Genomic DNA, 84841 nt, shown 5'->3' on the forward strand with positions numbered 1-84841 from the left:
CTGTCGTTGAAGTCGCCCATCACGACGAGATCGCCCTCGACGCCCGCGAACGCCTCGGCGATCCGGGCGAGCTGGAACTCCCTCAGCGCCGGGCCGTCGTCGCAGTGATCGCTCGTCAGATGGGTCGTCGCGACCGTGACGGGCCCGCCGCCGCTCTCCACGACCATCGCCGTCACGGCCTTGTGCGGCCCGAGGACATGGTGTCCGGCCTCCCGTACGGGCAGCCTGCTCAGCAGCAGCAGCCCGTAGTCGTCGACCTCCCGGGTCCCGGGGACGGACGCGTACCCGTCCCGCACCCAGTCGGCCGCCCGCAGCATGCGCAGCAGCTCCGGCTCGACCTCCTGGAGGGCGATGACATCGGCGTCGGCCGCCCGCAGTGCCTCCAGCAGGAGCGGGCGGCGCCGGGCGGTCTCGATGCGGTCGCCGTCGTACCGGTCCCAGAGCGTGTTCCACGTCAGCACCCGCAGTCCGCCGCTCCCGGTGCCCACACCGGGCCCCGCGCCCCCCGCGGCAGCCGACGGACCGCCACCGGCCGTCCCGTACGCCGTCCTCGCCTCGAAGAACGGCGCCCGCAGCCGCCGGGGCACCCGTACCCTTCCCGCGTCCGTGACACCGAGACGGTCGGCGCCCGAGGACCGGTCCCACACCACCTCGCCGTCCGCCTCGAAGAAGAGCACCCGGTGCCAGGGGATCTCCCCGCCCGGTACGAACGACGTCAGCGGCATCCGCCCGGGCCCGTCTCCGCGCAGCGCGATCCCGATGACGAACCGCGCCGGGTCGAAGCGGGCGTCCCAGCGCACCCGGTGGTAGATCTCCTCACTCGTCCGCATAGGTCCCGTCCGTGTCCTCGACGGCCCCGCCGGGACCGATGTACCAGGTGCGGTGCGCCTCGCCGGGGTACGGCGGGGAGAACCGGCGCAGCTGGGACTCCAGCACCCCGGGCGGCACCGGATGCTCCCGGGTCCCGTTGCGCCGGGCCAGCTCGTCCGGGGTGACGAGGACGACCGCATGGGTGATCAGCGCGTTCCGGCGGCGCGCGACCGCGTGCACCAGGGAACGCTGCTGCCGGTTGAGCGAGGTGGCGTCCCATACGGTGGTGCCCCCGGCCGCCAGCGCGGTGTCGAGGCGCTTCAGCGCGGCCCGCAGGACATCGCGGTTGGCGCTCTGGTCGGAGCGCGATCCGGCCTCCTCGCGCAGATCGTCCAGCGAGATCCGCCGGTCGGCCGGGACCGTGCGCGCGAAGGTGCTCTTGCCGCTGCCGGAGGGCGCGGTCAGCTGGACGAGCCGGGGAAAGTCCGCCGCCCGCCACCGCCAGGTCGCGGGGACGGCCTCGTCCGGGCCGCCGATCCGGCCCTCGGCGTACGCCTCCCGCGCCTCGGCCCGGCACCGGTCGGCCGTGTCGTCGTCCAGCCCGCCGAACGTCCCGCGCGGCAGTTCGAGGGGCCGGATCTCCTCGGCGTGCAGCCGCGACCAGGCGGTCTCGTCCCTGGCGGCGCCGGACCGCGCGGACGCCAGGGCCACGGTGTGCAGCAGCTCCAGGTCCGCCGCGTACGACATCCGGATCAGCCCGGACCGGCGGCTGTCGTCGGGATACGGCCGCCACAGGTTCGGTGCCAGTCCCACCAGGTCCGCCACCCGCCGGGCGAGCGGCATCCCGAGGGGGTCCCGCAGCCGTGCGGCCAGGGAGCCCCGCGGTTCCCCGGAGAGCAACTGGGCCAGGGCTCCCGCGAGCCGCGCGTCCCCGAGCGGGGGCAGCGCTCCGTAGTCCGGCCGCCGGGGACCGGACGCCCCCGCATCCGCCGGAAGCTCCGCCGAGGGCTCCACGGCTGCCGGGGGCGCCGAAAGCCCCACCGCCGCCGACAGCTCCGCCGCGCCCGCCTCGCCGCCCGACCGCACATCCCACAACGCCGCCGCCGGACCCAGCCCGTTCGGTACGACGGCGCTGTGCATCCAGTGCTTGTCGGTCCCTACGTGCCCGGCCCGCACCCACTTCGCCACCCGCGCCCCGAACTCCCCGGCCGCGAAGCCGTCGGCGGTCCGTACGACGTAACCCTCCTGGCGCGCGGTGTCGAGCCTCAGCGCCCGCAGAGCCCGTTCGGCCCGTTTGTCGAGGGTTCCGCGCCACAGCACCCGCGGCACCGGGATCCCGAGCCCGCGCAGAAACCGGACGGTCCCGTCCCAGTCCAGGCACCGCCCCCGTCCGTCCCAGACCGAGAAACCGTAGAAGAAGCCGTCGAGCCCGTCGTACGCGAGCGAGTGCCGCGCGTACATGTTCTCCCCGCACACCCGCCACCCCTCGGGTATCGCGTGCGCGATCCGCCCCTGGAGCGCCTTGACCCACGCGCGGGAGGGATGGTGCGCCGAGTCCGGTGACCGCGCGTGCATCCCGTCCCCGTACAGCGTGGTGTTCTCGCCGTCCAGCTTCTCGGTGACGACGACCTCGCGCCCCAGCAGCCCGCCGAGCGCGTCGCCGATCCGCACATCGTCCGGCGAGACCCCCGGCGACCAGGGCAGATGCGGTGTACGTGGATAGTGCGTCCGCACCCTGACCGACCTCCCCCGTCCGGCGAACTTCGCCCACTGTAGGAGCGGGGCCGCGCGGTGATCGACCGAATATGCCCGTCGGCCGGGCGCGGCCGGCACCCCGCTCATATCCCCATGATCACGTTGCTTGTATCATCATCCGCTTATCCGTGGGATGTCCATGGCAGTGGTACGAGTGCGCGGGGTGGGGACAGTGGGGACGGGAACACCGGAGGGGCGACCCGGCGAGCGGCGGATCTCGGACGAGGAACTGGCCGAGTTCGTCCGGCGCGTGGAGGAGGAGGGGACGGCCGGGGCGCCCGAGGAACCGTCCGCGAGGGCGCGGATGGTGACCCGGCGGCTCCGTGACCAGCCGGAGCCCGAGGGATGGCGGACCGGTCCCGCGTGGCAGGACGTCAACGGGCGGACGCGCAGGCGGCGGCGCCGGATCCTTGGCGCGGCAGGAATCCTCGTCGCTGTCGGGCTCGCCGTGGTCTCCATCCGGCCCGAACTGCTCACCGGCCGTCCGGTGGGCGGCAGCGGGAGCGACCAGGCGAAGAACCCGGCCCCGCTCGCCCCCGAGACCGCGCGGCCCACCGGCGCGCCCGCCGCGGAGGCGTTCCCCGACCGGCCGACCCTGGACGAACCGTTCCGGGGCTCGCCCGCCGCCGCCTGGGCGGACGGTGCGGCCGGGATCCAACTGCCCGCGGCAGCGGCCACCGGCGGGATGAGCAAGGCCCAGGTCGCCCACGCGCTGCGCAGCACCAGGGAACTGTTGATCGAGGCCAACCTCGACCCGGGCACCCTGCGGGGGGAGCGGCCCACCGCCGCGCTGAAGCTGCTCGACCCGCTCCAGAAGGACACCCACGGCATGCTGGAGCGGGCGCTGCGCGCGCCCAGCGAGAAGGAGGACCCGCTCTGGATGTTCAGCCGCTTCGACCCGGAGCAGGTACGCCTCGCCGGTGACGTGGTCAAGACGCGGGGCCGGATGACCTACGGCAAGGCCGACCGCCCGGGCGGGGTGTTCGTGCACATCGACTTCACCTTCGTCTACCCGGTGGTGAAGGCGGAGCCGGGCGCGGACGACGTCGCGCGGACCATCGTCCGCCGCCAGCAGACGTTCGCGCTGTACGACGCGGCCAGGACGATCACCACTCCCGGCCGGCTGGTCCTGTTCAAGCACTTCATGAACATCGGCAACACGGACTGCGCCAAGGACGGCGACGGCTATCTGCGCCCGGTGTTCGCCGAGGACCCGGCCGGCTCGGCCTCCGCACCCTCCGGCCCCGCCATGGACCCGTACGACCGCAGCAAGGACCTCGGAACCCTCCCGGAGGACTGCGGCACGGTCACCCGGACCTGACCCCGGGAACCTGCTGATCTCACCTGCCCGGCGGGGCCTCGCCCGTAACCTCCGCGCCGCTCACCGTGAAGATGCCGTCCGCGGGGTCGGCGAGGGCGGCTCGGGCGAGCCATTGGCGGAGGAGTTCAGGGTCGGTGCATTCCGTAATACGGGAGCGGACTTCGTCGGTGATGTCGATCCGGCGCGCCTTCAGAGCGAGCAGGATGTATTCGGCTCGGCCTTGGTTCCGGATCTCTTCGGAGAGCGGCGACTTGTAGAAGGAAAGGTCCATGGCCACCGGGTTCTTCTTGTGTTGTGCGGTGGGGCGTTTGCTTGGTCGTGGGGCCGGCCGGGTGTCGGCCGGCCCCACGGGTTGCTATGGGGTGGTGAAGATGTCGTCTGCGGAGTCGGCCAGGATGGCTCGGGTGAACCACTGGTCCAGGAGTTCGAGGTCGGTGCATTCCGTGATGCGGGCGCGGGTCTCGTCGGTGATGTCGATCCGGCGCACCTTCAGCACGGTCAGGATGCTTTCCGCCCGGCCTTGCGCCCGGCCTTGGTTCCGGATCTCCTCGGAGAGCGGCGATGTGTAGAAAGAGAGGTCCATGGCCACCGGGTTCTTCTTGTGCTGTGCGGTGGGGCGTTTGCTTGGTCGTGGGGCCGGCCGGGTGTCGGCCGGCCCCACGGGTTGCTATGGGGTGGTGAAGACGTCGTCCGCCGAGTCGGCCAGGGCGGCTCGGGCGAGCCACTGGTCCAGGAGTTCGGGGTCGGTGGATTCCGCGATGCGAGTGCGGGTCTCGTCGGTGATGTCGATCCCGCGCGCCTTCAGCACGGTCAGGATGCTCTGCGCCCGGCCTTCGTTCCGGATCTCCTCGGAGAGCGGCGACTTGTAGAAAGAAAGGTCCACGGCCACCAGGTTCCTCCACTCTTGTGCGGCCGGGCGCTTGCCCAGGCCCTGTGCGGTGAGTTCGACGATGGGGTCTGCGACGGTTTCCGGTGTGTCCCGCAGCGCGGTGGACAGCGCCCTCAGTATGGCACCGACGTCCGGATCGGCGGCGTGCGTGATCGCCGACAGAGTGGCCAGCGCCAGGTCCTTGCCTGCCTCCGCCGCGTCGGTGATCACCGGCATGTTGTGGGGTCCTGCCACGAGTGGCCGCAGCACGACCGAGTCCCACTGGGGCAGCCCGATCCTCACCGGGCGCGATGCCCATTCGGCGGTGGTCCGGTCCTGGCAGACCACCAGCAGCATCGGTGGGACCCGGTACTTCTCGTAGAGGTACGTGAGGTAGTAGGCCCAGCTTCCGGGCTTGGACGGGTCCTTCTTGCCCTGGGCCTCAACGGCCAGGAGGAAAGCCCCTTCGTTCTCCGTGCCGAAGCGCAGGAGCGTGTCGACACGGCGTTCCACGGGTTTGGCCTCCGTGAGGTCGGTCGGCAGGACCGTGGCCGTGGTCGGCGCGGGCAGGGTGAGGCCGAGTAACCGGGAGACCCCGGTGAACAGTTCCGGGTACTCCTGGAAGATGCGGTGCATCGCCTCGTGGGGTGAGCTGACCAGGTGCTTCCTATGGTTGTGGGTCGGTTGTGCGGGTGGTCGTACGGCAGCCGGTGCAGAGACCCGGGTCCGGTGCGCGGAAGGCCCGGTCGCAGTGGTCGCAGTTCTGCAGCGGATGTCTCTCGCGCGGGCCCTCGGCGGGCGCGCGGAACGGCGGTGCCGGTGGGAGCCCCGCGTGAGCCGGTGGGCCAGCAGCCCGGCCGCGCGGCGGAGGCCCTCGGCGGGCAGGCCCGTGGTCAGCGCGTGTCGTACGGCGTCGGGGCTCGCCTCGCGTTCCAGCCAGGCCGCGACCCCCGGTGCCAGTTGCTCCGTGTCGCGTGCGGAGAGCAGCAGGCGCGGATCGGTGTGGTGGAGTCCGGCGAGGAGATCCCTCGCCGCTGTCACAAGCGCCTCGGTGGGAAACCCGGGCTGCGGTACGGAGAGCGGCGCGGCGGGCGGGCCGCAGGTGAGTGCCCTCTGGGTGCCCGGTCGGCAGCCGGTCGGGCGGCGGGCGCGGGGTGCGGATCGCGGGTACGTGCCGGAGCCGGGCGGGTGCGGTCCGGAGCGGCCCGCCGGGCTGCGGGCCCGGTGCGCCGGGAGGAGGCGGGCTGGTTGCAGGACACCGTGCGGGTGATGATCCGGCCGCCCGGTATTCGCTCCTTCACCCGGCGCAGATAGCCGACCGCCTCCAGTTCGCGCAGCGCTCCGGAGATCCGGGCCGCTCCCTCCGGGAAACGCGCGGCGAGCGATTTGATGTCCACCGGCGCCCCGGCAGGCAGGGACTGGATGTGCACAGCCAGCCCGATCGCCAGCAGGGATAACTCGCCGTGCTGGGCGAGGTGATTGCCGATGACCGTGAAGCGGCTGGTGTGGCGGGTGTTGTCGTGGGTCACGCCGTACGGCTCGTACGCACGGCGGTCGTCGCGGGCGGGTCCGTGAACCCTGCCGGGCCGCCTCGCGGCAACGGCGGACGGGGCGTGCTCGGGCACGCTAAGGTGCTGTGTATCCATCAGGAAGACCTGTTTTCTTCCTCGGTGGTCAGGCCCTCGCATGGGAGGTCAGTCCCGGCGGGGGCCGTCGCATGTCTGCGGTGGTCGCCGCGAGCGTAGATCACCGAACCCCTGCCATTACCAGCCCTGTTGGCGAGGTTCACCCGTGTGGGTGAGGCTCCCCGGGCGGTGAGAAAAGAGCGGTGGGGTCGGGTGGTGTTCCTTCTTCTCCTCTGTTTCTTGGAAGAGGGCGCCCGCGTCACCGGGACCCTGGGGCCCGTGCTCCGGTGAGAGGCGTAGATCCGGTGCCCCTGAGAGGTCCGGGGCGCCTCGCCGGGCAGCGGCCCGCGCCCCGGCTCGCTCCCGGGCGTCGGGGCCTGCGGTCCGGTGCCGGCCCGTGCGGGCGTCGGTCGCCTCGATACGGAGGGTGGGCCCGCTGCCACCCGTGGTGTGCGGGCCGAGCCGGCAGTCGCACCCCGCCACCCGGCGGTGGCTGACGGCGTTCGCGGGAGCCCGGACTCGGCGGGGCCGCCCCTACCCGCGCCGAGAAGTGACCATGCGACTGCGTACGGTCACTGGTCGAATCTTGTCGGGCGCCTGGCTCGGGCAGCGCGGGACGGACGGTTCAGGTCGCTGCGAGGCGGAGGGAACGGCGGGCGCGGGCAGGGGGTGCCGGGCATGGGAAGCCGGGGGTCTCATGGGGCCCGGGACAAGGGCGACCGGAGCCGGGCTCAGGGCGGGTATGGGGAGAGCGCTGCACCTTCGCGAGACCTTCGCGAGGGCGATCGAACCGCCCTCCCGTGAGCCTCCTCCGCAGCCCCGTGCGCCCTGGGGTACCCTTCCTGGCCGCGATTGGCCAGGCCCCGACCCCGTGTGGCAGACTGTCCGGGTTGCTCGGTTGAGTGCCGATGCTGCGCGCCTCCCGCCGGGAGGACCGGAAGCGAGTCCCACAGTACTCGTCGTCCCAACTGCCATTCCGGCGGCTCTGGGGCGGACGTACGGGAATCTTCCGGGAAGCGTCAGCGGGGTACCGGCCAGGCATTCGGTGGGTGTCTTCTCCCCGACACGCGGCCTCGGCCCGCACCCCCTCGGTTGGGAAATCCTTCGGGATATCTGCGGAGAGGGGTTGCGACACGCCCGACCGCGTGGGTCGGAGAAGGCGACCAGAGCCCACCGGATTCCAGAGCGTACGAAGAGACAGGACTACGAAGTAGCCATGGCGGGACAGAAGATCCGCATCCGGCTCAAGGCCTACGACCACGAGGTCATCGATTCGTCGGCGAAGAAGATCGTCGAGACGGTGACGCGTACTGGTGCGTCGGTCGCGGGCCCGGTGCCGCTGCCCACAGAGAAGAACGTGTACTGCGTCATCAAGTCGCCGCACAAGTACAAGGACTCGCGCGAGCACTTCGAGATGCGCACGCACAAGCGCCTGATCGACATCCTCGACCCGACGCCCAAGACCGTTGACTCGTTGATGCGCCTGGACCTTCCGGCCGGCGTCGACATCGAGATCAAGCTCTGAGAGGCGCGGAAGAGATGGCTAAGCAGATCAAGGGCGTCCTGGGCGAGAAGCTCGGCATGACCCAGGTCTGGGACGAGAACAACCGTGTCGTCCCGGTGACCGTCGTCAAGGCCGGGCCCTGCGTCGTCACCCAGGTCCGTACGAATGACTCCGACGGCTACGAGTCGGTCCAGATCGCCTTCGGCGAGATCGACCCTCGCAAGGTGAACAAGCCCCTCAAGGGCCACTTCGCCAAGGCCGACGTGACCCCCCGCCGCCACCTGGTGGAGCTCCGTACCTCCGACGCCGCCGAGTACACGCTCGGCCAGGAGATCACGGCCGAGGTGTTCGAGTCCGGCGTCAAGGTCGACGTCACGGGCAAGAGCAAGGGCAAGGGCTTCGCCGGTGTCATGAAGCGTCACAACTTCAAGGGCCTCGGCGCCGGTCACGGCACCCAGCGCAAGCACCGCTCTCCCGGTTCCATCGGTGGCTGCGCCACCCCGGGCCGTGTGTTCAAGGGCCTCCGCATGGCGGGCCGTATGGGCAACGAGCGGGTCACCACCCAGAACCTGACCGTTCACGCCGTTGACGCGGAGAAGGGCCTGCTGCTCATCAAGGGCGCGGTTCCCGGTCCCAACGGCGGCCTGGTCCTGGTCCGCACTGCGGCCAAGGGGGCCTGAGGACTATGAGCACCATTGACATTCTGTCGCCCGCGGGCGACAAGTCCGGGACCGTCGAGCTCCCGGCCGAGATCTTCGACGCCAAGGTCAGCATCCCGCTGATCCACCAGGTCGTCGTCGCGCAGCTGGCCGCCGCCCGTCAGGGCACGCACAAGACCAAGACGCGTGGCGAGGTCCGCGGTGGCGGCAGGAAGCCGTACCGCCAGAAGGGCACCGGCCGCGCCCGCCAGGGTTCGACGCGCGCCCCGCAGTTCGCCGGCGGTGGCGTCGTGCACGGCCCCGTGCCGCGCGACTACTCGCAGCGGACCCCGAAGAAGATGAAGGCCGCCGCCCTGCGCGGTGCCCTCACCGACCGGGCCCGCAACTCCCGTATCCACGTCGTCACCGGCGTGGTCGAGGGTGGCATCTCCACCAAGGCCGCCAAGACGCTGCTCGGCAAGATCTCGGAGCGCAAGAACCTGCTCCTGGTCGCCGAGCGCTCCGACGAGGCCGCGTGGCTGTCCGCCCGCAACCTGCCCCAGGTGCACATCCTGGAGCCGGGCCAGCTGAACACGTACGACGTGATCCGCTCCGAGGACGTGGTCTTCACCCAGGCCGCCTTCGAGTCCTTCGTGTCTGGCCCCAAGGCCGCCGAGACCGAAGGGAGCGACGCCTGATGACTGAGTCCGTCACGGCCACCGTTACCAGCAAGACGTACTCGGACCCGCGTGACATCCTCGTCAAGCCGGTCGTTTCCGAGAAGAGCTACGCGCTGCTGGACGAGAACAAGTACACGTTCATCGTCGACCCGCGTGCCAACAAGACCCAGATCAAGCAGGCCGTCGAGGCGGTCTTCTCGGTCAAGGTCACCGGGGTCAACACGATCAACCGCCAGGGCAAGCGCAAGCGCACCCGCACCGGTTTCGGCAAGCGCGCCAACACCAAGCGCGCCATCGTGACCCTTGCCGAGGGCGACCGCATCGACATCTTCGGCGGCCCGACCTCCTGACGGGGGTCGAGACGTCCAGATAGTCCGGATTTCCGAGGACTGAGAGACAATGGGTATCCGCAAGTACAAGCCGACGACTCCGGGCCGCCGTGGCTCCAGCGTCGCCGACTTCGTCGAGATCACGCGGTCCACGCCGGAGAAGTCGCTGGTCCGCCCGCTGCACAGCAAGGGCGGCCGTAACAACACCGGTCGTGTGACCGTCCGCCACCAGGGCGGTGGCCACAAGCGCGCCTACCGTGTGATCGACTTCCGTCGTCACGACAAGGACGGCGTGCCGGCGAAGGTCGCGCACATCGAGTACGACCCCAACCGCACCGCGCGCATCGCGCTCCTGCACTACGCGGACGGCGAGAAGCGCTACATCATCGCCCCCCGTGGCCTGAGCCAGGGCGACCGGATCGAGAACGGTCCGGGCGCCGACATCAAGCCGGGCAACAACCTGGCCCTGCGCAACATCCCGGTCGGTACGACCATCCACGCCATCGAGCTGCGGCCCGGCGGCGGCGCGAAGTTCGCCCGCTCCGCGGGTGCCTCCGTGCAGCTGCTGGCGAAGGAGGGCACCATGGCCCACCTGCGCATGCCGTCCGGTGAGATCCGGCTGGTCGACGTCCGCTGCCGCGCCACCATCGGCGAGGTCGGCAACGCCGAGCAGTCGAACATCAACTGGGGCAAGGCCGGCCGGATGCGCTGGAAGGGCGTCCGCCCGACCGTCCGCGGTGTCGCGATGAACCCGGTCGACCACCCGCACGGTGGTGGTGAGGGCAAGACCTCCGGTGGTCGCCACCCGGTCAGCCCGTGGGGTCAGAAGGAGGGTCGTACGCGCTCTCCCAAGAAGGCGAGCAGCAAGTACATCGTCCGCCGCCGCAAGACGAACAAGAAGCGCTAGGAGCGGGTTCAGATGCCGCGCAGTCTCAAGAAGGGGCCCTTCGTCGACGACCACCTGATCAAGAAGGTGGACGTACAGAACGAGGCAGGCACCAAGAACGTCATCAAGACCTGGTCCCGTCGCTCGATGATCGTCCCGGCCATGCTGGGCCACACGATCGCGGTGCACAACGGCAAGACCCACGTCCCGGTGTTCGTCACCGAGTCGATGGTCGGCCACAAGCTCGGTGAATTCGCGCCGACTCGCACCTTCCGCGGCCACGTCAAGGACGACCGGAAGTCGAAGCGCCGCTAATCGCGGGGTGTGATCGATCATGACAGACACTGAAGGGACAACCATGGAAGCCAGGGCCCAGGCGCGGTACATCCGCGTCACGCCCATGAAGGCCCGCCGCGTGGTGGACCTCATCCGTGGCATGGACGCCACGGAGGCTCAGGCGGTCCTGCGTTTCGCCCCGCAGGCCGCGAGCGTGCCCGTCGGCAAGGTGCTGGACAGCGCCATCGCCAACGCCGCGCACAACTACGACCACAGTGACGCCTCTTCGCTGTTCATCAGCGAGGCGTACGTGGACGAGGGCCCGACCCTGAAGCGGTTCCGTCCGCGTGCCCAGGGCCGTGCCTACCGGATCCGTAAGCGGACCAGCCACATCACCGTGGTCGTCAGCAGCAAGGAAGGAACCCGGTAATGGGCCAGAAGGTTAACCCGCACGGGTTCCGGCTCGGTATCACCACGGACTTCAAGTCCCGCTGGTACGCCGACAAGCTGTACAAGGACTACGTCAAGGAAGACGTCGCCATCCGCAGGATGATGACGTCCGGCATGGAGCGCGCCGGCATCTCGAAGGTGGAGATCGAGCGCACCCGTGACCGTGTGCGGGTGGACATCCACACCGCGCGTCCCGGCATCGTCATCGGCCGCCGCGGCGCCGAGGCCGACCGCATCCGCGGCGACCTCGAGAAGCTCACGGGCAAGCAGGTCCAGCTGAACATCCTCGAGGTCAAGAACCCCGAGGTCGACGCTCAGCTCGTGGCCCAGGCCGTTGCCGAGCAGCTGTCCTCCCGCGTCTCCTTCCGCCGTGCCATGCGCAAGAGCATGCAGTCGGCGATGAAGGCGGGTGCCAAGGGCATCAAGATCCAGTGCGGCGGCCGTCTCGGCGGCGCCGAGATGTCCCGCTCGGAGTTCTACCGCGAGGGCCGCGTGCCCCTGCACACGCTCCGCGCGAACGTCGAGTACGGCTTCTTCGAGGCCAAGACCACCTTCGGCCGTATCGGCGTGAAGGTCTGGATCTACAAGGGCGATGTCAAGAACATCGCCGAGGTCCGCGCCGAGAACGCCGCGGCCCGCGCCGGCAACCGCCCGGCCCGTGGCGGTGCCGACCGCCCGGCCGGCCGTGGTGGCCGCGGTGGCGAGCGTGGCGGCCGCGGCCGCAAGCCGCAGCAGAGCGCAGCCGCCGAGGCCCCCAAGGCCGAGGCTCCCGCTGCCGCTGCTCCGGCTGCTGAGAGCACCGGAACGGAGGCCTGACCGCCATGCTGATCCCCCGTAGGGTCAAGCACCGCAAGCAGCACCACCCGAAGCGCAGCGGTATGTCCAAGGGTGGTACGACGGTTGCGTTCGGCGAGTACGGCATCCAGGCCCTCACGCCGGCGTATGTGACCAACCGCCAGATCGAGGCGGCCCGTATCGCGATGACCCGCCACATCAAGCGTGGCGGCAAGGTCTGGATCAACATCTACCCGGACCGTCCGCTGACGAAGAAGCCCGCCGAGACCCGTATGGGTTCCGGTAAGGGTTCCCCGGAGTGGTGGGTCGCGAACGTCAAGCCCGGTCGGGTGATGTTCGAGCTGTCCTACCCGAACGAGAAGATTGCTCGTGAGGCGCTGACCCGCGCTGCTCACAAGCTTCCGATGAAGTGCCGCATCGTTCGGCGCGAGGCAGGTGAGGCGTGATGTCGGCCGGAACCAAGGCGTCCGAGCTGCGCGAGCTGGGCAACGAGGAGCTTGTCGACAAGCTCCGCGAGGCCAAGGAAGAGCTGTTCAACCTCCGCTTCCAGGCGGCGACGGGCCAGCTCGAGAACCACGGCCGGCTGAAGGCCGTCCGGAAGGACATCGCGCGGATCTACACCCTGATGCGCGAGCGCGAGCTGGGCATCGAGACGGTGGAGAGCGCCTCATGAGCGAGAGCAATGTGACCGAGCAGAAGACCGAGCGCAACGCGCGGAAGACCCGTGAGGGCCTGGTCGTCAGCGACAAGATGGACAAGACCGTCGTCGTCGCCGTCGAGGACCGCGTCAAGCACGCGCTGTACGGCAAGGTCATCCGCCGTACGAACAAGCTCAAGGCCCACGACGAGCAGAACGCGGCCGGCATCGGTGACCGGGTCCTCCTGATGGAGACCCGGAAGCTGTCCGCCACCAAGCACTGGCGCGTCGTCGAGATTCTCGAGAAGGCCAAGTAACTCCCCTCAGGGAGTTCCTGAGAAACAGATCGCCTGACGGGGTAACCCGGCAGGTCAGTTCCGCCAGGCTCCGGGGGCCACTGGGTGGCCCCCGGGGAACCGGCAGACAAACAGGAGATAAGACGTGATCCAGCAGGAGTCGCGGCTGCGTGTCGCCGACAACACTGGTGCCAAGGAGATCCTTTGCATCCGTGTTCTCGGTGGTTCCGGCCGCCGCTACGCGGGCATCGGTGACGTCATCGTCGCCACCGTCAAGGACGCGATCCCCGGTGGCAACGTGAAGAAGGGTGACGTCGTCAAGGCGGTCATCGTTCGCACCGTCAAGGAGCGCCGCCGCCAGGACGGCTCGTACATCCGCTTCGACGAGAACGCCGCCGTCATTCTGAAGAACGACGGCGACCCTCGCGGCACCCGTATCTTCGGCCCCGTGGGCCGTGAGCTGCGCGAGAAGAAGTTCATGAAGATCATCTCGCTCGCGCCGGAGGTGCTGTAAGCATGAAGATCAAGAAGGGCGACCTGGTCCAGGTCATCACCGGTAAGGACAAGGGCAAGCAGGGCAAGGTCATCCAGGCCTTCCCCCGCGAGGACCGTGTCCTGGTCGAGGGTGTCAACCGGGTCAAGAAGCACACCAAGGCGGGTCAGACCGCCCGTGGTTCGCAGACCGGCGGGATCGTCATCACCGAGGCCCCCATCCACGTGAGCAATGTTCAGCTCGTCGTGGAGAAGGACGGCAAGAAGGTCGTGACCCGCGTCGGTTACCGCTTCGACGACGAGGGCAACAAGATCCGCGTTGCCAAGCGGACGGGTGAGGACATCTGATGGCTACCACCACCACTCCGCGTCTGAAGACGAAGTACCGCGAGGAGATCAAGGGCAAGCTGCGTGAGGAGTTCTCGTACGAGAACGTCATGCAGGTCCCCGGCCTCGTCAAGATCGTGGTCAACATGGGTGTGGGCGACGCCGCCCGCGACTCCAAGCTGATCGAGGGTGCCATCAAGGACCTCACCACGATCACCGGTCAGAAGCCGGCCGTCACCAAGGCCCGCAAGTCCATCGCGCAGTTCAAGCTGCGTGAGGGCCAGCCGATCGGTGCCCACGTCACCCTCCGCGGCGACCGCATGTGGGAGTTCCTGGACCGCACCCTGTCGCTGGCGCTCCCGCGCATCCGCGACTTCCGCGGTCTGTCCCCCAAGCAGTTCGACGGCCGTGGCAACTACACCTTCGGTCTCACGGAGCAGGTCATGTTCCACGAGATCGACCAGGACAAGATCGACCGCGTCCGGGGTATGGACATCACCGTGGTCACCACGGCGACCAACGACGCTGAGGGCCGCGCGCTCCTTCGTCACCTCGGCTTCCCCTTCAAGGAGGCGTGAGCGAGATGGCGAAGAAGGCTCTCATTGCCAAGGCCGCCCGCAAGCCCAAGTTCGGTGTGCGCGCGTACACCCGCTGCCAGCGCTGCGGCCGTCCGCACTCCGTGTACCGCAAGTTCGGCCTGTGCCGCGTGTGCCTTCGTGAGATGGCTCACCGCGGCGAGCTGCCGGGCGTGACCAAGAGCTCCTGGTAGTTCCCGCTTTTCGGGAACGACCGGAGACTCTCGGTAAGCAGAGGGCAGGCGGGAGCCCGGCACTCCATGGCTTAGGCTTGGAGGGTTGGGCGCCCGTCGCCCGTAACGCTCGCGGGCGAAGCCCGCTGATAATTGCTTACTACGCCGTAGGTCCCCGCGCCGCACCCGTCCCGCCCCTGTGTGGGGAGAGGGATGGCGCATACAGGAAACCCCGGCGAGAGAGGCCGAAGGCCAATTCATGACCATGACTGATCCCATCGCGGACATGCTGACGCGTCTGCGTAACGCGAACTCGGCGTACCACGACTCCGTCGTGATGCCGCACAGCAAGATCAAGTCGCATATCGCGGAGATCCTCCAGCAGGAGGGCTTCATCACGGGCTGGAAGGTCGAGGACGCCGAGGTCGGCAAGAACCTCGTCCTGGAGCTCAAGTTCGGTCCGAACCGCGAGCGCTCCATCGCGGGCATCAAGCGGATCTCGAAGCCGGGTCTGCGTGTGTACGCGAAGTCCACCAACCTGCCCAAGGTGCTCGGCGGCCTCGGCGTGGCGATCATCTCCACGTCCCACGGCCTCCTGACCGGCCAGCAGGCACAGAAGAAGGGCGTGGGTGGGGAAGTCCTCGCCTACGTCTGGTAGTCGGGAACGGAGGAAAAGCAATGTCGCGTATCGGCAAGCTCCCCATCCAGGTTCCCGCCGGCGTGGACGTCACCATCGACGGCCGCACGGTCGCGGTGAAGGGTCCCAAGGGCTCCCTCACCCACACCGTCGCGGCGCCGATCGAGATCGTGAAGGGCGACGACGGCGTTCTCAACGTCACCCGTCCCAACGACGAGCGTCAGAACAAGGCCCTGCACGGCCTGTCCCGCACGCTGGTGGCGAACATGATCACCGGTGTGACCCAGGGATACACCAAGGCGCTCGAGATCAGCGGTGTCGGTTACCGCGTCGCCGCGAAGGGCTCCAACCTGGAGTTCCAGCTCGGCTACAGCCACTCGATCACGGTGGAGGCGCCCGAGGGCATCTCCTTCAAGGTCGAGTCGCCGACCAAGTTCTCGGTCGAGGGCATCGACAAGCAGAAGGTCGGCGAGGTCGCCGCGAACATCCGCAAGCTGCGCAAGCCCGACCCGTACAAGGCCAAGGGCGTCAAGTACGCGGGCGAGGTCATCCGCCGCAAGGTCGGAAAGGCGGGCAAGTAAGCCATGGCATACGGTGTGAAGATCGCCAAGGGCGACGCGTACAAGCGCGCCGCCATCAAGCGCCGCCATATCCGCGTCCGCAAGCGCATCTCCGGGACCCCGGAGCGTCCGCGCCTGGTCGTGACGCGTTCCAACCGCCACATCGTGGCGCAGGTCATCGACGACATCGCGGGCCACACGCTCGCGTCGGCGTCGACCCTGGACACCTCGATCCGCGGTGGCGAGGGCGACAAGAGCGCCCAGGCCAAGCAGGTCGGCGCCCTCGTCGCCGAGCGCGCCAGGGCCGCCGGTGTCGAGGCCGTCGTGTTCGACCGCGGTGGCAACCAGTACGCCGGGCGGATTGCCGCTCTGGCCGACGCCGCCCGCGAAGCCGGGCTGAAGTTCTAAGCCCCGGTTCCGGAGCTAGCGGACGTAACAGAGAGAGGTAAATCCAATGGCTGGACCCCAGCGCCGCGGAGGCGGTGCCGGTGGCGGCGAGCGGCGGGACCGGAAGGGCCGTGACGGTGGCGCAGCCGCCGCCGAGAAGACCGCGTACGTCGAGCGCGTCGTCGCGATCAACCGCGTCGCCAAGGTTGTGAAGGGTGGTCGTCGCTTCAGCTTCACCGCGCTGGTCGTGGTGGGCGACGGTGACGGCACCGTGGGTGTCGGTTACGGCAAGGCCAAGGAGGTGCCGGCCGCCATCGCCAAGGGTGTGGAGGAGGCCAAGAAGCACTTCTTCAAGGTCCCCCGTATCCAGGGCACCATCCCGCACCCCATCCAGGGTGAGAAGGCCGCGGGCGTCGTCCTGCTCAAGCCTGCTTCCCCCGGTACCGGCGTGATCGCCGGTGGCCCGGTGCGCGCCGTCCTGGAGTGCGCCGGCGTTCACGACATCCTGTCGAAGTCGCTCGGCTCCGACAACGCGATCAACATCGTGCACGCGACCGTGGCGGCCCTCAAGGGCCTCCAGCGTCCCGAGGAGATCGCGGCCCGCCGCGGTCTGCCCCTGGAGGACGTGGCCCCCGCGGCTCTGCTCCGTGCGCGTGCGGGAGCGGGTGCGTAATGGCCCGCCTCAAGATCACGCAGACGAAGTCGTACATCGGCAGCAAGCAGAACCACCGCGACACCCTGCGTTCGCTCGGGCTGAAGAAGCTCAACGACGTGGTTGTCAAGGAGGACCGTCCCGAGTTCCGCGGCATGGTGCACACCGTCCGCCACCTCGTGACGGTCGAGGAGGTCGACTGACATGGCGGAGAACAACCCGCTGAGGGTCCACAACCTCCGTCCTGCCCCGGGCGCCAAGACCGCCAAGACCCGTGTGGGTCGTGGTGAGGCGTCCAAGGGTAAGACCGCTGGTCGTGGCACCAAGGGCACCAAGGCCCGCTACCAGGTTCCGGAGCGCTTCGAGGGCGGGCAGATGCCCCTCCACATGCGTCTCCCGAAGCTCAAGGGCTTCAAGAACCCCTTCCGTACCGAGTACCAGGTCGTCAACCTGGACAAGCTGGCCGCGCTCTACCCCGAGGGTGGCGAGGTCACGGTGGCCGATCTGGTCGCCAAGGGCGCGGTGCGCAAGAACCACCTTGTCAAGGTCCTCGGCCAGGGCGAGGTCTCCGTGGCGCTGCAGGTGACGGTCGACGCCGTCTCCGGCTCCGCCAAGGAGAAGATCGCCGCCGCCGGCGGCACCGTCACCGAACTGGTCTGAGACGAGTTCAGTGACTGAAGGCTGAAACAACCGGCCGGGGATGCCTCCCAAAAGGGGCATCCCCGGTTGGTCGTTCCAAGGGTGGCACCGTCGCCGGTAAGGTGGCGTGCACTGCTGTGAACCACTCCGTCCGGTCCGCTACCACCGGGACCGGCGGATTGCTGATTACCTATTCGTCGAACCTCAAGACCGTCACCTCTGACGCTGTAGCGCGGGGGTCGCAGGAGGCACCGTGCTCACCGCGTTCGCCCGAGCGTTCAAGACGCCCGACCTGCGCAAGAAGCTGCTCTTCACACTCGCCATCATCGTGATCTACCGGCTCGGGTCGCACATCCCGGTTCCGGGAATCGACTACGGGAACGTACAGATCTGTGTCGATCAGGCGTCGAAGAGCAACAACAGCCTGTTCGGCCTGGTGAACATGTTCAGCGGCGGCGCGCTGCTGCAGATCACCATCTTCGCGCTCGGCATCATGCCGTACATCACGGCGAGCATCATCCTCCAGCTGCTGACCGTTGTCATCCCCAGGCTGGAGGCCCTCAAGAAGGAGGGTCAGTCCGGCACCGCGAAGATCACCCAGTACACCCGGTATCTGACGGTCGCGCTCGCGGTGCTCCAGGGCACCGGCCTGGTGGCGACGGCCCGCAGCGGCATGCTGTTCCAGGGCTGTTCGGTCGGCAATCAGATCGTGCCCGACCAGTCGATCTTCACGACCGTCGTGATGGTGGTCACGATGACCGCGGGCACCGCAGCGGTCATGTGGCTGGGTGAGCTGATCACCGACCGCGGTATCGGCAACGGAATGTCGATCCTGATGTTCATCTCGATCGCCGCCGGCTTCCCCGGCGCCCTGTGGGCCATCAAGGAGAGCGGCACGCTCGCCAAGGGCTGGATCGAGTTCGGCACCGTCATTCTCATCGGCTTTGTGATGGTGGCCCTCGTCGTCTTCGTCGAGCAGGCCCAGCGCCGTATTCCGGTGCAGTACGCGAAGCGGATGATCGGACGCCGCTCGTACGGCGGCACATCTACATACATCCCGCTGAAGGTCAACCAGGCGGGTGTGATCCCGGTCATCTTCGCGTCGTCACTGCTCTACATCCCGGCCCTGGTGGCCCAGTTCTCCAGCGGCACCTCGTCGTGGAAGACCTGGATCGAAGCGCACCTGGTCAAGGGCGATCATCCCTACTACATCATCACCTACTTCCTTCTCATCGTTTTCTTCGCCTTCTTCTACGTGGCCATCTCGTTCAACCCCGAGGAAGTCGCGGACAACATGAAGAAGTATGGTGGCTTCATCCCGGGTATCCGGGCTGGTCGTCCTACAGCCGAGTATCTGAGCTATGTGCTCAACAGGATCACTTGGCCGGGCTCGCTGTACCTGGGTCTGATTGCTCTTGTTCCGACGATGGCGTTGGCGGGCTTCGGAGGCGCGAACCAGAACTTCCCGTTCGGCGGGACGAGCATCCTCATCATCGTGGGTGTGGGTCTGGAGACCGTGAAGCAGATCGAGAGCCAGCTTCAGCAGCGCAATTACGAAGGGTTCCTCCGCTGATGAGAATCGTCCTCGTCGGTCCACCCGGTGCCGGCAAGGGAACGCAGGCCGCGTACCTTGCCGAGAACCTCTCGATCCCCCACATCTCCACGGGCGACCTGTTCCGCGCCAACATCAGCAAAGGCACCGACCTCGGCCGGAAGGCCAAGTCCTATATGGACGCCGGTGAGCTGGTTCCGGACGAGGTCACGATCGCGATGGCGAAGGACCGGATGGATCGGCCGGACGCCGTGAACGGCTTCCTGCTGGACGGTTTTCCGCGCAATGTCTCGCAGGCCGAGGCACTCGACGCGACGCTCAAGGCCGAGGGAATGACGCTGGACGCGGTGCTCGACCTGGAGGTCCCCGAGGACGAGGTCGTGAAGCGGATCGCGGGCCGCCGCATCTGCCGGAACGACTCCAGTCATGTCTTCCACATGACGTACGCGCCGCCGAGGACGGAGGGTGTCTGCGACACCTGCGGCGGCGATCTGTACCAGCGTGACGACGACTCCGAGGCGACCGTGCGCAAGCGCCTGGAGGTCTACCACACCCAGACCGAGCCGATCATCGACTACTACCGGGGCCAGGGCCTCGTGGTCACGATCTCCGCGCTCGGCAAGGTGGAGGACGTCACCGGGCGCGCGATGGACGCGCTGAAGGTGCAGAAGTAGTACCCCGGACCGAGTACGGCCGCGGTGTCCCCCGGACATCGCGGCCGTCCGCGTGAGACGGGTCCGGTCCCGGCAGCGGATAATCGAGAACGACAGCGGAGGGCGACCTCCCGTGCGAGAGCGGCGGCGGTCGAGCCGCGTAGAGGGGCAGGCAGGGCCATGGTGCAGATCAAGAGCCCGGAGCAGATCGCGAAGATGCGCGAGGCCGGGCTGGTCGTCGCCGCGATCCACGCGGCGACCCGCGCGGCCGCCGTTCCCGGCGCCACCACGAAGGATCTCGACGAGGTCGCCCGCAAGGTGATCGCCGACCACGGCGCCAAGTCGAACTTCCTCGGATACGGCGGGTTCCCCGCCACGATCTGCACCTCCGTGAACGAGGTCGTCGTCCACGGCATCCCGGACGAGGCGACCGTCCTCAAGGACGGCGACATCATCTCCGTCGACGCAGGCGCGATCGTCGACGGCTGGCACGGCGACGCGGCGTACACCGTCTTCGTCGGCGGGGGCCACGCTCCGGAGCTGCTGGAGCTGTCCCGGGTGACCGAGGAGTCCATGTGGGCCGGGATCGCCGCCATGAAGGCGGGCAACCGGCTGGTGGACGTCTCCCGCGCCATCGAGACCTATATCCGCCGCCAGCCGAAGCCCGGCGGCGGACGGTACGGGATCGTCGAGGAGTACGGCGGCCACGGCATCGGCACCGAGATGCACATGGACCCCCATCTGCTGAACTATGTCGCCCGCAAGCGCGGCAAGGGCCCCCGGCTGGTCCCCGGCTTCTGTCTGGCGATCGAGCCGATGGTCTCCCTCGGTACGCCGAAGACCCAGGTGCTGGAGGACGAGTGGACCGTCATCACCACCGACGGCACCTGGTCCTCGCACTGGGAGCACTCGGTCGCCCTCACCGAGGAGGGCCCGCTGGTCCTCACCGCACCCGACTGCGGCCGGGCGAAGCTCGCCGAGCTGGGTGTCACGGCCGCCCCCGATCCCCTCGGATAGACCGGTTCCGGGCCGGGATCGGGCCCGCCGGGCCACCGGTCCCGGGGCCCTCTCCGAGCATCGGGGGCGTAACGATCTTCCCGAGTGGGCAAACTTGCTGGATTCGTCTTTTCGGATGGCCTGACGTAGACTGATGCGTCGGCTCTCGTGTACCCGTGTGTCCGCATTCATGCTGCACACAGTGACGGGCCCAGTGATGTGCCCTGTACCGAGCACAGCAATGTGCTCGGTAACGGGCACAGCAAGGGGCACAGCAACGGGAGCCGATCAAGGTAGCCGATTCGAAGGGCGAAGCGTGGCCAAGAAGCAAGGTGCCATCGAAATCGAGGGCACCGTGATCGAGTCCCTCCCGAACGCCATGTTCAAGGTGGAGCTTCAGAACGGTCACAAGGTCCTCGCGCACATCTCCGGCAAGATGCGGATGCACTACATCCGGATCCTCCCGGACGACCGGGTCGTCGTGGAGCTGTCTCCGTACGACCTGACGCGTGGCCGGATCGTCTACCGATACAAGTAGATCTTGTCCACGCCCCCCGCCATGTGCGGACGGGCGTTGGCACTGACCCGGAGAACCTCACATCCCATGAAGGTCAAGCCGAGCGTCAAGAAGATCTGCGACAAGTGCAAGGTGATCCGCCGCCACGGCCGGGTCATGGTCATCTGCGACAACCTGCGCCACAAGCAGCGCCAGGGCTGACGCACGCCGACCTGCACCTCGCAGTACTTCGCGCGACGCGAGCAACACATACGTACATACGCAGAGCCCGCCCAGCCCGTAAGGGCCGGCGACACCTCCGGCGGGGGCCGGGGACCCGGGCGTACCACCGCTTCCAGAGCGGTCGGCGGCCGGGAGCGGTTCTGCTGAAGACCCCCGAACACACAGGAGCCATTGCATGGCACGCGTTTCCGGTGTCGACATCCCGCGCGAAAAGCGTGTGGAGATCGCACTCACCTACGTCTTCGGTATCGGGCGCACCCGGTCCAAGGAGATCCTCGCCTCGACCGGCGTGAACCCCGACACCCGCGTTCGTGACCTGGCCGAAGAGGACCTGGTCAAGATCCGCGAGTACGTGGACGCCAACCTCCGCACCGAGGGTGACCTCCGCCGCGAGATCCAGGCCGACATCCGCCGCAAGGTCGAGATCGGCTGCTACCAGGGTCTGCGGCACCGTCGCGGTCTGCCCGTCCACGGTCAGCGCACCAGCACGAACGCCCGTACCCGCAAGGGCCCGCGTCGCGCCATCGCCGGTAAGAAGAAGCCGGGCAAGAAGTAGTCCTCAGCGGACGCTGCGGGATGCCCGGGAAGCCCCCGAGCCCCGCACAGCCAGCGGTCTTCGCTGTAGGACCGACCACCTCCCGTAGGAGATAGAGATGCCCCCCAAGGGTCGTCAGGGCGCTGCCAAGAAGGTGCGCCGCAAGGAAAAGAAGAACGTCGCTCACGGCCACGCGCACATCAAGAGCACGTTCAACAACACCATCGTCTCGATCACCGACCCCTCGGGCAACGTGATCTCCTGGGCCTCCGCCGGCCACGTCGGCTTCAAGGGCTCGCGCAAGTCCACCCCCTTCGCCGCGCAGATGGCCGCCGAGTCGGCCGCGCGCCGGGCGCAGGAGCACGGCATGCGCAAGGTGGACGTCTTCGTCAAGGGTCCCGGCTCCGGCCGTGAGACCGCGATCCGCTCGCTCCAGGCCACGGGCCTGGAGGTCGGCTCGATCCAGGATGTCACCCCCACCCCGCACAACGGCTGCCGTCCGCCGAAGCGCCGTCGCGTCTGAGGCGGCACTGGGCCCGGGGCGGTTCTCTGCTGGGGGTGTGGGGGTCGTCCCCCACATATCGCAGCACGGCTGCCGTCCGCCGAAGCGCCGTCGCGTCTGAGGCGGCGCCGGGCCCAGGCGGCTCGGTTTCAGAGTGTTCGGGCGGTACGGCTCCATTCGGGACGTACCGCCCGTACCCTTGTAGGACATGTGTCGGGCGTCAAATAGCGGGCGCCCCCGACTGAAGGATTTTTCGCATGCTGATCGCTCAGCGTCCCTCGCTGACCGAAGAGGTAGTCGACGAGTACCGCTCCCGGTTCGTCATCGAGCCGCTGGAGCCGGGCTTCGGCTACACCCTCGGCAACTCCCTCCGCCGCACCCTCCTGTCCTCGATCCCGGGTGCGGCGGTCACGTCCATCCGTATCGACGGTGTCCTGCACGAGTTCACCACCGTGCCGGGCGTCAAGGAGGACGTCACCGACCTGATCCTCAACATCAAGCAGCTGGTCGTCTCCTCGGAGCACGACGAGCCGGTCGTGATGTACCTGCGCAAGCAGGGCCCGGGTCTGGTCACCGCCGCCGACATCGCGCCCCCGGCCGGTGTCGAGGTCCACAACCCCGACCTCGTCCTCGCCACGCTCAACGGCAAGGGCAAGCTGGAGATGGAGCTGACCGTCGAGCGCGGTCGCGGCTATGTCTCCGCCGTGCAGAACAAGCAGCTGGGCCAGGAGATCGGCCGTATCCCGGTCGACTCCATCTACTCCCCGGTGCTCAAGGTCACGTACAAGGTCGAGGCGACCCGTGTCGAGCAGCGCACCGACTTCGACAAGCTGATCGTCGACGTCGAGACCAAGCAGGCGATGCGTCCCCGTGACGCCATGGCCTCCGCCGGAAAGACCCTGGTCGAGCTGTTCGGTCTCGCGCGCGAGCTGAACATCGACGCCGAGGGCATCGACATGGGCCCGTCCCCGACGGACGCCGCGCTCGCCGCGGATCTGGCGCTGCCGATCGAGGAGCTGGAGCTCACGGTCCGCTCCTACAACTGCCTCAAGCGCGAGGGCATCCACTCGGTGGGCGAGCTGGTGGCCCGCTCCGAGGCGGACCTGCTCGACATCCGCAACTTCGGTGCCAAGTCGATCGACGAGGTCAAGGCGAAGCTGGCCGGGATGGGCCTGGCGCTCAAGGACAGCCCGCCCGGATTCGACCCGACGGCGGCGGCGGACGCGTTCGGCGCGGACGACGACGCGGATGCGGGTTTCGTGGAGACCGAGCAGTACTGAGGCGGCTCCGCCGGGGTTGACGGGTGAGACCGTGGGTCCCGCCGACCGTCTCGGCGTGAGGCTCCGTCCTCAATCGCCGGACGGGCTGGATCTTTGGCCCGGGCCGACCGGAGCAGTTCGGCCGGCCCCCGGTCCAAGGCCGTCCTCAAACGCCGGACGGGCTTGTTTTTGCGGAGCTGGCCGGGTTGCGTCGGGCGGCTTCGGGGGCGGGTTCGTCCTCAAAGCGTTGGACGGGCTTGTTTTTAGTGAATGACTTTCCCGGGGCAGCCGCTCCGGGGGAACTGACACCGGTACCTGGTACGGCCGGTGCAGACACAAGGAGAAACACCATGCCGAAGCCCGCCAAGGGTGCCCGACTGGGCGGCAGCGCCGCGCATGAGCGGCTGCTTCTCGCGAACCTCGCGAAGTCGCTGTTCGAGCACGGCCGCATCACCACGACCGAGGCCAAGGCCCGCCGCCTGCGTCCGGTCGCCGAGCGCCTGATCACCAAGGCGAAGAAGGGCGACATCCACAACCGTCGCCTGGTCCTTCAGACGATCACGGACAAGGGCATCGTGCACACGCTCTTCACCGAGATCGCCCCGCGGTACGCCGAGCGTCCGGGTGGCTACACCCGTATCACCAAGATCGGCAACCGCCGTGGTGACAACGCCCGCATGGCCGTGATCGAGCTGGTCGAGGGCGAGATCGCCAAGAAGGCCACCGTCGCCGAGGCCGAGGCCGCCGCCAAGCGCGCGGTCAAGGAGGACGCCCTCAAGAAGGAGGCCGCGCCCGTCGAGGACGCGGCTCCGGTCGAGGACGCCAAGCCGGCCGCCGAGGCCGCCGAGGAGTCCAAGGACGCCTGATCGCGTTCGCAAGGCTGGTGGACGGGCCCGCTCTCCCCTGGGGAGCGGGCCCGTCCTGGCTGAGAAGGGTCGGTAGATGAGTGAGGACGGGGAGCCGGGCACGGTGCGGCTGCGGCTGGATCTGTCGTACGACGGGCGGGACTTCTCCGGCTGGGCCAAGCAGGCCGGCGGCCGGCGCACCGTCCAGGGGGAGATCGAGGACGCCCTGCGTACGGTGACGAGGTCGTCGCGGACGTATGAGCTGACCGTCGCCGGCCGCACCGACGCGGGGGTGCATGCGCGCGGCCAGGTGGCGCATGTCGATCTTCCGGCCGAGGTCTGGGCCGAGCACCGGGAGAAGCTGCTGAAGCGGCTCGCCGGGCGGTTGGCGCGCGATGTGCGGATCTGGCGGGTGGAACCGGCGCCCGAGGGGTTCGACGCGCGTTTCTCGGCGATCTGGCGGCGTTACGCGTATCGCGTGAGCGACGACCCCGGCGGGGTCGATCCGCTGCTGCGGGGCCATGTCCTGTGGCACGACTGGCCGTTGGACGTGGACGCGATGAACGCGGCGGCCGGGCGCCTGACGGGGGAGCACGACTTCGCCGCGTACTGCAAGAGGCGTGACGGGGCCACGACCATCCGTACGCTCCAGCGGTTCTCGTGGGAGCGGGGCGCGGACGGGATCCTGACCGCGACCGTGCGGGCCGACGCCTTCTGCCACAACATGGTGCGGTCGCTGGTGGGCGCGCTGCTGTTCGTGGGGGACGGGCACCGGCCGGTGGAGTGGCCCGCGCGGGTGCTGGCCGCGGGCGTGCGGGACTCGGCCGTCCATGTCGTACGGCCGCACGGGCTCACGCTGGAGGAGGTCGGTTATCCCGCGGACAGCCTGCTGGCGGCGCGGAACCTCCAGGCCCGTAACAAGCGGTCGCTGCCGGTGGCCGGATCAGCCGGCGGGGGCGGTGGCTGCTGCTGACGCCTGGGCCTCGCCGCGGCGGACGATCTGCCGGAAGGTGAACTCCGCGACATCGTCGCCGAGCTGGAACGCCTGGGCGTCGTTCGTGGTGACGGACTTGCCCGTGGTGTAGCCGGTGGCGGTGAAGTAGGCGTAACGGCCGTAGGAGTTGGCCGTGAAACGGCAGACCGGGCCGCCCTTGCAGAACGAGGTGACGCCCGCGCCGGTGAGCGGGGTGATGTTCCGGGAGGTTCCCGCGGCCTTCTTCGCCTGGGACTCGGTGCCGAAGAGAGCGACGCCGACGGTGACCGCGAGGCCGCCCTTGCGGTAGGTGGCGCGGAAGACCTGGTCGCAGCCGTTGCTCTCCAGGACCGAGGCCAGCCGTCCCTGGGCCGCCGACGAGCAGGTGCCGGTACGGGAGGTCGCGCCCTTGGGATAGCCGCGGTCGCCCAGGGTGAGCGTCTTGCCGGGGAAGAGGGTGTCCACGCTCAGGGGCGCGGTGTCCTTCTTCTCGTCGGATATGAAGTCCTTGGGGTTCGGCGGGGGCAGCGGCGCGACCGAGGAGAACGACGGCTCGGGCTCGCCGGAGCCGCTGGGCAGCGGGCCGGGCAGTTCCTTCGCCGCGTTCCGGGAGCCCTTGGGGTCGTCGCTGTTGGAGTAGACGATGGCCGCCGCCACGATCCCCGCTATCGCGACGGTCGCGAGCGCGCCGCCGCCCAGCATCAGCCAGCGCTTGCGGCGGGCGCGGGCGGCGGAGGCGTCCGCGAGGGCCGCCCAGTCGGGAGTGTCGGCCGACGGATTGCCCCGGGGGCCGAAGGGATCCCGGCCGCTCCCCGCCTGACGGGAGCTGTACGGGTCCTGCCCGTACGGGTCATGGTTCTGCGCACCTCCGGACCCCCACTGAGGTCCCCCCTGCCCAAAGCTCATGCCGCGAATCCTAAACCTGTTGGGCCCGGGCGGCCCCGGCCGTCAGAATCGGAGTATGGGACATCTGGAAGCCGCGCATCTGGAGTACTTCCTGCCGGACGGGAGGCCGCTCCTCGGTGATGTCTCGTTCCGGGTGGGCGACGGCGCCGTGGTCGCCCTGGTGGGGGCCAATGGCGCGGGCAAGACCACGCTGATGCGGCTGATCGCGGGGGAGCTGCGGCCGCACGGCGGATCGGTGTCCTCCAGCGGGGGCCTCGGGGTGATGAGCCAGTTCATCGGCTCGGTGCGGGACGAGCGGACCGTACGGGACCTGCTGGTCTCGCTGGCCCCGGCCCGGGTGAGGGAGGCCGCCCGGGCCGTGGACGAGGCCGAGCATCTGATCATGACGGTGGACGACGAGTCCGCGCAGATGCGGTACGCGCAGGCGCTGAGTGACTGGGCGGAGGCGCGCGGTTACGAGGCGGAGACGCTCTGGGACATGTGCACCACGGCCGCGCTGGGCGTTCCGTACGAGAAGGCGCAGTGGCGTGTGCTGACGACGCTGTCCGGGGGAGAGCAGAAGCGGCTGGCGCTGGAGGCGCTGCTGCGGGGCCCGGACGAGGTCCTGCTGCTGGACGAGCCGGACAACTATCTCGATGTGCCGGGCAAGCGGTGGCTGGAGGAGCGGCTCAAGGAGACCCGTAAGACCGTGCTCTTCGTCTCCCACGACCGGGAGCTGCTGGCGCGGGCCGCCGAGAAGATCGTCAGTGTGGAGCCGGGACCCGCCGGGTCGGACGTCTGGGTGCACGGAGCCGGGTTCGCCACGTACCACGGGGCGCGGAAGGAACGGTTCGCGCGGTTCGAGGAGCTGAAGCGGCGCTGGGACGAGGAGCACGCGCGGCTGAAGGCGCTGGTGCTGCGGCTGCGGCAGCAGGCGGCGAACAGTCCGGACATGGCGTCGCGCTACCGGGCGATGCAGACCCGTCTCAAGAAGTTCGAGGACGCGGGTCCGCCGCCGGAGCCGCCGCGCGAGCAGGAGATCCGGATGCGGCTGCGCGGCGGCCGGACCGGAGTGCGGGCGCTGACCTGCGAGAAGCTTGAGCTGACCGGTCTGATGAAACCGTTCGACCTGGAGGTCTTCTACGGGGAGCGGGTCGCGGTCCTCGGCTCCAACGGCTCCGGGAAGTCGCACTTCCTCCGGCTGCTGGCGGGGGACGGGTCGGTCGCCGCGACGGGGTCCTGGAAGCTCGGCGCGCGGGTCGTCCCCGGGCACTTCGCCCAGACGCACGCCCACCCCGAGCTGCTGGGCCGTACTCTCGTCGACATTCTGTGGACCGAGCACGCGAAGGACCGGGGCGGGGCCATGTCGGTGCTGCGCCGCTACGAGCTGGAGCGCCAGGGCGACCAGCCCTTCGACCGGCTGTCCGGCGGCCAGCAGGCGCGCTTCCAGATCCTGCTGCTGGAGCTCGGGGGTACCACGGCGCTGCTTCTGGACGAGCCCACGGACAATCTCGACCTGGAGTCCGCGGAGGCGCTCCAGGACGGGCTGGAGGCCTATGAGGGCACGGTTCTCGCGGTGACCCACGACCGCTGGTTCGCCCGTTCCTTCGACCGGTATCTCGTCTTCGGCTCGGACGGTGTCGTCCGGGAGAGCGCGGGGCCGGTCTGGGACGAGCGCAGGGTGGACCGGGTCCGCTGAGCGCCGACGCCCGTGGATCCCGCCGCCCCGGCCCGCCGGGGGCGGCGGGACCGGGCCGAGGAGCCGCCCGAGCCCCGAATACAAGAACGCGCCCAGGCCGCTGCCACACCCGCGGGGGCGGGCCACCGGGCTTTCCGCGAGTGGGCTGACGAGGCGCCCGAGCCCCGTGGGCAAGATCGCGTGGGGGTGGGTGCCGCATCCGCGGGGTTGGGTCACCGGGCTTTCCGCGAGTGAGCCGAAGAGGCGCGCGGGTGCCGAAAGGGAGAACGCGCGGAGGCCGCGAGGAACGAGTGGTCGAGCACGATCGACCGTCGGTGCACGCTTGAGCGCCTCGGAGGCGAACCGAGCGCTCAAAAAGGCAGGCACGATCGACCGTCGGTGCACGCTTGAGCGCCTCGGAGGCGAACCGAGCACTCAAAAAAGAAAGAAGCGCCTCGGAGGTGAACCGAGCGCTGGACAGTCCCCACCGCGTTTTGACCCGTCCGGCGCGGCACGGGTAAGCTGTTGCTTCGTTATGCGTATTGGCTTGCTCTATCTCACGTGAGGGGCCCTTACGCCGGTCCACCGGGCCGATGACCAGCGGCAGGTGCACGGGTTGCGTCCCCGATGCACGGCCAGGGCTGTCGTGATCGTCCGGGTGGCCTTGTCAGGACCCGCTTCCCATGTCCGTACGGGCAGGGGGAGTCCCACTCACTGAAGAAGCGAAGGCTACGACCGTGCGTACGTACAGCCCCAAGCCCGGCGATGTGACGCGCCAGTGGCACATCATCGACGCGCAGGACATCGTCCTGGGCCGTCTGGCGACCACCGCCGCCACCCTTCTCCGGGGCAAGCACAAGCCGATCTACGCCCCTCACGTCGACGCTGGTGACTTCGTCATCATCATCAACGCGGAGAAGGTGCACCTTTCCGGCAACAAGCGGACCCAGAAGATGGCGTACCGCCACTCCGGCTACCCGGGTGGTCTGCGTTCCGTCCGCTACGACGAGCTGCTCGCCAAGAGCCCCGAGAAGGCCGTGGAGAAGGCCGTCAAGGGCATGCTCCCCAAGAACAGCCTGGGCCGTCAGATGCTCTCGAAGCTGAAGGTCTACGCGGGCGAGAACCACCCGCACGCTGCCCAGCAGCCGGTTCCGTTCGAGATCACCCAGGTCGCGCAGTAAGTCCGGCCACCCCCTAAGACGAAAAGAATCTGAGGAGCATCGTGGCCGAGACCACCACCGAGATCCCTGTCGAGGGCGAAGAGACCTACGCGGAGGTCACCACCTTCGAGTCGGAGACGCCCGTCGAGGGCGAGTACACCTCCGAGTCCCTCGCGTCCCGCTTCGGCGACCCCCAGCCGGCCGCCGGCCTGGGCCGCCGCAAGAACGCCATCGCCCGTGTCCGGATCGTCCCGGGCTCCGGCAAGTGGAAGATCAACGGTCGCACCCTTGAGGACTACTTCCCCAACAAGGTGCACCAGCAGGAAGTCAACGAGCCCTTCAAGGTGCTGGAGCTCGACAACCGCTACGACGTCATCGCCCGTATCGCGGGTGGCGGCGTCTCCGGCCAGGCCGGCGCCCTGCGCCTCGGCGTGGCCCGCGCCCTGAACGAGGCGGACGTGGACAACAACCGCGGCCCGCTGAAGAAGGCCGGTTTCCTCAGCCGCGACGACCGTGCGGTCGAGCGCAAGAAGGCCGGTCTGAAGAAGGCCCGTAAGGCCCCGCAGTACAGCAAGCGCTGATCGCCTGCGAGGTTCTGCCCTGTACGTACGCCCCGGCGGCACTGTTCCGTGCCGCCGGGGCGTACGTTTTTCCACAACAGGATTCGGTCGTGGACCGGGCACGAGCCACTCACGGGCTTGCATTTTCGGAGCATCACGGAACATTTTCGGAGGACGGTTGTGGGACGACTCTTCGGCACGGACGGCGTGCGCGGTGTCGCCAACGCGGATCTGACGGCGGAGCTGGCGCTCGGGCTCTCGGTCGCCGCGGCACATGTGCTCGCCGAGGCGGGGACCTTTGAGGGGCATCGGCCGACCGCCGTGGTCGGACGAGATCCGCGCGCGTCGGGAGAGTTCCTGGAGGCCGCCGTCGTGGCGGGTCTCGCGAGTGCGGGCGTGGACGTCCTGCGGGTCGGGGTGCTGCCCACCCCGGCGGTCGCGTACCTCACCGCCGAGCTGGGCGCCGACCTCGGAGTGATGCTCTCCGCGAGCCACAACGCCATGCCGGACAACGGCGTCAAGTTCCTGGCGCGCGGTGGGCACAAGCTCGCCGACGAGCTGGAGGAGCGGATCGAGGCGGTGTACGAGCAGCACCGCACCGGTGAGCCGTGGGCGCGGCCCACCGGGGCCGGGGTCGGCCGGGTGAGGGACTACGACGAGGGCTTCGAGAAGTACGTCGCCCATCTCGTCGGGGTGCTGCCCCACCGGCTCGACGGGCTGAAGATCGTCCTCGACGAGGCGCACGGCGCGGCGGCGCGGGTGTCGCCGGAGGCGTTCACGCGGGCCGGGGCCCAGGTCGTCACCATCGGCGCGGACCCGGACGGGCTCAACATCAACGCGGGGTGCGGGTCGACCCATCTGGAGCTGCTGAAGGCCGCGGTCGTCGAGCACGGCGCGGACTTCGGGATCGCCCATGACGGTGACGCGGACCGCTGCCTCGCCGTCGACGCGGCCGGTGAGGAGGTCGACGGGGACCAGATCCTCGCGGTGCTGGCGCTCGCGATGCGGGAGGCGGGCACCCTGCGGGGCAACACCGTCGTCGCCACCGTGATGTCCAACCTCGGCTTCAAGCTCGCGATGGAGCGGGCGGGGGTGGAGCTGGTGCAGACGGCGGTCGGCGACCGCTATGTCCTGGAGTCCATGAAGGAGAACGGGTACGCGCTCGGCGGTGAGCAGTCCGGTCATGTGATCGTCCTCGACCACGCGACCACCGGGGACGGCACCCTGACCGGTCTGCTGCTGGCGTCGCGGGTCGCGGCGACCGGGACGTCGCTGACGGAGCTGGCGGGCGTGATGGAGCGGCTGCCGCAGATCCTGATCAATGTGCCGGACGTCGACAAGTCCCGTGTCCACACCTCGGCGGACCTCGCGGGCGCGGTGGCCGAGGCGGAGCGGGAGCTGGGCGCGACCGGCCGGGTGCTGCTGCGCCCCTCGGGCACGGAGCCGCTGGTACGGGTGATGGTGGAGGCCGCGGACATCGAGCAGGCGCGCGGGGTGGCGGAGCGGCTGGCGGACGCGGTGAAGTCCACGCTGGGCTGAGGTTTCCCCAGGGCTTCGCGGTGGTGTGGTCCCCGCGTCTGCGCCCGGAGCCGGAGCGCCCCGTACGACGAGGTGTCGTACGGGGCGCTCCGGCTCTCTCCGTTCCGGCGCGATGGGTCTCAGGCGGTGTCCGGGTAGGGCGTCACCCGCGGCCGTCCTGTTCCGCCGCGTGCCCTGCGGTCCGGTGACGGGTCGTCGGGGTCATAGCCAGGTGTAGAGCTTGCCCATGTCATAGGCCGACGTTTGGCCGATGGAGCTGTAGTGGCTCCCGTCCCAGGTGCCGGCGAACACACCTCGTGCCACGTTGCCCTTCTTGCTGGTGGCGACGGCGCCGCCGCTGTCACCGGCCTTGGCGCCGGTGATGGAGGCCACCGACTGGCCGTAGACCGTGCACTTGCAGGCGTCGCTGTAGTGGCTCGCGTTGGTGGACTTGATCTTTCCGCAGCGCGGGTTCTCCGAGCTGCGGCCGAACAGACACGAGACGGAGCTGACGGAACCGAGGGACGCCTTGTCGACCGTCCGCGCCTTGAAGTCCTTGTCCTGGTAGAGCCACGGCTTGGCGTTGCCGGGGATCTTGATGTAGCGGATGTCGGCGTGGGTGCCCTTCTTGAGGGCGTTGAGCTTGGTCAGAGAGCCGTAGACGTGCTTGCCCGAGGTGACGTCGGCGTTCTTGGTGGTGTACCAGCAGTGTCCGGCGGTGATCGCCCCGTACTCCTTGCCCTTCTTCACGATCCAGGCGGTGGTGCACGACCCGACCTTGGTGATGGAGACACCACCGCGGCGGGGCGAGTCACACTCCGTACGGGACTTGCACGCCAGCTCACGTCCGTCGGCCACGGCGTAGACGGCGGGGATGCCGAGGCGGTTCAGCAGGCTTCGCACGCTGGTCTGGGAGGCCCCGGGGCGGAAGGTCACATGGAGCCGGTTGGCGGTGACGTCTTCCGTTATCGCGTTGACCGGTATCCTGCCGCCGCGCTTCTCCTCGGATTCCCAGACGGTTTTCATGGCGGTGGTGAGCTCTGCGGTGGAGTGGGTGACAACGCGGAACTCGACATCGGCTGCCGAACTGCCGGACACGACGGCGGTCTTTTTGAAGGCTTCTTGCGTTTTATGGGAAGGGAGGGCATTGGCAAACTGCACAACAAGGCGCCCGCCGCGCTTGGTGTCGAGGAAATGCCCCGCGAAGTTCTTCTGCTTCGCCAGCGCCTTCACCGTCGGTTCGACGGCCATCACGAGTGCGTCCCGGCGCTTCATCTCGGCTGCTTCCGCGGCGGTTCCGATGAAGCCCCACTCGTTGACGCCGGACAGCTCGTCCGCCGAGGCGTTCGAGGCCGCCCGGGCCTTGAGGATGTCGTCGAGCCGGGACTCCGTGGCGGGGAATCCGAGTTCGCCGCGCAGCCGGAGGGATTCCGCGACGACCTCCTGATCAGCCTGCTGGAGGTACGTGCCGGGGGCGGCGGCCGGGGTGGGCACCCGGGACGGAGCCTGGCCGGCCGCTGCGGGTACGGCGGCCGGGAGGAGCAGTCCGGCTGCTGCCAGCAGGGGCAGCAGGGCGGATTTCAGTCTCATGGAATCCCCTGGGTCGAGTAGTCGTCGCCGCGGCGCGAGAAGTCCCTGGAGCGCTGCGGAGTTGTTTTGTGCGTGACATGTTGATTCAGCGTCAGGGGCGGGCGCCAGGAAGCGCCTTTATGTGATTCAGGGGAATGTGAAACCGGATCGCCTTCTTCCGGGGGAGATGGTGGTGCTTTCCCCTGCGAAGTGGCCGTGGCCCTGGATGGATGGCCTCCGGAAATCACCGGGTGATTCCTCGGCGTGGCGGGATTATCACGTACTCCGTGGCCGCCGGGAGGGTGTCGCGTACGGGTTCCCAGGGGTATCCGGCGACTCTCCATCACTGGCCGCGAGCGTCAAAGGATGTGATGGAAGGCGGCTGCGAAAGGGATGATGGGAGGGGAAACGCGATGTTCTCGGCCGGGCGGATTTCCTCGACGGTTCGGCAGGCGGGTGAGCAGCCGCGTACGTGGCACGCCGTAGTGCGCCGGGCCGGTCGTCCGGCGCCGCCGGACCCGTCCTTGCCCGTGGTGCGCAGGGCCGGGAAGCCGCTGTCGGGACCCGCGGGGGCCCGGAAGCCGCCCGGGCCTTGCCGTGCCCGGGGGACCCCCTATCCGGCGGTGCGCCGGGCCCGGTGCCGGTCCCACAGCATCTTCTGCAGCACGAGGGTCAGCGTGCCCGCGAGGACGATGCCCAGCAGGTTGAGCAGCAGCTGCTCGGTGGAGCCCCACGCCTGGCGGTACTCGTCGTACGAGAAGGCGACGGCCGCGTTGGCGGCGGCCGGAACCGTGGTGACGGAGATGGCGACACCGACGAGCGCCCCGGACTTCGCCGACGTCAGCGACAGTGTGCCCGCGACGCCCGCCAGCAGGGCGACGACGAAGGAGAAGGCGTCCGGCTGGTAGATGAAGTTGGTGTTGGGCCGTTCGGCGTCCAGGGCGGCCTCGCTGAAGAGATCCAGCCATGTCATCAGATGGCTGAACCCGACCGTGGCCACCATGGCGAAGGCGAACCCCGCGATCAGCGCCAGGAACGAGCGCCAGGCCAGCCGAGGTGAGCGCCGTACCAATGCCGTGCTGAATCCGGCCAGCGGGCCGAACTCCGGGCCCACCGCCATCGCGCCCACGATCAGGATCGCGTTGTCGAGGACCACACCGCACGCGGCGATCATCGTCGCCACCGTCATGAACGCCATATAGGTGACGGAGAGCTTGGACTCCTCGTGCGTGGCGTCCGTCAGGTGCTCCCACAGGACCGCGTCCGCGCCCTCGCCCGGTGCCTCCTCCTCGGCCTTCTCGGCGCGCCTGGACAGGGACAGGTCGATGTGGTCCACGGCGATGGAGCCGCTCTCGTCGATGCCCAGCTCCTGGAGCGCGCCGATCAGTTCGTCGCCCGCTTCCCTGGCCACATCGCACATCACCAGATCGCCGCGCGGATCGCGGGCGGCCCCCGGTACGACCGCGATATGCGTGGCGCCCACGGTCCGTTCGACGAGATCGACCACCTCGGCGGTCCGGTCGGCCGGTGTGATCAGTCGCAGATGCAGCACGGCCGGGGGACTCCTTGGCGGATCGGGACCGGATTACCCGGGTCAGAGCTTGCGCAGCGACAGCCGCTGGACCTTGTGGTCGGGCCCTTTGCGCACCACCAGCGTCGCACGGCCGCGCGTGGGAGCGACGTTCTCCAGCAGGTTGGGCTTGTTGACGGTGCGCCACATCGTCCGGGCGTACTCCATGGCCTCCTCCTCCGAGACCTGGGTGTACTTGCGGAAGTACGAGGAGGGGTCCAGGAACGCCGTCTCGCGCAGCTTGCGGAAGCGGTTGAGGTACCACTGCTCGATGTCCTCGGGCCGCGCGTCGACGTACACGGAGAAGTCGAAGTAGTCCGCGAGCCCCACGCGTGTCCGCCCGTCCTGGCCCGGCAGCGCGGGCTGGAGCACATTGAGGCCCTCGACGATGAGGATGTCGGGGCGGCTGACGGTGAGGCGCTCGCCGGGGACGATGTCGTAGATCAGATGGGAGTAGACGGGTGCGGTGACCTCGTCCTTGCCCGCCTTGATATCGGCCACGAAACGGGTCAGCGCACGGCGGTCGTAGGACTCGGGGAAACCTTTCCGCGACATCAGCCCGCGCGCCTGGAGCTCCTTCATGGGGAGCAGGAACCCGTCCGTGGTCACCCGCTCCACCCGCGGGTGCTCCGGCCAGCGGGCCAGCAGGGCCTGGAGGAGCCGGGCGACGGTGGACTTGCCGACCGCCACCGAGCCGGCGACCCCTATGACGAAGGGGGTGCCGCGCTGTGCGCCCTGGCCGCCGCCCGCGTCCCCGAGGAAGGTGTTGAGCGCGCCCCGCAGCTCGCCCGTGGCCCGGACGTACAGATTCAGCAGCCGGGAGAGCGGCAGATAGACGTCCCGTACCTCGTCGAGGTCGATGACGTCGCCGAGCCCCCGCAGCCGCTCGACCTCGTCGGCGGTCAGGGGCAGTGGTGTCTTGTCGCGCAGGGCGCTCCACTCCGCGCGGGTGAGGTCGACATACGGCGTCGACGCGTGCTCGGCCCGGCGGTGGGCGCTTCGTGGCGGCGAAGTGATCACAGGGCCATTGTCGGCGTTCCGGGCCGATCGCGAAGGGTGGGCTAGGTCACGCCCCGCCCCCGGAGCCCCGCGCGGGTCATGCGTACCGGCTCCCGGAGCCCGCCGCGGGTCATGCCTGCCGGCCCCGGAGTCCCGCCGCGGGTCATGCCTGCCGGGCCGGACGCGAGCCTCGCCGGTGTGCCGCGGGCTCCGTCGTAGGCTGCCGGGCATGTGCGGAATCGTGGGTTACGTCGGCGGGCAGTCGGCGCTGGATGTGGTCGTCGCGGGCCTGAAGCGCCTGGAGTACCGGGGCTACGACTCGGCCGGGGTCGCCGTTCTCGCCGACGGCGGGCTCGCCGCCGCGAAGAAGGCGGGCAAGCTCGTCAATCTGGACAAGGAGCTGGCGGGCCGGCCGCTGCCGAGCGGCACCACCGGCATCGGGCACACCCGCTGGGCGACCCACGGCGGCCCGACCGACGCCAACGCGCACCCCCATCTGGACAACGCCGGGCGTGTCGCCGTCGTCCACAACGGGATCATCGAGAACTTCGCCGCCCTGCGCGCGGAGCTGAGCGAGCGCGGCCACGACCTGGCCTCCGATACGGACACCGAGGTCGTGGCGCATCTGCTCGCGGAGTCGTTCTCCTCGTGCGGGGACCTCGCCGAGGCGATGCGCCAGGTGTGCCGGCGGCTGGAGGGCGCCTTCACCCTGGTCGCGGTGCACGCGGACGAACCGGACACCGTGGTCGGCGCGCGGCGGAACTCCCCCCTGGTGGTGGGTGTCGGCGAGGGCGAGTCCTTCCTCGCGTCGGACGTGGCCGCGTTCATCGCCCATACGCGGTCCGCGATCGAGCTGGGCCAGGACCAGGTCGTGGAGCTGCGGCGGGACGGGGTGACGGTCACCGGCTTCGACGGGAGCCCGGGGGAGACCCGGTCGTACCACGTGGACTGGGACGCGTCGGCCGCCGAGAAGGGCGGCTACGCCTCCTTCATGCTCAAGGAGATCGCCGAGCAGCCCAAGGCCGTGGCCGACACGCTCCTCGGCCGGATCGACGACGCCGGTTCGCTGATGCTCGACGAGGTCCGTATCCCGGCCTCCGTGCTGAGGGCGGCCGAGAAGGTCGTCATCGTCGCGTGCGGCACCGCGTTCCACGCCGGGCTGATCGCGAAGTACGCCGTCGAGCACTGGACCCGCATCCCGTGCGAGGTGGAGCTGGCCAGCGAGTTCCGCTACCGGGACCCGATCCTCGACCAGCGGTCGCTGGTGATCGCGATCTCCCAGTCCGGCGAGACCATGGACACCCTGATGGCGCTGCGGCACGCGCGTGAGCAGGGCGCCCGGGTGCTGGCCATCTGCAATACGAACGGTTCGACGATCCCGCGCGAGTCCGACGCCGTGCTCTACACCCACGCGGGCCCCGAGGTCGCCGTCGCCTCCACCAAGGCGTTCTCGACCCAGCTGGTCGCCTGCTATCTGGTCGCGCTCTATCTGGGCCAGGTCCGCGGTACCCAGTGGGGCGACGAGGTACGGGCCGTCATCCGGGATCTGGCGAAGATCTCCGGCGAGGTCGACCGGGTGCTGGAGACCATGGAGCCGGTACGGGAGCTGGCGCGCTCGCTCGCGGACAAGGACACGGTGCTGTTCCTCGGGCGGCACGTGGGCTATCCCGTGGCGCTGGAGGGCGCCCTGAAGCTGAAGGAACTGGCGTACATGCACGCCGAGGGCTTCGCGGCGGGCGAGCTGAAGCACGGGCCGATCGCGCTCGTCGAGGAGGATCTGCCGGTGGTCGTCGTGGTGCCGTCGCCGCGCGGGCGCTCGGTGCTCCACGACAAGATCGTCTCCAATATCCAGGAGATCCGGGCACGCGGTGCGCGGACGATCGTGATCGCGGAGGCGGGCGACGAGACGGTCGTACCGTACGCGGACCATCTCATCCGTGTCCCGGTGACACCGACACTGCTCCAGCCGCTGGTGGCGACCGTTCCGCTCCAGGTCTTCGCCTGTGAACTGGCCACGGCCCGGGGCAATGAGGTCGATCAGCCGCGCAATCTCGCCAAGTCGGTGACGGTGGAGTAAACGGTGGAATGATCGGCGGGGCAGGGGCCCCGGGCGGCCGGGGGAAGTGTCCCCGCCCGGGGGCGCCGGATGAGGCGGAGCGGAAGGAGCCGGGCGATGAACGAGGCGGTCACGGTCGGATGATCATCGGGGTGGGGATCGACGTCGCCGAGATCGAACGGTTCGCGGTGTCCATGAGACGGACCCCGAGCATGGCCCGGCGGCTCTTTCTGGACCGTGAGCTGCTGCTCCCCAGCGGCGAGCGCCGGGGTTACGCCTCTCTCGCGGCCCGGTTCGCCGCGAAGGAGGCCGTCGCCAAGGCGCTCGGCGCGCCCGGCGGTCTGCTGTGGACGGACGCCGAGGTGTACGTGGAGGAGAGCGGCCGGCCCCGGCTGCGCGTCCACGGCACCGTCGCGGCACGGGCGGTCGCGCTCGGGGTGCGGTCCTGGCACATCTCGCTGAGCCATGACGCGGGGGTGGCGTCGGCGGTGGTGATCGCGGAGGGATGAGGGGCGCGGGGTTCCCGTGGGGGAGCGGGTCCCGCCGGGCGGTCATGGGGCAGCGGACCGGGAGCCTTGGGCCGGGACGCGTCCGGGTGGCCCTGAACATCCGGAGAACCGGCGCCGGGAATTCCTGACGCCGGCGTCGACCTCAGGGACCTCGGGGACCTCAGGGACCTCGGGAGGCTGCGGCCGTCGCGTCAGGCGTACAAGGGTCGGCCCGGCCCCTGCGAGCAGCACTCGAAGAGGCCGGGCCGTTGCCCCGGAGAAGCCGGTGGCCGGTGACGGACGGCCCCCTCTCCCCGGAGCCCGGACACCGCGCCGGGCGACCTCGGCACGGCCGGGGCCGTACCGGGTGCCACGGCGGGTGTCCGGTGCCTGTTACCGGGCCCCGGCCACCCTCCGGCGCAGGACGAAGGCCGCGGCGCCGAGCGTGCTGAGCGCCGCCGCGGCGATACCCAGCGGGAGCAGCAGACTCGTACCCGTGGAGGCGAGCTTGCCGTCCGACCCGCCCCCGACGCTCCCTCCGCCGGTGGACTGGGGGTCGTGGCCCCCGGCCGAACCGCCCGCGCCGGAGCCGCCCGTATCCGAGCCGCCCCCGGCCGTACCGCCGGAATCGGACCCTCCGGCCGAGGAGCCGCCCGTGCCGGAACCACCCGTGTCGGAACCACCCGCCCCCGAGCCGCCCGTGTCCGAACCGCCCGCGTCGGACCCGCCGTCGGTCGAGCCTCCGTCCGTCGAGCCGCCGGTCTCACCGCCCGGTCCGGGAGCGACCGAGAGCAGCACGGCCGCCGTACGCAGACTGCCGACCGGGTTGGAGAAGACGGCCCGGTACTGGTTGCCGTCCTGCTCCGCCGTCGCCCTGAAGGCGAGCGACTCCGCCGTGGCCCCGGCGACCGGCTGCCAGGACGTGCCGTCGTCGGTGCTCACCTCCCAGCTCGTGGCCGGCCCGGGCGTACCCGAAGCCGTCGCCGTGAACCGCGCCTCCGCGCCCGCCGTGACCGACACCGGCTTCGGCGCCTTGGTCACCTTCGGCGAGACCCGCCGCTGCGTCTCGACGATCCTGCCTTCGGCGAGAACCGTGTAGAGCGTGTGCGTCCGGGTGTCCAGCGCCAGTTCCTCCGGCTGTCTGCCGGTCTCCAGGAGCTGGATGATCTCGTTCTTCGCCGGGTCCACCGCGGCGACCGTGAGATCGGTGGTCTGGGCCGCGTAGAGCGTGCCCGTTCCGGGGTCGTACGCCAGGGACTTCGGTCCCGCGCCCACACTCAGCGTGCCGGTGACCTTGTTCGCCCGCAGGTCCACCACGGAGACTGAGCCCGCCCCGATATTGGCGACATAGCCCGTACGGGTGGTGGGGTCCACGGTCACGCCCATGCTGCCCAGCGGGCCGGTGCCGAGGCTGAGCGTGCTGACCAGCCTGCCTGTCGAGCCGTCGATCCCGTTCAGCATGTTGTAGATGCTGGGCGGGGTGGTGGTCCGGTTGGGGCCGACATAGGTGGCGTACCCGATGTGCGCGGCGGTGTCGACGACGAGCCCGGACGGGTGCACGGGGAAGACGACCGGCTCGCCGACGCGCGCCCACCGCCCGGTGTCGTACACCGATACGGACTTGGTCGCCTGGACGCCCACATAGATCCGGCCGGCGCCTGGATCGGCGGCCAGCAGCGAGATGTTGCCGTCCGCCGTCACCCGGTTGTGGGTGACGGTCCCCTTCTCGGTGTCGTACGTCGCGATCCGGTCGCCCAGCGCGAGGTACAGGGTCTTCGCCGGCGCGTCGAGGGCGAGGGCCGAAGCCTGCTCGGGCAGGTCGACGGGGGCGCCGACGGGCCGTCCCGTCGCGGTGTCGTACACCGTCAGCCGTTCCTTGGCGCCGCTGGTGCTGACATAGAGCCGTCCGGCCGCGGGGTCGACGGCGGCGTCGTTGGCGGCGCCGTCCGCCGGCTCGATGGTACGGACGGTCTGGTGGCGCACGGTCCCGGGCGGGACCTCGGGGTTCGGCCCCTCGCCGGTGCCGAAGGTGAACGGGACGATGACGTCCTGCTCCCGGTCGGCGATATGCGTGTGGTCGGCGCGGGTGACGACGGCGCAGGCGATCTGGGAGCAGTCCGCGCTGCCGTCCTTGACCTTGATGGTCAGCTCCAGCGTGAAGCTGCCCTTGCCGTCGCTCCCGACGGTGAACTTCTTGGCCAGCCCCTCCCCGTAAGGACTGTTGTTGATCCAGTACGAGGTCCCGGAGGCGCCGGACATATCGGCGCCCCCGAGACAGGGGCTCGGCGCCTCGCCCGGCCGGGGGACGGCGCAGACGGCGAGATAGATGCCCTTGGACACGTCATAGCCCGTGCCGGTCACGGTGACCTTCTGCCCGGCCGGGTCGATGTTCTTCGTCTCGGAGACGGTCAGCTTCTGCCCGGTGGGGCCGGTCGCCTCGCCGGGGGTGGCCGCCCGTGCCGTGCCCATGACGGTCAGGCCCGCCACGAGCAGGAGCAGCACGGCGGCCACCAGCCCTCGTCTCTCCGCCGGTCCGACGGTACGTGTGTCCATGGTCAGGAGAACGTCACCGGGACGTAGACGTCGTACTTGCGGTCATTGGTGTCCAGGTGGTCGGCGCGGGTGACGATCGCACAGGTCACGCCCCCCTGGCCGCAGGTGACGGAGGCGGAGAGCCGCGCCTTGACGTGGATCTGCACGGAGAAGGAGCCCCGGCCGCCCGACTCGGTGTACGGGGAGGAGCTGTTCGGGGCCGTCCACCACCAGTCGCTGTTGACCCAGTGGGACGCGCCGGTGGTGCCCGCCTGGTCCTGGCCGCCCAGACAGGGGGTCGGCTTGGCCGTCCAGGTGGTGGGGTCGGTGACGTCGACGCCCGCAGGTATCGCGCACAGGCCGACGTAGACGCCCTGGTCCGGGTTGTAGCCGCTGCCGCTGACGGTGACGTTCTGGCCCGCCGCGGCGGCCATGCTCGGCGCGGTGAGGGAGAGGTTGAACGTCGGCCCGTCGACCACCGTACGGCCGCCGGTGCCCGCGGAGGCGGACGAGGCGAGCCCCACGGTGAGGGCCGTGGCGCCGAGCAGGGCGACACCCGCGCGGACGGCGGTGGCACGGGCGGTGGCGCGTCGTGGGCGCGGGGCGGTGCGGGCGGGGGAGCGCATGGGTGAGGACACCTTTCGCAGAACGGCCCCGGAGCGCGACCGGATTGGGCGGCGCGCGACCGAGTTAGGTAAGGCAAACCTAAGTTTGACTTGAGGTCCCGTCAACCCCGCCCACCACGGAAGGCACCGGACAACTCCCACCTCTTCGGGCGCCTTTGGATCGGATGGGCGAGGGCGCGGCTGCTGGGGCAGACTCGGGACCATGCGTACCGCTCACAGCGTGGACACCGTCAGAAGCGCAGAGACCGAACTGATGGCACGGCTCCCGGAGGGCGCGCTGATGCGGCGGGCCGCCGCCGGACTCGCCGCAGTCTGCGCGGATCTGCTCGGCCGGGTGTACGGATCGAGGGTCGTCCTCCTCGTCGGCAGCGGGGACAACGGGGGCGACACGCTCTACGCCGGAGCACGGCTCGCCCGCCGGGGCGCGGGGGTCGGCGCCGTCCTCCTCGCCCCCGGCCGTACGCACCCCGGCGGGCTCGCGGCCCTGACCGGCGCGGGCGGACGGATCGCCGACGACCCCTTCCGGACGCTGGCCGCCGCCGATCTCGTCCTCGACGGCATCACCGGCATCGGCGGCCGGGGCGGACTGCGGGCGGACGCGGTCCCCCTCGCCCGCGCCGCGCGGGACTCGGGCGCCCTGGTCGTCGCCGTCGATCTGCCGAGCGGAGTCGAGGCGGACAGCGGGGAGGTGCGGGGCGAGGCCCTGCGCGCGGACGCCACGGTCACCTTCGGCACCTACAAGCCGGGGCTGCTCGTCGACCCCGCGCGCGAGTATGCGGGCACGGTCCGGCTGATCCCCATCGGCATCGAGGACCTGCTGCCGTCCGTGCCCGGGGTGGAGGCGCTCCAGCACGCGGACGTGGCCGCTCTGCTGCCTCAGCCGGGGGCGGAGAGCGACAAGTACCGGCGCGGGGTCGTGGGTATCGCCGCCGGGTCCGCCCGCTATCCGGGCGCGGCCGTCCTCGCGGTCGCGGGCGCCCTGCGCGGCGGCGCGGGCGCGGTCCGCTACGTCGGCCACGCGTCGGACGCCGTGATCGCCCGTTTCCCGGAGACCCTGATCCACGCGGGGCCGCCCGGGAAGGCGGGCCGGGTGCAGGCATGGGTCATCGGCCCCGGCCTCGCCGACGACGTCTGGGGCGTACGGGAGGTGCTGGACTCGGACGTCCCGCTGCTGGTCGACGCGGACGGTCTGCGCGGTCTCGACCCGGCGGCCGTCCGCGCCCGGCGGGCCCCCACCCTGCTGACCCCGCACGCCGGTGAGGCCGCCGCCCTGCTCGGGGTCTCCCGCGGCGAGGTCGAGGCGGCCCGCCTCGTCTCGGTGCGCAGGCTGGCCGAGTCCTTCGGTGCGACGGTCCTGCTCAAGGGCTCCACCACGCTGGTTGCGTCCCCCGAACCCGGCTCACCCGTGCGTGTGAACGCCATGGGCAGCTCCTGGCTCGCCACGGCCGGCAGCGGTGATGTCCTCTCCGGTCTGGCGGGCTCCCTGCTCGCCGGGGGTCTCGCTCCCCTCGACGCGGGCTCCGCGGCGGCCTATCTCCACGGGCTCGCGGCCCGCCACGCGGCGGCGAGGGCCGTGCCGATCACGTCGTACGAGGTGGCGGAGGCGCTGGGGACGGCCTGGCGGGATGTCCGCGACACACGGGGGGTACGGGATGCCAGGGGCGCGGGAGCGCGGGGCACGGGCGGGGGCATCGGGGACGCGCCGGGGGTGGGCGACGCACGGGCGCGGGGCTGAGCCGTCCCGCCCGTGTCCCGGGTGAGCGGGAGACGCGGACGCGAGGCCCGGCGGTACGGGAGAAGGACTCGCGGGGGCCCGGGCGGAGGCCCCGGGCGCGGTCCGGGACGCCGTCCGGGGCGGGCGCCGGGCGGGCGGAGCCAGGAGGGCCGGGGCAGATGCCCGGCGGGCCGAGTCAGGGGCCCGGGCACCCGAATGGCCGGATCCCCGCGCTGCCCCGCCGGGGCGGGGCCCGGTCCATACAGGTGAGCCGATTGCGCCGGTACGGCGGCCCCACCGGCCCGGCCGTGAGGAAGCGCACAGAACCGGGCTCGTTGAAAACGGGACCTGTTGGGCGGGCGCCGACGGGGCGCTCTGAGAGACTGGGCGCGATGAATCGGACACCCATCACACCTTTTCGAGCCCGTGCCGAGATCGATCTCGCCGCACTGCGCGCCAATGTGCGGTCGCTGGACGCCCGTACGCCCGGTGCCGCGGTGATGGCCGTGGTGAAGGCGGACGGTTATGGACACGGCGCGGTGCCCTGCGCCCGTGCCGCGCTCCAGGCGGGGGCGACCTGGATCGGGACCGCCACCCCGCACGAGGCGCTCGCGCTGCGCGAGGCCGGGATCGAGGCGCCGCTGCTGTGCTGGCTCTGGACGCCCGGCGGCCCCTGGCGCGAAGGCATCGAGGCGGGGCTCGACATGTCGGTCAGCGGGATGTGGGCGCTCACCGAGGTCATCGCCGCAGCCCGCGAGGCGAATGCCGGACCCGCCCGTATCCAGCTCAAGGCCGACACCGGCCTCGGCCGCAACGGCTGCCAGCCCGCCGACTGGCCGGAACTCGTCGCCGCCGCGCTCGCCGCCGAGGCGGAGGGCACGGTGAAGGTCACCGGAGTGTGGTCGCACTTCGCCTGCGCCGACGAACCGGGGCACCCCTCGATCCCCCTCCAACTCGACGCCTTCCGCGAGATGCTCGGATACGCCGAGAAGGCGGGCCTCGACCCCGAGGTACGCCATATGGCCAACTCCCCGGCGGCGCTCACCCTCCCCGCGACCCACTTCGATCTCGTACGGACCGGGATCGCGGTCTACGGCATCTCACCGGCGCCCGAACTGGGCACCCACACGGAGCTGGGCCTGCGGCCCGTCATGACGCTCACCGCGTCCGTCGCCCTGGTCAAGAACGTGCCCGCGGGGCACGGCGTCAGCTACGGCCACCACTACATCACCCCCGGCGAGACCACTTTGGGCCTGATCCCCATCGGTTACGCGGACGGCGTCCCGCGCCATGCCTCCGGCCGTGGCCCGGTCCTCGTGGGCGGCGAGCGGCGCACGGTCGCCGGGCGGGTCGCGATGGACCAGTTCGTCGTCGATCTCGGGGGGCAGAAAGTCCAGGAGGGCGCCGAGGCGGTGCTGTTCGGACCCGGCGACCGGGGCGAACCGAGCGCCGAGGACTGGGCGGAGGCGGCGGGCACCATCGCGTACGAGATCGTCACCCGGATCGGCAAGCGCGTCCCGCGCGTCTATCTGAACGAGAAGCCCTGAGCGAGAAGCCCTGAGCGGAAGGCCGTGAGCGGGAAGCCCTGACCCGCGAGGCCGTGACCCGGGAGACTCTGATCAGGAGACTCCGGGAAGGCTGAACCGGAAGCCCGGGCCGGGAGCACCCGGCCGCCAGGCCACCCGGCCACCGGCCGGGCGGCGGGAGCCGCAAGGCGGCGAGGACTGCGACGAGCGAGGAGCGGCACGGTGAGCGAGACCAGCACGGGGGACGCCGTGGCGGCGGCGGCGACCGCCGCCTCCGCCGCCACGAACGGCAACTGGCGCCGCGCGGGCCTCGCCGGCGTCGCGATAGGCGTGATCGCCGCGGGCGCGGCGGCGGGCGTCGCGGTCGAGCGCCTCACCGTCGGCCGCGGCATGCGAAAGAAGGCCCGGCTCGCGCTCGATGCCTCGGGACCGTACGGATCGCTGCGCGGCACCCCGGGCAAGGCCCTCGCCGACGACGGCACCCAGCTCCACTACGAGGTCGACGAGGTGGACCCCGGCATCGGCGACCCGCGCCGGCGCAGACTCTTCGGCCGCCGGCCCCCCACGCCCGTCACCGTCGTCTTCAGCCACGGTTACTGCCTCAACCAGGACTCCTGGCACTTCCAGCGCGCCGCCCTGCGCGGACTGGTCCGTACCGTGCACTGGGACCAGCGCAGCCACGGCCGCTCCGACCGGGGCGCCTCCCAGGCCGGGCCCGACCGGGTGCCCGTCTCCATCGACCAGCTGGGCCGCGATCTGATGGCCGTCATCGAGGCGGCTGCCCCCGAGGGCCCGCTGGTGCTGGTGGGCCACTCCATGGGCGGGATGACCGTCATGGCGCTGGCGGACCGGTTCCCCGAGGTCGTACGGGAACGGGTCGTCGGCGTCGCCTTCGCCGGTACGTCGAGCGGCCGGCTCGGCGAGGTGAACTACGGCCTTCCCCTCGCGGGCGTCAATGTGGTGCGCCGGGTGCTCCCCGGTGTGCTGCGCGCCCTCGGTTCCCAGGCCGAGCTGGTCGAGCGGGGCCGCCGCTCCACCGCCGATCTGTTCGCGGGGCTGATCAAGCGGTACTCGTTCTCGTCGCGGGACGTGGACCCCGCCGTCGCCCGGTTCGCCGAGCGGATGATCGAGGCCACCCCGATCGACGTGGTCGCCGAGTTCTATCCGGCCTTCGACGAGCACGACAAGGCGGGCGCGCTGGTCGTCTTCGAAGAGGTCCCGGTGCTCGTCCTGGCCGGTGACAAGGACCTGGTCACCCCCAGCTCGCACAGCGAGACCATCGCCGATCTGCTCCCCGACTCGGAGCTGGTGATCGTGCCGGACGCCGGGCATCTGGTGATGCTGGAGCACCCGGAGGTCGTCACGGACCGGCTGGCCGACCTGCTCGCCCGGGTCGGGGCCGTACCGGCAGCGGCTAACGTTGGCCCGTATGGAAGCACCGCACAGCCCGGCGGCTGAGACCGCCGTCTCCCACCGCTCCGTCGAGTCGGCCGAAGAGATGCGGGAGCTGGGACGCCGGCTCGCGAAGCTGCTGCGCCCCGGCGATCTCGTGATGCTCACCGGCGAACTGGGCGCGGGCAAGACGACCCTGACCCGAGGGCTCGGCGAGGGCCTCGGTGTGCGCGGCGCGGTCACCTCGCCGACCTTCGTCATCGCCCGGGTCCATCCGTCCCTGACCGGCGGGCCCGCCCTGGTGCATGTGGACGCCTACCGGCTCGGCGGGGGGCTCGACGAGATGGAGGACCTCGATCTCGATGTCTCGCTGCCGGACTCGGTCGTGGCCGTGGAGTGGGGCGACGGAAAGGTCGAGGACCTGTCGGATGACCGGCTGCATGTGGTGATCCACCGGATCACCGGCGGCGCCGGTGCGGCCGTGGACGGCCCCGGGAACGGCACGGTCGGCGAGGCCCTGGAAGCGGAAGGTCCGGGTGCCGACCGGCGTGAGGTGACCCTGTCGGGATACGGCAGCCGGTGGGCGGATGTGGATCTCGCGGGGGTGTAGAGCCCGCGCGTGGGGACATCCGGGCCGGGGGAGGCCGGCCGGGCGGCCCGCCGGGGTGGGCTCAGGTGACGGCGTACGGGACTCGGTGGACCGGGACCCGGTGGACGGGAACCCGGTGGACCGGAACCCGCGTACGGTCCCGGCTTGTGGCTCCGCCGGCGGCGTGAGGCCCACGGTCCCGTCCCCGAAGGGCGCCCGCGCCCGTCCGGGACCGGTCGGCCGGATGACCAGGACGCGGACCGGAGACGGACCGGAAGTCCGGTCGGCCGGATGACCTGAGGTGGCGGACGCGGAGGGCGACCGGTCACCGGCCGACTCCGTACCGTGAGCACGTCCCACCGGTGGGTTACCGACAGTCGGACCATGGATTTTCCGACACGACGTCGGGAAAATGTTGCGCAGGCCGTGCCCTGCGTGGTCACATGGGGTACGGAAGCGTGGTTAGGTCTGCCTAACCACTCTGCCCCCGCGACCCAGGAGGCATCCATGCCGGCGTCCGAGCGCGAGTCCGAGCAGCGGCGGCAGCCATGGCGGCAGCCGTGGCGGTCACCGGCGGGAACGGCCGGGGCGAAGACCCCGCCGCCGTCACCGTCGATGGGGGAGCTGCTGGCGTCCTGCGCCGCGGCGAGTGCCGTCTCCACCCCGCCGCCCGACCCTCGTGAGGACACCCTCCCGGCCCTCCCGGAGGACGACACCCGCGACGCCGCGTAGCTCCGGAGGTTCGCCGCGGGGCGTGCCCGCGGTTCATCCGTACGGGTGGGCGCGTACGGATGATCGGTACGGGCGAGCCGGCGTTACGGCGGGGCATCGTACGAGCGGGTCAGCGGCACGGGCGGCTTGTCGTTACGGGTGGATCCCCGGCCGGTTTCCCACGTCCGGTGCCCCATGGGCACCCCACGGGCTCCGCGCGGGAGAGCGCCCGAGCGGTCCGGGGAACGTACCCGCGCCGTACACGGCGCAGGCGCGGCCGTTACGGAATGACGACGACCTTCGAGCCGATCGTCGCGAAGCGCCACATGGCGTTGCCGTCCTCGCGCGTCATCCGCACGCCACCGGTCTTCTTCTCCGGGTCGGGGCTCTTCATCGACCCGTTCACCGCGGCGCTGAAGCCGATCGACACGTCCTTGACGATCGTGAACCGGACCACGTGCTCGATCGTCACCCCGTCCGAGCCGGGGACCTGCCCGGACCGCGAGGTCACCGCGTACGAACCGGGCCGCGGGCTCACCGTCGACGGCATGATCTCGAAGGTCCGCCTGACCTTGTTCTTTCCGCCGACCAGCCAGACGCGGCGGGCGTCCAGCGCGTAGACGACCCGGGTGCCGGTGCCCGAGTTCAGCGGCAGCGCCAGCGGGTTCACGGGCTTCTTGCCAGGGGCCTTGACCGAGGGGGACGCGCTGGGTGTGCCGGGTTTGTTCGCGGCGGCAGGGGCGCTCGCCTGTGCCTGATAGGCGAGGAAACAGACGGCGGCCAGAGCGGCCGCCGTGAGCCCGGCCACCAGTCCCGAGCTGCTCCGTGCCACCGTGCCCCACCTTTCGAAGCCAATCGAACGTCGAGTGTCCGTGGGCGACGGTAGCAGCAGCGGCCCCCTACGACGGCGAGCCGTGCCTCCGGCGCGGGAGCCGTAGGCTGTTTGCGTGCTCTTGCTCGCCGTTGATACCGCCACTCCCGCCGTCACCGCCGCCCTCCACGACGGGACGTCCGTCGTGGCCGAGTCCAGTCGCGTCGACGCGCGCCGCCACGGCGAGCTGCTGCTGCCCGCCGTGGACCGGGTGCTCGCCGAGGCCGGGGTGAAGCTCGACTCCGTCACCGCCGTGGTGGCGGGCGTCGGACCCGGCCCCTACACCGGGCTGCGGGTCGGCCTGGTCACGGCCGCCACCTTCGGCTCCGCGCTCGGCGTACCCGTCTACGGGCTGTGCACGCTGGACGGGCTCGCGTACGCCTCCGGTCTCGACGTGCCCTTCGTGGTGGCGACGGACGCGCGCCGCAAGGAGGTCTACTGGGCGCGGTACGCGTCGGCGCGCGAGCGCGTGGGCGAGCCCGCCGTGGACCGGCCCGCCGATATCGCCGAGCGGGTCGCGGGCCTGCCCGCCGTCGGCGCGGGGGCGGTGCTCTACCCGGAGACCTTTCCGGACGCGCGAGGTCCGGAACATGTCGCCGCCGGGGCGCTGGCGTCGCTCGCCGCCGCGAAGCTGGCGGCGGGGGAGCAGGAGGCGGGCGGCTCCGGGGACGGTCTTCCGGGGCACGGGTTCCTGCCGCCGCTGCCGCTGTATCTGCGCAGGCCGGACGCCCAGGTGCCGAAGAACTACAAGGTGGTCACCCCGAAGTGACCGACGCACAGCACCCCGAACCCGCCGGTTCCGTGCCTGCCGGTTCCGTGCCCGCCGGGTCGGTAGCCGCTGGTTCCGTACGGCCGGGTTCCGAACCGGCCGGCCCCGTGCTGCGGGAGATGCGCTGGTGGGACATCGGGCCCGTGTACGAGCTGGAGCGCGAGCTGTTCCCCGAGGACGCCTGGTCGCTCGGGATGTTCTGGTCCGATCTGGCCCATGCCAGAGGGCCGCGGGCCACCCGCCGCTATGTCGTCGCGGAGACGGTGGAGACAGCGGAGGAGGCGGAGACCTCGGGTCCGGGGGACGAGGCCGGGATCACGGAGGCCGCCGGGACCACCGGGGACGGCGGCACACCCGGCACCCGGCGGACGGACGGCCGGACGATCGTCGGCTACGCGGGCCTGGGGGCGGCCGGCGGACTCGGTGACGTCCTGACCATCGCCGTCGCCCGTCGGCACTGGGGCACGGGCCTCGGCGCCCGGCTCCTCACCGATCTGCTGCGGCACGCCACCGCCTTCGAGTGCGAAGAGGTGCTCCTCGAAGTGCGGGTGGACAACACCAGGGCCCAGAAGCTGTACGAGCGCTTCGGCTTCGAGCCCATCGGATTCCGCCGCGGCTACTACCAGCCGGGCAATGTCGACGCGCTCGTCATGCGGCTCCATGTGCAAGGGAATGTTTACTGATGGCTGACGAACCGCTCGTACTCGGTATCGAGACCTCCTGTGACGAGACCGGCGTCGGCGTCGTCCGCGGTACGACGCTGCTCGCCGACGCCGTCGCCTCCAGCGTGGACGCGCATGCCCGCTTCGGCGGGGTGGTCCCCGAGATCGCCTCGCGCGCGCATCTGGAGGCGATGGTTCCGACAATCGAGCGCGCGCTGAGCGAGGCGGGCGTCTCCGCGCGCGACCTCGACGGGATCGCGGTCACGGCCGGCCCCGGCCTCGCGGGCGCGCTGCTGGTGGGGGTCTCGGCGGCCAAGGCGTACGCGTACGCGCTGGGCAAGCCCCTCTACGGGGTGAACCATCTGGCCTCGCACATCTGCGTGGACCAGCTGGAGCACGGCAGACTGCCCGAGCCCACGATGGCGCTCCTCGTATCCGGCGGGCACTCCTCGCTGTTGCTCGCGCCCGACATCACCAGCGATGTACGGCCGCTGGGCGCGACCATCGACGACGCGGCGGGCGAGGCGTTCGACAAGATCGCGCGCGTGCTGGACCTGGGCTTTCCCGGCGGTCCCGTCATCGACCGGCTGGCGAGGGAGGGCGATCCGTCGGCGATCGCCTTCCCGCGCGGGCTCACCGGCTCCCGCGACCCCGCGTACGACTTCTCCTTCTCCGGGCTCAAGACCTCGGTCGCCCGCTGGATCGAGGCCAAGCGGGCGGCGGGTGAGGAGGTGCCGGTACGCGATGTGGCGGCGTCCTTCCAGGAGGCGGTCGTCGATGTGCTGACCCGCAAGGCGGTACGCGCCTGTGTGGACGAGGGCGTCGACCATCTGATGATCGGCGGCGGGGTGGCGGCCAACTCCCGGCTGCGCGCCCTCGCCGAGGAGCGCTGCGAGCGCGCGGGCATCCGGCTGCGGGTGCCCCGGCCGAAGCTCTGCACGGACAACGGCGCGATGGTGGCCGCGCTGGGCGCGGAGATGGTGGCGCGCAACCGGCCGGCCTCCGATCTGGAGCTGTCGGCGGACTCCTCGCTGCCGGTGACGGACACCCATGTACCGGGCGCCCACGCTCATGCGCATGCCCACGCCCATGATCATGACCATGTCCACGAGATCAGCAAGGACAATCTCTACTCATGACGACGGTCGCGCTGATGTGGGAGGCCCGCGCGGTGCGGGGCCGGGGCGCGGAGCTGCTGGAGTGGGCCCGCTCCCAGGTGCTGTCCCAGGACCCGGTGCGCCGGGAGTCCTTCCGCGCGGGCAGCGACCGGGTGCTCGTCATCACCTGGTGGGAGACGGCGGACCCGGGCGCCGCCCTGCCCGAACTGCCCGAACCCGCGGCGGATCTGATCACCCGTCCGGTGCACCGATGGAGGTTCGAGTCCCTGGGCACCGACTGACCGGCCCGCCCCGCCGTTCGCGTCCACGGCGGCGCGCGGCCGCGAACGCCGCGAACGGCCGACGCGCGACCGGGGGCCCGGACCGGCGGCGCCCGGGCCGGCCGGGGGCCGTATGGCCGGGAATCCGCTACGGGGAGGGCCGCGGCGCCCGGCCCAGCAGTCCGTCGATGATCGCGTCCAGCTGAGGCTCCACGTCGTACGTCACCAGTTGGTCCCACCGCGGTGCCATCGCCGTCAGATGCGGCAGCTCCTCCACCTCGCGCTCCTGGTCGCCGTCGCTGTCGCCGTCGCTGTCGCCGTTGCCGTTGCCGCCTCCGCGAACGCCGACGGACACCGCGCGGCCCACTGGGTGTGCGCGGGGCTGCTTGCGGCGCGTTCGCTGCTGGCCTGGCTGCTCCTTCCGGGACGGGAAGGGAGCCCTGCGGTGGCCGCCCGGGAGAAGTCCGCGAAGAATTCCGGGGAGGGTGTCGATCCCGCAGTCTCCCGATCGACGCAGGGGTGAGAGGCGGGGAAGGCCCCCGCCGCCACGACCGAGAGGAACGAGGAACCGGAATGCCGCGCTTTCTGACGATGGTCCGCATCGACGAGAACAACGTCCCCGAGGAGGGCTTCTCACCGGAGATGGGGCAGCGGATGGGCGCCCTCCTGGAGGAGATCACCAAGGCGGGGGTCATGCTCGACACGGCGGGGCTCACCCCGACCGCCCAGGGCACCCGCGTCACCTGGTCCGGCGGGAAGCTGTCGTACACCGACGGGCCCTTCACCGAGACCAAGGAAGTGATCGGCGGCTACTCGATCACGCAGTGCAAGGACATGGCCGAGGCCGTCGAGTGGGCCAAGCGCTTCCTCCAGGTCCACGACGAGAACTTCACCGTGACCTGCGAGGTCCGCCAGATCGACGAGGACTAGAACGAGGACTAGAACGAGGGTTGGAGCGAGGGCGGGAGCAGGGACTGGAACGAGGACCGGGGCGGGGGCCGGAAGCCGGATCGGCGGGGCCCGGGAACACGCGCGTGATAGCGCACAAGGACGGGAACCCGCCCTGACCGCCCGCGCTTGCCGACGGTGCCCATGGCTGTTCTGATGGGTGGCCGTGACGACAGCGAGCGCGGTGGAAGCGGTGTTCCGGATCGAGTCGGCGCGGATCATCGCAGGTGTCACCCGGATCGTCCGGGACGTGGGCATCGCCGAGGAGATCGCGCAGGACGCCCTGGTCGCCGCGCTGGAGCAGTGGCCGGAGTCCGGCGTACCGGACAAGCCGGGCGCCTGGCTCACGGCCGTCGCCAAGCGCCGCGCCGTCGATCTCGTACGCCGCAAGGAGAACTACGCCCGTAAGCTCGCCGAGGTCGGGCGGAGCCTGGAGGACGCCCCGCCGCCCGACGAGCCGCCGGACCCCGATGACATCGACGACGATCTGCTGCGGCTGATCTTCACCGCCTGCCATCCGGTGCTGTCCACCGATGCCCGGATCGCGCTCACCCTGCGGCTCCTGGGCGGGCTGACGACCGAGGAGATCGCCCGTGCGTTCCTCACCGCCGAGCCGACGGTCGCCCAGCGCATCGTCCGCGCGAAGCGCTCCCTGGCCAGGGCGGGTGTTCCCTTCGAGGTGCCGTACGGCCCCGATCGCGCGGAGCGTCTCGGCTCCGTGCTCGAAGTCGTCTATCTGATCTTCAACGAGGGGTACTCGGCGACCGCCGGCGACGACTGGCTGCGCCCCGGCCTCTGCGAGGACGCGCTGCGGTTGAGCCGGGTGCTGACGGGACTGATGCCCGGCGAGTCCGAGGCGCACGGCCTGGCCGCGCTGCTGGAGATCCAGGCGTCCCGGATCCCCGCCCGCACCGGCCCCGACGGCGCCCCCGTCCTGCTCGCCGACCAGAACCGCACCCGCTGGAACCGTCTGCTGATCGGCCGGGGCTTCACCGCGCTCGCCCGGGCCACCGCGCTGGGCGGGGCGCCGGGGCCGTACGCCCTCCAGGCGGCGATCGCCGCCTGCCACGCGCAGGCGGTCCGCTACGAGGACACCGACTGGCGGACCATCGCCACCCTCTACGGGCAGTTGGCGGCGCTCGTCCCCTCCCCGGTCGTCGAACTGAACCGCGCGGTCGCCGTCTCCATGGCCGACGGTCCGGAGGCGGGCCTCGCCCTGGTGGACGCGCTGGCCTCCGAGCCCGCGCTGAAGGAGTACCACCTGCTGCCGAGCGTGCGGGGCGATCTGCTGGCCCGGCTCGGCCGCGTCGACGAGGCACGCGAGGAGATCGAGCGCGCCGCCGCGCTGACCCGCAACGAACGGGAACGGGATCTGCTGCTGGTCCGCGCGGCCCTCCTGGACGGCTGACGGCCAAAGGCAGAGGGCAGAGGGCAGAGAGCCGAGAGCCGAGTGCTGAAGGCCGTCGGCTGCCGGCTGAGTCCGGTGAGCGGCCGGCTGCCCTCCGTACGGCGGGCGAGGACCACGGGCCCGGAACGGCAAGCTCCTTGTGGATCATGCGAGTTGACCCCGGCGGACCCCGTCGCGGCCGATAGTCTCGCGCGCATGCCGGAGCTCCCCCCACCTCCACCCCCGCCGTCCGGGCCGGGGCACCCCCGCTGCACGGGCGCCCGGACCGCGCCCCGGCGCCCGGACCGCGAGACCCTGCTCGCCGACCGGACACGGGCCCTGGAGGAGTTGACCCGACGGTCCGTCGGCCCGGTGCGGCTGCTGCTCCTGTTACTGGTGGTGGCCGGATGTGAACTGGCCTGGGCCCTGCTGAGCACCGCGCTGATCTCGCTGGACGACACCGTGGACGGGTTCACGGTGATCTTCGCCGTCGTCACCTGCCTCCTGGCTCTGCTGGCGCTCGTGCCGTCGGTGGCCGCCCTGGTCGTCGGTGTCCGCCGCGACCGGGCCGTACGCGCGCTGCTCCGGCAGTGGGCGGCGGTGGCCGTCGACCCGGCGGGGGACACCCGCCATCAGAGAACCGGTTCGGTCGTGTCCTGGCTCCTCGTGTCCCTGGCGCTCACCACGGGTGGTCTGTGGCTCACCACCCTCGCGCCCGCGAGCGCCGACCCCGCGCGGGACACCGGCCGTACGACGTACAGCCTGTTCGCGTTCGCCCTGGGGACGGGTCTCATCCTCTGCGCGGCGGGTGTGCTCGGCCTGATCAAGGCGATCGACCACCACCGCTGGGCGGCCGGGCTGCTCACGGTGGTACCGGCCCGTGAACGCGGCGGAGCCCACCGCTGAGCCGATGACCGGGGGCACGGGCCCGGCGAGGGCACAGCGAGGACACGACGAGAGCACGCCGGAGGAGTCCTCTCAGGCCCGGTGACGGTCTTTCAGATGTGCGGCACCGAGAGCGACCACGGTCGACAGCGTGGCGGCCGTCGCGCCGGACGCGTGCGCGAGCAGCGCCTCGCCGAAGCCCTCGAACCGTGAGACGAGCGCCAGCGCCTCCACCGCCTGCCCGAGCATGGGAACGACATCCCACTCGCAGTTGGGGTGTTCATTGTCGAGCCAGTTCTGATGGCTCTCGGCGAAGGAGCCGTACTCACCGTCGTACGCCCAGGCGTCCAGGTTCATCAGCAGCGGGAACCGGGCCCGGGCCTCCCAGCCCGCGAGCGGAACCTCGTCGTACGGTGTGTCCGCCTGCCGGTCGGTCAGCCTCAGCAGCATCGCCAGATCCGTCATGAACTCGGTGATCGGCCTGCCGTCCGCCGCCTTCGTCCACATCTCTCGTTCCGCCGGTGGACACCGCGCGAACAACTCGGGTGTCAGGGTCATCGCGAGATAGTCGAGCTGGGACGCGAGCGGCTGGAGCGGGTGCCGCCAGGACGCCTCCCAGTACTCGGTCCGCGTGGTCCGCTGGAACCGCAGGACCTGCCACTCCAGCGGATCCGGCCCGCTCGCAGCCGCCCCGACGATCTGTATCAAAGGTCCGGTCGTCAGCATGCCTTCGGGATGCAGGGGCATTTCAGGAAGTCCCTTCGCTCTTGGGGGTTCCGGCTGATTCCTCAGAGGTCTCGGCCGATGCGGATACGGGTCGGCCGATCAGCATCGAGGGGGCTCCGGCGATCCTGGTCAGAAAGACGGTCGCCGCGTTCGGTCCCTGGGGCTTCACCCTGCGGCGCACTTCCTCCGGCTCCACCGCCGAGCCGCGCTTCTTCACCGTCAGCGACCCGATCCCGCGCTCGCGCACCAGCGCCTTGAGCCGCTTCAGACCGAAGGGCAGCCGGTCGGTGATCTCGTACGCGGTGGCGTACGGCACCGGCCGCAGCGCATCGGACGTGATGTACGCGATCGTCTCGTCGATCAGCCCGCCCTCCAGCTCCTCGGCGGCCTCGGCGACCAGATGCGCGCGGATGACGGCGCCGTCCGGCTCGTGGAGATAGCGGCCGACGGGACGGACCGGGGGGTTCGGCAGGCCCCGGCCGGTCAGGGTGTACGGACCGGGGAGCAGGGTCGCGGTGACGGCCCGCGGAGCCGTGCCGGACCACAGCACGGCCTCCTTCACCTCGCCCCCGTACGAGATCCACTCCGCCGCGAAATCGTCGGGGACCAGTTCATGGGGGACACCCGGCGCGATCTTGAGTGCCGCGTGGGGACGGGCGCGGGCGGCGTCGATCGCCCAGGAGAGCGGCGGGGAGTACGCCTCCGGGTCGAACACCCGGCCCCTGCCGCCCCGGCGGGCCGGATCGACGAAGACGGCGTCGTACGCGGAGGTGTCGGTCTCGGTCACATCCGCGCACCGGACCTCGATCAGATCCGCCAGCCCGAGCGCTTCGGCGTTGGCGCGGACGGCGGAGGCGGTCAGCGGGTCGCGGTCCACCGCCAGCACCCGGATGCCCGCGCGGGCCAGGGCGATCGCGTCACCGCCGACACCGCTGCACAGATCCGCCACCGAGCGCACCCCGAGCGCGGTGAAACGGGCGGCACGGTACTCGGCGACCGGTCTCCGGGTGGCCTGCTCGACACCGTTCGGTGTGAAGTACATGCGGTACGCGTCCTCCGCGCCGAACTTCGCCACCGCCCGCTGGCGCAGCCGGGCCTGGCCGAGGGCGGCGGAGACCAGGTCGGCCGGGTGGTCGCGGCGCAGCCGGGTGGCGAGCGCCAGCTCCTGCGAGGGGTCGTGGTCGCGGAGCCGGGTGAGCAGGGCCTGGCCCTCGTCGGTGAGGAGCGCGGAGAGGTCGTTCACCCGGTCCATTGTGGGCCAGGAGCGGTGTCCCCTGTCGGCCAGGAGGGTCACGGTCCGCAGGTGGTGGCGGTGTCGTCCGGCTCGTACGGATCCGTGCTGACAGGATCCGGCGCCATGCAGCTAGTCAGACAAAACGGAAACAGTGCGGTAATGCAGGGCATCGGCCGCGCGGCAACGGCCGGGAGAGGCGGTCCGGGGGCCGCCCGGGGCCGCTCCCGGCGCCGGGCGGTCGCGGCCGCCCTGCTCGCCGGATTCCTCGGCTCGGCCTGTGCCGCCGAGGTCCCGGACGGCCGGGTCGGCGCGAAACAGCAGCCCGGGCAGCACGCCGAGGCCGAACAGGTCGAGAAGGCGGACCAGGCGGCGCGGCAGGCGGGGCCCGCCGGTTCGCTGGCCGCGTATGTGAACCGGGTCAAGCGCACCCAGGCCGCACGCGCCACGGCGGCCAGGAAGTGGGGGCTCGCCAAGACGCCGCTGCCCGCGCCCCAGCCGCCCACCGTCAAGCCCAAGCTCACCACCCGCAAGGGCTTCGAGGTGAAGGGTGGCGCGTCCTTGCCGCCGGTCTTCACGACGGTGCCGGTGAAGGAGAAGATCGTCTTCCTGACGATCGACGACGGCGCGGAGAAGGACCCCGAGCTGCTCCGCATGATGAGCGACCTCCAGATCCCGTACAGCGCCTTCCTCAGCGACTATCTGGTCAGCAGTGACTACGGCTACTTCCGCCGGATGCGCGACCGTGGTGTCCCCCTGCACAATCACACCCTCAACCACCGCTATCTGCCCGGCCTCTCGTACGCCGCGCAGCGCAAGGAGATCTGCGGCCAGCAGGACATCCTCCAGAAGCGGTACGGGAAGCGCCCCCCGCTCTTCCGCCCGCCGTACGGCAATTACAACGAGGACACCCTGCGCGCCGCCCAGTCCTGCGGCATCAAGGCGGTGCCGCTGTGGGCCGCCGAGGCGTTCCCCGACCACATGGAGTGGCGGGAGTGGGACCGGGACCTCCATCCGGGCGACATCATCCTCACGCACTTCCGGGGCCGCGACGACTGGAAGGGCTCCATGCCCGACATGATCCGCCAGGTCATGAAGACCGTGACGGACAAGGGGTACGCCGTGGCCAGGCTGGAGGACTACGTATGAGCCGTCGTCCGGGGGTCCTTGCCTGTGCGCCCGCAGAGCCCACGGCACCCACAGAATCCTCATGTCCTTGACGATTCAGCAGCAGCAGCCTCTGTCGGCGCAGTCGTTGCCGTGGCTGTCGTTGTTGAAGTCGTCGCCGTTGCCGGAACTATCGGAGTTGTTCCGTCCGGGCTGGAGCGGGGCGCCCGGGCGGCCTGTCGGGGAGGGGCGGGCATGACGCGAGTCCCCGGCCTCGTCAGGGGATGGGCCGGGGCTCTCGCGGTGGTGGCCGGGGTGATGTCCGGAACCGCCGGCTGCCTGCCGCCGTCCATGGACCCCGCCGTCTCCGTCGACCCCATCGAACGGCTCGGGCGCAAGGCGGTTCACTCCCACAACGGCGCGACCGGCGCGGGTGGTGCCCGGGCCGGTGGTGCCCGCCCCGGGCCCGGGGGAGGGCGGTCCGGCGGATCGGGCGCGGAAGGGGCCCTGTCCGGGCCGGGCGGGGAAGCAGCCATGCCCGGGCCGGGCGCGGAGAAGGCCGGGCCGGGAGCCGGGGAGACCCGGCCCGGAGACCCCGGACCGCCCGCGTACGGCTCTCGGCGGACCCCGGTGCGGAAGGCCACGGGCGAGACGGCCGCCTCGCCCGCCGGGCGCTCGGTGCACCCCCGTGCCGGCACGGGAGCGTCTTCGCGGGGGATGCGCGCCCCGGCGCTGACCGAATCCACGACGCGTCTGCTGGACCGTATCCACCGCGTCCACCGCGTCCGTGACTCCCCCGCGCACCCCCGCCGGACCGTCCACCCGTCCCGCCCGGGCGGCCGTGTTCCCTGAGAGGGCACGCGGGCCGACAGGGCCGGCAGAGTTGGCCGGGTCGGGCGGGTCGGGCTCGCCGGAAGCGTCCGCGGGACCGCCGGGGGCGTGCCGCCTCCGTACCGGGACCGGCGGGGATCCGGCGCCGGGAAACCCGTACGAGTGGCTGCCCCCAGGGGGCGTGCATGCCTGTTGATCGCCCCCGTCGTACCCCCGCCACGCCCGCCGCATTGGCACTCCGCTTGACCGAGTGCTAATCGCAGTCATAGTCTCGGCTCTGGCACTCCCCACCGGAGAGTGCCAACACAGCGACGGGCAGGTCCGGCACCCGCGACGACGGATCGACCTGGTCGCCACCTCTAGATCAGTTAACCCCGTGAGATCTCCGAAGGGGGAGGTCGGATCGTGACGACCGCCAGCTCCAAGGTTGCCATCAAGCCGCTTGAGGACCGCATCGTGGTCCAGCCGCTCGACGCCGAGCAGACCACGGCCTCCGGCCTGGTCATCCCGGACACCGCGAAGGAGAAGCCCCAGGAGGGCGTCGTCCTCGCGGTAGGCCCGGGCCGCTTCGAGAACGGCGAGCGCCTGCCGCTCGACGTCAAGACCGGCGATGTCGTGCTCTACAGCAAGTACGGCGGCACCGAGGTGAAGTACAACAGCGAGGAGTACCTCGTCCTCTCGGCCCGCGACGTTCTCGCGATCGTCGAGAAGTAAGCCGGAACAGGTCGGGGTTCACGGGATCGCTCCCGCGAACCCCGTACCCGGCACGTACTCCGTTTGTCTTGATCTGCGCCCCTGGCCCCCGCTGACCTCATATCCGGGCGCTGGGGGCGCAGTTCGTATTCAGAAGAGGACAGGAACGCTCTCATGGCGAAGATCCTGAAGTTCGACGAGGACGCCCGTCGCGCCCTCGAGCGTGGCGTCAACAAGCTTGCCGACACCGTCAAGGTGACGATCGGCCCCCGTGGCCGCAATGTCGTCATCGACAAGAAGTTCGGCGCCCCCACCATCACCAACGACGGTGTGACGATCGCCCGCGAGGTCGAGGTCGAGGACCCGTACGAGAACCTCGGCGCCCAGCTGGTGAAGGAGGTGGCGACCAAGACCAACGACATCGCGGGTGACGGCACCACCACCGCCACCGTTCTGGCCCAGGCGCTGGTCCGCGAGGGTCTGCGCAATGTCGCCGCCGGTGCCTCCCCGGCCGCGCTGAAGAAGGGCATCGACGCCGCCGTCAAGGCCGTGTCCGACGAGCTGCTCGCCACCGCCCGTCCGATCGAGGACAAGGCCGACATCGCCGCCGTCGCCGCGCTCTCCGCTCAGGACCAGCAGGTCGGTGAGCTGATCGGCGAAGCCATGGACAAGGTCGGCAAGGACGGTGTCATCACCGTCGAGGAGTCCAACACCTTCGGTCTGGAGCTGGACTTCACCGAGGGCATGGCCTTCGACAAGGGCTACCTGTCGCCGTACATGGTGACCGACCAGGAGCGTATGGAGGCCGTCCTCGACGACCCGTACATCCTGATCAACCAGGGCAAGATCTCTTCCATCCAGGATCTGCTGCCCCTCCTGGAGAAGGTCATCCAGGCCGGTGGCTCCAAGCCGCTGCTGATCATCGCCGAGGACGTCGAGGGCGAGGCGCTGTCGACCCTGGTCGTCAACAAGATCCGCGGCACGTTCAACGCCGTGGCCGTCAAGGCCCCCGGCTTCGGCGACCGCCGCAAGGCGATGCTCCAGGACATGGCCACCCTCACCGGTGCCACCGTCATCGCAGAGGAGGTCGGTCTCAAGCTCGACCAGGCCGGTCTGGACGTACTGGGCACCGCCCGCCGCGTCACCATCACCAAGGACGACACGGTCATCGTCGACGGCGGCGGCAACGCCGAGGACGTCAAGGGCCGGATCAACCAGATCAAGGCCGAGATCGAGTCCACCGACTCCGACTGGGACCGCGAGAAGCTCCAGGAGCGCCTCGCGAAGCTGGCCGGCGGCGTGTGCGTCATCAAGGTCGGCGCCGCCACCGAGGTGGAGCTGAAGGAGAAGAAGCACCGTCTGGAGGACGCCATCTCCGCGACCCGCGCCGCGGTCGAGGAGGGCATCGTCTCCGGTGGTGGCTCCTCGCTCGTCCACGCCGTCAAGGTGCTGGAGGGCAACCTGGGCAAGGAGGGCGACGAGGCCACCGGTGTCGCCGTCGTCCGCCGCTCCGCCGTCGAGCCGCTGCGCTGGATCGCCGAGAACGCCGGCCTTGAGGGCTATGTCATCACCTCCAAGGTCGCCGAGTTGGACAAGGGCCAGGGCTTCAACGCCGCGACCGGCGAGTACGGCGACCTGGTGAAGGCCGGTGTCATCGACCCGGTCAAGGTCACTCGCTCCGCCCTGGAGAACGCCGCGTCCATCGCGTCCCTGCTGCTCACGACCGAGACCCTGGTCGTCGAGAAGCCGGCCGAGGAAGAGGCCGACGCCGGACACGGCGGCCACGGTCACTCCCACTGACCGATTTCGCCACGCACCACGGCCGAGCCCGGTGCCCCCGTCGCGGGGGCACCGGGCTCGGTCCGTTTCGGGGTGGTATGGGTGGGGGCGGGGCCTGGGCCCCGGGGATTCGGGTCTTCTGCCGCGGTGGTTCCGGTGGTTCCGGTGGGCCGGGGGCCTGTCGTCGGGCGGTCCGCTGGCCCCGCCCCCGTGCCACCCGTGCCCTACGCGGAGCGTCCCAGCGTTTCGGCCGGGACCGGCTCGGCGAACGGCAGCCCCTTCCCGTAACGCTCCAGCTCGTCGAGGGCCAGATCCGCCATCCGGTGCAGCTCATTGCCGAGTGATCCCGCGATGTGCGGGGTCAGCAGCACATTCGGCAGGGTGTACAGGGGCGAGTCCGCGTCCGGAACCTCCGGCTCCATCACATCGAGTACGGCGTACAGACGGCCCGAGACCAGCTCCGCCAGCAGTGCGTCGCCGTCGATCAGCGAACCGCGCGAGGTGTTGATCAGGGTGGCCCCGTCCGGCATGAGCGCCAGCCGCCGGGCGTCGAGCATATGGCGAGTCGCCGCCAGTTCCGGGGCATGGACCGAGACGATGTCGCTGCGCCGGCAGAGCCCGTCCAGATCGGTGCGTACGACACCCAGCGCGGACGCCTCCGCGTCGGTCGCGTAAGGGTCGTACAGCAGGACCCGTACGTCGAACGGGCGCAGCAGCTCGATCACCCGCCGTCCGATCCGGGACGCTCCGACGATCCCCACGGTACGGCGGTAGTTGCCCGTGTCCGCGAGCTCCCGCAGCCAGTCGTGGGCGCCGCGCAGCTCCGCGTGGAGCCGGGCCGAGGGCAGGACCCGCTTGCCCGAGAAGAGGATCGCGGCGAGCGTGTACTCGGCCACGGGCAGTGCGTTCGCCGACGCGGCGGAGGACACCGCGAGCCCGCGTTCCCAGCAGGCGTCGGTGATGTGGTGCTTCACGGAACCCGCCGCGTGGACGACCGCGCGCAGCCGGGGAGCGGCTTCGAGTACGGCGGCGTTCAGCTCGGGCGCTCCCCAGCAGGTCAGCAGCACTTCGGCCGTGGCGAGCGCGGCTGCGATCCGGGGGTCGGGGGCGGTCAGCTGATGGGCGATCAGCCCGGGATCGGTGCGGGCGAGCGCGGTGAGCCGGGCGAGATGGCGGTCGGTGAACAGCCGCTCGGCGATACCGGGCTCCATGGCGAGCAGCACCTCGGGGCGGGGGTCCCGGCCCCGGAGTCCTCCCGGGTCCCGGTCCCGGAGCCCTGCGGGGTCCCGGCCCTGGAGCTTTGCGGGGTCCCGGTTTCCGCCTCCGTCGTCTCCGTCCCTGCCCTCGTCCCCGCCCATGTCCATGCCTCCGCCCTTGCCCGAGCCGCCGTCCTCCTGCATGTCCCCGTCTCCGTCTCCGTCCCCGTCTCCGTCCAGGTTTTCATCCCCCTCCGGGTCCCCGTCCTTGTGCGTGACCCGGCCTCCGGGCCCGGCTCCGGCACGGGCCCGGACTCCGGCTCCGCCCCTGGCTCCGGCTCGGCGGGCGTCACTGTCAGTGGCGTGGTGCATGGTGGTATCAGCACTCCTCGTGCAGGGGTGTTGCACATTCCGTGACCGCTGATGTCTTTGCCGGAGGTACCCATGAAGCTGTTTCGCACCGGTCGGCCGGGTCCGCTCAACCCGTCCGCACCGGGCATCTGCCGCCGCCTGCCCCACTTCCCCGCCTCGGCCCCGGCCCTTGCCCTTGTTCTTGCCCTGAGTCCGGCCCTCGTCCTGGCCTCGGCTCTCGTTCTCGCGGTCGTCCCCGGCCCCGGTTCGGCTCTCGTTCTCGCCGGGTTACCGGTCATCGCCCTGGTCGTGACCGGGGCCGCCGTTCTGCGGAGGGGCGTGGCGACGGCCCTGGCGACGGGGCCCCCGCCGGGTGCGCCGATCGAGGAGCGGACCGGGGCCGCCTGGGCACCAGCGGCCACGCGCTTACCGCGGGCCGTACTTCCTGCCCGTCTTGGACGTGATTCCGCCCAGCAGCCCGCGCGGTGCGAGCTTCACCGCTCCCATCAGCGCCTTGTACCGAGGGTCGGGAACGGAGACCGTCTTCCCGCGCGCCAGATCGGCGAGCGCGGCCTCCACCAGCTTGTCCGCGTCCAGCCACATCCACCCGGGGATGTTGTCCGTACCCATCCCGGCCCGCTGATGGAACTCGGTGCGGACGAAGCCGGGGCACAGGGCCATCAGCCGTACCCCCGACCCCGCCATGTCCCGTGCGACGCCCTGGGTGAACTGCACGACCCACGACTTGGACGCGCCATAGGTCCCCCGGGGCACAAAGGCCGCCACCGACGCCACATTGACCACCCCGCCCCGGCCGCGCTCGCGCATCGGCCCGGCCGCGGCGGCCGTGAGCCGCAGCACGGCCTCGCAATGGACCTTCAGCATCGTCAGCTCATCCGCCATGGACACTTCGAGAAAGCGCCCCTTGTTGCCGAAGCCCGCGTTGTTGACCAGCAGATCCACGGGGTGGCGGCGATCGGCGAGCCGCTGCTCGACCGCCGAGATCCCGGCGTCCCGCGAGAGGTCCGCCGTCAGCACCTCGGCCTCGATCCCGTGGCGGTCGTGCAGTTCGGTCGCCTGCTCCTGCAGCCGCTTGGTGTCGCGGGCCACCAGGACCAGATTGCGTCCATCGGCAGCGAGCCGCCGCGCGAACGCGGCACCGATCCCCGCGGTCGCTCCCGTAATCAGTGCAGTCGTCATAGGCGGCACGTTAGTGCCCCGCGTGCCGGTCCGGCGTATGGACCTTCCCCGTCCGCCGCCCCTTCACCACGACCACGAACTGCCCTGTCATTCCCCGGTCTTCGTGGTACGGCAGACGGTAGTGGTGCGGATGAGGCGGACCCCGTACGCCCCTCGCACTGCTCCCGGTACCGCTTACTTCTCCTGGTACTTCTCCTGGTACGTGCGCGCGATGCGGAGGAGCTCCGGATGGAGCGCGTCGCCCGCCGCGAGAACCGACGGCAGCAGGGTCCGCTCGGTGCTCTTGGCGCGGAACGTCAGGGAGACCGTCACGCCGTGGTCCGGACGGTACGCGATCTCGATCGGGTCGCCCGAGCGGATCTCCCCGGGCTCGACGACCCTCAGATACGCACCGGGCTCGGCCTGTCGCGTGAAGCGTTTGACCCAGCCCTTCTCGCCCAGCCAACCCGCGAACGTACGGCAGGGAATCCGGCCGCTCGTCACCTCCAGCACCACCTGCCCGCCGATGCGCCAGCGCTCACCGATCAGTGCCCCGCTGACATCGAGCCCGGAGGTGGTGAGGTTCTCGCCGAAGGTGCCGTTGGGAATCGGGCGGCCGAGTTCCCGCTCCCAGAAGTCCAGATCCTCACGCGCGAAGGCGTACACCGCCTGGTGGGTGCCACCGTGATGGCGCAGATCGCAGACCGCGTCACCGGCGACGCCGCTGCCTCCCTCACCCTCCGGACCGGGGTCTGTCACCCGAACGGGTCCGTCCGTCGGCCGCTTGTCGATACCGGTGAGACCGCCGGGCGAATCGGAGTAATCGACGGCCTTGGGACGGCCCACATTCACGGTCAGAAGTTTCATGAGCCCACGCTAACCTTCGGTGCCTCAAACCATCCAGCCAGTTATTACCGCTGCCTCCAAGTTTCTCTTATAGTCGAAGGATGATCGAGGCCCGCCATCTCCGAGTGCTGCGCGCGGTGGCCACCACCGGTTCGTTCTCCGCCGCGGCCCGCGCCCTCGGGTGCACACAGCCCGCCGTCAGCCAGCAGATGAAGGCCCTGGAAGCGTCCGCGGGGACCCCGCTGCTCATCCGTACGGGCCGGGAGATGCGGCTGACCCAGGCTGGAGAGGCCCTCGTACGTCATGCCTCCGGCATTCTCGCCGGGCTCACCGCGGCCGAGGAGGAGGTCGCGGCCATCGCCGGACTGCGTGCCGGGCGGGTCCGCCTCGTCTCCTTCCCCAGCGGCAGTTCCACCCTGGTCCCCACCGCCCTGGCCGCCCTGCGCGCCGCCCACCCCGGCACCCGGGTCTCCCTCGTCGAGTCGGAGCCGCCCCGCTCGGTGGAGATGCTGAGGGACGGCGACTGCGATGTGGCACTCGCCTTCCGCTACACCGGTGCCGAGCGCGACGCGGAATGGGACGACCTGATCGTCCGCCCCCTGCTCACCGACCGCCTCGTCGGGCTCGTCCCCGAGCAGCACCCCCTCGCCGAGTCCGGCACGGTCTCCATCGGCGACCTCGCCGACGAACCCTGGATCGCGGGCTGCCCGCGCTGCCGCCGCCGGCTGGTGGAGGTGTGCGAGGCGGCCGGGTTCACCCCCCGTATCGACTTCGCCACCGACGACTACCCGGCGGTGATCGGACTGGTGGCCGCGGGCCTCGGTGTCGCGGTGCTGCCCGAACTGGCCCTGGAATCGGTACGCCCCAAGGCCACCCGTACGGTCGTGGTGGAGCCCCGGGTGACCCGCGAGATCGTCGCCCTCACCCTCCCCGACCTGGCCCAGGTCCCGGCCGTCGCAGCGACCCTCACCCACCTCGCCCTCGCCGCCTCCCCCTGACCCGCCCCACACCGCCCCCTGCCCCGCCTGCCCTTCGCGGCCCCTGCGGAGGCCACACCGACCCCGGCCCGTGCCACCCCGCACGGCCACGCATCGGCCGGGCAGCGCTACCGACGGGGACACCGGCTGTTTCCGTAACGCCGGCTGTTTCCGTAGCACCGGCCGTTTCTGTCAGTCGGCTGTTTCGGTCGTACGGGCCTTCGGGCCACGCGGTCCGGGTCCGTCGGATCGGCCCGGCGCCCGTGTCTGCCGGGCCCGCAGTGGCTCCGTGGCCCCTCGCCCGCCCTGCCCCTGACACATGCTCCGCTCCGCCGGAGCGCGGTCGACTCCCGCCCGGACCGGGAGCGGGCCTGGGGGAGGAGCCGGGGAAGGGCCGCCCGCCGGGCCGGCCCGGCACGGAGACCGGCCCGGCCGCGAGTGCGCCGCCCCCCGAACCGAACCCCTTCCCCATGGGACCCCATCGGACCCCGGGGGCCCCGGGCATGCCGACTTGCCCGTACCCGTACGGATACGGGGAGGGGCGGCCCCGGCAGGGTCCGCCCACCGGGGGCTTGCCCGGAGAGCGCGGGGTCGCATCGAGCCCGGCGGGGAGCCCGGACGCCCTCTACCTACAGAAACGTTTCTTCGTTTATGGGGAGCATCACCCTCGTCCGCCCGCCCCCGAGGCGCCGCTCGTTGCCGGGATGAGCCGGTGCCGTGCGCGTCCCATCAGTTCCTCGCGTTCGTCCTCCGTCAGTCCGCCCCACACGCCGTACGGCTCCCGCACCGCCAGCGCGTGTGCCGCGCATTCCGCGCGTACCGGGCACCTCATGCAAACCTCTTTCGCCGAGTTCTCGCGCGCACTCCTCGCGGCACCCCGCTCGCCTTCGGGGTGGAAGAAGAGTGAACTGTCCACCCCACGGCAGGCCGCGAGGAGCTGCCAGTCCCACAAGTCGGCGTTGGGTCCGGGAAGGCGGGAGAAATCTGCCATAGCGCTTGCCCCTTGAAACCGTGCTGAGTGGATTCGGTCAGGTCGTGCGCGTACCGGGTACGAGCCGCACCCGGCACCCGCACCATGCCCCACGACCGTACATCTACTATCGAAGTAGATGTAAATATGATTCATTGCGAATCTAGCCCCAGACACTACTCAAAGTGAAGAAATGCGTCTAAATGGGGCATAGCGTCCGAGTGAAACTTCGCTGACCTGCGGCGCCCCGGCCTGCCTCCACTGGGTATCCGCCCTCCGCTTCCGCAAAATTCATCGCGACACGCCGTCGACTCCGCTCCGCACACGGCCCCTCGCGTGGAGTGTTGAAGAGAGTCGGGGAACCCGTAACTCTTTCGAGTGACCGTCGTTGGTAGGTCGGAGGCGGTTGAAGGAACGAGCGCTCGGGCACATGTCCGAGTGCGTTCAACCGCACAGGTGACAAAACGTACCCAGCCTGGAGGCACAAGGTGACGCGCATCAGCTGCGGAGGGCGGCCATGACATCCGTCCTCGTCTGCGACGACTCCCCGCTTGCCCGAGAGGCGCTCCGCCGCGCGGTCGCGACCGTGCCCGGCGTCGAGCGCGTGACGACCGCGGCCAACGGCGAGGAAGTCCTCCGCCGCTGGGGCGCGGACCGCTCGGATCTGATTCTGATGGACGTACGCATGCCCGGCCTGGGCGGCGTCGAGACCGTCCGGCGGCTGCTGTCCGCCGATCCGGGAGCCCGGATCATCATGCTGACCGTCGCCGAGGACCTCGACGGCGTCGCACTCGCGGTCGCCGCGGGCGCCCGGGGCTATCTGCACAAGGACGCCTCGCGCGCCGAACTGCGCGCCACGGTCACCCAGGCCCTCGCCGACCCGACCTGGCGGCTCGCCCCGCGCCGGCTGCGCTCGGCCGAGATGGGCGCCGCGCCCACGCTCACCGCGCGGGAGATCCAGGTGCTCGAAGGCATGAGCCACGGCCGCTCCAACGCCGAGATCGGCCGTGAGCTGTTCCTCTCCGAGGACACGGTCAAGACCCACGCCCGCAGGCTCTTCAAGAAGCTGGGCGCCTCGGACCGGGCGCACGCGGTCGCGCTCGGATTCCGCTGGGGCCTGGTCCGCTGATCCCGTCACCGCACCGGAGTGTCCCGGCCCCCGGGCCGTGACGTCGGAGTTCCCGCCCCTCCCATCGGGCGTACGGCGCCATGGTGACGACACGGCCCGGGCCCCGGGGCCCCGCTCATGGACCAGGCCGGGCCGGCCGGGACGATCGGGCGGGCCCGGGGCGATCACGCCGGTCCGGGGTGCTGTGCCCCGGCCCCCGGGCGCGTTCGGAATCCGCGGGACTGGCCTTGGGCGGGACAGGGCATGACTCCCCCCGGGGCCGTACGGACCCCGCCCGCCGTACGGTGGGCGGGGGTAAGAGCGGCTTCGGGCGCCTGTTTTCCCCGCGATGCCGCATCCTTGAGATGTGGAGTTCCTCGGGGAGTCGGTCGAGCGGAAGGGGAGGGCGCAGGCCATGAGTTCCGGCGCACCTGCTCATAACGCTTCGGTGCACAACATGGGACGCGGTGCCACGGAAGAACGGCCACCAAGGCACCATGGACCGATGCGTGACGACAACACCACGGTGATCGGTGCGCTCGTTCACCGTGCCGTCGACGGAGACGAGCAGGCCACGCATGATCTTCTCGCGCATGTGCACCCTCTCGCCCTGCGCTACTGCCGTACCCGGCTCAACCGGCTGCCCGGTGACGCGCGCCATTTCGTCGAGGACCTCGCCCAGGAGGTCTGTGTCGCGGTACTGATGGCGCTCCCGCGCTACCGGGACACCGGCAGGCCCTTCGAGGCCTTCGTCTTCGCCATCGCCTCGCACAAGGTCGCCGATCTCCAGCGGGCGGCCATGCGCCACCCGGGCTCGACGGCCGTACCGTCCGACGAGATGCCGGAGCGCCCCGACGACTCCCTCGGCCCGGAGGAGCGCGCGCTGCTCAGCAGCGACGCCGAGTGGGCCAAGAAACTCCTCGCCAATCTCCCCGAGAACCAGCGGGAGCTGCTGGTGCTGCGGGTCGCGGTCGGTCTGACCGCCGAGGAGACCGGACAGATGCTGGGCATGTCCCCCGGCGCGGTGCGGGTCGCCCAGCACCGCGCCCTCAGCCGACTGCGAGCGCTCGCCGAGCAGTGAGAGCGGCCCCGGAGGCCATGTCCCGGAGGCCGTGTGCCCCGAAGGCTGTGCCCCGGAGGTCATGTCCCCGAGGCTCCTTGGAGACCGGGAGCCGTCCTGAGGACCGGGTGCCGTTCTGGGGCCGGGTGCCACAACCAGGCCGGGGGCACGACCCCGCGACGGGCTTCCGGGGAGCCGTGTGACACCTCCTGAGTCCGTTCCCCCGAACCCGAACCCGGACCCGGCCGCCGCGGCCATGGGCACACCGCCCGGCACGAGCGCGGGCGTCACTTCGGCGGTACGGCGATTCGGCCGGCGCCGCGATGAGTCGTTCGGCCTTTCCCGTCCGTATGACGTACGGGGCCCTGCGTAAAGCTGCTGAGCGATCTTGATCGTGGAATGAGACGGCGCCCGGGGCCGTTAGCATGGACATCCGCACCGATCAAGGCCATTTGGGGAAGGTGTCATGACCAACGTCGACGGAGTGCCCGAAAAATTCGCGACACTCGGGCTGACCTACGACGATGTGCTGCTGCTGCCAGGCGCGTCCGACATGGCTCCCGACCAGATCGACACCTCCTCGCACATTTCGAAGAATGTGCGGGTGAACATCCCGCTGCTGTCCGCCGCGATGGACAAGGTCACCGAGGCCAGGATGGCCATCGCGATGGCGCGGCAGGGTGGCGCGGGTGTGCTGCACCGCAATCTCTCCATCGCAGACCAGGCCAATCAGGTGGATCTGGTCAAGCGCTCCGAGTCCGGCATGGTGACCGACCCGATCACCGTGCACCCGGACGCGACCCTTGCCGACGCCGACCGGCTGTGTGCGAAGTTCCGCATCAGCGGTGTCCCGGTGACCGACCGGGGCGGCAAGCTGCTCGGCATCGTCACCAACCGCGACATGGCCTTCGAGTCGGACCGCAGCCGCCAGGTGCGTGAGGTCATGACCCCGATGCCGCTGGTCACCGGCAAGGTCGGGATCTCCGGTGTGGACGCCATGGAGCTGCTGCGCCGCCACAAGATCGAGAAGCTTCCGCTGGTCGACGACGCCGGTGTGCTCAAGGGTCTGATCACGGTCAAGGATTTCGTCAAGGCCGAGCAGTACCCGAACGCAGCCAAGGACGGCAACGGCCGCCTCCTCGTCGGCGCGGCGGTCGGAGTCGCCGGTGACGCCTTCGAGCGCGCCCAGGCACTGATCGAGGCGGGCGTCGACTTCATCGTCGTCGACACCGCGCACGGCCACTCCAGGCTGGTCGGCGACATGGTCGCCAAGATCAAGTCGAACTCCGCCGGTGTGGATGTGATCGGCGGCAACATCGCCACCCGCGACGGCGCGCAGGCGCTGATCGACGCCGGTGTGGACGGCATCAAGGTCGGCGTCGGCCCCGGCTCCATCTGTACGACCCGTGTGGTCGCCGGAATCGGCGTACCCCAGGTCACCGCGATCTACGAGGCGTCACTGGCCGCCAAGTCGGCCGGTGTCCCGGTCATCGGCGACGGCGGCCTCCAGTACTCCGGAGACATCGCGAAGGCCCTGGTGGCGGGCGCGGACACGGTGATGCTGGGCTCCCTGCTCGCGGGCTGCGAGGAGTCGCCCGGTGAGCTGCTGTTCATCAACGGCAAGCAGTTCAAGTCGTACCGGGGCATGGGTTCCCTCGGGGCTATGCAGTCCCGTGGCGAGCAGCGCTCCTTCTCGAAGGACCGCTACTTCCAGGAGGGCGTCGCCTCCGACGAGAAGCTGGTGCCGGAGGGCATCGAGGGCCAGGTTCCGTATCGCGGGCCGCTCTCCGCCGTCGTCCACCAGCTGGTGGGCGGACTGCGCCAGTCCATGTTCTACGTCGGCGGACGTACCGTCCCCGAACTCCAGGAGAACGGACGGTTCGTCCGGATCACCTCGGCGGGTCTCAAGGAGAGCCACCCCCACGACATCCAGATGACGGTCGAGGCGCCGAACTACAGCAGGAAGTAGCGGCGGGCAGCAGTACGTAACGGGCGGCAGTAGGTACCGGGCGCCCGCCGACGGCCCGCTCCGGACGGAGCCCGCGCAGGCCGCCGGCCCGGCGCCGCGGAACGTTGCGCCACGCGCGCGTGGAGGGGCGGTATCGGGTATTCCGGTACCGCCCCTCATCCGTGCGTCGGGGATACTGGTAGACGCTGACACAGAGGGAAAGGCCCACAGAGGTGACTGAGATCGAGATCGGGCGCGGCAAGCGCGGCCGCCGGGCGTACGCGTTCGATGACATCGCCGTCGTACCGAGCCGGCGCACGCGGGACCCGAAGGAGGTCTCGATCGCCTGGCAGATCGACGCCTACCGCTTCGACCTGCCGTTCCTGGCCGCTCCCATGGACTCCGTGGTCTCCCCGGCGACCGCGATCCGCATCGGTGAGATGGGCGGGCTCGGCGTCCTGAACCTCGAAGGTCTGTGGACCCGCTACGAGGACCCCCGGCCGCTGCTCGACGAGATCGCCGAACTGCCCGCCGGGACCGCGACCCGCCGGCTCCAGGAGATCTACGACGCGCCGATCAAGGAAGAGCTGATCGGGCAGCGCATCAAGGAGGTCCGCGACTCGGGTGTGGTGACGGCCGCGGCGCTCTCGCCGCAGCGGACCGCGCAGTTCTCCAAGGCCGTCGTGGACGCGGGTGTCGACATCTTCGTGATCCGGGGGACCACCGTCTCCGCGGAGCACGTCTCGGGCGCCGCCGAGCCGCTGAACCTGAAGCAGTTCATCTACGAGCTGGACGTCCCCGTCATCGTCGGCGGCTGTGCCACCTACACCGCGGCCCTGCATCTGATGCGTACGGGCGCGGCGGGCGTTCTCGTCGGCTTCGGCGGCGGTGCGGCGCACACCACCCGCAACGTGCTGGGCATCCAGGTGCCCATGGCGACGGCGGTGGCCGATGTGGCCGCGGCCCGGCGTGACTACATGGACGAGTCCGGCGGTCGCTATGTCCATGTCATCGCCGACGGCGGTGTGGGCTGGTCGGGCGATCTGCCGAAGGCGATCGCCTGCGGTGCCGACTCCGTGATGATCGGCTCGCCGCTGGCGCGCGCGTCGGACGCGCCGGGCCGCGGCCGCCACTGGGGCATGGAGGCCGTGCACGAGGACGTCCCGCGCGGCAAGCTGGTCGACCTGGGTGTCGTCGGCACCACGGAGGAGGTCCTGACGGGCCCCTCGCACATCCCGGACGGTTCCATGAACTTCTTCGGCGCGCTGAGGCGGGCCATGGCGACGACGGGTTACAGCGAGCTCAAGGAGTTCCAGCGCGTCGAGGTCACGGTCGCGGACTCCCAGCACAAGCGCTGACCGCCCCGGAACGCCCGACGGGACCCTCCGCCGGGCGTTCCCCGTTTCGGCAGGCGTTCCGCTTCCGCCGGGCGGTCCCGCTTCCGTGGCGTTCCCCGTCTCCCGCGGGCATTCCGTTCGGTGCGCGGTTCGTTCGGTCCTCGGGTTCGTTCGGTCCGCGGGTTCGTCAGGTTTGCGGCTCGGGCATCGCGGCGAAGGCCCGGAACCTCACGGCGGGGCGGTTTCCAGGTGCCGGGCCTTCGCGCCGCCGGTCACAGGCGGTGGGCCGCTCCGGCCGGCGTGGCGCCCCTGGTGTCGAGGAGGAGTTGCGCCTTCACGGCCAGACCCTGGAGGTCATAGGTCCTGTGGTGCTGGAGCAGCACGGTCAGGTCCGCTCCGGAGGCCGCCTCGTAGAGGGAGTCGGCGCGCGGTACGGGCTGCTCGTGGACGCGCCAGTCGGGGATGTAGGGGTCGTGGTAACTGACGGCCGCGCCCAGGTCCATCAGCCGGCGGGCGATCTCGGTGGCGGGGGAGCCCTGGAGGTCGGCGATGTCGGGCTTGTAGGTGATGCCGAGGAGCAGGACGCGTGCCCCGCGCGCCGATTTCCCGTGCTCGTTGAGGAGGGTGGCGCAGCGCTGGATGACGTACTGGGGCATCCGGCTGTTGATCTCCTCGGCGAGACCCACCATCCGCAGCGGATGGTGGGGGGTACGGCCCTGGTGCGGGAGCGGACCGGGGTCCAGGGGGACGCCGTGGCCGCCGACGCCGGGCCCCGGACGGAACGCCTGGAAGCCGTACGGCTTGGTCTCGGCGCAGCGGATGACGTCCCACAGGTCCACGCCCAGGCCGTGGCAGAGGACCGCCATCTCGTTGACCAGGGCGATGTTGACGTGCCGGAAGTTCGTTTCCAGGACCTTGACGGTCTCGGCCTCGCGCGGGCCGCGGGCCCGGACCACCTTGTCGGTGAGCCGGCCGTAGAAGGCGGCGGCGGACTCGGTGCAGGCGGGGGTGAGGCCGCCGATGACCTTGGGGGTGTTGGCGTAGTCGTGCGTACGGCTGCCGGGGTCCACCCGGCCGGGGGAGTACGCGAGATGGAAGTCGCGGCCCGCGCGCAGCCCGGAGCCCTCTTCGAGGAGGGGGCGCAGGAAGGTATCCGTAGTGCCGGGCTGTACGGCCGATTCGAGCAGCACGGTGGTGTGCGGGCGCATCCGGGAGGCCAGGGCGCGGGCGGCTTCGGCCAGTTCCGTGAGGTCGAGGCTGCCGTCCGCGCCGACCGGGGTGGGGACGCAGATGGCGGCGGTGCGGACGCGGCCGAGTTCGGCCGCGTCGGTGACGGTCCTGAACCCGCCGGAGACCATACGGCGGATGTCGGCCGGGGTGCGGCCCGCCGCCGGTCCGGTGAGGTGCCGCGGGTCGGTGTCGTAGCCGATGGTCTGGATGCCTGCGGCGACCGCGGCCTGGGCGAGGGGCAGGCCGTCGTGACCGAGTCCGATGACGGCGAGATCTGCGGGCATGGCGTTGGCCGTCCTTCCCTTAACCGGAGGGGAGCGTTGGCGCAAGCCCTGTGGGCAGAACGGGCGGGCGCAATGTCAGACTAGGCGTAAATATGACCGATGTGCGGCATTGCGGGCTCATGGCTGCCAGGGTGTTGTCCACAGGCTCTGTCCACAGGCGGTGGCTGAAGTCGGTGACTGCGGACAGAATCGATGTTGTGAGCCCGGCCGCGGGGTGTGAACGTCCGGGGCGGGGCACATGAGCGGAGGGGGCCGCACACCGGCGGCGACCCGGGACACGGGCCCGTGACGGGGCACGGCACCCCGGTCGTTCACGGGTGCGTGGCGGTGCGGGCCCGGCCGCGGCAGTGACAGAGCCCCATCCGGGGCACACGGGGGCGACGGGAGGCAGCGCAGTGAGGACAGCGACACTGGGACCCGAGGAGCGCGCCCAGGCACTCGCCGGGATGGCCGAGCGGGAACTGGACGTGCTGGTGATCGGCGCCGGAGTGGTCGGTGCGGGCACCGCGCTCGACGCGGCGACAAGAGGTCTCTCCACCGGGCTGGTGGAGGCGCGTGACTGGGCGTCGGGCACATCGAGCCGCTCCAGCAAGCTCATCCACGGCGGGCTGCGCTATCTGGAGATGCTGGACTTCGCGCTCGTCCGCGAGGCGCTGAAGGAGCGCGGGCTCCTGCTGGAGCGGCTGGCGCCGCATCTGGTGAAGCCCGTGCCGTTCCTCTACCCCTTGCAGCACAAGGGCTGGGAGCGGCTGTACGCGGGATCGGGCGTCGCGCTGTACGACGCCATGTCGGTCTCGTCCGGGCACGGCAGGGGACTGCCCGTCCACCGCCATCTCTCCCGCCGGCACGCGCTGCGGGTGGCACCCTGTCTGAAGAAGGACGCCCTCGTCGGCGCCCTTCAGTACTACGACGCGCAGATGGACGACGCCCGCTTCGTGGCCACCTTGGTGCGGACCGCCGCGAGCTATGGGGCGCATGTCGCCAGCCGCGCCCGCGTCATCGGCTTTCTGCGCGAGGGCGAGCGGGTCGTCGGCGCCCGTGTCCAGGACGTCGAGGCGGGCGGGGAGTACGAGATCCGCGCCCGTCAGATCGTGAACGCGACGGGTGTGTGGACGGACGACACCCAGGCGCTGATCGGCGAGCGGGGACAGTTCCATGTCCGCGCGTCCAAGGGCATCCACCTCGTGGTCCCCAAGGACCGCATCCACTCCACGACCGGGCTGATCCTGCGGACCGAGAAGTCGGTTCTGTTCGTCATCCCCTGGGGACGGCACTGGATCGTGGGCACCACGGACACCGACTGGGATCTCGACAAGGCGCACCCGGCCGCCTCCAGCGCCGATATCGACTATCTGCTGGAGCATGTCAATTCGGTGCTGGCCGTTCCTCTCACCCGCGACGACGTCCAGGGGGTGTACGCGGGACTGCGGCCCCTGCTCGCCGGTGAGTCCGACGCCACCAGTAAGCTCTCCCGCGAGCACACCGTCGCCCACACCGCCCCCGGGCTCGTGGTCGTCGCGGGCGGCAAGTACACGACGTACCGCGTGATGGCCAAGGACGCGGTGGACGAGGCGGTCCACGGCCTCGACCAGCGCGTCGCCGCCTGTGTCACGGAGAACGTCCCCCTGGTCGGGGCGGAGGGCTACGCGGCTTTGTGGAACGCCCGCGCCCGTATCGCCGCCCGTACGGGCCTCCATGTGGTCCGCGTCGAACATCTCCTCAACCGGTACGGGTCGTTGACCGAGGAGATCCTCGCCCTCATCGCCGGCGACCCCTCCCTCGGTGAGCCCCTGACCGGCGCGGACGACTATCTCCGGGCCGAGATCGTCTACGCCGCGTCCCACGAGGGCGCGCGCCATCTCGACGACGTACTCACCCGGCGCACCCGGATCTCCATCGAGACATTCGACCGGGGTACGCGCTGCGCCCGTGAGTGCGCGGAGTTGATGGCGCCCGTGCTGGGCTGGGAGAAGGAGCAGATCGAGAAGGAGATCGAGCACTACGAGAAGCGGGTGGAGGCCGAACGGGAGTCGCAGCGCCAGCCGGACGATCTGACGGCGGACGCGGCGAGGCTGGGGGCGCGGGACATTGTGCCGTTGTGATCCAGCGGTCCCCTGAGGTCCGACGGCCCGAGCGGTGATCCGGGTCCCCGACCAGCCGGGCGGTGAACTTCACCCCGAGTAGTGGCATGGTGGGGGGTCACCGACTCCGGACCACCCCTGGTGGGCGCCGGACCCGGAAGCGGTGCCGGTCCCGGAGTGAGGGACAATGAATGCTCTGCCAGGGCGTGTTACCGCATGGCGCGGGAGCGGCAGGCGCGGGCGAAGACCAGGGATCGCAGAGGGGACGCATGTCGGAGGCAGAGCAGTCGCGGAAACCCCAGCAGGACAACTCCGAGGAGCGCCTGGGCTCCCCGCCCCAGGACCCCCGCAGGCCCGCGCCCACCGGGGACGACACAAGCACCCGCTCCGGTAAGGAGGTTCGCCCCGAGGTGCCGCGCCAGGCGTCCGGCAAGGAGTCCGCCCGCGCGGGCTCGTCCGGACGCCGGTCCGGCACCCGGACCAAGCCGTCGGCGGGCGGTGGGGCCAAGCCGTCCTCCCGCGCCGGTGCGAAGTCCTCCGCTTCCGCGCCCCGCCCCAAGCCCGCGCCTCCCAGGAGTTCTTCGCCCGCGGCGGCCCGCCCCGGCCGCACCGATCCATCTGATGCCTCCGGCGCGTCCGGAGTCCCGTCCGCCTCGGGCGCCGGGCGGGGTGCGGGTCGGGACGACGGTGAGCCCGAGTCCGCCACGGCGGCCGGGGTTCGCCCGGAGCGTGCGGCGAAGCCTGCCGGTGGCGAGCAGGCCGGGGCCGCCGAGGCGGACCGGGCCGGAGCGAAGGCCAAGGGCGCCCCGAGGGCGTCGCGCGGCGGTTCGTCGAGCCGTCGCCGGGCCACGGACGAGCCGGGCGGCGGCCCGGAGACACGAGCCGAGTCCGGCGCGGCCGGGGATTCGGCCGGTGGGACGGATGGCTCCGGGGCGGTCGCGGCCAGGACAGCCGAGGCAGGTGCCGGTGCCAAGTCCGGTGCGGCCGAAAGGGAGCGGCCCGGGGGCGGGAACGGTGGCCCGGCAGCCCCCGGGACGGGTACGCCCTCCGCCGCAGGGGCGGAGAAGGCCGCCCCCGGCCGGGGCACGGCCGCCGTCGGAAAGGCTGAAGGCGCCGTAAGCAAGGCTGATGCGCCCGCCGCCGGAAAGGCTGAGGGGGCCGGACGCAGGGTTGGTGCGTCTGCCGCCGGTGAGGCTGAGAGGGCCGGACACAGGACTGGTAAGCCCGCTGACGGAGAGGCTGAAGGGACTGGCTCCGGGGCGGGTGCGTCGGCCGGTGTGCCGGCGGACGGGTCGGGTACCCCGGCCGCTGCCAGGGCGGACGCGTCCGTGGACAAGGCCGGGGCCGAGCCTGGGACATCGGATGGGACGTCCGGCCAGGGGGCGGAGTCCGGCGCGTTCGGGCGGGGTGCCGGGACCGGCTCCGGGCCGGGTGAGGCTGCTTCCGAGGACAAGCCCGGGACCTCTGCCGGCGCGTCCGCGGCGCGGGTGGCCGGGTCCGGGGCGGGTGCGTCGGCCGGTGTGCCGGCGGACGGGTCGGGTACCCCGGCCGCTGCCAGGGCGGACGCGTCCGTGGACAAGGCTGACGTCGCGTCCGGTACGTCGACCGAGGCAGCCGGGGCAGATGGCGCGGCTGGTGCGTCCGCTCCCGGAGAAGTCGGCGGGACCGGCTCCGGGGCGGGAGCGTCGGCCGGCGCGCCCACCGACACGTCGCCCACCGACACGTCGCCCACCGACACGGCGGGTACCCCGGCCGACGCCAAGGCCGCCGCCCCCGTGGACAAGCCCAAGGCCGCCGCCTCCATGGACAAGGAGGACGCAGCCGCAGCCGGTGGGGCGGCCGCCGAGCGGCCCGCCAGGGCCGGGGGGCGGGGCGACGATCGTGCGTGGCGGTCGGGGCGGGAGGCCGAGGGGCGGTTGCTCGCCGGGCGGTACCGGCTAGGCGGAGTGCTCGGGCGCGGTGGAATGGGGACCGTGTGGCGGGCCGAGGACGAGACCCTGAGCCGTACCGTCGCCGTCAAGGAACTGCGCTTCCCCAACAGCATCGACGAGGAGGAGAAGCGACGGCTCATCACACGGACGCTGCGCGAGGCCAAGGCGATCGCCCGGATCCGTAACAACAGCGCCGTCACCGTCTATGACGTCGTCGACGAGGACGACCGGCCGTGGATCGTGATGGAACTGGTCGAGGGCAAGTCCCTCGCCGAGGTCATCCGGGAGGACGGCACCCTCACACCGCGGCGGGCCGCCGAGGTCGGCCTCGCCATCCTCGATGTGCTGCGGTCCGCGCACCGGGAGGGCATCCTCCACCGGGATGTGAAGCCGTCCAACGTGCTGATCTCGGGCGACGGCCGGGTCGTGCTCACCGACTTCGGTATCGCACAGGTCGAGGGCGATCCGTCCATCACCTCCACCGGCATGCTCGTCGGCGCGCCCTCGTACATCTCGCCCGAGCGCGCCCGGGGCCACCGGCCGGGCCCCGCCGCCGACCTGTGGTCGCTGGGCGGGCTGCTGTACGCGAGCGTCGAGGGTTCGCCCCCGTACGACAAGGGCTCCGCCATCGCGACGCTGACCGCGGTGATGACCGAGCCGCTCGACCCGCCGAAGAACGCGGGCCCGCTGGTGGAGGTCATATACGGCCTGCTCGCCAAGGACCCCGCCCAGCGACTCGACGACGTCGGCGCGCGGGCGCTGCTCACCAAGGTGGTGCACGCGCCCGAGGAGCCGGAGCCGCCCGTCGACACCACCCGGGCGATGGCGCTGCCGGTGATCACACCGCCGCCGCCCAAGCCGGAGGGCCCGGCGGCCGACCGGGTGCGCGGTGCCCTGCGGTCCGTGCGGAACGCGGCGGCGGCCCCGGCGGCCGACTCCGCCCGCCCCGCCGACGCCTCGCCGCGGAAGCCGCCGGAGCCGCCGGTTCAGCGGGCCGCACCCGTACGCGCGCCGCTCTCGGACGTGGTGCCGCGCCGGACCCTGGTGATCGTCGCCGTCGTGGTCGTCCTGGCGGTCCTGGGCACGGTGCTGTATCTGACGCTCGGCGACGACGGTGACTCCGAGGACCGGGGCGGCCCCAAGGGCGACCCGGGCGCCTCGACCGGTGCCACCACTCCGGGCAGCGGCCACAAGCCCGGGGGCGCGGGCCGGGAGCAGCCCCAGGGCACCGGAAAGCAGACCCCCGCCCCGGCGGGCAGCGGGCAGGCGCCCGCTACCCCGAAGGGCGACAATCAGCCGAAGGGCGGCCTGCCCGACGGGTACGAGCTGGTGTCGAACGACCGGTTCCGATTCACTATGGCGATGCCCGAGGGCTTCACCATGACCGATATAGCGGGGGTGAATTCGGGCGGGATCTTCAATGCCGAGAAGGGCGCGTTTCCCCGGGTCCAGGTCGACTTCAACGACAGTCCCCTGGACGACGCGGCAGCCGCCTGGGCCGCCGCGGTCGCCGTGACCCGCGCCTCCAGCGACGGTTTCAAGCAGCTGAGCATCAAACCGGTCGAGTACAACGGCTATCCGACCGTCGCCGACTGGCAGTTCGAGCGCGAACACGGCGGTGAGCGGATGCGCGTCCTCAACCGCGGCTTCAAGGTGGACGACAAGCGCGGCTATTCGATCATGATCAGTTGCAAAGTGAGTGAGTGGGACGGGCAGGAGTGCAAAACGCTGCGCAACACGGCGTTCGGCACATTCAAGCCCAAGGAGTGACCAGGGACACGTATCGTGAGAGGTCGCGGACGGTACGCAGCCGTAAAAGGTCACTGAGCGACCGGAGTTGACACGCGCGGACGCGTGCCGGCGCCGGGGACGCGCTCGGTGGCCCGCCGCGGAGCCGGACGGGCACGGCCGCCGCGGCCGACGGCACCCGGGCGCCGCACGAGGGGAGGCGGGACATGGACGACTACACGGGAAGGGTGCTGGCCGACCGCTATCGTCTGCCGCCGCCCCCGTCCGACGCGTACGAATTCGCGGAGACACGCGCGTTTGACACCTACAGCGGACAGGAAGTCCTCGTCCGGCAGGTGCCGTTGCCGGAGATCATCGAGGCCGAGGTCGTCGACCCCGACGGCCGGGCCGGTCCCGCGACTCCCCGCCGGGGCAAGGCGGGCTCGACACCGCGGCCCACGGACCCCGCCGTGCTGCGGGCCGTCGAGGCGGCCCAGGCCGCCGCGCAGGTTCCCGACCATCCGCGCCTGGACCAGGTCTTCGACGTGTTCGCGGAGGAGGGCTCGCTGTGGATCGTGAGCGAGCGGGTCGCCGGACGTCCGCTCGCCGCGCTCCTCGCGGAGAAGCCGCTCAGCCCCTACCGCGCGGCCGAGGTCGCCTCCGATGTCCTGACCGCCCTGCGTGCCCTGCACACCTACGGCTGGACCCACCGGAACATCACCGCCAGGACCGTCCTCGTCTGTGACGACGGGCGGGTCGTGCTGACCGGACTCGCGTCCGGCGCGGCGGAGGAGGCCCTGTGCGGGTACGCCCCCGTGCCCGAGCCGCAGGAGCACCACGGTGAGTTCGGGGAACCCGGCGACTTCGACGGGCAGGGCGACGCGACGGGCTCGGCCGACTACGGGGACCCCGGCGCGTACGGGGAGGCAGAGGGCGAGAACCAGGACAGCGACGGCAACGGGGGCGGGGACGGCCGCGCCGGGGGACACCGTTCCCAGCGGGCGCACCCTTCCGGCGACCCCGGACGGCCGGACCACCCGGGTCATCAGGACCCGAACGCCGTGACGGGCTCCGGTGCGCCGGACGCACGGGCTGCCAGGGCGGGTGCCATCGCCGCGTACCGCGCGGGTGCCCGGGCCGCCGCCCGCGTCAGCGAAGGCCAGCGGCAGGACATGCGCTCGGGCGGACGCCAGGACGGCCCTCCGGTGCAGACGGGCCATGACCCGGACTGGTGGGCGAGGAAGCCCGGCGAGGGCCCCCAGGAACCCCCGTACGCCGTCGGGAGCGGGGGCAACGGCCCGGGCACCGGACCCGGTCCGTACGGGCAGGGCGGGGCCGAAGGGCAGGACGACGACGATCCGGACGGGTTCGACGACGAGTACGGGGCAGGCGGCCCGGGGCGCCCCCGGCTCGCCGGCGCCTGGCACGACGGCCCGCTGCCCGGGCAGGACGGTCCCCCTCCGCTTCCGGCGGGCGGCGGCTTCCTCCCGGCCGCCCAGCCCCGGAACCCCCACCGGGACAACGACCCCTACGGCGTCCGGGGGGCCCTCCCGCCGGGCGGCACCGCTTCCGGCCGCGGGTCCGGCGTCCTCTCCGGCAACGGTCCGACCGGCACCGACCCGTCTCAGGCCGGCGTACCCCCGGCCGACGCACCCAGCGCCGGCCCGCCGGGCGCCGACGAGCACCGGGCCGGGGCTCCGCGCGCCGAGGCGCCCCCTATCAGCGCGTCCCCCGGGTATCCGCCCGCGGGCGGGCAGCCCGGCCACGGCCGGAACAACCGTGGCGCGTCCCCCGGCGGTGGCCGCGGTCCGGCCCTTCCCGCGGCCCGTGGCGGCGGTTCCGGGCCCGGCTCCGGTGACCCGTACCGGCCCCCGGCGCTGCCCCGGACGACCGGCCCGCGTGAGTCCGCCGCGCCCGCGCCCGGGAACTGGGACCGTGGAGGCGCCGGGCGCGAGGCGCTGCGGGCGGACTCCCAGCGCCGCCCGGATCCCGCCGTGGAGCAGCCGCGCGCGGGCGGCTGGGACGAGGCCGCCGGCGCCCCGGAGACCCCCGTGTACCGGGGACCCACCACCCCCCTGGCCGCCGAGCGGGCCCGCCAGGCCCGGATCGCCGTCGTCGGGGCGGTGACCGAACGCTGGGCCCCCGAACAGGCCGGACCGGTCCATGAGAACTGGCAGCTGGCGGCGCCCGTCGGCCCCGCCACCGACCTCTGGGCCCTCGGCGCGCTGCTCTACCGCTCGGTGCAGGGCCACGCGCCCTACCCGGAGGAGAACGCCGCCGAACTGGTCCAGCTCGTCTGTGCCGAGCCGCCCGCGTTCGCCGAGGAGTGCGGCCCCCTGCGCCCGGTCGTCGAATCGCTGCTGCGCCAGGACCCCACCGAGCGCCCGGACTTCGAGGAGCTGCGCGGCTGGCTGCGCTCCCTGGTCCGGTCCGCGCCCGAGCCCGAGGCCGGGATGGACGTGGTGCCGCTGCCCTCCAGCGCGGTGGACGGCAGCAGGCTTCCCGTCGTGCGCCGCAGGGGCGAGCTGGTGCGCAGACGGCGTTCCGGCTCGGCCGAGGTGGTACACGGCCGCCACCGCCACAGGAAGGCCAAACGCCGGCGCGGCCCGAGGTCCCTCGGGCGCACGCTGGTGCTGCTGGTCCTGCTGCTGATGGCAGCGGCGGTCGCGTACGCCGTGCTGTTCCTGCCGAGGGCCGGTGAGGAGGACGGTTCCGCGCCGCGCAGCAGCGGCGGCACGCGCCCCACGGCCACCGGTGACCCGGCCCCGGGCCAGGTCCCGGATCCGGGACGTACCGGCACGGCCCCGGAGCAGTCCAGCAGGGCTCCCGGCTCCCGGCAGCCCCAGACCTCCGCCCCCGCCGGAGACCTCCCGGACGGCTTCGCCCTGCGCAGCGACCCCGAGGGCTTCCGTATCGCCGTCGACGAATCCTGGCAGCGCCGTCCGATCAACGACGCCGGTCAAGTGCGCTACAGCGACGGCGACTTCATCCTGATCGTCGTACCCGGCCGGGACATGGTGAAGTCGGCGGGGGAGGACCCGCTGGACTATCAGCGCGACCGCGAGCGGGAACTCCAGCCGTTCCGCGCCTCCTCCTGGGCCACGTCGTCCGGGCTGCGCCGGATCGAGGTCGGCCGACAGGTCATGGCGGAGGGCGAGTTCACCTGGCGGGACAGCAGCGGCCGTGAGGTGTACGTCCGCAATCGCGCGCTGGTCATCGACGGCCGGTACCACGTGATCCAGGTGATCGGCCCCGGTGACCGGCGCGACGAGGTGACGCAGGCGTACGACCAGGCCGTCGGGACCTATCGGGCGGCGGGCTGAACCGGGGCGGGCAAGCGAACGCGGGCCGACCCGGGCCGGGCGGCCCGGCAGCACGCCCCGACCAACCGGCACGGCGAGCCGGAGCGGGCGGGCAAGCCGGTCCGGCCCCAGCCGCCGGCCCCCGACCCGCCGGGCCTCCCGGGCCCGCACGGACCCCGACCCGCCAGGACCCGGCCGGTGGTTCGCGCCCGGCCGGTCAGGTGTTCCGGGGCGGGGCCGGGTGCGCCACTTCAGCCCGTCCGGCCGTTCGAGGACGGACGTGGTCCGGGGGAGCGGGCTGCCCGCCGGGGGCGCTGCCCCGATCCCCCGCCTCAATCGCCGTCGGGGTGGTACCCGGTGCCACGGGGCATCCGGGCAGAACAGTGACGAAGCCGAAGTTCCTGCCCAGGGGCCCCTTCCGTAACCTGGTTCACCGGACCAACGGGGGCGGGGGATTTGGACAACACGGACAAGACGGAGAAAACAAGCGCGGGGCTACGGCTCGCGGGCCGGTACCGACTCGGCGAGTCCATCGGCAGGGGCGGTATGGGCCGGGTGTGGCGCGCTCATGACGAGGTGCTGCACCGGGTGGTCGCGGTCAAGGAGCTGACCGCCGGAATGTACGCCTCCGAGGCGGATCGCGCGGTGCTCCACGCCCGTACCCAGAAGGAGGCCCGGGCCGCCGCCAGGATCAGCCACCCCGGGGTCGTCACCGTGCACGATGTGCTCGAACACGACACGCGCCCCTGGATCGTGATGCAGTACGTCGACGGCTCGTCGCTCGCCGAAGCGGCCCGGGAATCCGGGCGGATCAGCCCGCTGGAGGGCGCCCGCATCGGCCTCCAGGTGCTGCGCGCGCTGGGCGCGGCGCACGCGGCCGGGGTGCTCCACCGGGACGTCAAACCCGGGAACGTACTGCTCGGCAAGGACGGCAGGGTGCTGATCACGGACTTCGGGATCGCCGCGATCGAGGGGGACGCGACAATCACCCGGACCGGGGAAATCGTCGGTTCCATCGACTACTTGGCCCCCGAGCGGGTACGGGGCGGCGAACCCGGTCCCGCGTCCGACCTCTGGTCCCTGGGTGCGACGCTCTACACGGCGGTCGAGGGCGCGTCCCCCTTCCGCCGGTCGTCGGCCATCGCGAGCATGCAGGCCGTGGTCGACGAGGAACCGCTCCCTCCGGCGCATGCCGGTCCGCTCGCACCCGTGATCACGGGGCTGCTGCGCAAGGATCCCGCCGACCGGCTCCCCGCCCATGAGGCGGAGCGGATGCTCCAGGACGCGCTGGAGGAGCTGAGAGAGCAGCTGAGGAGCGGGGAGCAGCCGACCGTCCCCGCGCGAATACCCGACCGGGCGTCCGATCCGACGGCCACCCGGCGCCGGCCGCGTCCGGAGCCGGACCCGCCGCCGACGCCCGTACCGGTTTCCGACGCCTCCGCCCCCGGGTCCCCCGAAGCCGCCCCCGCCGGCGACGCGCTGCCCGCCCCGGCCACTGCCTCCGTTCTCCTTCCCGCTCACGATCCCGTTGCCGTTGCCGTTCCCGCGCACGGTCCTCCGCCCGGAACCGGGGGTGTTCCGGCGGCCCGCCCCCCAGCGGCCCCCGGCACCGTGGCCTCGGCGACCCGGCGCGGGAGGCGACTGCGGAGGACGGCGGCCGTCGTCGCCCTGTCGCTGGTCATCGGCGTCGGCGCGGTGCTGGTGCTCATGCGGTACGCGGGCGACGACAGCGGCGAGCGGGGCAAGGGGCGTACGGACAAGGGATCCACCCCCGGAGTCACCCGGACGCCCGGCCCGGGAGCACCGCCGGGCACCCCTGGAACCACGGCGGACCCCGCACGCCCGGGCACCAGCGGTGGCCCGGAGACCTCCGGCGGTCTCCCGGAGGGTTCCGGAGACGTCCCGGCGGGCTGGCGCCGTGTCCAGGACCCGGCCGGTTTCAGCCTGTTCGTACCGGACGGCTGGGAACGCAGGACCCAGGGCGACCAGATCGACTACACACCTGACGACGGGCTTCACCGCCTCCGTATCGGCATCGACCCGGAACCGGACTTCAAGGCCCCGTACGCCCATGCGCTGGCCCTGGAGAAGGACCTCCAGCGGCTGCCGGACTACCGGCGGGTGTCGCTGGAGACCAACGGGTTCCGGGGCCGGCCGGACTCCACGCTCTGGGAGTTCACCTGGACCGAGCGGACGACCTTCCCCGGCAAACGCTCCGGCGTGGACCAGCTGTACTTCGGGGACGACGGTACGGGGTACGCGCTCTATCTGACCGGGCCGACCGAGAACTGGGCCGAGACGCGGGAGTTGTTCGACACGATGCTCGCGAGCTGGCGGCCGAGGGAGTGAGAGGGGTGCCCGCGCACCCGCGGTGCCCACGCACCGGCAGCGCCCGCGCCTCCCGCGCCTCCCGCGGCGCCCGCGCCTCCCGCGCCTCCCGCGGCGCCCGCGCCTCCCGCGCCTCCCGCGCCTCCCGCGGCGCCCGGCCCGTGAACGGCGCCCGGGCGCTCAGGTGTCCGGGCACCCGGGTGTCCTGCTGCACAGGTGTCCAGGCGTCCAGGTGTACGGAGATGGCCGATACACCATGCCGTACGGCCCGGAACCGCGTCCGCGAACGCCCGTCGGCCGGCCGTCCTGTCCTCGTGCTTCCCGTGTCACGGCTCTGCATCCGCTCCCGGTCGCCGGTGGCATCCGGCGCCGGATTCTGGCCAGGATGAGGGCATGACGAACGACCGAGGACGGGCGAACGAGCCCACAAGCTACGAGCTCAGGCCCCCGAACGCCCCGCAGACGCCGGCCCCGGGAAACCCGTATCCGGCACCGGCTCCCGGCTCCCCTCCCGCCTCGGTGTCCCCCTCCACGCAGCGCTCTCCGCAGCGCTCCCCGCAATCACCGGAGTCCGCCGCGCCGGGGCCCGCTCCCGCGTCCCCGTCCGCGTCGCCCGGACATCCGCCCGTACAACCGCCCGCGCGGGTACCGGCTCCCGGTGGTCAGGAGACCGGTTCCGGCCGCTTGGTGGGTGGGCGTTATCGGTTGGTGGGGCGGTTGGGTCATGGGGGTATGGGGACGGTGTGGCGGGCGCGGGATGAGGTGGTGGACCGGGATGT

Annotated in this window: 83 protein-coding genes and 1 pseudogene (1 of these 84 running past the window's edge); 63 read left to right on the forward strand and 21 right to left on the reverse strand. The window is 71.1% G+C overall.

Annotation, left to right across the window (positions count from 1 at the left end; all coding sequences use genetic code 11):
* Together ACIBCM_RS19450 and ACIBCM_RS19455 are read right to left on the reverse strand one after the other, a co-directional pair.
* Positions 1-830: the beginning of a poly(A) polymerase gene (locus ACIBCM_RS19450; RefSeq protein ID WP_399244772.1), read on the reverse strand. It extends 1492 nt beyond the left edge of the window; the window shows 830 of its 2322 coding nt (coding positions 1-830); it begins with the start codon at positions 828-830; its stop codon lies off the left edge, out of view.
* The gene (locus tag ACIBCM_RS19455) at positions 817-2544 is read right to left on the reverse strand and encodes an RNA ligase family protein (protein WP_399244774.1); all 1728 of its coding nucleotides are present in this window, start codon (positions 2542-2544) and stop codon (positions 817-819) included. The genes ACIBCM_RS19450 and ACIBCM_RS19455 overlap by 14 nt, the downstream gene beginning before the upstream one ends.
* A gap of 160 nt (positions 2545-2704) precedes the next feature.
* Between ACIBCM_RS19455 and ACIBCM_RS19460 the strand changes: the two genes are divergently transcribed.
* Positions 2705-3886, forward strand: a complete 1182-nt coding sequence (locus tag ACIBCM_RS19460) for a hypothetical protein (RefSeq protein WP_399244776.1) — start codon at positions 2705-2707, stop codon at positions 3884-3886.
* Positions 3887-3905: 19 nt separating this feature from the next.
* Here ACIBCM_RS19460 and ACIBCM_RS19465 read toward each other — a convergent pair whose 3' ends face one another.
* The 4 genes and pseudogenes from ACIBCM_RS19465 to ACIBCM_RS19480 form a co-directional block, all read right to left on the reverse strand.
* Complete coding sequence (locus ACIBCM_RS19465) at positions 3906-4157, reverse strand: hypothetical protein (RefSeq protein ID WP_399244904.1); 252 nt, start codon at positions 4155-4157, stop codon at positions 3906-3908.
* Positions 4158-4241: 84 nt separating this feature from the next.
* Entirely contained in the window at positions 4242-4469 is a 228-nt protein-coding gene (locus ACIBCM_RS19470) for a hypothetical protein (protein ID WP_399244905.1), read from the reverse strand.
* An 84-nt stretch (positions 4470-4553) separates the two neighbouring features.
* Complete coding sequence (locus ACIBCM_RS19475; protein WP_399244906.1) at positions 4554-5414, reverse strand: hypothetical protein; 861 nt, start codon at positions 5412-5414, stop codon at positions 4554-4556.
* 7 nt (positions 5415-5421) lie between these two features.
* A pseudogene (locus ACIBCM_RS19480) lies at positions 5422-6400 on the reverse strand (helix-turn-helix domain-containing protein).
* Positions 6401-7595: 1195 nt separating this feature from the next.
* Here ACIBCM_RS19480 and rpsJ point away from each other — a divergent pair.
* The 31 genes from rpsJ to truA all read left to right on the forward strand — a co-directional run bounded on the left by rpsJ (position 7596) and on the right by truA (position 25366).
* Positions 7596-7904 carry a 30S ribosomal protein S10 gene (gene rpsJ, locus ACIBCM_RS19485; protein WP_003948644.1) on the forward strand — a complete coding sequence of 103 codons (309 nt, stop codon included), beginning with the start codon at positions 7596-7598 and terminating at the stop codon, positions 7902-7904.
* A 14-nt stretch (positions 7905-7918) separates the two neighbouring features.
* On the forward strand, positions 7919-8563 hold the full coding sequence (rplC, locus tag ACIBCM_RS19490) for a 50S ribosomal protein L3 (RefSeq protein WP_313944689.1): 645 nt from the start codon (positions 7919-7921) through the stop codon (positions 8561-8563).
* Between the two features lie 5 nt (positions 8564-8568).
* A complete protein-coding gene (gene rplD / locus ACIBCM_RS19495) occupies positions 8569-9219 on the forward strand; it encodes a 50S ribosomal protein L4 (RefSeq protein ID WP_399244779.1) in 651 nt (216 codons plus the stop codon).
* A complete protein-coding gene (rplW, locus tag ACIBCM_RS19500) occupies positions 9219-9551 on the forward strand; it encodes a 50S ribosomal protein L23 (protein ID WP_399244781.1) in 333 nt (110 codons plus the stop codon). The genes rplD and rplW overlap by 1 nt, the downstream gene beginning before the upstream one ends.
* Before the next feature lie 49 nt (positions 9552-9600).
* Positions 9601-10437: a 50S ribosomal protein L2 gene (gene rplB / locus ACIBCM_RS19505; RefSeq protein WP_389266436.1), complete on the forward strand. Its 837-nt coding sequence runs from the start codon at positions 9601-9603 to the stop codon at positions 10435-10437.
* A 12-nt stretch (positions 10438-10449) separates the two neighbouring features.
* The gene (rpsS, locus tag ACIBCM_RS19510) at positions 10450-10731 is read left to right on the forward strand and encodes a 30S ribosomal protein S19 (RefSeq protein WP_109295548.1); all 282 of its coding nucleotides are present in this window, start codon (positions 10450-10452) and stop codon (positions 10729-10731) included.
* Positions 10732-10774: 43 nt separating this feature from the next.
* A complete protein-coding gene (rplV, locus tag ACIBCM_RS19515; RefSeq protein ID WP_058848120.1) occupies positions 10775-11122 on the forward strand; it encodes a 50S ribosomal protein L22 in 348 nt (115 codons plus the stop codon).
* Positions 11122-11958, forward strand: a complete 837-nt coding sequence (gene rpsC, locus ACIBCM_RS19520; protein WP_389266433.1) for a 30S ribosomal protein S3 — start codon at positions 11122-11124, stop codon at positions 11956-11958. Before rplV ends, rpsC begins: the two co-directional genes overlap by 1 nt.
* A gap of 5 nt (positions 11959-11963) precedes the next feature.
* The gene (gene rplP, locus ACIBCM_RS19525) at positions 11964-12383 is read left to right on the forward strand and encodes a 50S ribosomal protein L16 (RefSeq protein ID WP_389266431.1); all 420 of its coding nucleotides are present in this window, start codon (positions 11964-11966) and stop codon (positions 12381-12383) included.
* Positions 12383-12610, forward strand: coding sequence for a 50S ribosomal protein L29 (rpmC, locus tag ACIBCM_RS19530; RefSeq protein WP_399244784.1), 228 nt, complete (start codon positions 12383-12385; stop codon positions 12608-12610). Before rplP ends, rpmC begins: the two co-directional genes overlap by 1 nt.
* Positions 12607-12891: a 30S ribosomal protein S17 gene (rpsQ, locus tag ACIBCM_RS19535; protein WP_399244786.1), complete on the forward strand. Its 285-nt coding sequence runs from the start codon at positions 12607-12609 to the stop codon at positions 12889-12891. The genes rpmC and rpsQ overlap by 4 nt, the downstream gene beginning before the upstream one ends.
* Before the next feature lie 124 nt (positions 12892-13015).
* Positions 13016-13384, forward strand: coding sequence for a 50S ribosomal protein L14 (gene rplN / locus ACIBCM_RS19540; RefSeq protein WP_003956455.1), 369 nt, complete (start codon positions 13016-13018; stop codon positions 13382-13384).
* Between the two features lie 2 nt (positions 13385-13386).
* The gene (gene rplX, locus ACIBCM_RS19545) at positions 13387-13710 is read left to right on the forward strand and encodes a 50S ribosomal protein L24 (protein ID WP_399244788.1); all 324 of its coding nucleotides are present in this window, start codon (positions 13387-13389) and stop codon (positions 13708-13710) included.
* Positions 13710-14267 carry a 50S ribosomal protein L5 gene (gene rplE / locus ACIBCM_RS19550; protein WP_389266423.1) on the forward strand — a complete coding sequence of 186 codons (558 nt, stop codon included), beginning with the start codon at positions 13710-13712 and terminating at the stop codon, positions 14265-14267. The genes rplX and rplE overlap by 1 nt, the downstream gene beginning before the upstream one ends.
* Positions 14268-14272: 5 nt before the next feature.
* Positions 14273-14458: a type Z 30S ribosomal protein S14 gene (locus ACIBCM_RS19555; protein WP_003956452.1), complete on the forward strand. Its 186-nt coding sequence runs from the start codon at positions 14273-14275 to the stop codon at positions 14456-14458.
* Positions 14459-14696: 238 nt separating this feature from the next.
* Positions 14697-15095, forward strand: coding sequence for a 30S ribosomal protein S8 (gene rpsH, locus ACIBCM_RS19560; protein ID WP_005313538.1), 399 nt, complete (start codon positions 14697-14699; stop codon positions 15093-15095).
* Between the two features lie 20 nt (positions 15096-15115).
* Complete coding sequence (rplF, locus tag ACIBCM_RS19565) at positions 15116-15655, forward strand: 50S ribosomal protein L6 (RefSeq protein ID WP_399244790.1); 540 nt, start codon at positions 15116-15118, stop codon at positions 15653-15655.
* Between the two features lie 3 nt (positions 15656-15658).
* Positions 15659-16042, forward strand: a complete 384-nt coding sequence (gene rplR / locus ACIBCM_RS19570) for a 50S ribosomal protein L18 (protein WP_389266419.1) — start codon at positions 15659-15661, stop codon at positions 16040-16042.
* 46 nt (positions 16043-16088) lie between these two features.
* The gene (gene rpsE, locus ACIBCM_RS19575) at positions 16089-16694 is read left to right on the forward strand and encodes a 30S ribosomal protein S5 (protein WP_016645168.1); all 606 of its coding nucleotides are present in this window, start codon (positions 16089-16091) and stop codon (positions 16692-16694) included.
* Complete coding sequence (gene rpmD / locus ACIBCM_RS19580) at positions 16694-16876, forward strand: 50S ribosomal protein L30 (protein ID WP_006347219.1); 183 nt, start codon at positions 16694-16696, stop codon at positions 16874-16876. The genes rpsE and rpmD overlap by 1 nt, the downstream gene beginning before the upstream one ends.
* 1 nt (position 16877) lies before the next feature.
* Positions 16878-17333: a 50S ribosomal protein L15 gene (rplO, locus tag ACIBCM_RS19585; protein ID WP_399244794.1), complete on the forward strand. Its 456-nt coding sequence runs from the start codon at positions 16878-16880 to the stop codon at positions 17331-17333.
* Between the two features lie 232 nt (positions 17334-17565).
* Positions 17566-18885: a preprotein translocase subunit SecY gene (gene secY / locus ACIBCM_RS19590; protein ID WP_399244795.1), complete on the forward strand. Its 1320-nt coding sequence runs from the start codon at positions 17566-17568 to the stop codon at positions 18883-18885.
* Complete coding sequence (locus ACIBCM_RS19595; RefSeq protein WP_399244797.1) at positions 18885-19538, forward strand: adenylate kinase; 654 nt, start codon at positions 18885-18887, stop codon at positions 19536-19538. Before secY ends, ACIBCM_RS19595 begins: the two co-directional genes overlap by 1 nt.
* 159 nt (positions 19539-19697) lie before the next feature.
* A complete protein-coding gene (map, locus tag ACIBCM_RS19600; protein ID WP_399244799.1) occupies positions 19698-20534 on the forward strand; it encodes a type I methionyl aminopeptidase in 837 nt (278 codons plus the stop codon).
* 295 nt (positions 20535-20829) lie between these two features.
* Positions 20830-21051, forward strand: a complete 222-nt coding sequence (infA, locus tag ACIBCM_RS19605; protein ID WP_003956442.1) for a translation initiation factor IF-1 — start codon at positions 20830-20832, stop codon at positions 21049-21051.
* 66 nt (positions 21052-21117) lie between these two features.
* Entirely contained in the window at positions 21118-21231 is a 114-nt protein-coding gene (gene rpmJ / locus ACIBCM_RS19610; protein WP_003956441.1) for a 50S ribosomal protein L36, read from the forward strand.
* Positions 21232-21427: 196 nt separating this feature from the next.
* Positions 21428-21808, forward strand: coding sequence for a 30S ribosomal protein S13 (gene rpsM / locus ACIBCM_RS19615; protein ID WP_389266408.1), 381 nt, complete (start codon positions 21428-21430; stop codon positions 21806-21808).
* A 97-nt stretch (positions 21809-21905) separates the two neighbouring features.
* Positions 21906-22310, forward strand: coding sequence for a 30S ribosomal protein S11 (rpsK, locus tag ACIBCM_RS19620; protein ID WP_003956432.1), 405 nt, complete (start codon positions 21906-21908; stop codon positions 22308-22310).
* 236 nt (positions 22311-22546) lie between these two features.
* Entirely contained in the window at positions 22547-23569 is a 1023-nt protein-coding gene (locus tag ACIBCM_RS19625) for a DNA-directed RNA polymerase subunit alpha (protein WP_010473911.1), read from the forward strand.
* A gap of 329 nt (positions 23570-23898) precedes the next feature.
* Positions 23899-24414 carry a 50S ribosomal protein L17 gene (gene rplQ, locus ACIBCM_RS19630; protein ID WP_399244801.1) on the forward strand — a complete coding sequence of 172 codons (516 nt, stop codon included), beginning with the start codon at positions 23899-23901 and terminating at the stop codon, positions 24412-24414.
* A gap of 76 nt (positions 24415-24490) precedes the next feature.
* Positions 24491-25366, forward strand: coding sequence for a tRNA pseudouridine(38-40) synthase TruA (truA, locus tag ACIBCM_RS19635; protein WP_399244803.1), 876 nt, complete (start codon positions 24491-24493; stop codon positions 25364-25366).
* Here the strand turns inward: truA and ACIBCM_RS19640 are convergent.
* Complete coding sequence (locus ACIBCM_RS19640) at positions 25337-26272, reverse strand: hypothetical protein (RefSeq protein WP_399244805.1); 936 nt, start codon at positions 26270-26272, stop codon at positions 25337-25339. The genes truA and ACIBCM_RS19640 overlap by 30 nt on opposite strands.
* A 55-nt stretch (positions 26273-26327) precedes the next feature.
* Between ACIBCM_RS19640 and ACIBCM_RS19645 the strand changes: the two genes are divergently transcribed.
* The 4 genes from ACIBCM_RS19645 to glmM all read left to right on the forward strand — a co-directional run bounded on the left by ACIBCM_RS19645 (position 26328) and on the right by glmM (position 31188).
* Positions 26328-27950, forward strand: a complete 1623-nt coding sequence (locus ACIBCM_RS19645) for an ATP-binding cassette domain-containing protein (RefSeq protein WP_399244807.1) — start codon at positions 26328-26330, stop codon at positions 27948-27950.
* Between the two features lie 716 nt (positions 27951-28666).
* Positions 28667-29110, forward strand: a complete 444-nt coding sequence (gene rplM, locus ACIBCM_RS19650; protein WP_389266397.1) for a 50S ribosomal protein L13 — start codon at positions 28667-28669, stop codon at positions 29108-29110.
* A 41-nt stretch (positions 29111-29151) separates the two neighbouring features.
* A complete protein-coding gene (gene rpsI, locus ACIBCM_RS19655; RefSeq protein WP_399244810.1) occupies positions 29152-29670 on the forward strand; it encodes a 30S ribosomal protein S9 in 519 nt (172 codons plus the stop codon).
* A 159-nt stretch (positions 29671-29829) separates the two neighbouring features.
* Complete coding sequence (glmM, locus tag ACIBCM_RS19660) at positions 29830-31188, forward strand: phosphoglucosamine mutase (protein WP_399244812.1); 1359 nt, start codon at positions 29830-29832, stop codon at positions 31186-31188.
* 201 nt (positions 31189-31389) lie between these two features.
* Here the strand turns inward: glmM and ACIBCM_RS19665 are convergent, their stop codons facing one another.
* From ACIBCM_RS19665 to coaA, 3 genes are all read right to left on the reverse strand, one after another.
* Positions 31390-32757, reverse strand: a complete 1368-nt coding sequence (locus tag ACIBCM_RS19665) for a hypothetical protein (protein WP_399244814.1) — start codon at positions 32755-32757, stop codon at positions 31390-31392.
* Between the two features lie 592 nt (positions 32758-33349).
* Entirely contained in the window at positions 33350-34288 is a 939-nt protein-coding gene (locus ACIBCM_RS19670) for a DUF389 domain-containing protein (protein WP_399244815.1), read from the reverse strand.
* A gap of 42 nt (positions 34289-34330) precedes the next feature.
* On the reverse strand, positions 34331-35326 hold the full coding sequence (coaA, locus tag ACIBCM_RS19675; protein ID WP_399244817.1) for a type I pantothenate kinase: 996 nt from the start codon (positions 35324-35326) through the stop codon (positions 34331-34333).
* A gap of 208 nt (positions 35327-35534) precedes the next feature.
* On the opposite strand from coaA, the gene glmS reads away from it, so the two are divergent.
* Both glmS and ACIBCM_RS19685 read left to right on the forward strand, forming a co-directional pair.
* On the forward strand, positions 35535-37382 hold the full coding sequence (gene glmS, locus ACIBCM_RS19680) for a glutamine--fructose-6-phosphate transaminase (isomerizing) (protein ID WP_399244819.1): 1848 nt from the start codon (positions 35535-35537) through the stop codon (positions 37380-37382).
* Positions 37383-37501: 119 nt separating this feature from the next.
* Entirely contained in the window at positions 37502-37870 is a 369-nt protein-coding gene (locus ACIBCM_RS19685; protein ID WP_399244821.1) for a holo-ACP synthase, read from the forward strand.
* 372 nt (positions 37871-38242) lie between these two features.
* Here the strand turns inward: ACIBCM_RS19685 and ACIBCM_RS19690 are convergent, their stop codons facing one another.
* Entirely contained in the window at positions 38243-40402 is a 2160-nt protein-coding gene (locus tag ACIBCM_RS19690; protein ID WP_399244823.1) for an endoglucanase, read from the reverse strand.
* Positions 40403-40404: 2 nt separating this feature from the next.
* The gene (locus ACIBCM_RS19695; protein ID WP_399244825.1) at positions 40405-41007 is read right to left on the reverse strand and encodes a hypothetical protein; all 603 of its coding nucleotides are present in this window, start codon (positions 41005-41007) and stop codon (positions 40405-40407) included.
* Between the two features lie 202 nt (positions 41008-41209).
* Between ACIBCM_RS19695 and ACIBCM_RS19700 the strand changes: the two genes are divergently transcribed.
* The 5 genes from ACIBCM_RS19700 (at position 41210) to ACIBCM_RS19720 (ending at position 46960) form a co-directional block, all read left to right on the forward strand.
* Entirely contained in the window at positions 41210-42742 is a 1533-nt protein-coding gene (locus ACIBCM_RS19700; RefSeq protein WP_399244827.1) for an NAD(P)H-hydrate dehydratase, read from the forward strand.
* Between the two features lie 371 nt (positions 42743-43113).
* Positions 43114-44268, forward strand: coding sequence for an alanine racemase (gene alr / locus ACIBCM_RS19705; protein WP_399244828.1), 1155 nt, complete (start codon positions 43114-43116; stop codon positions 44266-44268).
* Between the two features lie 201 nt (positions 44269-44469).
* Positions 44470-45705 (forward strand): alpha/beta fold hydrolase, encoded by a 1236-nt coding sequence (locus ACIBCM_RS19710; protein WP_399244830.1) that lies wholly within the window; start codon positions 44470-44472, stop codon positions 45703-45705.
* Positions 45677-46249, forward strand: a complete 573-nt coding sequence (tsaE, locus tag ACIBCM_RS19715; protein WP_399244832.1) for a tRNA (adenosine(37)-N6)-threonylcarbamoyltransferase complex ATPase subunit type 1 TsaE — start codon at positions 45677-45679, stop codon at positions 46247-46249. Before ACIBCM_RS19710 ends, tsaE begins: the two co-directional genes overlap by 29 nt.
* Positions 46250-46735: 486 nt before the next feature.
* Positions 46736-46960: a hypothetical protein gene (locus tag ACIBCM_RS19720; protein ID WP_399244834.1), complete on the forward strand. Its 225-nt coding sequence runs from the start codon at positions 46736-46738 to the stop codon at positions 46958-46960.
* A gap of 259 nt (positions 46961-47219) precedes the next feature.
* Here the strand turns inward: ACIBCM_RS19720 and ACIBCM_RS19725 are convergent, their stop codons facing one another.
* On the reverse strand, positions 47220-47771 hold the full coding sequence (locus tag ACIBCM_RS19725) for a hypothetical protein (protein ID WP_399244836.1): 552 nt from the start codon (positions 47769-47771) through the stop codon (positions 47220-47222).
* 115 nt (positions 47772-47886) lie between these two features.
* Here ACIBCM_RS19725 and tsaB point away from each other — a divergent pair, with 115 nt between their 5' ends.
* The 4 genes from tsaB (at position 47887) to ACIBCM_RS19745 (ending at position 50640) form a co-directional block, all read left to right on the forward strand.
* Positions 47887-48579, forward strand: coding sequence for a tRNA (adenosine(37)-N6)-threonylcarbamoyltransferase complex dimerization subunit type 1 TsaB (gene tsaB, locus ACIBCM_RS19730; RefSeq protein ID WP_399244838.1), 693 nt, complete (start codon positions 47887-47889; stop codon positions 48577-48579).
* 119 nt (positions 48580-48698) lie between these two features.
* Complete coding sequence (locus tag ACIBCM_RS19735) at positions 48699-49262, forward strand: GNAT family N-acetyltransferase (RefSeq protein WP_399244908.1); 564 nt, start codon at positions 48699-48701, stop codon at positions 49260-49262.
* Positions 49262-50380, forward strand: coding sequence for a tRNA (adenosine(37)-N6)-threonylcarbamoyltransferase complex transferase subunit TsaD (gene tsaD, locus ACIBCM_RS19740; protein WP_399244840.1), 1119 nt, complete (start codon positions 49262-49264; stop codon positions 50378-50380). The genes ACIBCM_RS19735 and tsaD overlap by 1 nt, the downstream gene beginning before the upstream one ends.
* On the forward strand, positions 50377-50640 hold the full coding sequence (locus tag ACIBCM_RS19745) for a hypothetical protein (RefSeq protein ID WP_399244842.1): 264 nt from the start codon (positions 50377-50379) through the stop codon (positions 50638-50640). Before tsaD ends, ACIBCM_RS19745 begins: the two co-directional genes overlap by 4 nt.
* A gap of 127 nt (positions 50641-50767) precedes the next feature.
* Here ACIBCM_RS19745 and ACIBCM_RS19750 read toward each other — a convergent pair whose 3' ends face one another.
* On the reverse strand, positions 50768-50974 hold the full coding sequence (locus ACIBCM_RS19750) for a hypothetical protein (RefSeq protein WP_399244844.1): 207 nt from the start codon (positions 50972-50974) through the stop codon (positions 50768-50770).
* A gap of 218 nt (positions 50975-51192) precedes the next feature.
* Between ACIBCM_RS19750 and ACIBCM_RS19755 the strand changes: the two genes are divergently transcribed.
* The 3 genes from ACIBCM_RS19755 (at position 51193) to ACIBCM_RS19765 (ending at position 53860) form a co-directional block, all read left to right on the forward strand.
* Positions 51193-51549 carry a YciI family protein gene (locus ACIBCM_RS19755; RefSeq protein WP_399244846.1) on the forward strand — a complete coding sequence of 119 codons (357 nt, stop codon included), beginning with the start codon at positions 51193-51195 and terminating at the stop codon, positions 51547-51549.
* A gap of 184 nt (positions 51550-51733) precedes the next feature.
* Positions 51734-52975: an RNA polymerase sigma factor gene (locus ACIBCM_RS19760; RefSeq protein ID WP_399244848.1), complete on the forward strand. Its 1242-nt coding sequence runs from the start codon at positions 51734-51736 to the stop codon at positions 52973-52975.
* Positions 52976-53170: 195 nt separating this feature from the next.
* Positions 53171-53860 carry a hypothetical protein gene (locus tag ACIBCM_RS19765; protein WP_399244850.1) on the forward strand — a complete coding sequence of 230 codons (690 nt, stop codon included), beginning with the start codon at positions 53171-53173 and terminating at the stop codon, positions 53858-53860.
* 72 nt (positions 53861-53932) lie between these two features.
* Here ACIBCM_RS19765 and ACIBCM_RS19770 read toward each other — a convergent pair whose 3' ends face one another.
* Both ACIBCM_RS19770 and ACIBCM_RS19775 read right to left on the reverse strand, forming a co-directional pair.
* Positions 53933-54586 carry a hypothetical protein gene (locus ACIBCM_RS19770; protein ID WP_399244852.1) on the reverse strand — a complete coding sequence of 218 codons (654 nt, stop codon included), beginning with the start codon at positions 54584-54586 and terminating at the stop codon, positions 53933-53935.
* Between the two features lies 1 nt (position 54587).
* On the reverse strand, positions 54588-55817 hold the full coding sequence (locus ACIBCM_RS19775) for an SAM-dependent methyltransferase (RefSeq protein WP_399244910.1): 1230 nt from the start codon (positions 55815-55817) through the stop codon (positions 54588-54590).
* Between the two features lie 141 nt (positions 55818-55958).
* Here ACIBCM_RS19775 and ACIBCM_RS19780 point away from each other — a divergent pair, with 141 nt between their 5' ends.
* From ACIBCM_RS19780 to groL, 4 genes are all read left to right on the forward strand, one after another.
* The gene (locus ACIBCM_RS19780) at positions 55959-56945 is read left to right on the forward strand and encodes a polysaccharide deacetylase family protein (protein WP_399244854.1); all 987 of its coding nucleotides are present in this window, start codon (positions 55959-55961) and stop codon (positions 56943-56945) included.
* A gap of 213 nt (positions 56946-57158) precedes the next feature.
* Positions 57159-57755, forward strand: coding sequence for a hypothetical protein (locus tag ACIBCM_RS19785; protein WP_399244856.1), 597 nt, complete (start codon positions 57159-57161; stop codon positions 57753-57755).
* A 384-nt stretch (positions 57756-58139) separates the two neighbouring features.
* A complete protein-coding gene (gene groES, locus ACIBCM_RS19790) occupies positions 58140-58448 on the forward strand; it encodes a co-chaperone GroES (protein ID WP_399244857.1) in 309 nt (102 codons plus the stop codon).
* A gap of 153 nt (positions 58449-58601) precedes the next feature.
* Positions 58602-60227, forward strand: a complete 1626-nt coding sequence (groL, locus tag ACIBCM_RS19795) for a chaperonin GroEL (RefSeq protein ID WP_399244859.1) — start codon at positions 58602-58604, stop codon at positions 60225-60227.
* Between the two features lie 203 nt (positions 60228-60430).
* On the opposite strand, the gene ACIBCM_RS19800 is transcribed toward groL, so the two are convergent.
* From ACIBCM_RS19800 to ACIBCM_RS19810, 3 genes are all read right to left on the reverse strand, one after another.
* Positions 60431-61417, reverse strand: a complete 987-nt coding sequence (locus tag ACIBCM_RS19800) for a hydroxyacid dehydrogenase (protein ID WP_399244911.1) — start codon at positions 61415-61417, stop codon at positions 60431-60433.
* 762 nt (positions 61418-62179) lie between these two features.
* On the reverse strand, positions 62180-62953 hold the full coding sequence (locus tag ACIBCM_RS19805) for an SDR family NAD(P)-dependent oxidoreductase (RefSeq protein ID WP_399244861.1): 774 nt from the start codon (positions 62951-62953) through the stop codon (positions 62180-62182).
* Between the two features lie 174 nt (positions 62954-63127).
* Complete coding sequence (locus ACIBCM_RS19810; RefSeq protein ID WP_399244863.1) at positions 63128-63799, reverse strand: MOSC domain-containing protein; 672 nt, start codon at positions 63797-63799, stop codon at positions 63128-63130.
* A gap of 80 nt (positions 63800-63879) precedes the next feature.
* On the opposite strand from ACIBCM_RS19810, the gene ACIBCM_RS19815 reads away from it, so the two are divergent.
* Positions 63880-64776, forward strand: a complete 897-nt coding sequence (locus ACIBCM_RS19815; protein ID WP_399244865.1) for a LysR family transcriptional regulator — start codon at positions 63880-63882, stop codon at positions 64774-64776.
* Between the two features lie 640 nt (positions 64777-65416).
* Here the strand turns inward: ACIBCM_RS19815 and ACIBCM_RS19820 are convergent.
* Positions 65417-65746: a WhiB family transcriptional regulator gene (locus ACIBCM_RS19820; protein ID WP_399244867.1), complete on the reverse strand. Its 330-nt coding sequence runs from the start codon at positions 65744-65746 to the stop codon at positions 65417-65419.
* Positions 65747-66242: 496 nt separating this feature from the next.
* Here ACIBCM_RS19820 and ACIBCM_RS19825 point away from each other — a divergent pair, with 496 nt between their 5' ends.
* From ACIBCM_RS19825 to ACIBCM_RS19840, 4 genes are all read left to right on the forward strand, one after another.
* Positions 66243-66854, forward strand: a complete 612-nt coding sequence (locus tag ACIBCM_RS19825) for a response regulator transcription factor (protein ID WP_003948568.1) — start codon at positions 66243-66245, stop codon at positions 66852-66854.
* A 484-nt stretch (positions 66855-67338) separates the two neighbouring features.
* Positions 67339-67914, forward strand: coding sequence for a sigma-70 family RNA polymerase sigma factor (locus ACIBCM_RS19830; protein WP_389266341.1), 576 nt, complete (start codon positions 67339-67341; stop codon positions 67912-67914).
* A gap of 445 nt (positions 67915-68359) precedes the next feature.
* A complete protein-coding gene (gene guaB / locus ACIBCM_RS19835; RefSeq protein WP_399244869.1) occupies positions 68360-69862 on the forward strand; it encodes an IMP dehydrogenase in 1503 nt (500 codons plus the stop codon).
* A 212-nt stretch (positions 69863-70074) separates the two neighbouring features.
* A complete protein-coding gene (locus tag ACIBCM_RS19840) occupies positions 70075-71199 on the forward strand; it encodes a GuaB3 family IMP dehydrogenase-related protein (protein ID WP_399244871.1) in 1125 nt (374 codons plus the stop codon).
* A 251-nt stretch (positions 71200-71450) separates the two neighbouring features.
* On the opposite strand, the gene ACIBCM_RS19845 is transcribed toward ACIBCM_RS19840, so the two are convergent.
* Positions 71451-72692 (reverse strand): nucleotide sugar dehydrogenase, encoded by a 1242-nt coding sequence (locus ACIBCM_RS19845; protein ID WP_399244873.1) that lies wholly within the window; start codon positions 72690-72692, stop codon positions 71451-71453.
* Positions 72693-73087: 395 nt separating this feature from the next.
* On the opposite strand from ACIBCM_RS19845, the gene ACIBCM_RS19850 reads away from it, so the two are divergent.
* The 4 genes from ACIBCM_RS19850 to ACIBCM_RS19865 all read left to right on the forward strand — a co-directional run bounded on the left by ACIBCM_RS19850 (position 73088) and on the right by ACIBCM_RS19865 (position 84083).
* The gene (locus ACIBCM_RS19850) at positions 73088-74794 is read left to right on the forward strand and encodes an FAD-dependent oxidoreductase (protein ID WP_399244875.1); all 1707 of its coding nucleotides are present in this window, start codon (positions 73088-73090) and stop codon (positions 74792-74794) included.
* A 1550-nt stretch (positions 74795-76344) separates the two neighbouring features.
* Positions 76345-78474: a serine/threonine-protein kinase gene (locus tag ACIBCM_RS19855; RefSeq protein ID WP_399244877.1), complete on the forward strand. Its 2130-nt coding sequence runs from the start codon at positions 76345-76347 to the stop codon at positions 78472-78474.
* A gap of 185 nt (positions 78475-78659) precedes the next feature.
* Positions 78660-81755, forward strand: a complete 3096-nt coding sequence (locus tag ACIBCM_RS19860) for a protein kinase (RefSeq protein WP_399244879.1) — start codon at positions 78660-78662, stop codon at positions 81753-81755.
* Positions 81756-82280: 525 nt separating this feature from the next.
* Positions 82281-84083 carry a protein kinase gene (locus tag ACIBCM_RS19865; RefSeq protein ID WP_399244912.1) on the forward strand — a complete coding sequence of 601 codons (1803 nt, stop codon included), beginning with the start codon at positions 82281-82283 and terminating at the stop codon, positions 84081-84083.
* Positions 84084-84841: the final 758 nt, after the last annotated feature.

The organism is Streptomyces sp. NPDC051018 (assembly GCF_044456085.1).
Lineage (GTDB): Bacteria > Actinomycetota > Actinomycetes > Streptomycetales > Streptomycetaceae > Streptomyces.

Coding starts and splice junctions, on each gene's coding strand:
- ACIBCM_RS19460 (WP_399244776.1), top strand. CDS start 2,705: ATGGCAGTGGTACGAGTGCGCGGGGTGGGGACAGTGGGGACGGGAACA.
- ACIBCM_RS19465 (WP_399244904.1), bottom strand. CDS start 4,157: ATGGACCTTTCCTTCTACAAGTCGCCGCTCTCCGAAGAGATCCGGAAC.
- ACIBCM_RS19470 (WP_399244905.1), bottom strand. CDS start 4,469: ATGGACCTCTCTTTCTACACATCGCCGCTCTCCGAGGAGATCCGGAAC.
- rpsJ (WP_003948644.1), top strand. CDS start 7,596: ATGGCGGGACAGAAGATCCGCATCCGGCTCAAGGCCTACGACCACGAG.
- rplC (WP_313944689.1), top strand. CDS start 7,919: ATGGCTAAGCAGATCAAGGGCGTCCTGGGCGAGAAGCTCGGCATGACC.
- rplD (WP_399244779.1), top strand. CDS start 8,569: ATGAGCACCATTGACATTCTGTCGCCCGCGGGCGACAAGTCCGGGACC.
- rplW (WP_399244781.1), top strand. CDS start 9,219: ATGACTGAGTCCGTCACGGCCACCGTTACCAGCAAGACGTACTCGGAC.
- rplB (WP_389266436.1), top strand. CDS start 9,601: ATGGGTATCCGCAAGTACAAGCCGACGACTCCGGGCCGCCGTGGCTCC.
- rpsS (WP_109295548.1), top strand. CDS start 10,450: ATGCCGCGCAGTCTCAAGAAGGGGCCCTTCGTCGACGACCACCTGATC.
- rplV (WP_058848120.1), top strand. CDS start 10,775: ATGGAAGCCAGGGCCCAGGCGCGGTACATCCGCGTCACGCCCATGAAG.
- rpsC (WP_389266433.1), top strand. CDS start 11,122: ATGGGCCAGAAGGTTAACCCGCACGGGTTCCGGCTCGGTATCACCACG.
- rplP (WP_389266431.1), top strand. CDS start 11,964: ATGCTGATCCCCCGTAGGGTCAAGCACCGCAAGCAGCACCACCCGAAG.
- rpmC (WP_399244784.1), top strand. CDS start 12,383: ATGTCGGCCGGAACCAAGGCGTCCGAGCTGCGCGAGCTGGGCAACGAG.
- rpsQ (WP_399244786.1), top strand. CDS start 12,607: ATGAGCGAGAGCAATGTGACCGAGCAGAAGACCGAGCGCAACGCGCGG.
- rplX (WP_399244788.1), top strand. CDS start 13,387: ATGAAGATCAAGAAGGGCGACCTGGTCCAGGTCATCACCGGTAAGGAC.
- rplE (WP_389266423.1), top strand. CDS start 13,710: ATGGCTACCACCACCACTCCGCGTCTGAAGACGAAGTACCGCGAGGAG.
- ACIBCM_RS19555 (WP_003956452.1), top strand. CDS start 14,273: ATGGCGAAGAAGGCTCTCATTGCCAAGGCCGCCCGCAAGCCCAAGTTC.
- rpsH (WP_005313538.1), top strand. CDS start 14,697: ATGACCATGACTGATCCCATCGCGGACATGCTGACGCGTCTGCGTAAC.
- rplF (WP_399244790.1), top strand. CDS start 15,116: ATGTCGCGTATCGGCAAGCTCCCCATCCAGGTTCCCGCCGGCGTGGAC.
- rplR (WP_389266419.1), top strand. CDS start 15,659: ATGGCATACGGTGTGAAGATCGCCAAGGGCGACGCGTACAAGCGCGCC.
- rpsE (WP_016645168.1), top strand. CDS start 16,089: ATGGCTGGACCCCAGCGCCGCGGAGGCGGTGCCGGTGGCGGCGAGCGG.
- rpmD (WP_006347219.1), top strand. CDS start 16,694: ATGGCCCGCCTCAAGATCACGCAGACGAAGTCGTACATCGGCAGCAAG.
- rplO (WP_399244794.1), top strand. CDS start 16,878: ATGGCGGAGAACAACCCGCTGAGGGTCCACAACCTCCGTCCTGCCCCG.
- ACIBCM_RS19595 (WP_399244797.1), top strand. CDS start 18,885: ATGAGAATCGTCCTCGTCGGTCCACCCGGTGCCGGCAAGGGAACGCAG.
- map (WP_399244799.1), top strand. CDS start 19,698: ATGGTGCAGATCAAGAGCCCGGAGCAGATCGCGAAGATGCGCGAGGCC.
- rpmJ (WP_003956441.1), top strand. CDS start 21,118: ATGAAGGTCAAGCCGAGCGTCAAGAAGATCTGCGACAAGTGCAAGGTG.
- rpsM (WP_389266408.1), top strand. CDS start 21,428: ATGGCACGCGTTTCCGGTGTCGACATCCCGCGCGAAAAGCGTGTGGAG.
- rpsK (WP_003956432.1), top strand. CDS start 21,906: ATGCCCCCCAAGGGTCGTCAGGGCGCTGCCAAGAAGGTGCGCCGCAAG.
- ACIBCM_RS19625 (WP_010473911.1), top strand. CDS start 22,547: ATGCTGATCGCTCAGCGTCCCTCGCTGACCGAAGAGGTAGTCGACGAG.
- rplQ (WP_399244801.1), top strand. CDS start 23,899: ATGCCGAAGCCCGCCAAGGGTGCCCGACTGGGCGGCAGCGCCGCGCAT.
- truA (WP_399244803.1), top strand. CDS start 24,491: ATGAGTGAGGACGGGGAGCCGGGCACGGTGCGGCTGCGGCTGGATCTG.
- ACIBCM_RS19640 (WP_399244805.1), bottom strand. CDS start 26,272: ATGAGCTTTGGGCAGGGGGGACCTCAGTGGGGGTCCGGAGGTGCGCAG.
- ACIBCM_RS19645 (WP_399244807.1), top strand. CDS start 26,328: ATGGGACATCTGGAAGCCGCGCATCTGGAGTACTTCCTGCCGGACGGG.
- ACIBCM_RS19665 (WP_399244814.1), bottom strand. CDS start 32,757: ATGAGACTGAAATCCGCCCTGCTGCCCCTGCTGGCAGCAGCCGGACTG.
- glmS (WP_399244819.1), top strand. CDS start 35,535: ATGTGCGGAATCGTGGGTTACGTCGGCGGGCAGTCGGCGCTGGATGTG.
- ACIBCM_RS19685 (WP_399244821.1), top strand. CDS start 37,502: ATGATCATCGGGGTGGGGATCGACGTCGCCGAGATCGAACGGTTCGCG.
- ACIBCM_RS19690 (WP_399244823.1), bottom strand. CDS start 40,402: ATGGACACACGTACCGTCGGACCGGCGGAGAGACGAGGGCTGGTGGCC.
- ACIBCM_RS19695 (WP_399244825.1), bottom strand. CDS start 41,007: ATGCGCTCCCCCGCCCGCACCGCCCCGCGCCCACGACGCGCCACCGCC.
- ACIBCM_RS19700 (WP_399244827.1), top strand. CDS start 41,210: ATGCGTACCGCTCACAGCGTGGACACCGTCAGAAGCGCAGAGACCGAA.
- alr (WP_399244828.1), top strand. CDS start 43,114: ATGAATCGGACACCCATCACACCTTTTCGAGCCCGTGCCGAGATCGAT.
- tsaE (WP_399244832.1), top strand. CDS start 45,677: ATGGAAGCACCGCACAGCCCGGCGGCTGAGACCGCCGTCTCCCACCGC.
- ACIBCM_RS19720 (WP_399244834.1), top strand. CDS start 46,736: ATGCCGGCGTCCGAGCGCGAGTCCGAGCAGCGGCGGCAGCCATGGCGG.
- ACIBCM_RS19735 (WP_399244908.1), top strand. CDS start 48,699: ATGCGCTGGTGGGACATCGGGCCCGTGTACGAGCTGGAGCGCGAGCTG.
- tsaD (WP_399244840.1), top strand. CDS start 49,262: ATGGCTGACGAACCGCTCGTACTCGGTATCGAGACCTCCTGTGACGAG.
- ACIBCM_RS19745 (WP_399244842.1), top strand. CDS start 50,377: ATGACGACGGTCGCGCTGATGTGGGAGGCCCGCGCGGTGCGGGGCCGG.
- ACIBCM_RS19755 (WP_399244846.1), top strand. CDS start 51,193: ATGCCGCGCTTTCTGACGATGGTCCGCATCGACGAGAACAACGTCCCC.
- ACIBCM_RS19765 (WP_399244850.1), top strand. CDS start 53,171: ATGCCGGAGCTCCCCCCACCTCCACCCCCGCCGTCCGGGCCGGGGCAC.
- ACIBCM_RS19770 (WP_399244852.1), bottom strand. CDS start 54,586: ATGCCCCTGCATCCCGAAGGCATGCTGACGACCGGACCTTTGATACAG.
- ACIBCM_RS19775 (WP_399244910.1), bottom strand. CDS start 55,817: ATGGACCGGGTGAACGACCTCTCCGCGCTCCTCACCGACGAGGGCCAG.
- ACIBCM_RS19780 (WP_399244854.1), top strand. CDS start 55,959: ATGCAGGGCATCGGCCGCGCGGCAACGGCCGGGAGAGGCGGTCCGGGG.
- ACIBCM_RS19785 (WP_399244856.1), top strand. CDS start 57,159: ATGACGCGAGTCCCCGGCCTCGTCAGGGGATGGGCCGGGGCTCTCGCG.
- groL (WP_399244859.1), top strand. CDS start 58,602: ATGGCGAAGATCCTGAAGTTCGACGAGGACGCCCGTCGCGCCCTCGAG.
- ACIBCM_RS19800 (WP_399244911.1), bottom strand. CDS start 61,417: ATGGAGCCCGGTATCGCCGAGCGGCTGTTCACCGACCGCCATCTCGCC.
- ACIBCM_RS19805 (WP_399244861.1), bottom strand. CDS start 62,953: ATGACGACTGCACTGATTACGGGAGCGACCGCGGGGATCGGTGCCGCG.
- ACIBCM_RS19810 (WP_399244863.1), bottom strand. CDS start 63,799: ATGAAACTTCTGACCGTGAATGTGGGCCGTCCCAAGGCCGTCGATTAC.
- ACIBCM_RS19815 (WP_399244865.1), top strand. CDS start 63,880: ATGATCGAGGCCCGCCATCTCCGAGTGCTGCGCGCGGTGGCCACCACC.
- ACIBCM_RS19820 (WP_399244867.1), bottom strand. CDS start 65,746: ATGGCAGATTTCTCCCGCCTTCCCGGACCCAACGCCGACTTGTGGGAC.
- ACIBCM_RS19825 (WP_003948568.1), top strand. CDS start 66,243: ATGACATCCGTCCTCGTCTGCGACGACTCCCCGCTTGCCCGAGAGGCG.
- ACIBCM_RS19830 (WP_389266341.1), top strand. CDS start 67,339: ATGCGTGACGACAACACCACGGTGATCGGTGCGCTCGTTCACCGTGCC.
- guaB (WP_399244869.1), top strand. CDS start 68,360: ATGACCAACGTCGACGGAGTGCCCGAAAAATTCGCGACACTCGGGCTG.
- ACIBCM_RS19845 (WP_399244873.1), bottom strand. CDS start 72,692: ATGCCCGCAGATCTCGCCGTCATCGGACTCGGTCACGACGGCCTGCCC.
- ACIBCM_RS19860 (WP_399244879.1), top strand. CDS start 78,660: ATGGACGACTACACGGGAAGGGTGCTGGCCGACCGCTATCGTCTGCCG.
- ACIBCM_RS19865 (WP_399244912.1), top strand. CDS start 82,281: ATGGGCCGGGTGTGGCGCGCTCATGACGAGGTGCTGCACCGGGTGGTC.